Genomic DNA, 115343 nt, shown 5'->3' with positions numbered 1-115343 from the left:
AAGAAGATATAACATCGGCAAAAACACATTTGGCAGAAAAGGATTATTCTTTTGCATTTATCTATGGCTCTGCTTTATCCATTCTGATACGGGAAGCATTGGAAGCCTTGTTAATCATCCTGATTATCCTAAGCATATTAAGACCTATGCAGCTTAAAAGGGCATTCGTAGCCGTACATTCGGGTTGGGTCTTAGCTGTTCTGATTGGTCTTGCAAGTTGGTTCTTTGTAGATAAACTGATAAACCTAAGCGGTGCTTCAAGGGAATTGATGGAGGGCACAGGTGCTATCCTCGCCGTGTTGGTGTTGCTGTTTGCAGGTATATGGTTGCACTCCCATTCGGAAATGTCAAAATGGACACACTTTGTAAAAACTAAAATCGACCGTATTTCTGAAACGGGAAACTGGATTGGTCTGTTTATTTTCTCTTTCGTGGTTGTTTTCAGGGAAGCATTTGAAGTGGTGCTGTTCCTGTCTTCACTTAAGCTGAACAATCCTGATGTGGCAGGCTCTGCTATTAATTGGGCGTTATTAACCTCGGTTGTGATTGTAGCCATCATCACTTTTGTTTTCCTTAAATACACTAAAAAACTGCCAATCGGTAAATTCTTCAAGATTGCATCTTATATGGTAGGTGTATTAGCAGTTGTTTTAGCAGGTAAAGGCGTTATGGCATTTCAGGAAGCAGGTTATATTCCGATTACACCTATTGAAAATATGCCTCAGATAGATTTGTTGGGTATCTACCCTAATGTACAAACTATTTCGGCGCAGGTGCTTGTACTGGTTATCATCGTATTTTTCAATTGGAAAAATCGAAAAAACATACAACAGCAAACCTTCAATAAATAGGCTACTGTTTTTGTAATCAAAGCACAGGTTTGTAAACACAACAAGAGCATTCGTAATGAATGCTCTTGTTGTTTAATACAGGTATAAGGCTAAATGTTATTTGCCCCAAAAAGTATCTTCAGCTTCCTGGTCTTCAGAGAACAACCATATCTCGGTAATTTTTCCCGCTTCAACCTGAAACAAGTCAATACCCGACATATCCATTTTACGGTCGTCAATCGTTCCGCTGAAACGCAATGGCATTGCTACCAAATTACCGTTACCCATTAAATTGCCGTTCGGTGTCAGGGCGAAAGTCCCTTTGGAAACTTCCATCATACTGCTTATCATCTTACCGATTTCGTCAGCCCCTTTTTTCAATCCTGAAAACTGATTGTTCCCAGGCTGATGCCATTGGACTTCTTCGCTGAAATATGAAAATGCGGTTGGCACATCGCCTTTTCCCAAGGCTTCTACATAAGCCATTATTACTTCTTTAGCTGCCATAATATTCTCTTTTTTAAATGATTATTGTACAAAATTATTGCAATTCTTACCTTTGTATAAGTACACACCTATTGGTAATGTACCTACCTAATGGTTAGAAATATTGATTATCAGATGGAAAAAAGTCAAAAAATTATTAAGCAGTCAGACGAAAATTGTCCTGTCAGAAAATCACTGGCGTTGCTGGGCGGCAAATGGACGTTACTAATATTATTCCAAATAAATGACAGGGTGTTGAGATACGGGGAACTCAAACGGTGCATTCCTGATATTAGTGAAAAGATGCTCATCCAAGAATTAAACTCCTTAGTTGAAAACAAATTGGTGTCGAAAAAAGCATATCCCGAAATTCCACCACGGGTTGAATACTGTTTGACGGAATTGGGTTTAAAGACCCTGCCTATCGCTGATAAACTGGCTTCTTTCGGATTGCAGAATTTAAAATAAAATGGTTTATCCGGCTTGTGTGTTTATTACGGAATTGCTTACACTATCCACAGGTCTGTGTGAGCAATCCTTAACCCTGCGGTACAATTATTGGACAGCAGTTTTCATTTGCAATTTTGGTACTGGTTGGGCTGCAACAAGTTTTTAAACCATTCAACAGCATTGAACGGACTTTGAGCAACTCTTTGATTTTATCATCAATCCGGCTCACTTTATCCTGAATTTTATCTGCAATATTCTGACAGGTTGCTTCATTGGCATCTATCATATCAAGCACGTCAGATACTTCCGTTAATGTGAAGCCCATATTCTTAATCCATTTTATGGACATCAGCCGTTGGAACGTTTCTTCTGAATATTCTTTGTAATTATTATTTCTTCTTTCTTTTCTATCAACCGTGATTAACCCCTGTTTTTCGTAGAAGCGGATGGTGTCTTTGGATAGCCCGCAACGTTCTGATAATTCGCCTATTAACATGTTTTATATAATTTTTCTCTTTTTTTACTTGACCGTGGACTATACTCCATAGTTTATCTTTGCAAAGATAAACAATAACATATAATATAATGACAACAGATAACCCAATCAGAACGGTAATATTAACAGCGATGTTTTCTATGCTCGCAATTTGTAGCTATTCGCAAAACCAATCAAAAAGTACAGCTATGAAAAAACAGAACGGAAGTGTTTGCAGCGACGATTGCACCGCAAAAAATAAATCAGACCAAATGTCCTGCAAGCTAACAAGCCCCGAACTTCAAAAAAGAAAAGAAACGGTTATTGCCAGTTTGAAGCAACAAATATTGGAGAAAAAGGAGCTTCAGAACGGCTACGCCTTTAAGTTTAAAGGAACGGACGAGATTTTGGACGAACTCACGGAGTTTATAAAAACGGAAAGGGAATGTTGCGACTTTTTCACATTTGCAATGTCCATAGGTGGCGATAAAAAAGAAGCGTGGCTTGAATTAACAGGCGCAAACGGCGTGAAAGAATTTATAACCGCAGAACTTGGATTTTAAATAGAACCTGTATTTAAAACAACCTAAAATGAACAATTAGTAAGATAATATAAAAGATATTTAGTTTTTAAGATGATTGAAAAAGGATGCACAACTTCAAATTGTGAAACAAAAAAAGTATCAGAGGACATTTCAATATTAGATAGATACCTGACCGTATGGATTTTTCTCGCAATGATAACCGGAGCAGGCGTAAGCCATTTTTTTCAAGGCTCCGTAGAAAAAATTAATGATGCCTTTACCGTAGGCGGGCATACCAATTTACTCCTTGCTTTCGGGCTAATTCTGATGATGTACCCGCCTTTAGCAGAGGTACGTTTCGGGCTGCTTCCAAAAGTTTTCAAGGACATAAAAGCATTGGGGCTTTCGCTCTTGCTGAACTGGGTCATTGGTCCGCTTATTATGTTCGGGCTTGCCATCGGATTTTTCGCTTACATAGCACCTAATTTTATCGGACAGGATGCCCGGTGGGCGCCATATATGGCAGGTCTTTTACTTGTCGGGATTGCCCGATGTGTGGCTATGGTTTTGATATGGAACAGGCTCGCAGGAGGCAGCAGCGAATACGGTGCTGCTTTTGTTGCGCTCAACAGTATATTTCAGATAATTACTTTCGGTTTGTACGCCTGGATTTTTATTTCGGTTCTGCCGACATATTTCGGTATGGAGGGTACGATAGTCGAAGTAAAATTTATGGAACTTTTCCATAGTGTGCTGATTTATTTAGGTATTCCTTTTGCACTTGGCATTCTTGGAAGATATTTCCTTATCAGGGCAAAAGGGGCAGAATGGTACGAGAATATCTATCTGCCTAAAATTGCACCCCTTGCAGTTATAGCCCTCATCTTTACGATTTTCGTGATGTTCAGTCTTCAGGGGGAACGAATGCTAAAGCAGCCATTTGATGTACTTTGGATTGCTATACCGATGTCGGCATATTTCTTAATTATGTTTTTGGTCAGCTTTTTTTTAACTCAACGTATGGGCATTGACTATCGTAGAAGTGCCACATTGGCGTTTACGGCTTCCGGTAATAATTTTGAACTTGCTATTGCTGTTGGCATATCTGTTTTCGGTATCGCTTCTCCCGTTGCCTTTGCTACGGCAATCGGTCCACTGGTAGAAGTCCCCGTTCTGATTGGTCTTGTACATTTAAGCCTCTACTTCAAGCGTCGTTTCTTTCGAGGTAACGAGGGCGATAACCTAAAAGAAGAAATGATGAATAAATAATCATTTATAAAATACGTTGCCATATAACAGGGGGCTATTCTAAAAAAAACAGTTCTCTATTTTCAAAATTAAACAATCATGTATTAACATCTGCACAACTGAATACCGAGTTTTTAGGTGTGGAAGACATTTTCGAAGCATACAAATCAATGGAAAATTCTACAAAAAAAATACACTCTAAACTGGAACTAGATATTAGCGAATTGGAGGTTGAGGTGGATTGCTCCATACAATGGATTGAGGCTGCTATATATCTAATTCTCGAATGTCTGTCAGAATTAAAGGAATATATTTTAAGTGAAGGGTTTAAGAAGAATAATAGACAATTTCGATTTTCGGATTCCAGAAATCTAATATTATTGCAAAGCTAAATGCCATTTACCTTGAAGCTAACCATCGTTTTTCTACTTCACACTACCCTAAACTTGCGAAGATATCTATCAATGCCTTGATACCTGTTTACATCGAGGGCAAGCTGAATATTACAAATCTTAAATAACATTATGATACTTCGTTGAAACAGACAGCAAACAAAATAAAATTAACGGAATTAATAGCTACGTTAAATTCGCACTGGTTATTTAATAGTGGTAATGCATAATGACATTGATAGCCAAAATATTGTAGGATCATCTGTTCATTTTGTTCATTGTTAAAACTCAAGCTAGTTAGTTTGACTATCGCCCCTAAAAATCATTTTATTACAATTAATGTTTCAAGGCTGAATTTTATGACGTATTTCTCATTTAATCTAAGAATTATAAGATCAATGTGATTAGGAAATTTATCAATTTCTACAACTTCACCTAAATTGACAACAAAATCACCGGTTTTGATTTCCTCTATGGGGATAGCTTTAAATTGGGAAAGACTTTCGATATTAAGCATTTGCAGTTAGACTGGGTTAAACAATAGTTATACATTGTTGCTATTGACATATACCATTTTGCTGGAGACATTTATATATCCGAGTGAAAATAACGGGGAAAAATCAAACCTGATTTAATCCCCGTTCATTAACGCTCTCATTATCAAACATAAGCATTTAAATTATTTAAAAAAAATTACTGTGACATTTTATGTGAACGGTTATTTTTTTAAAGATTATTAGGAAAGAATTTAACAATCTATTTTATAGTACACCTTTTGGCAAATGGACACCTTTTGTTCTTAAAATATCCTCTGAAACAGATGAAGCTTCCTTTTGCTTTTCCTCTTGCGCTTCCACGGGTTCTTCCTTAGGCTCAGGCATGATAGATAGCTGGATTTTTCTTTCCACAGCAGCCAGTTCCGTTTTAAGTTCGCCTAATCTGTTTTCCTTGGACCATGTACCATCTACTACTTCCTGGAGAATAGGCAAATCCTTTTTTATTTCGGCAATTTTCTCCTGTTCCTGCTTTACATAGCCAGGTAGTTTTTCAAGCGCCCTTAAAAAATTCATGGATGCAGTTTCAGGTTCTTTGGCCATTATGCCGTTGTTGTAAGTGTATTTGATATTGCCCTCGCCCTGTACCAAAAATCGGTTTACGTGAATGTCCACGCCCTCTTTTTCGGAGATTTCGGTTTTGACCAATAAGGTAAATCCGTACAGACTTCCTATTTCTTCATACTGCCCTCCGGTACGGGCTTTGTCCGCAAGTTGATTAAGCTTGGCACCGATTTGCTTCATATCGGCATTCGGCGGTAATCCTTCCAGTAAAACAGGGTTTGCAACAGTGCCATCCTCACGTTTTTGTAAGCGCCCTTGTAAATTATCCCAATCAAGGCTCATTCGATGCAGTCGGGATTGCGTACTTTCCAGCATTTCCGTATAGTCCTGCAGTTTATATTTCGCACTGAATTTGGAACGGTTAAATGCCTGCTTTTCACTTTCCAGTCCGGCAATCTGTTTTTCCAGCTTGGCTTTATCCAGCAGGTCTGTATTTCCCGACAGGATAGCCACATATTCAGAAAAGTTCATTCCTGATTTTTCGTCCATACTGCCTTCATCAATAGTTCGCTTGCCCAAATTGTTGGTCTTTAACTGATCGATAAAAAGCTGCTTGTTGTACAGCAGGTTGAATTTGTAGCTATCCAAAGACTTTTCGACAGCGTAGATAATCACATCTACCTGGTTATCGGCAAAGAATTTAGCTATTTCATTGCCTTTACGGATGGCTCGCCCATCACGTTGTGCAAGATCGCTCGGCCGCCACGGTGTATCGAGATGATGTATGGCAACGGCTCTTTTCTGGGCATTAACGCCTGTACCCAACATACTTGTAGAACCGAACAACACACGGATCTTACCCTCATTCATCCCTTTAATCAGTTCTTTGCGTTGCTTATCACTTTTAGCTTCCTGTATAAACCGGACTTCATGTGCGGGTATGCCATGATCCTCTACCAGCTTGCGTTTGATTTCCGAATACACGTTCCATTCGCCAGGCTTGTAAGTACCGAGATCAGAGAAAACGAACTGTGTTCCTTTTTGGGTATTATACTGGTTATAATATTTAGCGATGTTTGCCGCACAGTGCGAGGCCTTATTATCGGGATGGTCATCATACCTGCCGCTTACCATCCGCATATCAAGCGACATCTTGCGGGCATAATCCGTAGCTATAAGCATCTTTGCTTTTTCTTCGCTTTGTGATAGAGGTGCTCTCCCAAGAAGTTCCGCATTGCCTGTTTTGGCAAAGTCCATCAGTTTTTTGATAAAGACTTCCTGATCTGGTGTAGGCGGTATGTTATACAGCACTTCGTTCTTAACCGGGCGATCAATGCCAATATCTTTTGCTGTGCGGTAGTCCGTGATTTCTGAGTAGAATTGGGCCAATTCCGGCACTTTGATGAAATAGCGAAAGCGCTCTTTCGCCACTATGTTATTAGCCACCGAAAATTCATAATCGGTTGTTTTCCGAGCATAGATAGCCGCCCATGCATCAAAAGAATGGATACCCTGTTTTTCCATTGCCCTTGGCCGCAGGTATTTGAAAAGCAGGTATAGTTCGGTCAGGGAGTTGCTAATGGTAGTACCCGAAAGAAAGGTTGCGCCCATGTCCGCATTGGTACGGTCCTGAATGGTACGGATGGCGAATAGCAGGTTCATGGCTTTAAGGCTGCCGTCTATGTTTCCCAATCCTGCTACCCGTGTGTGACGGGTATTGAACATCAGGTTTTTAAATTGGTGACTTTCATCCACAAACAAGTGGTCTATACCCATCATTTTAAAATCTACGACGTCATCTTTGCGGTTTTCGATATCGTGTTCAAGGGTTTTAAGTTTCACCTCTAGGTTTTCTTTCCGTTTGATTACTCCCGCCAGCATTCCCCTGGTCACTTCCTTGCCTTGGGATTGCAAGGCATCTAAATTACGCTCTACACTGTCCAGCTCTATTTCGAGGATTTCCTTTTGTATTTCGGGCGATTGCGGTATCATCCCGAATTGGTCGTGTGTCAATATCACACAGTCCCAATCATTATTTTTAATGTCCCCAAAAATCCTCAGGCGCTTTTGGGGCGTAAAATCTTCTTTGCCCGGAAACAGGATCTTGGCGTGTGGATAAGCGGTACGATAGGCTTCGGCAATTTCGTGAACGTTGCTTTTCAGTCCAATAATCATTGGCTTGTGGGCAAGTCCCAAACGTTTCATTTCCTGTGCGGCAGTGCACATCACCAATGTCTTGCCTGCACCTACTTCGTGGTCGCAGATAGCACCGTTGTTCAGCTTTATCATCCAAACCGTATCCTTTTGGCTTGAATACAGGTCTTCAATACCCAAAGCCTTACGATCTAAGCCTGGAAAGTCCTGATGGTTGCCATCGTAGTTCGGCCGAACGAAGCAGTTGAACGTGTCGTTGTATTGATCGGTCAGCCTGCTTTTAAATTGGTCGTTTTGCGCATGTAGCCAATCGGTAAAGGCGGTGCGTATTTCGTCTATCTTCGTGTTAGCCATTTGTATGGCTTCCATATCTCTCACTTTTACTTCCTGATCGCCAACCCTCATTTTCTTGGTAATGTCTGGCGTGGTATTGACCAATGCATGTTTGAGCAGGGCTATCCCGTCAAACGTCCGGCTTTCGGATTTAACGGCATATTTTTCCCAAATGTGCATATTACCCTGATGACACTTTACGGAAAAATCGTCGGAGCTTTCCGAGTAATGAACATTAACATCTGCATCGAACAGGTGGGAAGCAAAACGGGCATAAATACCTGTGGGTATCCAGCGTTCGCCAAGGTTAAAATCCAGTTCTTCAAATTCGATCCGCCTTGGTCGGGCTTCTTCCAGAACGTTGAGGCTTGTTTTGGCTTCGGTATCTTCAGGATTATTTTCAATATAGCTGCGTACCTCTTCAGCTTTCTCTACAACGTTCCCCGCAGTCCAGCGTTCGGCTATTTCGTATCCCTTTTGCAAAGGATTGTAATAAATGCGGCCATGTAAGGCTTCTTTCAGGGCGTCAGCGTTCATACCGCTGATTTCGGACATATACGCCAAATCCACACTTCCATATTTATTGAGCGTGGCTGCTAAGGCTTCTTCAGGATTGTCAGTTGCTATGGTTACTGTCGAAAAGCTTACAGGTCGGCTAAAGATATCCGCTTTGTGTACAACGCCACCGACTACACGTTCCAGGTAAGGCATTTCCTTACCCGAACTATCTGTTTTAATGAGCTTAATATTATCTGCATTGTTAAGGTTGCCATACCTTTTGACAAAAGCATCATAAAGGCGGTTCAGGTTTTGCCTTTCTTCCTTTTGTTCGACCTGATACTGTGCCTCGTTAGTGTAAAGGTGCTGGTACACATCACGGACTTCGATATATGCTTCAGCTCTTGCTCTTTGCAAGCTGGGTAGTTGCAAGGGATGAAATATGGCGTTTCCTTCTGCGGTATCCACTTCTTGCAGGTGACCGACCCAACCTTTATCCATGGCAAGGCAATCATTACGATGGAACGATTGCAGTTCGCCACTATACGGGGCAACTTCGGGAATAGCTGCTTTAACAGGCTGGCTGCTTCCGTTTACACCTGAAAACAAATCTCCGATAGTTTCCTGCTTTTTGCCATCGTCAGATGGCGTTCCATTAGCTGCTTTATTGGTAATGGAAGCTGTGTATGGTTGCTGCATTGCACTACTGAAAAGGTCAGGCTGGCGACCTATTGCACCTCTTCTTTTGTTGGTGCTTTGCCTTTTGATTGATGTGGTCCGTTTGGGCGGAGCAAGAACTGCTACCGGTTCGTCCGTAGTTTCAAAAAGGTCGAAAATGCTCAGTTGTTTAAGTTCCGGTGGACTTTCACGATGAGCTGCCGGTGCAGACAGAGATGGTATTTCCTTTTGGATGTTTACGGGTTCAATGACCGGCGGTGTAACCTTTGGTTCAATAGGAATTTGTATCACCGGCTCTTCGTTCCGTTCGCTTACGTACAAATTCAAGTTAAGGTGCTTTCCAAAATCTTCATTAAGCATCTGTTTGAGGTCCTTGGCAATTCCGCTGGTACCATCTTTATGGAAATAGATAAGCGCTGGCTGTCCATAAGGGTCTGTATCCAGTTTGCGGTCTGTATGTACAATCCGTGTATTGTCTGAAAACAGTGCATTGCCAGGCGTATTGTATTCGGTCTGCCTACTTTGGCAAAATAGTTCTTCCGTTTCGTTCAGGCCTTGTTTAGCCGTATTCTTTTGCAGGACAATCAGGTCACTGCCAACCTCTGTCCCGGCATAATCAGTAAACAGATTATTAGGTAATCGAACAACTGAAACCAGGTTATTTTGTTGCTTCAAAGCCCTGCGTATCGGTTCGTTCTTTGGGCTGTTCAGAATACCCTGTGAAGTGATGTAAGCTAACAAACCGCCCTCACGGAGCATATCAGCACCTTTCAGAAAAAAGTAATTGTGTATGCTTCGGGCTGCCTGTACTTTCGCACTGTCCTTGCTTCTGGAATAGGTAAGGTCGAATACGGAGGTGTCGCCAAACGGAATATTGCTGGCTATGACATCATAGCTGTTTTGTTCCCTTTCGGAAATTTCCTCAAAACCTCCTATACGAATATTGCTTTCGGGATATAGCTGCTTTAAAATCTTGCCGGTGAGCAGATCCTTTTCGTAAGCAGTAACATCTGCTTTTGTGTTCGCTGAAAAAGATTGTATAAATGAACCGATACCCGCCGAAGGTTCGAGGAATTTGCGGATGTGCAGGCCGCTATCTCTAAAAGCAGCAGAAATTGCATCTATTACCTCCGGAGGTGTATAAAAAGCAGTTAGCACAGAGCTTTTCATACTATCTACATATCTCCGGTACTGCTTATCGTCTTGGGAATTTTCTTTGAGCAGTTGGTGAAGTTCCTGTGTAATCGGGAAAAGCTCGTGTTCTGTCTTTCTCCAATTATTAATATCTATTGCGCTGGCAATAGGGTTCAGTACGAATTTAAGGCCGCCAAATCCGCTGTATTGCATCATTGGCAGTCTTTCCCCTACGGAGGCTTGCCGTTTCTCCTTTTCCAGTTTAAAAGCAATTCGCAGGGCATCGATATTCTGTTGGAGATGTAGCTTTTTACTGAAGCCCATTTTCCTCTATCCATATTGCGATGGTTCCTGTTATTTCGGTATAGAGCAGCTCGTACTCCGGGCCATAAGCGAAATCATCGGTTAGCTCATATCTTGCGAAAACAGGCCCACAAACAGGAAGCATTTTCAGGGCGAAGGGCCGCAGCTCTTCATCGGCCATGATGGTATCAAACTCATTGCATACGATCTGAAAAACCGTATCGAATTTGGAGAAGTACAATCCCTCGAAAAGGATATAATTGGCAATTTCATCGCATTGCGCTATAGCGTTTCCCGATCGGAAAGCTCCATCGTAGGCATTGGCAGCCCACGATGATCGTTGCGTTATAAATTTTTGATCGTTTGCTTTTTCGGGAAAGCTACTGTTTAGTAATTCCTTCAGTCGTAACCTGAAATAAGAAAGGTTTTTTTGCTGTGTATCCATACAATTATTTGATTTTAGAATGCTACTTGAAGTCTAAAATTAAAGCAGGAAGACCCTGGCATTTAAGAGGTGGTAGTGTTTGGCGGTTAGAGGCAGTATTTGACGCAATAAACTTAGTAATGAGGGATTTAATTTGTATTTTTGTTAGTTATCAAACCAAACATTTTTAAGCGACAGATATTAGATAATGAATGAATTAGAACCTCTGAAGAGCATTTTTAAAGACAGATTATTTAAAATTCCCGATTACCAGCGTGGGTACGCCTGGACTACACGTCAACTCAAAGATTTTTGGGAAGATTTGGTCAATCTCCCAGCCGATAGGTTTCACTACACGGGACTACTCTCATTAAAAAAAGTGGACAAGAATACCTGGTCTAACTGGAATGATGAACGGTGGCTCATTGAAGACAGAGCCTTCAAGCCTTTTCATATTGTTGATGGACAACAAAGACTAACCACGTTTGTCATATTTATTCAGGCTATTTCGGAACAATTGAGGCTTGTTGCGGAAAATAAGGATAAGAAAGATGAAGATATTTATCTGGGCTCTTTTAGCCTGAAGGCGATTAAGGAAGAGTATTTGGTCATAGAAAGACCGCCGCAGTTGATCATTACAACCTACAAGTTTGGTTATGAGGTTGATAACCCAAGCTTCAAATTTCTAAGGCATAGGATTTTTATGGAACCCAATAGCGGAACAATCCAGGAAACCTTCTATACACTCAACCTTGAAAATGCAAAACGCTTTTTCAAAGAAAATCTGCAAAATTACCTTGACAAATACGGATTAAATGAAATCGAGGTCTTATTCAAGAAAGTCACGCAGAACCTAATGTTCAATGTCTATGAAATAAGTGATGACTTCGATGTATTTGTTGCATTTGAGACCATGAATAACCGCGGCAAAAAACTATCAAATTTAGAGCTTCTTAAAAATCGCCTAATCTATTTAACGACCTTATACGATGAGAAGGAACTCAAAAATGATGAGCGGATTTCTTTGCGTGAGAAAATCAACGATGCCTGGAAGGAAGTCTATTACCAACTGGGACGAAATAAACAAAATCCACTCAACGATGATGATTTTTTAGTTGCTCATTGGATAATGTATTTTCAATACACAAGAGAAAAAGGCGATGATTATATCAGGTTTTTGTTGGAGCAGAAATTTACACCGCAAAATATTTATGCAAAAACAGAAGTAAAGGTTAGTTCTTTACAAGATTTTGAAGAAGTCAGGGAAGATGAAGATACCGATCAGGAAGAAGTTGAGACAAATGGAGAAGAAGAAACCACAGTATTACGTTCGCAACTCTCTCCCAAAGAAATCGAAGACTATGTGAACAGTTTAAAAGCTGCTGCCGTTCACTGGTACAACACCCATAATCCGGTCAACAATCCAGACTTGACTGCACAGGAAAGCCTATGGATAGACCGATTGAACAGAATTGGTATTATCTATTTCCGCCCGCTTGTAACGGTAGCTTTCTTGAACAAGGATGTTAATTCGGATATGCGAGTTCAATTATTTAAAGCAATCGAGCGCTTTATATTTATCACATTCCGGCTTAGCCGGGCTTTCTCTACGTATAGAAACAGTGAGTTTTATCGGGCGGCGAGACAGTTGCGAAATGGCGAATTGACAATTGACAATATTATCCAGCGTTTGAATGATCGAATGAATTACTGTTTTTATACACCAGAAAATTCCACCGAAACTTATTTCGATTATACCTACTTCCAAAAATTCATCGACAAGAAATTTAAAAGTGGCGGTGGCTTTTATTATTGGAATGGACTTCGCTACTTCTTGTATGAATATGAAATGGAAAAGGTAAGACGAAGAGGCAGTCAAAAAATTGACTGGAAGCTTTTTGTAAGGAGCGAAAAAGACAAAGTTTCCATTGAGCACATTTATCCTCAAACGCCAACACACACGGGTTGGAAATCCAATTTTAAGGGCTATAAAAAATCACAGCTACCCTTTTTTCAAGGAACATTAGGAAATCTCCTGCCACTCTCGCAGAGTATTAATTCCAGTTTGCAAAATGACTGCTTTGATGACAAGAAAAGTGCTAAGTATAACGAGAAGAAAGAGAAAATAAGACAAGGTTATGCTGATGGTTCACATTCTGAAATTGAAGTTTCAGGCTACGCTGTTTGGAATGCTGATGCTATCCTCCATAGAGGCAACAAGCTGCTGGAATTTATGGAAGAACGTTGGGATCTGCAATTTGAAAATGAAGCTGCAAAGGCTGAGCTATTGTTTCTTGATTTTATGCTCGAAGAGGAAGAAGAGACAATACATACGACTGAAGAATAACCTATAAAACATTAATTTGAATGAATTATACAGAGAACATTGAACGTTTAAAAATACTGCTTACAGGAGCCTCCACCGATGTTACGATAACCAGTGAAAACGAAGCAGAATATAAAAGGCTAAAAAACGAACTGAAACAATCTGCTAAGTTTAAGGCCAACGAGCCAAAAGAATTTAAAATATGTGTTACACTCCAGGAATTTAGGAGGGAGATGCAGGCCAAAGGAGGTTATGCCGAACGGAGAAAATATATCAATCAACTCTTCTATCCGCTGATTTCTGATGAAAATTCCCTGTTGGACAGTATAGAGGAAATACAGCAAAATATAAACTTTGGTCATCTGAACCTTTTGCCCCAAGATATACAACAAAAAGGACGGGAAATGTCGGAAGTTTACCTTTATCTGTATTGTATTGAAAATTCGCTGCGAATATTTATCGAGGAAATAATGAAGACGGAAGCGGTAACCATACCGAGAAAGGTACAGGATACTATAGACAAATTGAAGAAAAGTGAGCAGGAAAGTAAATATTTGCCCATACGTGGAAACAGTGATCTCTTTTACTGCGATTTTATAGAGTTGGGAAAAATAATTGTTGGAAATTGGACAATTTTCGGAAAGTATTTCCCGAAACAGAATGAACACTGGTTGAATGTCATGGTGGACGAACTGTACAAGATACGATGTTTAGTTGCTCATAATAGTTATGTTGGCAAAGATGAGCGTGATGCGCTGAAAGTTTATTATAAGAGCATTACCGCACAATTGCGATTATAACATTGGGCATTATGGTCATCACAACGTGGTAATAATTTTAATAGATGGTTTTGTGCTAGGTAACTAAACTTTACTTTATGGCAGCACCCTTTATTTTGAAATTACGCTTAGCATTAGGCATAGAACCAGAAGAAGCTGCTGAGTTATTGCATATCAGTGTAAAGGAATATTTGACACTGGAAAATGATCCCAAGAAACATTTTTACACAAACCAGGCTAAAAACGCTTATGAACTGGATGACGCCGAAGATGAATGGTAACTTTGATCTGTTCACTCGGTTGCTCAATAAAATTAAGTGCGCCATTAAAAGCTAAATTTCATAAAACATGAAAAAATAGAATTTTTTGTATCCTTTTTACACTTCTCCGGTCTACTTACCGAACATTAAAATTTAAGTTTATGGACAAATGTAAATGCACTGATTGCGATTGCACTAAATGTAACTGTGGCAATTGTGAAGAAAAGGACTGTACTTGTACTAAATGCGAATGCGACAAATGTGACTGTTGCTAAAATCGTGAAAGGTTAGTTTATACACTAACCTTTCTTATTTTTGATTATGGAAACACAATTTCTATGGAACACGTTTAGTAAAGAACTGTATTTCTTTATCCTAAAAAGGGTAAACAATACAAGTTCAGCAGATGATATCCTTCAAAATACCTTTTTTAAGGTTCATAAAAATATTTCGACCATACGGCAGGATGATAAAGTGAAAGCCTGGCTGTTTCAAATTGCAAGAAATGAGATAGTAAATTTTTACAATCAGGAAAATGTGTTTAAAGAAGAGCTCAGTAACAGTGAGGAAACTGAAAATACTCAATATCAGAACATATGCTGTTTTAATAAATTCATAAATAACTTACCCGTCCCTTACAGGGAGGTAATTGAAATTGTATATATCAAAGGACTGAAACAGAGTAAAGCAGCAACACTATTAGGCATAACCCTTCCCAACGTTAAGGCAAGGATAAAAAGAGCAAAGGATATTTTGAAAAATGATTTTTATGAATGTTGCAAATATGAATTTGATATAACGGGTAAACTTACCGGAGAACCAAATTGTGCAACTTGTGGTACGCTGTAAGATTAGGATGCACCTTTTTAGAAAATCCAAGTCGGACTGGGGCTATCCGAAAAACCCCTTTCACTTTCCATCAATCCGCTTCAGGTCAGGTATCCCAAAAAAGGTATCATCTTCTGGATCGCTTCCAAAAACATTACCAAACACTAAATCCTCATCCAACATTTTTTTTGCTTCTGGGGTGTTATTGATAGTTGGTGCATCCAAGTTTTCCAAACCATATCGGGCAAATGCTTTGGCACTGACTGGGCGTTTGTTTTCATGATACATTGCCAGCATCCATGCAGTACGGCTCAGCATTCCTATAGGGTGCATACCGTATAGTTTTTGATGCATTATATTTTTGTCTCGAAGATCCGATGGTTCAATTTTACTAAGCAGATCTGGTTTTGTTACGTATTTTGCCATAATAGGCAGAACATTCTTCTGGATGAATGAAAATATATCGAGAGCCTCTTTTTCATTTTCCTCTTTATCGACGCCAATATGCCAGTAAGGCTTTTTTAGAGAACGTACAAGTTGCAAGGTCAGTTCACAACTTTGCGGAGCAATATTTTCTATATTGTCAGTTTCATAATCACCCATTTTTAGAACTGCTGTTGGCTGTATGCCAAAGAACAATTTAATCTGTTTATACTTACTTACTTCCAGTTCAAAGACAAAAACAAAGGATTGGGTTTCCATAGCGTACTTGAGGCCAGCCCCCTCAAATCCAATCTGTTTCATTAGCGGACTGAAAGTGTGGGCAAACTGCTCTTGCGTCTCTTTATTTATCATCGATTTAAGGCCTTAATCTTTAGCCTTCGCTTTCCGATAATGTTCTCGTTCCATCCGCAATAATTCTTCAAACAGCTTGGTAGCCTGTTCTACAGAAAATTGGTGTTGGTGATTATTTTCAATTCTTCCTGTTGCAACCATACCTCCATTACCCGCTGTTACCCCACAATTTTCATAAAAGTTATTGGTATAATAGAGTACTTGCCCTACATCAAATTTCTTTAATCCCTCAACGCTTACTCCAAGGGCAATGGCAACTTTTCCCAGGCGTTCATCATCCACGTTCTCGGTTTGTTCCAATTTAGATATCGCTTGCTTGCTAACGCCCATAAGGTCTGCCAGATCTTTTTGGGTAATACCGACTAATCGTCTTGCGCTACCTATTTTTATACCCATGTGGTTTTTGCCTTCCGAATACACGGTGTCTTTTTCTCTTTCCATAATTTATTTACGATTGATTTTTATGGTTTATAAATAATTCCAGTTTCTCTCGCTCACTTTGCAACAGGCGTTCATATAACTCCACCACTTTTTCCAAAGGGTTGTTAATTTGTGTAGCATTCACTGTACCTGTATTACCACTATTAAATGTAGAGCCGTTAACATCCTTGTAGCTATTAATATTGTAAATAGCCCTTTCCACATCGAATTTCTTAATCAGGTCAGGCGTAACGCCTAATGCAAAAGCTATCCGCTCCAATATTTCTGGCTCTATGACCGCTTCCCGTTCTATGGCTGAAATTTGGGGCTGGTTCATCCCTAATTCCTGGGCAAGCACTTCCTGCTTAATACCTAAATAAATACGGATACGCTGTGCGTTTCTCCCCTGATGATTTTCTTCCACCGTTTCCAATACGTGTACTCTATCTTCTTCTTTCATATTTCATCTTCATTTGATTTCGTAAATATAATAAAAGACAACCAAAAACAGATAATTGACAACCAAATTTGCTTCAAACAAACCTCATTATAAACGTTATTTGGAACAAATAACCTAAAATGAGGAGATTGATCAGCAAGTATATACAATACTATTGCCTTTCCATAATAAGAAAGGTGAAAGCTATTGTTTTATTCTTCTGCCTCAAATTCAGCCTTCGCTCCATTATTAAAAGCCCGGTTTAGCAATTTATAATACCTCACAGAGTATTATTCTATTGTAAAAAAAAATCTAACTAACCGGCAACAAAATGAGCAAACCTCTACGTAATAAGATTTCGATTTTTATAGCCTGCCATTGTCCGAGACTGATAATAGAGGGCAGGTATTTTTTAGTTTTTTGTTTCATGTTGTTTAGTGTCGGGGTAGCCCGTCCGCAGTCCCGAGAAGTCAGGACTGCAAACAACCAAAACATCACCGCATTAAACATCGGCGACCAAATTCCCGATGCACTTTGGAACACCCCTTTGCAGGTGGTGAACCATCCCCAGGGTAAACGGACCATCACTCTTGCCGATTATAAAGGTAAGCTGATCATACTGGATTTTTGGGCAACGTATTGTTCGCCCTGTATAAAGAATTTTCCAAAACTACATGCTTTGCAAAATGAATTTGCCGACAAGATAAAAGTGCTGGCAGTAACAGGCGAACCCAAAGAAAAGATAAATAAATTCTTTACAGCAGGAGCAGGTAAAGGACACACTTATGTTAACTCTGTTATTAACGACAGCGTACTTTCAAATTATTTCCCAAATAATATCCTACCTCATATCGTATGGATTGCTCCAAATGGTAAAGTGCTGAACACAACACAGGCAGAAGAAATAACTCCAACAAACATACGAGCAGTTCTGGACAACAACGAAACGCAAATGACCTCTAAGGTGGATATTGACCGTGATAGACCGTTGTTCCTTTCTGAACACTTTGGCAGCAATTTACAATTAAAAGGTTACTCCATTTTTGCGAAAGGTTATTATCCTGGCTTACCATCCGCCGGAAATTTTAAAAAGACCAAAGAGGGCAAAATATTTAGTAGGCAGATGACTAACCAGTCCATGATGGATATTTATCGCCCAGTACTTGAAGACCTATTTAGCAGGAACGGGGAAAAGTTCAATCGGAAGCGGGTTATTGTTGACGTTAAGCAGCCAGCATTACTAAATCCAATCTTAAAACCTGATGGAACATTTGAGGAATACAACCTATTCAACTATGAGTTGATTGTACCCGGAGAAAAAGCAGACAGTTTATCCCACTATGTGCTGAATTACCTTAACGAGTACTCGGACTACATGGGCAGCATTGAAAAGCGTATGGTAGAGTGCCTTATACTGGTAAGGACTTCCTCAAAAGACCTAATCAAAAGTAAAGGAGGAAAATTAAAAAATACATTTCCAAATCCACCCTCTATTCTATCTAATCTGCCAATAGCTTATATGGTTAACCGTCTTATTGACGATACACCTATTGACCAGCTTATTATTGATGAAACAGGCTACACCGATAATGTAGATATTGAAATATCGGGCGTTAGGGATTTGGCAAGCCTTAAAAAAGAACTGAATAGGTATGACCTCGACCTCATACCCGCCAAAAGAAGCCTTAATATGTTCGTCATAAAGGACAAATAGTTGCTACCATTTTATCACAATCTAACTCAATTCATGAATGAAATCTTTTTTACTTCTTATCACACTGCTTACTGCGTCCGTTTGCTTGTTCGCACAACAAACTATCACAGGTAGGGTTATTTCCCGTAATGATACTTTGCCTGTTGAGGGAGCCAGTGTATCCCTGAAAGGAGCGGACAGAACGGTAAGCACCAACGGTAAAGGCTATTTTACCATCCAAACTGCTACCAATGTAAATGCCGTGCTATTGCTTATTAATCACGTAGGCTATGAGGCAATTACAGTAACCGTAAACCTGCCACAGCGGGATACTTTAAACATCTTCCTGCATATCTCTTCCCGTTTATTGGATGAAGTAGAAGTGGTGTCAACAGGTTATCAGAAAATTCCCAAAGAGCGAGCAACAGGCTCATTTTCCACAGTGAGCAATGAACTGTTTAATCAACAGGTGGGTACAGATATTCTTTCCCGGTTGCCAGCTATTGGCAACAGCATTGTTATTGCTAATGGTCTTGGTGGCACTCCCCAAATGATGGTACGGGGATTAAGTACCATTCGTGGCCCCAAAGACCCATTGATTATTATAGATAATTTCCCGTATGATGGTGATATTACCAATATCAATCCCAACATTGTAGAAAACATAACTATCCTAAAAGATGCATCTGCTGCCAGCATTTGGGGTGCAAGAGCGGCAAATGGCGTAATTGTGATTACCACAAAAAACGGTCGTTTCAATCAGCCGATTACCTTATCGTTCAATTCCAACCTTACCATTGGAACAAAGCCTGATTTGGGGTACATCCGTCAGATGTCATCCAATGATTACATTGACATGGAACAAGAATTATTTAAACGGAACTTTTACAACAGCCAAATCAATTCGGTAAACCGTCCGGTCATCAGCCCTGTGGTCTACCTATTGAACAAAGTGCGCACAGGTGCGATGACACAAGAGCAGGCACAACAACAGATTGACGCATTAAGAAATGTGGATGCGAGAGAGCAGTTTAATCAGTATATGTATAAGCCGTCTGTCAATCAACAGTATTTTTTGAGTGCCCAGGGTGGTGCTGATAAATTTTCGTGGACATCATCGGTAGGATATGATAACAATAAAAGCAATTTAGGAGCTACTTATCAACGTATTAATTTCCGTTTCCAAAATACGTATCGGCCAATTCGGCAAGTCTCCCTTACCACAGGATTGTATTATACCCAAAGCCAAAATAAATCAGGTAGGTATGGTTACAACAATGTTTCCATGAAAACCAACTCCTTTGTACCCTATATGCTAATGGCAGATGCTAACGGCAATGCCTTGCCCGTAACAAAGGATTATAACCTCAATTATATACAAACCGCAGGTGATGGAAAACTGCTTGACTGGAATTATTATCCACTTACCGACTGGCAGCACCAAACATTAAATAATAACGCATCTGATATATTGGCAACTGCCGTCCTCGATTATCAAATTATCAAAGGGCTGACTGCAACAGTAAATTATCAATACGAAAAGCAGTGGGGGCTGAACAACAATCTTGCAGATGAAACCAGCTATATGGCACGGGATTACATCAATCGCTTTGCTCAAATCGTTAATGGCAATGCAGTTTTCATTGTGCCTAAAGGCGGCATATTGGATAAATCCAATAGTGTCTTAAATGCAAATAACCTGCGGGGACAACTGAACTTTGACAATACTTTTGGCAAGCACAATATTATAGCCATAGCAGGAGCCGAAATGCGTTCCAAAAATTCAACCGGACAACAGGAACGTTTTTATGGTTATAATGAAAACAACCTTACCACCGGGTATGTGAATTATATAAATACTTACCCTACGCTTCCAAGAGGGAGCGCATTTATACAAGGTGGTCAATATTTAAGTGGTAATACAACAAATTTCGTATCACAATTCGCTAATGCTGCCTATACGTTTGATAAAAGGTATGTGTTTTCGGCAAGTGTCCGCAGGGATGCAAGTAACCTTTTCGGACTGAAGACCAATGACCAATGGAACCCTTTTTGGTCGGCTGGACTTGCTTGGAAAGTGTCGAATGAAAAGTTTTATAAATTTGATTTTCTGCCTTACCTCAATTTACGGGCAACCTACGGCTTTAGCGGCAATATTGACCCCGCTATGGTTGCAGTTAATACCATTAGTTACTTTTTTCAGAACTCACTCATTAATGGTTACCCGATGGCATCCATTAGTAATTTCTACAACCCATTGTTAAAATGGGAAACTTCCAAAATGTTAAATGCAGCGGTCGATTTTCGCATGAAAAATGAACGTATATCGGGTTCTGTCGAATACTATCATAAAAAAGGTGAAAATCTTTTTGGGGCTGCCCCAATTGACTATACTAATGGTATGCAACCATCGACACTGCGAAATGTGGCGACCATGGAAGGCAATGGTTTGGACATCGAACTTCGGAGTTTAAATATTGGCCGTGCGTTCAAATGGAGAACAACACTGAATTTTAGTCTGTATAAGGATAAGATAATCCTATATGAAATAGATAGAACATTGGCACAGGAATATGTCAACCCTGCCTTTACACCAATATCGGGCATAAAGGGGCATCCTGTATATGCAATGTACGGTTATAAATGGGCTGGACTTGACCCGAATACAGGTGAAGCACAGGGCTACCTTAGTGGTGAGGTAAGCAAAAATTATAGCAGCATTGTTGGAACAGGTACTAAAGTGGAGGATTTGGAATATTTTGGTTCAGCAGTCCCCACAAAATTTGGTTCACTAATCAATGCGGTATCTTATAAAAACATCAGCTTACAAGTAGGTGTTTCGTTTAAGTTCGGTTATTGGTTCAGGCGCAATTCTGTCAACTATACAGACCTGTTCAATAATTGGCGTGGGCATTCGGATTATGCACTTCGTTGGCAAAAACCGGGAGACGAGGCACATACCAACGTTCCGGTAAATCTATACACCGCCAATTCCAACCGTGATGCTTTTTATAACGGTTCCAGTGTCTTGGTAGAAAAAGGCGACCACATCAGGCTTCAATACATAAATCTTGCCTATGATTTTAAAATGCCCGCTAACGTAGGCATAAAAGGGTTACAGGTATATGTCAATGCCAATAATCTTGGCTTGCTATGGAGAGCCAATAAAGCAGGTCTTGACCCTGATTTTAGTAGAGGTACTTACAATATTGTCCCTCCAGCAAATTACGCAATAGGTATTCGGTCAAAATTTTAAAGTCTTTATCACAATGAAAAAAAACATTCAAATAACAATACTTTCTGTATTACTATCCATGCTATTTGTAGGCTGTAAAAAATTCCTTGAAGAAAAATCTGATAAGCGGCTCACGGTTCCTACTACCCTTGATGAATTTCAGGCGTTGCTTAACAATTACAATCACATGAATAATGATTTTATAGCTGCGGGTGAAGTCAGTTCTGATGATTATTATCTTTCGGACGCTGATTTTAATTCCATGCAATATGAAAGCGAAAAAAGATTATATACATGGCAACCCGATTATGTAACCCGACCGCAATCTTCGGTAGGTGATGAATGGTACAACACCTATAAGTCTATATATGTTTCCAATTCTGTGTTGCAAGGGCTTGATGAAAATCATTTGACAGGCAATCAAGCAAATAATATCAAAGGGCAGGCTTTGTTTTTTAGGGCGGCTCGTTATCTAGATGGGGTACAGATATGGTCGCTTGCCTACAATAAACAAACTGCAAATACAGACTTAGGAATGGTCTTGCGGGTAGTACCTGACGTAACTATTAAATCTGTCAGGTCATCGGTACAGCAGACCTATGATTTAATTATCAAAGACCTATCCGATGCTATACCGCTTTTACCAATCAATCCAATAGGCGTAACCCTTCCCGGAAAAGCTGCGGCATACGGATTATTGGCAAGGACTTATTTGTTTATGGGTGAGTATGAAAAAGCCTTAGAGAACGCAAGAGCCGCTCTTGGCAATACAAATGCACAGATAATTGATTTTAACACTTTAGACCCAAATGCTGATTTCCCAATACCCGCAATTAACTACGCCAGCAAGGAATTAATATCCTATACATCCATATATTACGCCAGTCAGTTGAACCAAACAGTATGTAAGATAGTTCCCGCTCTTTATGATTTATATAGTAACGAGGATTTACGCAAAGTCATTTATTTCGGCAAGAATACTGACGGCTCGTATTTTTTTAAAGGAACGCATATTGGATATTTTGGTTTGATGAATAGTCTTACACCTGCTGAACTTTTACTAATAGCTGCTGAATGTAACGTCCGTTTAGGACAACTTTCCCAAGCAGCCGAGGCATTAAATCAACTTGCCATTAAGCGATGGAAAATTGGCAGTTTTATACCTTATACATTCACGAATAATGATGCTGCGCTACGAACTGTTTTAGAAGAACGAAGAAAAGAATTAACCATGCGTAGTTTACGCTGGTCGGATATTAAACGATTGAACAGGGATGGTTACAACATAACCCTTACACGAACGGTTGGTGGGCAATCTTTTACTTTACCTCCTAATGACCTGCGCTATGCCATTGCTATACCTGAAACTGTTATAGAAATTGGCGGGATACAACAAAATCCAAGATAAAAAAAAGGCTATCAAACGATAGCCTTTCAATTTTTACGATGAGGTCAATTTTTCTTCGTTGACATATTGTAAACGTCCGTGCTTGACACGGTAGAAAAATAATCGATAAGTTCCTGCTCATCGGCAGCATCAACGTTAAGCTGGCAGGGTTTAGCACCTGCTGGCCCGCATCCCGAACCAGCACCCTGTTCCCAAAGGGAAGCATCGTTGAATGGCTGGCTGGCTGTGCCGATGTAACGCCATTGTGTTGTGGTATCAGCCATTTTAAATGACATGGTTATAGCCGCAATCGCTAAAGCAGCTACCATAAATAGGTTCATTTTTAATTTTTTCATCGCTTTAAAATTTTGATGTTAAAGAATACTTTTTTATATGTCTTTTGGCAGACGCGCCCTCGGCAACTACGCCTCTGGCGTTGCTACCTCGTAATTTATGCCATAAGTAAAGCCCCCAACCGCTTAAAAAAAGGAACAAGAGATTGAAGAAAAAATGTTGCAACCAAGTCATGCCGCTTATCACCGACCCGCACCCGCAGGGCAATTTTTCCCATGCGCCCATAAGAGCCACAGCGATATAAGCTGTAAAAGCAGTCATTAATACGGTAGATAGGATTAAACCACCCTTGCGAAACTTTTCCATTACCAATGTCAGTACTGTTATTAATTCCAACGCCGGGAGCGTGTAAATAAGGATGTACCTTAAACTATCCGAAAAGGGTTGACGGAGGATACCGCTTTTAAATGCTGCAAAGTCTGTTATTTTGTCAATGCTTACAGGTATCCAAAGAAGCAGCAATAGAATGATAACGATATTGAGTGTTATCCGTTTTCTTTTGAGTTGGTTTGGATATGTAGCTGTTGTTTCCATTGCCTTTGTATATTAGTGAGGGTTCTCACCATCCTTTGATACAAAGTTCACTAAAGCGTTAAGCGTGCGAAAGTCAAAATCGGTAAAAATTGAGCAGGTTTGTGTCGAGAATTTTCCGATTTTGACAATATCTTGGAATATCCCTATTTTTTGCGTTTCTGATAACGCTCCAAGGCAGAGCGAAAGGATCGTTCATCAGCATAACCCACTTCCATATACACATCCTTGACCCCGATCCCCTGATCCAATAAAAGTAAAGCATGGCCAATACGTAGATCAGCGATAAATTGCTGAACGCTTACATGATAGGTACGCTTAAATATATTCAACAAAGTTCTCTCGGTAACAAAGAAATGCGCTGCCAACTGCCTTACGTTTAAGGAGACATCGCAATAATGCTCTTCTATAAACCCCTTGATCCGATAAGCCGCATCCTTATCCTGGTCTTCCAACAAGCTATCGTAATACTCCAGCAGCAAACTTACGTATTTGCGCAAATTGCCATCGAGTGCCCCTTTGTTATTTTGCGAGTAACTATAAATCTTATACAGCCAACGATGTATTTTCCTATCCATACGGCATTGCCCCATTGTTTCATAAGATTTTTTACCATTCAGGAACCTTTGCAGAATTTGTTGCACATTGTAATACTCCTGATCTATACTTTCAATCCAATCGGGATGTATGCTCAGTACAAGGGCAATGTGTTGTCCTCTTTCAGCATATGCTAAATATGATCCCTCGTCATAGTACGACATCAGGAACGTGTTGGCTTGTATCTTAATTATAGGAATTTTTGAAGATGTGGTATAGAGCAGGCTGCCTTTGAGCATAAAGAACATGAACAGTTGCCTGTCATGGATATCAAAAGGAATATGGGTTGGCTTCTTAACATTAATCTCTACCAGATCGACAAAAAAAGGCTTGTAATTCAGTTGTTGGCTGAAAAGATCCATTTCAGGTATTTGGAAATGATGTGTTTTCTGGGCAAAGGTCAGTACGTACCTGCTCTGTTCGGAGAGGTTATGAGGCTCATTCTTGGATTTTACATGCTCATTTTTAGAATACAATGTATATGGTATCTTCATAGGCCAATGGTTTTCCTAATTCACTGGAAATCATTTACAATAGCATTGGAGCTTATTATGAGAAATACAAATTTCAAATATATAATTGAATAAAAAACTAAAGTTGGGTTTAACTTGGGTAAAATTTTCTGTTGGTAAACTTTGTTGTTATTGATGATCAATTCAGTATATACTTTCGAAAAGGCAACCCAATTCTATAACTTCAGTACTTCTTTCAGTTTCTCTACTGCCTGGTTATGTTTTTTTTCGTCCATTTTTGAGAGATTGAACAATTTCCATTGAACGGATGGTAGTTGGGCAACCTCTTCCATATTAGGCAACCCCAGCAGTTCCCATTGTGGGTTTCGCTCTTTGAACGACAACAAAAATTTCCGCTCATCAGTGGTCATATCCGTATTGATAATTTCAATGAGTTGTTCCCTCGTGGCCTCCAGTGCTTCAACGGGAATATCCACTTCGGCCATTTGTGCAAATTCTGCTTCATATACTTCTCTTATATTTTTACGGTGAGGAGCCAAAAGTTCTGCCATTGGCCGCTGATGGCTGATTAGGAACACAAGGAACGTTTTGCGCAGGTCTTCAGTAAAGCCCTCGTTTTCGAGCAGGAATTTCACGTCAAATAAATCACGGGGATGTTGCCGGTCCAGGGCGGCTGCAATTTTTCCGGCATACAGATCGGGCAACGAAGCTACCTGTATTTCGGCATATCCGAACTCCCTCTCCACAGGCTCACTTACCTCCATTCGTACTTCGGAGAATACCGTTCCACGGATCACCGGCGACAATTCCACCTTAATCCTTACATCTTCCAGTTGCAGGATTAAACGAAGCGCATTTCCCTGCTCGTGTGCGTTTTGTATGTGAATGCCAGGAATGGTTTTCTTAATCAACTCGCTTAATCGGGTTAATGCAGCCCGAATGTTGACCAATGCTTCCTCACGACCTTCGGAGGGCAGGTACAATAAATCTATATCTACAGAAAGCCGTGGCAGCTCCCTGTAAAAAAGATTGATAGCCGTGCCGCCTTTTAGTGCAAAACACTTTTCACTATCCAGTAGCGGTAGGATACGCACCAACAACTGCACCTGTTTGTAATATATGCTGTCCTTTTTCATCTTAGGATTGGAAATTTTTAGGAACGGTTATTTTATATGTTTTATCGAGATCGCCGCCTTTGACGATTACCCGGTTTCCGGAACCGAGGTCTATACTGTCGGTATTCAATTTTGAAAACCAGGTATAGTTGTGTCGTGAACCGAACCAAAGGAAAAGCCGCTTAACCTTTACATTGGTACAGGCTTCCAGTAATTTTTGCAAAGTGCGGGGCGATAAGGAGGTCATACCCTGTATAAGCTGATCAGCGTGTTCTAACGAGATTTTATCCGGTACTTCGTCCAGCATTTCGAGGCAGGCTCTTTCCGGACAGGATATTTTAAGTTCGTCCAAACCCTCTTTCCAGAAAACAGTAGAAGTGTAGCTGTCGGATACTTGCCTTTCCATACCGGAAAACAGTTTATTCCGGGTATGGCGAACAAATGTTATCGTTTCCGATAGTTCATTGGCCCATACAGGTAATTTATCATTGCCATAAAGCTGTATTGTTTCTTTTTTCGAAGTGGGCAGATAATGGGAAAAGCCTTTTAATTCCAGTGCCGATAATCCTCCTGCAACAAGATCTGTTTTCATCACGGTTTGTAGCGTGTACAGCATACTTTGCCACGAAAGCTGAACCTTTCCCCGTGTATAAAGTCCTTTCCACAACAGCTTCAGTTGTTCACTCTTAACCAGGTTATCTATAGCATGCGTATCTAAAGCAGCCTGGTCCGTCAGCCATTTTCGCGTAACAATCATACTTTCAGGCATTATTTGCTCCAATAGTTTACGTCGTTCAGTGTTAAGCGCCATATTTATAAATTTTAATTTAGACGGTGATTATCGCCGTGAAAACAAATTTACATAAATATTTTTATTGCTCCCATCAAAAATAACGGCGATTAACGCCGTTATAATAAGCTTATGTAAACTATTTCATTTTCTTCTTTTCAAATTCAAAGGTAGTTTTGCAATGATCATCCAATACGATATACGCATCGAATTTCTTTCCTGCCTTGCTTTTCATTCCTTTGATAAGCGAAGTTCTTTTTTTATTGACAAGGCTTTCAATATCGGCTATGCCAATTTGCACGCCACACACATTGCGGAACTGCACCCAGCTACAACCCTCATCAGGACATTTGACAATCTTATCACGAATGATGAGTTGCTGACTTTTACATTTCGGGCAAACCAATTGAGGAAGGTTGTGGACGATGGAAGTTTGCAGCAATTCATTGGTAATAGTAGACGCATAAGTTTCCATTTCCTTTTGGAATGCCCCGACATCCGCATCGTTATTTTCTATTTTCTGTAAAGCCAATTCCCACTCGGCCGTCATTGACACATCCGCAATTTTGCGATCCTTAACCAAATCATACACTTGCAATCCCTTTTCTGTAGGGATAAGGGACTTCTTTTCCCTTTGGATGTAATTGCGTGCAAACAGGGTTTCGATGATTGCCGCCCTTGTTGCCGGAGTGCCTATACCGATATTTTGAAGGACTTTACGTTCGTCTTCATTCTCGATTTCTTTTCCTGCGGTTTCCATTGCCGACAATAGCCCCGCCTCGGTATAAAGTACAGGCGGTTTGGTTTTCTTTTCGAGTACGGAGGCTTCTTTTATTTTGAGTTCATTGCCTTTTTTCAGTTCAGGTAAGTCCTGTACAGGTTCCGTATCATCGTCCGTAAAACTTCCCTTAACGGAACGCCAACCTGCTTCTATAATCTTACAGCCTTTTGCTGAAAAATCGTAATGCAACACCTGCAAACCCACATCGGTTATCTCTTTGATACAGGCTTGCGAAAGCGCTTCGAGCAATCGAAATGCAATCATATCATATACCTCATTTTCTTTTGCGTTCAGGGCTGACGGGATTTTATCCGTAATCAGTAATCCGTGGTGGTCGGTAACACGCAGATCGTTCACGATCCGTTTATTGAAACGCCCCCATTTTACTTTTGATACGGCTTGCTTGCAGGTTTCTCTATCTTGCAAAGCTCTCACCAGATTGGGAATTTCTGCCCATACATCTTCAGGAATGTATTTACTTCCCGTACGAGGATACGTGATGAACTTTTTCTCATACAGACTTTGCGCAATGTTAAGGGTTTCTTCGGCTGACAGGTTCAACTTTTTATTGGCTTCTTTTTGTAATCCGGTAAGGTCGAACAATAAAGGCGGCTGCTCTGTAACGCTTTTGGTTTCTACCGATATAACTGTTGCCGTTTCATTTCGCTGAATGGCCTTCAGTGTATCATCGGCAAGTTTTTGATCCTCCCATTTTGTTTTGGAAATGCTTTTAAAATCTATCAGTTCTTTGTTGTGCAATAACTGGATCTGCCAATATTTTGTTACCGAGAAATGCTTGTTGTCTAAATAGCGTTTGCATATTAAAGCCAATGTAGGTGTCTGTACCCTTCCAAGCGAATAGATGCCGTTTCCCGCGGCAATACTTAAGGCCTGTGTGGCATTGATCCCCACGAGCCAATCGGCTCGGCTTCTGCCTCGTGCCGCTTGGTACAGTCCGTCAAATGCTGCACCGTCTTTCAGGTTATCAAACCCATGCTTAATGGCCTTTTCGGTAAGCGAACTAATCCAAAGGCGCTCAAAGGACTTGCTGCATTTCAGGTATTCGTAGATATAGCGGAATATCAATTCGCCCTCACGACCTGCATCGGTAGCCACAATGATGCTGTTGCTTTGGTTAAAAAGCCGTTCTATGACTTTGAGCTGCTTTAAAGCTCCAGGATCTGCGATATAACCTTTGTCCTTTTTGATTTTCCGGACAGTCAGTAAAAAAGGGTTGGGGATTATGGGCAAAGCTGATTTGTCAAATCCTAATATACCGTAATCTTCGGGCATTCCCAATCCAATTAAATGACCGAATGCCCACGTAACAAAATAGCCGTTACCTGTCAGGTAGCCATCCTGTTTATCGGATGCCCCAACTAGTCCGGCTATTTCCCTTGCTACGCTTGGTTTTTCTGCGATGATTGTTTTCATATTATACTACATTTTTCTGCCTTTAGATTTTGCGGGTGTTTGAGGTTTTTCCTGTTGTTCCTGCTGCTTTTTGTCTTTTGGGGTTTGCTGCCCTGACTTCAAAGGCTCTTTGATGTTCTTGGTCGCTTCATTAGTTTTACCTTCCGAATTGACCGCTGTTTGGGTCTTATGGGTTTCAACAGGTTTTGCCTGTGCCTTAACCTGGCTTGGAAACTGGAAGTTCGTTTTGCCGGTTTCGGCATTGAAAGTAATATAGCCTTGGTACGGTTGTCCTTTCTTATCCTTCAACCCATCAATGTAAACGGTTTGCCCAGCTTTGAAATCTTTGTATTGTTCGTCTGTCAGTTCTTTTCCCCTGAATGTTTTCGGGGCTTCCTGCGGTTGACTTTGCTGATTGCTTTGCTGTGTATTCTGTCCATTGTTTTGCGTTTGTCTGTTGGTGTTGTTGCGGTCAAACAGAAATTCTACATAACGTTTGTCTGCATTGAACTGTACCGTTGCAGAAAATTCAGTTCCTTTTTTGGAAAGCATACCATCCAGCTGAAGCGGTTTGCCCTCCATTAAGGTTTGCTTTTGTACGTCGTCCAATTTTACCCCTTTTATCTCATCAGGGATTTTTATGAAATCTGTCCGTAGGGCAATAAGTTCATTGGTCAGTCTATCCACGCTGACAATGGAGGGCATCATTTCTCCCGTCTTAGTGTTTTTCAAATCAACCACTCTGCCCATATTGCCGGTTTCGAGTAGATTTTTTTTATCCTCATCCGTGAATTTGTGTCCAAAAAACTCAAAATTCAGATTGGGTTCTTTTCGGATACCGTGTATTGCTGCCACCACTTGTCCATCTTCCGTAGACTGTAAAGACAAACGGGCATCGGTGCGTACAATCGCACCACCGAGGTTTACACTTACGGGCACAAGCTCATTGGTTTTATAGCCTTTCAACAAAGGGTCTAACAAATTCAGTTTTTCGAGGCGATCTTTGCCCAATCCAAGATTGTTCATTGTTTCCCAATCAATCTGTTCCGGCTTAAAGCGATATTCGCTTGTGTCCGTTGTTGTTTGTGTTGTTTCCATATCATTTTTATTTTCTTGTTTTTTATCCTGTTGCATTTCAGCCTTCACTTCATGCTGCTTCATCAGTTGCTCCCCTTCAGTAGTAGGCTTATCTACCTGCTTTTGCATTGCATCTGCAGTATCAATAGCTACAGGTGCAGGTACCTTGAAAAAAGAGAAATTGGTTGGGTTCTTTAACTGGCTGAAAAAATTGGAAAAGAAATTGGAAAAGAAATCTCCATGCTTATCCACACGCATAAACTGATTTTTATTTTTCTTCGTGGGATCAACGGTTTCCATATTGCCGTTTTCGTCAATGCTCTTTACGGCCTGAATTTTCTTTTTCTCTTTATCCAGCACCAACAATATATCTGATAATTGCTCTGGCATTTCCTGCCTACGTGTGGTTTCCTCGCTCATGTTCTGAAAATTTTAAAAGTTCACAGCCGAATTTATATAAAGCCGTGGGCGCATTTTGCTATATGGCGCTCAAAGGCAGTGTTTGTCACTTAATGGCGTTCAACTTAGTTACCGGCGGGTTAAAACTTTCCCGTATAAATTGATGTACATCAGATAGTTTATAATACAGTTTTCCGCTTATGGTATAATAAGGCAGCTTGCCGATGGATCGGTAACGTTGCAGCGAGCGGTTACTAATTTTGAGCATCTGAAGCAAATCCTGATTGTCCAGCAGCTCCTCACCGTCTATACTGTTGCGTTTCCTTTGCAACTCATCTATATTATCGCCCAACATATCCAGGCGACCCATTAGGCGTTCCATCCACGCCAAAAATTCCATTCTGTCAATATTCATAGGAATATAATTTTAAGGGTTCATGCCTATTTTCTATCTGTCTTTAGCTTTCTGCCTTTTTCGATATAACTTTTGCCTTTTGCCATAAGCTGCTGCACATAATCGTCACTGCTCTGTATGGCATTGGCGTTAAGCATATCCTTTATTGCTCCAATGGTATAGAAATACTGCCCGTAGATTTTTGAATAAGCAATCTCGCCTTTGGTCCGCATACGCCATAAGGTCTTTTCGCTAATGTGCAAGTATTGGCATACCTCGTGGTTGTTGAGCCACAGCTCATCATAACTTGTATTGTCCAATCTTTTCAGGTAATCGGCAATCGCGTTGATACGGCTATTGAGCTGTTGCCACGCATCTTCTTCGATAGTTATTATTTTCATTGCATAGCTTTTAAATGTTCACTATGCAAAATTCCTAAAGGTGGCAGTGTTTGTCTGCCAAGCCTTACCCATTGGTTTGGCGGTTTTTTTAAAAATTTTACAATTAGGGAAAACCCCTGTTTAATAAGGGTTTTGGAGCGTTTAAGATGTTTTTTAAAGGAGTTTTACCAACATTTGCCAATTGGCAGGTATGGGCAAAGAAAAAGCAGTACATTTTGTGTACTGCTTAGGATATACTGTTTAACCTTTAGCTAAAGGTCTCTATCCATATATTCTTCCAATGAGGTTTTAAGTTGGTCTAAAAATGCAGTTCGGGAGCCTGCTCTTGTTTTCATCCGGTGAAAAGCATGGTGTAGATCACCGAGCGGAATACGGAAGATGATTTGGAACATCAGGCTTATTTTTCTGATCCCAATTTTACCGTGCGATATTGCACCTGAAGCATAAAGCGCATATACTAACTCTATAAGGGCATTTTTACTGTCCGTCCAGAAAACATCTTTTGAACTTTCCGAATTTTGCAAAATCGAATCTGGATTTTCATCGGGACTTATTTTCGTCAGGAGATAGGTATATAACAATTCATTGGAAATAATTCTAGCTACCTTGTAGTCGTAAAAAGTAGAAAAAGAAGGATCTATCTCAAACACAATACTGTTCAACCCATCGTGATAGTTGATCTGTCCACGCTTAAAATAAGTTTCGTCCCTGTCTGTGCGCCCCGAACGATAATACCGGTAAAAATCCGAATTACAGACATGCTCGATATATTCGCGTTTAAGATTAGCCAACTGTATTGAAAAATAACTAATCCCCATTTTTCCATTATTGACAGGACAGGTCGTTTCTATGCGATAAATCTTATTGTAATAAATCAATTTACCTAGTACTTGAGGCTTTATCGTACGGAAGAAATGCATCTCTTCTTTTTCGTCTTTAAATCCCTCTTCCACTATAAATTTTTTGATTGAAAATAGCAGATCCTGGAGATAAATTGTCATTTCATAAGCTTCATCAATCAATCTTTTACTTTGCGAAGAAATCAGGTCTTCTTTCTTGTGAATCTCTAAAATAACGTTTTGTAGAATGTATTTCATAGCTATTAATTTATTTAAGTTGATTCTCAATTGCGTTATTTACCAATTACAAAGATGAGTATTCCATATACAAACGTTACACAAGTTCAACCCAACTTGTGTAAGATTTTATCAAACATAAAGTCATTGTCTTTTAATTAACGATGAACCGTTCTTACTATCTTTCTGTTACAAGCAGTAAAATGGTCGGCTGAATTAAATCATATAAAACCGCTGTTGAATGGTTAATTTTCAATTTCCCCAAGTTTAACCCAAGTTGTGAAAAACTGCTGCACATATTGCAGCTAACATTGGTGGTTAATCGCATACCCAAAATACTTTGATGCCACGTGAAATATCGCTATTAACTTCATCCATTGATCAAAAAAAGCTACCTTTGCGCCATAAATATGCGCCGATAGATTTGAGAAAATTCTCTAAAATAGCAACTCCTTTTTTGGCTTTCATAATGCTTTTTGGAATTATGAGGAATAATCTGTTGTATGTTATTTATGAGTACGATACTGCTCTTTTCATCAGCCTGTTTTGTGAAAACCAAAATAAACCTCAACTCAAGTGTAATGGGAAGTGTAAGCTCGCCAAAATGCTTAAAGAACAGAAAGAAGAAGAGGCAGCAAAAGTATTGAAACAGCTGCAATCAGAGGTGTTCTACTATCCCCAACCTGTATTTACCTATCCTTCCAGACCGGAAAAGTTTGAAGAGGTAAAAAGGAAACATCCTTTGAGCAATCAAAGTTTGTACTCATTCCTGTTCACTATGAGGAATGACAAACCTCCGGAATATTTTACATCCATATAATTCTATAGTACCAGGTGTGATTGCTGTTTAGATTCCAGAATTTTCTTTGTTCTGAATGCTAATGGTATGTGACATTACGATTAGACAGCAGTCAGACTTGTCTTTTTCCGGCGTGCAGATAGCTGATAACTTTTTGCGGTTATTTGATTTGGTATGCCCGGTAAAATAAATTTCAGTTGGAATACATCCGATTCCAGCTGAACGTATTTAACTATAAAAATTTTCAGAAAATGAATACTCTAAAAATATTAAAATACTTTCTTATTATAATTACGGGCAACTTCCTTATTTCCTGTTCTAAAGATGATAACCCCATTATTGAGAATGAACTTAACGGCCTGAAATTGGTAACAACGTTGTCCAATACAACACATAAGGTGGAATTGTATACCCTCAATGGAAAATTACAAACAGGCTTTAATAATATCTTTTTTCAGATCAAAAATACAGATGGTACGACAATCGATAATGCTACGGCATCCTGGATTCCGGAAATGAATATGATGAGCATGAAACATTCCTGTCCATACTCACCGATTAGCAAAGCCAAAAATTCAACATCTACCTACACGGGCTTTGTTGTCTTCCAGATGGCGGGAAGTGAAAGCGAATATTGGGACCTTAGCCTAAACTATTCTATAAATGGTAAGGATTACACGGTTAAAGACAGAATATCTGTTGTTGAAGCAAACAGACGGGTAGTTGAATCTTTTCAGGGCAGTGACGGCAAACGGTATATATTGGCCATGGTAGAGCCAACGGCTCCTAAGGTTGCCATTAATGATATGAAAGCCGTGCTGTACCGTATGGATGGGATGATGAATTTTCCTGTAGTGGACGACTACAAAATTGTAATAGACCCGAGAATGCCCGGTATGGCCAACCATAGTTCGCCAAACAATACAGACTTGGTACAGGGGACAGACAAAATGTATCAGGGCAAATTAAGCCTTACAATGACCGGGTACTGGAAAATCAATTTACAGTTATTTGATGCGATTGGCACTGTGATAAAGGGGGAGAAAGTAACGGAAACAAATGAAGGTAGCAGTATTTATTTTGAGTTGGAATTCTAACATTCTCTAAAAGTGCGTAACGAGCCGGGCAGAAACTTAGCTTTCTGCCGGTATCGTACCTAATTTTTTTATCATGTATCGATCATTCATAATTATCATAACAATGGTGTTGTGGTCTGGGGTAGGTTTTTCCCAGACAGATACAACACGGAGACAGGATTCACTCCGATCCGAACAGTTACAGGAGGTTATCGTAATATCCCAACGCAACCTAAAAGATAACACCACCAAGCCTCTGGCAACACTGGACCATTACCTGGAAAAGTCGGGTATGGTCAATATGATCAGACGGGGCAGCTATGCCTGGGAACCTTACCTGAACGGTATGGCTACAGAACGCAGCGTCATCACCATTGATGGCATGAGGATTTACGCTGCCTGCACCGACAAAATGGACCCCATTACTTCGTATGTTGAGGTTACCAATCTGGCAAGAGCGACCATCCACAACGGATCGACCAGTTCAACGGGTGGATCGACCATCGCCGGGACCCTGGATCTTGTCAGAAAAAAGGGTTCATTTGGTCAGAGCGCATTGAACGGCATGGCTTTTACCGGATTTGAGACTAACAATAAACAAAAAATAGTAGGAGGATCTCTGAATTACTCAAATCCTAAATTCTTCTCAGACGTAGACTTCACCATAAGGGACGCAGGTAATTATCGTGCAGGGGGCGGTCAGGAGATACAGTACTCACAGTTTACCAAATACAATATATCAGCACAGGCTGGTTATAAAATACAAGAACACCAACAAATAGAGGCGTCATTGATCTATGATAAGGCAGTGGATGTAGGTTACCCCGCATTGCCCATGGATGTTTCCCTTGCCAAAGCACTAATTGGTTCAGTTTCCTACACCCGTCATCACATATCGCCGCTGATATATCAATGGCAGACCAAGGTTTATTACAATGATGTTACACATGTCATGGACGATACTAAACGGCCCAACGTACCCATTAGAATGGATATGCCAGGATGGAGTAAGACTGCTGGCTTTTATTCGATGTTGCAGGGCACTTCCAACCGGCATGACTGGAAAGCTAACCTCAGTGGTCATTATAACAAATCATTGGCTGAGATGACCATGTTTTCAAATACACCAAACGAAAAAGATATGTTCATGCTGACGTGGCCGGGAGTACAGACCTATTACGGAGACCTTTTCATTGAAGACAAGTATGCGCTATCTGATAGGTGGAATGCAGCATTTAGCGCAGGACTGGCGGTACATCATAATAACATCGATAACCAATTTGGACTGCAAAGCCTACGGATATTTTATCCTGAGATGCCCGGCAGCAAAATCCGGTTACTGAAAAGGCTTTCAGCTTCCGTTAGACATGATGCAACTAATTGGAGCTATACTTTTGGTGCAGCTTATGGAGAGCGTGCCCCGAGTGTATCGGAAGGTTATGGCTTCTATCTTTTCAACAGCTTTGACCGATTTGATTATATCGGCAACCCCGATATGCGTAATGAAAAATCCACAAGTGTCAATGCTAGTCTAGCCTATCAGAAAGCAGCCTTTACGGCCAAAATTAGTGGTTCTTACTTCCATATAGATGATTATATTTTAGGCAGGCCAAAAAACGGCCTGAGCGTAATGACAATTGGTGCTTATGGCGTAAAAGTATACGAACAGCTAAATTACGCTGCCATCCTCAATACTTCAATTGACTTAGGGTACCAGGTTACAAAGGAATTTCTATGGACCGGCCAATTGGGATATCGGAGAGGTACGGGCGAAAATGGCCTGTTATTACCATTGATGCAGCCTTTAACTTATAATTCGGCTGTTACATTTTCCAGAAAATCGTTTTTCGCTGATGCGTCAATCAACGGCTCTTCCAGCCATAAACGTTACAACCCTGAGTTTGGTGAAAAAGGTTTGCCTTCCTATGCTATTTTTAACCTTTCCCTCGCCAATCGCTTTAAATTCAATGGCGCACAAGCACTTACTTTGAAAACAGGGGTGGAGAACCTATTCGATCGTAACTATACGACTTTTGCGGATTGGAACAGAATTCCTAGAATTGGCAGAAACTTTTTTATAAATCTGATATGGAACTTCTAAATCTATTTTTCTCTGCAGGTAAAGAGCGTTAGTGCTACCCCCTTAATTACTACTATTGGAAAAGGGGTTAAGATATATAAAAAAATTAGACTGAATCTTTTGGTTCAGTCTAATTTTATGTTGTGCTACTTTCCTTTGTTCTTATCGTGATGCTCTTTTTCATCATGATGTTCCTGCTCTGGATGGTGCTCTTTTTCTTTATGATGCTCCATCTCATCGGCGTGTTCCTTACCCTCGTGATGCTCCTTGTGCGGATGGTGTTCCTGATGTTCGTGGTGCTCAGGATGTTTGTGCGATTCCTTTTTTTGCTCTTCGTTGTTCATAACAATTTAATTTAAAAGTGAATACTATATGTTTACGTCCTACTGGATATAAGAGGAACAAATAAGATGCCATATAGTTTCCTTTTTTAATTCACAATTTTGTTAATCCAATTCGTCCATTCGCTTCAACAACTCATTTTTTAGATTGTCAAGGAATTTCACTCTGTTAATTTTCCTATTTCTCAGTTCCAGGTAGATATGGTAGATATCCCCCAATTCAATATCAAACATAGTTTCAAATGTCCTGGAAATCTCTTTAATGTCTGTCCGTCCTTCATTAAAAGCTCCATAGGCATTTAATGCATATATAAGTTCTACCAATGCAGATTTACTTGCCGTCCATTTAATTTTCTGCTCTTTGCTTTCTTTCACCGCCGGTAGGCCTACAGTATTTATTAGTTTGTCCTCCAAATAAACCTGTATAAGGTCATTGGCTATGATCTTTGAAACTTTATAATCATGGGATGTTGAAAAGGAATGATCTGACTCGAAAAAGAAAGTATCCAAATTGAGTTTGATGTCAAAATTTCCCCGTACAAAATATTTGTGATCCAGATAATTACTGTTAGTGCGGTAATATTTATAAAATTCAAGATTATTATCAAAAAATCTTTTCAGTTTGGAGAGCTCATTATTCAAGTATTTTTTAATATTTCGTTCGCCTCCGTAAGGACGTTTAGACTCAATTTTATAAACGGCATTGTAATATATCAACTTAGAAACTATCTTAGGCTTTAATTCTTTAAAGAAGTGGATTTCATCTTCAGCTTTTTCAAAACCTTTATCCTCAATAAACCTTTTTAACAATGAAATCTTCTTTAAAGTTAGCTCTATGAGCTTTTCCGCTAATTGGAGGGTGTCTCCAATTTCAGAAGAATAAAAATTGGTTTCTTCATCAAGTTCGGTAATAAGTTTTTGGCAATATTCAATCACTAAGCTAATTATTTGTTGTTTGAAAATCGGTGAATTAGATCATAATCAAAAGAGTGCAATATTAGTAACATACATTATTTCTAAAATTGCACTCACAAAGCTGCTACCGAACAGTAGATTTTTGATGCCCCTTCCCTGAAAGGTGAAGATAAACATGTTTTCCCTGCACGATTATTGCAATAATCAGTATGATGGACATGATCACGATCAAAAAAATCATAAACGGGGATCTTTTCTTCTTTCTATACTTTTGGTTCTGTGAGCTATGGTATGAATTAGTCCTCCGCTTTTTGACGGGTGATCGTCTTCTATGTATTTTTTTGTTTTTTTTCATTCTAAATCCTTTAAAAAACCAACAAATAAGACATTCCAACCCCTTTTGACTGATAATATGGAACGACCACACTTTTGTTATTCTTTTTCTTTCCGCTTATCAGGGTATTCATCTTTGGATATAGCCAATAAGCGAGTTCGGTTGAAAGAATTCCGACTCCAGCTCCCGCAACCACATCTGTCATCCAATGTTTGTTATTCAAGACTCTGTATACACCCGTAAACGCAGCGAACGGATAGCCCGACAAACTCAACAGCAAATTGTTATCCCTATATTCCCTGTACATAAAATGTGCAGTTGAGAACGCTGTGGCTGCATGACCAGACGGAAATGATTTTTTATTGGAGCCATCTGGTCTTTCTTCTGCAATCAGGCTTTTCGCGGGTGTAACGATAGCGGCCGATATCAGTTGGGAAGTTGCATAGATAATTGTACGGTCTTTAAAACCGTGTTTACCCTTTATCCCGGCCAGATTCAATCCATACACCATTACCGCTGGGAAATATTGGGTGTAATTGTCCAACGTTGTCTTTCCCGGCCTGTCATGGGCAACCTCTATCTTGGCAGAGAGATCCAATTCTTTCATTGGCGGAATGGCAAAACTGATTGCGCCAGCCGAGATTAGCGACACCGGAAGAATGAGTTTACGATAACTTAACTTATAATTATTCGGATCGTTAACAACTGAATCCGGCTGTTCGGTCATTATCACATTATCCTGAGCTATGGTTAGTTTAGATGTGGTAAGTAAAAAAAAAATTAAAATTATTCTTGAAATCATTTGATAATAGTCACTAATAAAAATTTTAAAGATTACGAAGGATGAAATCAACACGTTCAGCAGGTGGCAATACCGGAACCTGAATCACCGGGCATGGGAAGCGGTTATAGACATCGATGATCAGGTTATGAATCCGAATCTGCTCATCCTCATCTTCCAGTCTAGCATAATCATTGATCAACGGAAGTCTGTCAAGGATAAATACTTTCTGATAACAGAACCTCTTACACATTGCCTCAAGTCTTGCGTCATATTCAATACCAAGAAATTCATAGTATGCCATCGCGTCCGGCAACGCCCTATCCAAAAAAGCCACTTGGTTTACGTCCAACGTTGATTCCTCACTGATCTGCATGTTCAGAATATCCAGCTGAAATTGTTCCTTGTTGCTTTTTATTTCCTCTATCGTACGGCCCTTTATCTTTTGGGTGTCAATATAATGTCTTGCCTGTTCGGCAATAGTCGCATATCCCCGTTTTTCCAGCAGTTCTACTACAGTGGTTTTACCTGTACACGGTCCCCCGGTAATTACGTACCAATTTGTCTTGATTTCTTTATGGTTGATGGTATCCATTATTAATTCTATTTTGTTTGTTCACAAAGCATACGGCACTCATTAACCACTTCCCGGATCTTAGCCGGTGTTAAGCCTATCCGGGTTAATATTTCCTGTTGTTGTAATAAAGTGCTGCACACAATTATATCATTAGCCAACAGCACTTTTTTGTCCCTTTCTGTTAAGGAGATCAGGCAGGTTATGGGATACAGGCCGGAACGGTCTATGAGGTCCTTCAACCCTTTATCTCTTGGATAATCCCATCCGACCAAAGACATTTTCATACATGTACCGTACTGGATTGCATCTTCAGAAAAGCGGCCATTGGTCACTATCCAGCTTTGATGGAACTGAGGACCGTGACAACCGCTATCTTGCCACTGTTTTTCCACATCGAGAAATCTTGACTGGATGTACAACGGAATTTTGACATCACTAACAAATCCTTGCCGATTATGGAACTTGCATTCTATCATAATATGATGATCATCTTTAGTCGCTATCACATCTATTTCGTGTTTTACACAATGTCCCGGAACAATTACTCCTGTTCGTGTGCTATATCCCATAGATTCCAATATCGCTGAGGTGAGTTTTTCAAATGGAAAACCAGTAGGGCCCAGCGCCATGATTGCTTTTTTCAGGTTATACCTGGCCGAAGCAGGTTTTGCTATTTTTCTTAGCCATTTGAAAGCCGTCCTGTAAATATCCCGGGTAGCCATTCCATCGATAAGATTGTCCTGCACTTTTTGCAGAACAATCTCAACCTGCTGCGGAGCAGCTCCAGACCGGGACAGTGACTGTCTTAATTTATTACTGTCAAAAGCCACGCGCTGGCCTGAAGCTTTTAAGATGTAAATATCTTTGTCTTTTTGCATAACCTCTTATCTTTAAACCTTAACACATGTTTCCATGCTAAAGGACAATTGTTGAATTGAAAGCTAAAACTTCATGCGCTGTATCCTGATGGCATTTAATATGGCAATCAATGACACGCCCACATCAGCAAAGACAGCCTCCCACATTGTAGCCAGACCGCCCGCACCCAAGACCAGAACGATGCCTTTTACTACAAATGCCAGTGTTATATTCTGCCACACTATTTTCTTGGTTTTCTTTCCGATATTGATTGCAATAGGAATTTTAGATGGTCTGTCATCTTGAATAACCACATCAGCGGTTTCAATCGTTGCATCGCTTCCAAGCCCTCCCATAGCAATACCTACATCACTTAGGGCCACCACAGGTGCGTCATTTACGCCATCTCCAACAAATGCTACCGTTTCGTTCTTAGTTTTGATTTCTTTTACCCGGTTCACTTTGTCTTCAGGTAACAGGTCCCCGAATGCATTATCAATTCCCAGCTTATCGGCAACAAATTTGACAACCGTAGTTTTATCACCGCTCAACATTGTTACTTTGATATTGAGTTTATGCAGCAAATCAATCGTCTGTTGCGAGTCTTCTTTTATACTGTCAGCAATGGTAATGTAGCCTACAAATTTACCATCGTTGGCTACTGCGATAGTCGTATAGACGATTGATGATGGGTCCACATCGTATTTGATATTGAACTTGTCCATCAGTTTAAAATTCCCGACCAGTAACTCTTTTCCATTAATACGGGCTTTCAACCCGTGACCGGCAATTTCTTCCGTATTTTCCAATTTTATGGAATTGTCAATATCTCCCACATACTCGTGTATGGCCGTTGCTACAGGGTGGGTACTAAGGCTTTCGATGGCATTTACGAGTTTTAGAATTTCATCTTTATCGAATTCGGGATTAAAGATCACTTCCTGTACTTTAAATACCCCTTCGGTCATCGTCCCGGTCTTGTCCATAACCACATTCTGTATGGCCGCCATGGCGTCAAGGAAGTTACTGCCTTTAAATAAAATACCATTCCGGCTGGCAGCACCAATACCACCGAAATATCCCAAAGGAATAGAAATTACCAGTGCGCAAGGGCATGAAATTACAAGGAAGACTAAAGCCCTGTATAGCCAGTCATTGAACACATAGTTGTCTACGAAGAAATAAGGAAGCAAACAGATGCCTATTGCCAGAAAAACAACGATAGGTGTATATACTTTCGCAAACTTCCTGATAAAAAGTTCCGTAGGTGCTTTCTGAGACGTTGCATTCTGGACCAGTTCCAAAATCTTACTCAGTTTGCTATCCGTATAAGCGGTAGTTACCTTGACCTGGGCAACGGTATTCAGGTTGATCATACCTGCAAGTACTGTTTCCCCTTTGTTTTTGGTGTCGGGTTTACTTTCACCTGTCAGTGCGGCAGTATTAAAAGAAGCACTATCCGTGAGCAGCTCCCCGTCAAGCCCCAGTTTCTCACCAGGTTTTAGTTGAATGATCATTCCAATCTGTGCCGCCTCAGCTTTAATAACTTTGGTCTGATTATTTTCAAGAATGGTTACTTCATCCGGGCGTTGGTCCAATAAGGCTTTTATATTGCGTTGTGCCCTGGAAACCGCTAGTGTCTGGAAGACTTCGCCAACGGCATAGAACAACATTACTGCTACTCCTTCAGGGTATTCCCCGATAAAAAAAGCACCAATTGTTGCAATACTCATCAGGAAAAACTCTGAGAATACCTCACCTTTCGAAATACTTTTAACAGCATCTTTAATAACAGGGAAACCTACGATTCCATAGGCTACCAGATACCAAACAAACCTCACTGTTCCTTTAAACCATTCCTGAGGCATCCAGTTATCGAATGCTATGGCAATAAGTAAAAGTAACAGGGAAAGGATGGATGGAAGAAACATTTTAAATGGACTGCCGCTGGCATTACTGTGGTCATGACCATCATCATCGCTATGACTATGATCGTGTCCGTCATTTTTGTGGTGTTCTTCTTTCACCAATTCTTTTGCGCCCGCTTTGGTATAGACCTTTTCGGTCTGTGTACAACAAATTTGTTTGCCCTGGGCGTCGTATTTGTGCTTGTGTTCCATAATATTTATTTTTAAGATGGTTTCTGTTATATGATATTGGACAACGATAAGATCGATGCCGTTTTTTACCCTTTATCTAACTTCTCACATAATATTTATTGTAAATAACATTGATCATTAAATTGCCCTTGCTATCTGATTCGGTCAGGCTTTTCAAAGCTTTTACTTCACTAATAAATGACGGATTAGAAAAATCCTTTTCGAGGTTTTTAACACTGAGCCTCTCAAGCGGAGAATTTAGATCCTTGCTGTAAAAATAATAGGTGCGACTTGCGTACCTGTAGCCTCCTCTTTCGTATTTTGAATAGATAATCAATCCATTACTCCCAATAATTTTATGATAACCATAGGTCCCAAAAGTGGTTCCCTTATCAAAATATCGGAATACATCTTCGCCTCTTTGATATCCCCATAAACTCCCATGCGAAAATTTACTTTTTTGCTGTTCATCCTTTAAGATAAGCTTGTTATAATACACGCTGAATTTGTGCTTTCTAACTGAAAGGCAAATGCTGTCAATAAATTTCCCTTCGCTATACTCCGAATAGGATTTATAGAGTTTTACATTATCCGTACAGTATTCCGAAGCTCTTGTTTGAGATTCAGCCTTTGCCGGATTCAATAATGCCATAAAAAGTATTGTCAATAACATTATCTTAGATGCCAACATTTTCTCACCAGCTTCTCCAAGTTCTTTCCTTGTCTGATCAGAGCATAAGTTTCTAATACGTACGCTATATTCATTGTAGAATTTCATATGTTCTATTTTAGAAGATTTATCAATATTTTATCTTTAAAAAACTGTTTAGTAATCCCATCTGCTTCACTTAATATGTCTGCAATGGATGGTGCTTTCTTACCCAAATATTCCCTTGCCCTAATTATAGCCTTGTCGATCTTTATACCTTCAGTTTCTTTCACCGCTTCTGCCAGAGCGAGCAATCCAAGTCCCTGGTCTTTCAGGATTCCCAACTGTTCGATCATCCAGCTGATTGCATAAAAGCAAAATTTAGAAAGAGCCAGGGGATGCATTTTTTTATCTTCCACAGGAGGCAGCTTATTGTAAGGAGAACTCAGAACAGAGTCAGTAAGATAGTTCTCCAAGTCCAACCTTTCCTGTTCGATATCGACAAGTTCAATACATCCCTGTAGCGCCTGCGCGTAGATGCTCAGCCAGCGTAATTTTCTCCGAAACTCATGGATTCCCGACTCCACATCTTTAAAAGCCCGCTTGCCATTCTTCGCAAAATCCATTATTTTTTCAATTTCCGATCGGTAGAATTTAACAAGACGGCTGTGCTGCTCGTCCTTTCCTTTCCAATTTGTTTTTTCAAGGTCACGGTTGATCTTTTTTAATTGCTTCCCGTCTAACCAGTTCTTGGCTTTGAGTAATTTATTGAACTTTCTTAAAACCTTTTCTTCTTGACCGGAAAAGTAAGACCTGACGTCTTCGAGAATTTTCTTATTGTTCGAGTATTCTTTACTAATGGCCACAAAATAATCTACACTTCCGAGCATGTCTTCCAACTGCTTGAATTTTTCCCCTATCTTACCGAACCGTTTCTTTTTGGGACCGGTAACACGGTATATCCTTGCCAATGCTTCAACTTGGAATAACGGTGTTCTCAGATCGTTCTGAAAAAGATAACGGCCAGGGTTTTCTTCTTTTTGCGCCTCTTTTAATAAAGTAGATATTTTTTGCAAATGCAGATTGAATTGAATATTATTCTGTTTCATGATCGTTGTTCTTGTTGTTAGATAATTTTTTAATAAATCTCTTGTACCATGAAAATTGATTAATACCAAAAATCAGCAGGGTAATAGCTGTTGCTGAAACAGCCAGGACAAACATATTAAGCGCGATGGCTATGCCGACGGCAGCAATTGTCCACAGGCCAGCAGCTGTGGTAAGACCTATAGGCATACTTTTCTCGCTGCGAAAACCTATGCCTGCACCTATGAAGCCCAGTCCGGTAGCAATCGCTGCCAGCATTCTGGCGGTTGCGGATCTGTCTTCCGTTAGATGGGCTGCGACAGATACAAAGAGGCATGATGCAACACATATACAGGCAAAGGTCCTGATGCCCATATTCTGTTGTTCCTTTTCCCGTTCAATACCTACGATGCTTCCTAGAAGAAGTGCCAACAAAAGTTTGGCCGAGAGTAAGAGTTCAAAATTGATATCCATAGTATCGTTGGTTTATATTATTTACAAATACGCTACATTGCATAATAAAAATCGCTTTTAGGCTTTGCCGGAATATCTTTTTCTCCGATCATCTCCAATAAGTTTATCTCAATCGTCTGCGCCAGTGAAGTCATTGGTGTATCCACAGGAGTATCCTCAAAAGGATCTTGCATAATGATGGCTGTTTTTTCGATGGCAATAAAGAGTGTAGGAATGAGAATAGTCATTACTATCTCGACAGTTAGCTGAGAATCTTCGAGCCCAAAGGGTAAAATGGCAGCAAAAACATAAATCAACGTATGCACCAGCAGGCTATATGATCTTGGAAAAACAGTGTTCTTAATACGTTCACACTTACCCATGCTATCACATAACCTGGCGATTGTTTCATTTAGCTGAACCTGTTGAATGTCTGATATTGCCCCTGTAGTAGCAAGCTGCTTGATAGTCTCAGAGTGTTTATCCAGGAGTGCGTTCGGTATATTTACCGCTTTTATTTGATGGATGTTCAGGTAAGCCTGAACATTGGGCGAAAATTGCTGCTTTCGCAGGGATTCTCCAAGCGCATAGGTCCAGACGATCTGTCTGTCAGCAAACTCCCTAATTTCGTATTTTGGATTTTCGGGTGCAAACTGGATGAACTGCCTAAGTAAACTTCTTGAATCATTTACAATGGCACCCCAGACAGTTCTTGCTTCCCACCAACGTTCATACGACTGTGCTGTTCTAAAGGCAAGCAGTACGGAAACCGCAGTTCCTACTAACGCAGGGAGACTTAGCGGCAGGGATACTTTTTTGAAAGTCGGTAGCATATCCAGTAAACCAATGGATATAGCAAAGACACAGATCAGAATAATCTGTGCCTTGATTTCATTTACAAAGTACCAAATTGATATTTTTCGATTTAATAACATAACTAAACATTGGAGGTTGTTTGGAAACAATAATCATTTTTTCTGTTTTTAAATAGTTGTAACTTAAATATACAATTGAACACAGGCTTATGCGAACTGATTTATCGGCTTTCGTTCAACAAGCTGGTCCTGGATTTTATGAATTTCAAGACGACATACATCAGCATGGTAATAACAGTACCAGCAATAATTAAAATATTGAAGTGGGCGTGGTTGTTTAGCCACTCTCCAATAAAATCAAATACGCCGAAGATTAAGAAAAGTGCAAATAATCCGTTCTTTTCTTTTTTTAATACTTTTTTTATACTGAATGATACCTCAGGTCTCCGGAACTTACTGAAATCTGGAATAAATGCCGGAACACTAGCGGCCCACTTTGTATAGGCTTCACCGAATTTCCTTTCCAAAAATTGCTCTTCAGCAAACATTATCCGTTCGTAGTAAAGCCAATAGAACAAAATAAAAGCCATAACAAACCACATGTTTCCGGTTAGTAAAGCCGGCCCAAGCCACATGAGGAAGTTCCCTAAATATAGGGGGTGTCTTACGGTGCTATAAATGCCTGTTTTATTCAAAGTATCAGCAACCTGTCCCTCATGTGTATTTCGCCCCGATGTATTTTTAGGTGTATATCCAACAGTGTAAACCCTTATTCCCAATCCTATGATCCCAACAGACAAACAGATGATTTCATAAGTCGAGGAACAGTAAATAGGCTTATTGTTTTGTTTGCTTTCATACACCAATACGGAAAGGGCAATAATTAAAATACCAATCGGTATATAACTCCTATATCTGAAAAGCCAGTTTCCCTGCTTTTCAAGCTCTTCCTTTAACGCCATAATTTTATTAATTTTTCATAATGTAGGTTTATAGTACTTTTTAACCATCAATTGCAATTCAACAATCCGATATTGACTTCTTTAAATCTGTCCAGAATGGTTTTCCCATATATAGTCCAATAACTATGGTTCAACAACATTCCACAGTTTAGTGTCTTCCATTCTTTATCCGAATACACTCTTTGGAGAAAGACTTCAAATTCTTTCCTTATCGCATGGGCATACTTTGGATAAGAGGTTTTGGTAAAGTGAAACAGATCAGCATCACACAATACCATTTCAATCTTATTTTGAGGGAATTGCGGAAACTTTGTAGCTTCTATACAAGCCAATACCGAATTAATAAATTCAGTATTGGCATTATATTTATCAAGAAAACTTTTAGCGATCTGCTTGCTTTGCTCCTCGTGACCAACATAAGTATAAATATATCCACAGTCGTGAAACCACGCTGAAACAAGCAATATTTCAATTTCGGAATCATCCAAATTGCAAAGTTGTCCAATTTCCAAGGCCGCTTCCACAACCTCAAGCGTATGGGTAAGGCTATGAAAATCAAGGTCTACAGAAAGGTTCTCTTTCAACAATGTAGAAACATAGTCTTCAACTGATTTTACCAAATCATTCATAGCCTTATCTATATTGAGAATTAATGTTCATGACCACCTGTGTTACTCAATTTGGCATTGATAAAGAATGCCCCCTTTGTAACAACTTTGACTCCTTTAGGAATTGCGGTCACAGGAGTAATCACAGTATATCCCAATTCAGAAACTCCTTTTGCCACTTCGATCTTTTCGAAATTCATTTTCGGTTCCTTCTGCTTGTTCTCAGCAGCATGGTCATGCTTTTCGCCCGGTTTATGATCATGATCTTCTTCAGCTTTCTCGTCATGACTTTCACCTTCTTTGTGCTCATGACCGCCTTCCTCATGACCAGCTTCCGGCTCTTTGTCTGTATGAACAAAAATATAGAACTTGCCATCCGCTTCTACGATAGCAGAATTTGGTACGGTAGAAGCCATCACGTTTTCCACACTTACCATCCCTGTTATATTCATTCCGTCAATCAGTCCACTCTTATTACCCACCACCGTGCAGTGTACCGCAACCGTTTTGCTTTCGTTCTCAAAAGAAGATCCTATATTGAATACTTTCGCGCTATAGGTTACCTGCGGGTTATTAGTAATGGTAAAATTTACCACTTGTCCTACTTTCATAAAAGGGAGATCTCGCTCGAAAACCTGAAGGTCAAGATGTAACAAGCTGTTATCCACGATTTCAACTACAGGAGATGACACATCCACATAACTTCCAATTTTTGCGAACTCATTACTTATCGTTCCACTAACAGGACTGGTAACCACTAATGCTGATCTTAGATTTTCCCTGCTGATACTGGAAGGGTTGATTCCCATCAATTCTAACTGCTTTTTTAACGATGCCTTACGGGCCATCAACGCATTAAAATCAGCAGTAGCTGTCTGGAGATTTTTCAGAGCCCCTGCACTTCCCTGGTTAAGCTCTTGCTGGCGATCCTGTTCCTGCTTTGCCAACGTAATCCTACTATCAATCGTAATGTATTCTTCCTGCAACTGAATAAACTGTGGATTTTCAATAGTAGCAATGACCTGACCTTTGCGGACATAATCACCCATCTGTACGTTCAGGCTTTTAACAACACCACCATACAGGGACGTTGCATTTGCCTTCTTGTTGTTTGGCACCCTTAGCGCCCCGTTAGCTTTGACAGTAGCAGTCAGATTTTTATTTTCGATATTGCCAAGCGTAATGCCAACCGCTTTCATCTGTTCCTGTGTAAGAGAGGCAATAGTGGAAGATTCTTCCTCTCCATGTCCTTCTTCACCGCTGGCTTCAGCGGTCTTTTTTTCTGTTGTAGCGGCAGCGCCTTCTTCCTTTTTAGCTTTTCCACCGCAGCTATATAAAGACGTTATGAGAATAGCTGCAACTAATATTTTTCCTATGATTTTCATTTTATCTTATTTGTTATTGAAGTAATTGAATTGAATTGCTGACTGGTTGTATTGGTTCAGCACATCCAGGTAGTTTTGACGAATGCCAATTGCCTGGTTAAGAAACTGTCCCAATTCTGCAAAACTTATCTCACCCGTTCTGTAACTCAGGCTGGCTGCATTGATAATTTCTTCAGATTGCCTTAAACCTGAGGTTTCATAGAAATTTAACAGGGAATAGTTTTTTTCTATTTCAGCAATAGCAGACGCCCGTTGGGTCTGTAATAGCTGTGTCTGGTAGGAGAGTGTCTTTTCCTGCACTTCTTTCTCAGCGACTGCAACCCTTACCTTATTCCGATAAGCTCCGGCTCCGAACACGGGAATTGATGCCATGACCGAAAAGCCTGTAAAAGGATCTTTAGCACCCCATAAACGTTGGCTAAAAAACCTTCCGGAAAATTCGGGCTTGTTCGTATTCCTCTGAACTTTGATATTGGAAGATGCGATATTTACATTCTGTTCCTGCAACGCCAGTACCGGATGCGAGGTGTTGTTTTCTACCAATTGTACTTCTATTTTTTTTAGCGAGTCAGCAACGGGTAGCAGCCACTCATTTTGATTCAAGAGCATCATTAATTGTTGTTGCTGCACTGTCATTTCTTTCTTGTTCTGTTCAAGAAAGGCCTGAAGCTCTCTCAATTTAGCCTCTGCTGATACCTGATCCAACTTTGCAACATCTCCGGTCCTCACCCTAATCTCCGTGGTTTTGAACAGCATAGTATAGATACTATCCAGTCTTTGAAAGAGTTTTTGTTTATCCTGGAGATACCACAGCTGATAATAGGCCGTTCGTACATCTCGTTTTATTATGGCATTTAAATAATCCGTATTGAGTTCTGCATATTTGAGCTGATCCCTGAAATAATTCTTTCGGGCAGCATACAGCCCCGGCCAGGCTATACTTTGTGAAACACCAATTTTTAATATACCTACCTGATCTGAGGGACGGTAATCTTCATTTTCTGCGAATACTCCGGTCTTGGGAATTTCAGTAGCGGTCTTAACATTTAGCGTGGCGCTTTTGATCTGAGCACTATTAACGCCATATTGTTGATTATTCCCTAATGCGGTTCCCACTGCTTGATCGATCGAAATTCGCTGTTGCTGCTGAGCATTAACAGATGATAAACCTCCCAAAGACAGCAAGATCACCATTACCGTTGTTTTCATACGGCCTTTTCCTTTCAGTTTTATTTTTGAGTTGAAGATGATGTACAGGAGTGGTAGTACAAACAGCGTAAGAAATGTAGCGGTGATTAATCCACCAATTACCACCGTTGCCAGCGGCTTTTGTACCTCGGCACCTGCACTTGTACTAATGGCCATAGGTAAAAATCCAAGTGATGCTACCGTTGCCGTCATCAATACCGGACGCAAACGTGTCATTGTGCCTTCTCTCACCCTTTTAAACACATCGTCCATGCCCTCTTTTTTGAGCTGGTTAAAGGTGCCGATCAGAACGATACCGTTCAATACGGCTACACCGAACAGGGCAATGAATCCGATCCCTGCACTGATACTAAATGGCATGTCCCGTAACATCAGGGCGAATATCCCACCAATCGCACTCATCGGAATGGCCGTAAATATCAATGTGGCCTGCTTGAAAGAATGGAAAGTGAAGTATAGCAACATAAAAATAAGCAGTAGCGATACCGGCACTGCGATCATCAGACGTGCACTGGCCTTTTGCAGGTTTTCGAATTGACCTCCATAAGTGAAATAATAACCCGCAGGCAATTTTATTTTTTCGGAGAGTTGCTTTTGGATGTCTTGTACTACGCTTTGTACATCGCGTCCCGCAACATTAAATCCTATTACGATCCGGCGCTTACCTGCTTCACGACTAATTTGGGCAGGTCCAAGTTTATACTCAATATTTGCAACTTGAGAGAGTGGAATTTGCGCCCCCGAAGTTGTTGGAATCATCAAATTGCTAACATCATCTATATCACTTCTGTGCAAACTGTCAAGGCGAACAACAAGATCAAAACGCCTTTCATTTTCATATACCTGTCCCGAACTTTTACCTGCAAAAGCTGTACTCACCACGTCATTCACATCCTGAATAGTCAGGCCATAATTTGCAATACGTGTACGGTCATATTCTACATTAATCTGAGGGAGGCCACTTACGCGTTCAACTTGCGGAGACGTGGCTCCTTCAACAGTTTGAATTACTTCACTGACCTCCTTGGCGTAGGATGCCAGCGTATCAATGTTTTCACCGAATATCTTAACAGCAACATCCTGCCTGATACCGGTCATCAGCTCATTGAAACGCATCTGAATAGGTTGGTTCTTTTCAAAGAATACCCCCGGTATTACCTCCAGTTTTTCCATCATGGCATCGGCCAGCTCGTTATAGTCCCTTCCAGAAGCCCATTCATCCTGCGGTTTGAGGACGACCATAAGGTCGGTAGCCTCAGGAGGCATGGGATCGGTGGGAACTTCAGCTGCCCCGGTTTTTCCCACAACCATCTTGACCTCATCAAACTCCTTGATTATCCGCGAAGCCTGCATAGAAGTTTCTATACTTTGGTTCAGTGAACTACCCTGTGGAAGGATACAGTGAAAGGCGTAATCCCCCTCTTGTAACTGGGGTATAAACTCACCACCCATCCTGCTAAAGAAAAATAAAGAGATTGCAAATAAAGCTACAGCGGCACCTACAACAATATACTTGATCTTGATTGCTTTTTGTAAAAGTGGTTGATACCAACTGGAAAGCTTGTCCATCATTTTGTCACTAAATGTTTTTTTGTGACTTGGTTTTTTAGACAGGAACAATGCACACATCATCGGGATATAGGTCAGCGATAGAATCAACGCACCAAATATGGCGAAACCAACAGTTTGAGCCATTGGGCGGAACATTTTTCCTTCCACACCAACTAACGTCAGGATAGGAATATATACGATTAGGATAATAATCTCACCAAAAGCGGCACTGGTTCGTATTTTAGAAGCAGACACGAATACCTCATCGTCCATTTCACTTTGGGTCATTCTATTGGTAGATTTTCGAAGACCCAAATGGTGCATCGTTGCTTCTACAACGATTACGGCACCATCTACGATCAATCCAAAATCTATTGCCCCTAAACTCATCAAATTGGCGCTGACACCAAAGACGTTCATCATACCAAGGGCAAACAGTAGTGCCAGTGGGATTGCGGATGCGACGATAAGTCCTGCACGGAAATTTCCTAAAAATAGTACAAGAACGAATATTACGATCAGCGCACCTTCAATCAGGTTCTTCTCAACAGTACTCATAGCCCTTCCAACCAGTTCGGTACGATCCAAATATGGCTCGATAATTACATCCTCAGGTAGGGATTTTTGAATCGTCGGTAACTTTTCCTTGATCCGCTTAACTACTTCGTTACTGTTTTCGCCTTTCAGCATCATAACAACTCCACCTACGGCATCAACTTCTCCATTAAATGTCAATGCACCATATCTAACAGCACTTCCAAACCTTACTTCCGCAACGTCATTGATATAAATTGGAACGGCTCCTGAATTTTTTACAACAATCTTCTTTACATCATCAATGGAAGTAACCAAACCTATACCTCTGATAAAATAGGCATTGGGCTTTTTATCAATATAAGCTCCACCTGTATTCTGATTGTTTTTTTCAAGTGCAGTGAATATTTCAGGGATACTCACACCCATCGCTCTCAGCTTATCGGGATTCACAGCAACCTCGTACTGTTTCAATTGACCACCAAAGCTGTTAACCTCAGCAATACCCGGAGTTCCGTATAATTGCCTTGCCACAATCCAATCCTGCATTGTACGCAGGTCTTTTGCGTTGTATTTATCTTCACTACCTTTTTTGGGATGGATAATGTACTGATAAACTTCTCCAAGTCCTGTACTTACCGGCGCCATTTCTGGGGTGCCTATCCCTTGTGGAATCTGATCAACAGCTTCCTTTAACCTTTCATTGATGAGCTGCCGAGCAAAGTAGATGTTTACATCTTCATCAAAAACGACCGTAATCACCGATAAACCGAAACGGGAAATGCTTCGGATTTCTTCGATCTTGGGAACATTCGCGATACTCTGTTCAATGGGGAAGGTAACGAGCTGTTCAACCTCCTGTCCAGCCAATGTTGGGCAGGAAGTGAATATTTGAACCTGATTGTTGGTAATATCAGGTACGGCATCTATGGGCAGTTTGGTTGCACTCCATGCTCCCCAGATGATAAGTAACAAAGTCATTAAGCCAATAATGATCTTGTTCTTAATACTGAATTTTATGATATTGTCTAACACAATGTATTTTATTAATTTAACATTTAATAGAAATAGAGGTGAAATCCACCTGTAACTGAAAAGGCGGAGAAGATGGAAAGTTATATCAGGTTGAAATATTGATAACTGGAAACATTAACACCAATTAGAAGTGCTAAGTATCAATACAATATTAGAGGCAATGTATATGAATATACATTACGCCAATAGACATAATATTCCCAATAAAATTAAACGTTAAATTTCGGCGGTTGCCAGATAGTACCAGAGTAGTGGGATATAAAACTAGAATCCCTGATAACAACTTTTTTGGAAGAAAATATGTGTGTAAGAATACCAAATTCTGGTAGTTCAAAATTGAAAGATGCTACTGAAACACTACAGCAGGAACACTGACAAAAAGGTGTGCAGGAATCATCTTTATCCTGGTCATGATCGTGAGATGTTACTTTCGTAACTCCGACAGAACTTTCGCAACTATTATTCGCATCACTACATGGTACTAGAAAAAGTGCCATGATGTAAATCAAAAATATTGTTGCCTTCCATTTCATATTTGCTGACAAAGGTAATAAAAAATTCCGTGCAATAGAATTGCATATGTTATTTTTTCTTTTATGAGAGTCATTATTAGCTAAATCAACAATGAACCTTGGGTGATAATTGATCTTGAGAAATGGATTTCATTGCTATCTGACTAATTTTATTATCTTTGTCATTGTAGAATTACAATGGAAATTTAATAAAAAGGAGTGTAATAAGCACCATTACTAAATCGTTACCTACAGCGATTGTCACTCTTATAAACTACACACTATTAGCTACTTTAGCAATTTTTAAAGTTTTTTGATAAAAAATATGGGCTGAATAAATTATTTCGGGAAGATAAATACCTTTTTAATTCCCATGCTGTCTAAGGCAGGTTGAATATAGTATGCAAAAGTGGGGTCACTTTGATTAAGGTTAGTTATGATGTAAGCACGGTTGGCTTGAATATAGGCAAGGGTGGACGGATAGGGCGTGTTAAAATGCATCATTTGGCTTTGCTGGCGGATTGATACTTTCCTACATACGATTGTAATTTGTAGTAAAATCATCAGGGTAGCTATCCCGAACAGCCTGTTTTTAGCAGATCCTGGAATCAGTAATAGGATTAAAAGAAGATAAAGGATCGCTACCTGAAATTCGGTCGGCCAGAGTCTTTCAATGACCGGGTAGGGGAGATTGTTAATCTGTATAAGTCCTTCGTTTAGCAGTGTAATCTGCCACTCCAGAAAGATTGCAAGATACTGTGATTTCAGTATTATAACTAATATTCCACTATACATAATCAGCGTAACTGGTATGGTTATAAATATATTACTGATAATGAATGACATTGGAAACAAATGAAAATAGTATATGCTTAGTGGGGTGGTGAAAAGTTGGGCGGCAATGGAAAGGGATACGAGCTCTCCCAATTTTTTACTTGGCGGAGTTTGCCAGTTCAGCGCGTTGCAAATTAACGGGTATAGGTAAATGATGCCGGCAACAGCGAGAAAAGAAAGCTGAAATCCGATATCCCACAGCCAGTATGGATTATAGTGCAGCATACCAAATGCTGCAAGAAAGATCAGGTTTTGATAAGCAGACGTACGGCCCAGGGTTTTGCTGATCAGAAAGATTGATAGCATTACTGCCGCTCTGATTACCGAAGCAGCGTAACCAGTTAGGATTGTATAGAACCAGATAAGACTTAATAAAATAAATAACTTCAAATGTCTACCCGTTCTGGTCGTATTGAGGTGTAGCAATAGCCAGTCGAGTACAATATATATAATTCCTACATGCATACCGGAAACAGAGAGTACATGGATAGTTCCAGTTCTGGAGTACGCAGAAACCAGTGCCCTGTCCAGCTCTGCACGGTATCCTAGAATGAGTGTGCTCGCAACATCAACAGCGTCCTTTTTTACCAACAGCTTACGGTAAAGGTCTACCTGTTTTTTTCGCCATTCAACAGCGTGTGACAAAAGTTTATTCCCCGCCCGCTGGTTGAGTAGTAAAACATCTTTTTCTTCGATTAGATATTGATGATGAACTTTTTTTCTGGCGAGCCATTTTTTGTAATCGAACATACCCGGGTTGAGGGGGCCGGCAGTAAGTTCGTAATTTCCGGGTGCCCATAGAAGTTGCCCGAAACTCAGGTCTGAAAGTCGCATTTTAATTGGCTTTATCTTTATTAGAATCCGGCCTGACGCCTTCGTTCTCCGACCCTCTTTCTCTATTGATTTTACCATTGCCGTAAATTGAATTTGGCCGAAGGATAGGACTGGTTCCGTAAGAATTTCCAGCAACAAAAAATCCGGGTTTTTTTTGGAGAAGTGTTCGGAATTTGTGAGCTCATCATTGATCCTTCCTAAAATAAAACCATGCATTAGAACAAGGAGGCCAATAACAAAGAGGCTTCCATTCATATAATGTTTTATCTTAGTTGAGGTATGTAATAGGTTGATTATTATTAATGTAAAAATGTAGTATATTACCAAATAATCTTCAGGCAAATTTAATTTGGTAAAAATACTGTGCTGGGAAATGTAAATTCCAACCAAAAATTGCGGAATAATCCTGGCGAAAAAAGGAATTGATACTGGAGTGTCCATCCTAAAAAATATAGCGAACCTGGAGCCTCGTTTCACTCTTTTTACTGCCCTGGATCTGCTCCATTCCGGTACCTGTTTTTTCTTTGTCAGGCTGCCAGGTAAGGGCATATCTCAACCACAGTCTAAATTGACTGCTGATCCTAAAATTTATGTTGAGATAAGTTCTGAATCCTTGTCCCTGGTAAGGGACTGAGCTACCTGCAAAAAGCACATTGTTTTCATAACGGTAAATCCGGTTATCATAGGACAGGATCTTGAACCACGTTACGCGTATATTCCCTGCGAAGGGGCCGGATGCAACTTTATAATGCAGGTCGTGTCCCAGTAGAATGCCGTACCCCGCGGACTGCCGTCCTTTACTGTATCTTGTGATATCGGCCAGGTGTTTGAACCTCATGTGTTCACCCACCGGATAGGCTGCATCCAACTTTATTAATTGAACTTGAATATTGTCAAGAGCCGGTATTTTAAGCCCGGATTTTACGTTTTGCTCCCTCGATGACGATCTGTATTGAAAACTATATTCGGAGCCTCTGACGGGTCTGTAGAATAGTTTTACTGTGTATTCATTTCCTTTTGATGGGAGGTCTACTCTGTATTTGGCAAACGGAAAGCTGAAAAAGTCCAGATAACCGGCTATATTCCACTTATTGCTAACGCGGTGGTTTATTCCGGTGTACCATCCCTTTTCGTTCATGGCGGAACTGTTTTTGCCAAAAGGCATACTGTAGAAGCTGTTATGATCTATACCATAATTACGAAAAACAACTACTGCTGAAGTAGAAGAGGTAATAGCGGAGATCAGTCCTTGAATCCAGGCCTGTCCTCCAGGATGACTGTGGGCAAACTCACCGAAAGTATAGGTGTTCAGAAAAGTGTAGTTATAGTGAAAAGCGTAATTTTCCCTGAATGAGCCCTTGAAATTATTGGAACGGTATAATGCATTTCCTGTAATAAAAGGCAGACTGTAAGCGCTCCTATACGCTGTAATCCCAGCTCTGAAAAACGGGCTGTTATATTGTGCTGCTGTACCGGTAACAGTCTCTTTAATTGCCCCCTTATTTCTTATTTCAGATTCAGTTCTGTGTAATCCACTGTTGCTGATATTACTGACTACTGCAGTTTTATTGGACAGATAACTAACGGAAGCATCTGAATTCTTTATTGATATAAAACTAGTTAATAGTATGTTTTTAAATAATTTATATTCGAAAGAAACCCCTCTGAAGTAGTTTTGTTCCCCTGCTGAAAAGTAAGGTTGCAGACCCATATCCTTTTTTGCAGCACCAGCAACATCGGCTCCCCGCCCGAATGAAGTCCCGCTCCAAAGACTGAGCCCCTGACCGAACTGCAGGCTGTAATCACCTAGAATTAATTTACTGATCCTCCCTTTTCCCGTATAAGTGATATTGGCAGAAATGAAATCAAATCCGGAAGGATTACTGCCCTTAAGGAATTGTTCACCCGGGTCTTTCTCCATCAGCAGCATGGCCTTAATTCCAGGCTCCAGGGCAAGCCTGTATTTAAGCAGCAGATGATCTGGGCTTCCTGAATAATAGGATTTGCCTTTTTGAGTATAACCTTTTTTCCGCTGGTGAATTCGTGAGTGCCGCAAGATGAGCTCCTGGTCACTTTTATTGAGTAGGTCTTTGAATTGCGGAATTTTGCCTTCAGCCTGATCGCAGGTTATATAGGGGGAGATCTGTCTGATGAATTCGGGACTGAAACCACGAACTATCTGGAGCTCGGCGATTTCCTTAAGCGGACCATTTTTAAGGATATGCTGTAAAAGATCATAAACCTGAAGAGGCGTAAGAAAGAATATTTGAGAGAGCCCTTTCTCACCTGCTTGATTAAGGGCGATTGGTTTTTTGCGGAGTTGTTCGAGTTTTTGGGTCAATATGGCCAGCTGCTCTTCAGATTGCTCTTCTTCTCCCAGCCAGGTATAAAAAGACAAGGCCTGTTCTGTTTCCTGTGCATAGCAGAACGAGCAGGTCAGGAACAGGAGGATCAGCGCCACTTGTCTCAGGCAAAGAAGATGGCTGGGAGCCATTTCGCTTAAGGGTGTGGTACATAACTTTGGCTTCATAAAAGCCAAAGTAATACCCTTAAAAATTATTTAGTTAACCTACTATTTATATTTCGTCGTTAAGCTTTACGAGGAAGTCCTTTAGCCGTTCCAATGAAGCGATGATTTTCTGGTTTTCTTTTACATCTCCACTATTGTTTTTCAGATGGTCTTTAGCACCTTTTAGGGTGAAGCCTTTGTCGTCTACAAGGTGAAAGATGATCTTCAGATTTTCTATATCCTCAGGAGTGAACAGACGGTTACCCTTCTTGTTTTTCTTAGGTTGAAGGACGTCAAATTCTTTTTCATAAAAACGGATCTGAGAAGCATTTACACCGAACATTTCCGTCACTTCCCCCATTGTGTAATACATTTTATTAATTTCCCGTTCCTTATATGGCATAGTTGATGATTGATTGTTAGTGGATTATGGCATTTATATAAAGCTTTCAAATGTAATGGGATTTTAGTAGAATACCGCAATAAAATTTTAATTTTGTTGTATATATTTTACTAGGAATGACAGCAAAAGAAATCAGAAAAGCATATTTAGAATTTTTCGAATCGAAACAGCATCAGATTGTAAATTCAGCACCTATCGTAGTCAAAAATGATCCGACCCTGATGTTTACAAATGCGGGTATGAATCAGTTTAAAGATATTTTCCTGGGAGAGGCGCCGGCACGTTATCCAAGGGTAACTGATACCCAGCGCTGCCTTCGTGTTTCCGGTAAACATAACGACCTGGAGGAAGTAGGTATTGATACCTATCACCATACCATGTTTGAGATGCTTGGTAATTGGAGTTTTGGTGATTATTTCAAGAAAGAAGCTATCGCCTGGAGCTGGGAACTTCTCACTAAAGTATACGGTATACCGGAAGATCAATTATATGTTTCAATTTTTGAAGGAGATGAAAAAGAAGGCTTGCCGCGCGATGAGGAAGCTTATGAACTCTGGAAACAATTTGTACCGGAAGACCGGATTATCCTCGGTAATAAAAAAGATAATTTCTGGGAGATGGGCGATACAGGGCCTTGTGGTCCTTGTTCTGAAATACATGTGGATTGCCGTCCTGAACTCGAGAGAAAGGAACTCTCTGGAAAAGAACTTGTCAATGCAGATCATCCTCAGGTAATTGAAATATGGAATAATGTATTTATGCAGTTTAACCGCTTGAAAGACGGTTCTTTACAGCCTTTACCCGCAAAGCATGTTGATACAGGGATGGGGTTTGAACGTCTGGTGCGGGTTCTGCAGAAGAAAGCTTCCAATTACGATACAGACGTATTTCAGCCGTTGATCCAGTTTATCTCTGCCAAATGTGGGATTACTTATGGAGCTGCTGAAAAAACAGATATAGCCATGCGCGTTATGGCAGATCATGTCCGCGCTATCTCGTTCGTCATTGCCGACGGTCAGTTGCCGGCGAATAACAAAGCCGGCTACGTAATACGCCGGATTCTGCGCCGTGCGGTGCGGTATGCCTATACCTTCCTGGATTTGAAAGATCCATTCCTGAACGAGCTGGTACCGGTATTGGCAGAACAGTTCAAAGGAGTTTTCGACGAGCTGTATCTGCAAAAGGAATTTGTACAGAAAGTTGTTCTGGAAGAAGAAATATCTTTCCTGCGTACACTGGCTACAGGTATCCACCGTTTCGATAATTACACAAAAAAACAAGGTGATTTTCTGATGTCGGAGAATGCTATAGATCTGGAGAAATCTTTTGAAGATAACTGGGTTTACAGTATCCTGAAAGATCAGATGGTTATTTCCGGTGCCTTTGCTTTTGAACTTCAGGATACTTACGGTTTTCCGATCGACCTTACCGAACTGATGGCGAGGGAGAAAAGATGGACCGTCGATATGGAAGAATATCAGCGTGCGCTGCAAGAGCAGAAATCGAGATCGAGGGCTGCGACTGCTATTGATACCGGCGATTGGATTACTATAAACGAAGATCCTGAAACCGAATTTGTAGGTTATGACTTACTGGAAATCGAGACCCGTATTTTAAAATACAGACAGGTAACCGCAAAAGGAAAAGAACAATATCAGATTGTCTTAAAGAAAACTCCTTTTTATGGCGAAGGGGGCGGACAGGTCGGGGATACAGGCAGACTGGAAGATCATAGTCGTATGTTCTCTGTTGATATTACAGATACGAAAAAAGAGAACGGCGTTATTGTTCATTATACTGATACACTACCTGAAGACCTGGAAGGTCAGTTTTGGGCTGTTGTAGATGAAGATAAGCGTCAACAGACAAATAATAACCACTCTGCTACGCATTTGCTACACGCAGCCTTAAAACAAGTTCTGGGGGATCATGTTAATCAGAAAGGGTCTCTTGTTAATCCGGATTATCTTCGTTTTGACTTTTCCCATTTTGCCCGTGTCACCGATCAGGAACTTGCGAAGATTGAACATATCGTTAATAAAAAAGTAAGGGAGAACATTCCTTTGCAGGAACAGCGTATGGTTGCCTATGATACTGCTGTAAATATGGGAGTAACGGCGCTGTTTGGGGAAAAATATGGTGATTTTGTAAGAGTAATTACTTTTGATGATCATTATTCGAAAGAACTTTGTGGCGGGACACATGTGCAGGCAACCGGTGAAATAGGATATTTTAAGATTATGTCTGAAAGTGCTGTAGCAGCAGGTGTGCGTCGTATCGAAGCAATTACAGCGAATAAAGCAGAAGCATTTATTATTGCCCAGGATCAGGAAATCAGTGAACTTAAATCTCTTTTGAAGGGTAATAAGGATCTTCCTGCGGCGGTTACGGCATTGATAGAAGAGAATTCGAAATTAAAAAAGGATGCCGAAAAAGTACTCATTGAACGTGCTGGAAACCTGAAACATGAATTAGTTCATCACATGAAGACCATTAACGGGGTTAATCTGATTGCAGTACAGGTAGATCTTCCACATGCCGACGCAGTGAAAAATCTGGCCTACAGTCTGAAAGAAATGGTTGACAATCTGCTGCTGGTGTTAACTACAGTTATTGACGACAAACCAGGGATTACAGTAATGGTTTCTGAAAATCTGGTTGCAGAAAAAGGATTAAATGCTTCAGCAATAGTAAGGGAGCTTGCGAAGGAAATTCAGGGTGGAGGTGGTGGACAGCCATTTTACGCGACTGCCGGTGGTAAGAATCTAGCTGGATTGCCTGCGGTAATAGAGAAAGCTGCAAAGTTGCTTATTTAGGCTAAATCTCAAAATAAAAATGGGGCTGTTCCAACCCGGAACAGCCCCATTTTTATACCTTCATATTCTGTATTCTCACAGCATTAAGGATCGCCAGCAGTGCAACCCCTACATCGGCGATTACGGCCTCCCACAAAGTAGCTATACCTCCTGCGCCCAGTATTAGAACAATGATCTTAATGGACATGGCCAGCGCAATATTCTGCCAAACAATTTTTTTAGTCAGGCGCCCGATCTGAATTGCGGTAACGATTTTACCGGGCTGATCATTCTGAATTACGATATCTGCAGTTTCAATAGTAGCATCGCTGCCTAAACCACCCATTGCAATACCAGCATCTGCAAGTGCTACAACAGGTGCATCGTTAATTCCGTCACCTGCAAAAGCAATATGACGTCCCGCTCTCTTCAGCTGCTCCAGCCGGCTTACTTTATCTTCCGGAAGCAGACCGCCATAGGCTTCGTCTATACCAAGGAGTTTGGCTATTTTATCCACTACAGCCTGTTTATCTCCACTGAGCATTACCGTATGCAGTCCTTGTTTATGCATCTCAAGAATTGCTTCTGCTGCATCTGGTTTAAGTTCATCGGCTATCAGAATATGGCCTGCATACTGATTATCAATTGCAACGACGACTATCGTTTCTTCCTCGTCTTTTAAAAGCGCGGGGTAGCTCACCTTAAACTGATCAAGGAGCGCAGTGTTGCCAGCTAAAACTCTTTTACCATCTATTTCGCCACTCAGGCCTTTACCAGCTACTTCAGTTGTTTCCACCTGCAGGGGGATAAAATCTTTTCCCGCATAAGCCACAATGGCCCTGGCAATCGGATGTGTCGATTTATTTTCTACGGTGGCAGCAATTCTGATCAGTTCTTTTTCATCACCAGATACAGAGAAAACTTGCTGTACTTTGAATACACCTTTAGTGAGTGTACCGGTTTTGTCCATAACCACAGTGTCGATGGTTGTCATTACATCCAGAAAATTTGAACCTTTAAATAAAATCCCATTTTTACTGGCCAGGCCGATGCCTCCAAAATATCCCAGGGGAATGGAAACGACAAGGGCGCAGGGACAACTTATGACCAGAAACACCAGTCCGCGGTATAACCAATCTCTAAAAACATAGTCTCCCACAAATAAAAATGGAAGAAATACCACCATTACTGCCAATGCAAATACTATAGGCGTATAAACTCTGGCAAACCTGGAAATAAATAACTGTGTTTTAGATTTTCTGGAAGTAGCATCCTGAACCATTTCCAGGATCTTATTGAGTTTACTGTCTTTGAACAGCGCAGTTACCGTTACTTCGACGGCGTTATTGAGGTTAATCATTCCTGCCAGGATCCGTTCACCTGTAATTTTAGTGTCGGGTTTACTCTCACCAGTTAAAGCAGCAGTGTTAAAGCTGCCTTTCGCAGATTTCAGATCGCCATCTAAAGCAACTTTTTCACCTGCCTTAATCACTATGAGTTCTCCAATTTGTACGTCAGATGGTGCAACAACACTCTCTTTTCCATCTCTCAGTACTGTTACTGTGTCTGGTCTTATATCCAGCAAGGCTTTAATACTTCTTTTTGCTGAATCCACTGCAGAGTCCTGAAACCATTCGCCGATAGAGTAAAAGACCATAACGGCAACTCCTTCGCTGAAAGATCCTATAGCAAATGCGCCGATCGTTGCAACACTCATCAGGAAAAATTCGTTAAAGAAATCCAGTCTGATTGCTTTTCTGAAAGCGAGGTTCAGAACCTGATAACCGGAAAGGAGGTAGGCTACGCCGAAAATGAAGAATTCGATGAGCTGACTGAATCTGATTTTAAATCCATAATCAAGAACCAGCATTACCATAAGGATCGTTAAACCGCCTAATAAAGGAAGGTGAGATTTCCATCCCGGTTCACCGCCGCAACATCCGCCACCATGATCATGTTCGTCGGTATCGGTATGTACATGTTTACTTTCTTCTTTATGGTCTTGCGTATGAGGAGTTTTATCTTTGGGGTCTGATGTACACATAGGAATAGGTTTTGCAATTATTTAATGCAGTAATACAAAAGTATTAAATAACGTAGCGCAATGCTATTGCAAAGTATAGCAGAGGTTGCAGGTTCCTTTGACCACAAGACTCACTTCTTCTTTATGAAAACCTTCGGGTAAAGACACCTGCGGTATCTGTGTTTTTGGCAGGCAGGAGGTTTGCTTACAGGTATTGCAGAAAAAATGCACATGAAGGTCGTGGTGATGCCCTGGATTGCACTCTTCCGCGCAGAATGCATATTTTGTGATACCTGTGCCGTCATCAATGTGATGAACCAATCCTGACTCTTCAAATTTCTTGAGCGCACGGTACACGGTGATTCTGTCACAAGGTTCCAGTCCTTTTTCCAGGTCAGTGAGGCTGATTGCCGAAGGTTGGTTCATCAGAAAGTCAAGAACCAGCAGGCGCATTGCAGTAGGTTTGATGTTTTTTCTTTCCAGAATTACAGGGAGCTCTTCGGACATTGATTTTTATTTTGAAATTATTAACACCAAATATCGGAATAAAAAAAAATGTTATTTACAATCTGATCCAGAATTGTAAATAACATTTAAATGTATTTTGGTTGCTTTAATATTTATTCTTTAGTGTCTGTCCCTGTGTCCGCGGCCGTGGTCTCTTCCACGTCCATGATCTTTGTGTCCTTTATTCTTCTTTTCATATTTGCGATAGTCAGAACCATTACCGCGTCCGTTATTACGGTAACGCTGGTTATAATTTCTATCGTGACGCTCGGTGTAAACTACGCGGTTAGGTCTCACCGTATAATAATTATTCACATACCTGGTCCGGTATGTATTGTGGTTTACCCAAGGTCTCGGAGAATTTATAACGATTGCCCTGCCGTTGTAAAGATCGTAATTGCGGTATCTTGATGGCAGTCGTTTAGCATGTATCCATCTGTTTCCACTCCGGTAAACAAACTGCCGGGTAGGCACATAGTAATAACTTTGGATGTCAGGGAGATAATAATAATCTACGTAGTCGTAACCCCGGGGCCCCCATTGGGGTTGTGAGCCGATGTTTACACTGACGTTAACCTGTGCTTTAGCTGGTTGAGCTGCCAGGGAAATCAATCCAAGTACAGCGACTAAAAGTAATTTTTTCATCAGATTTAATTTAAGTTTCAGATTGTGTGTAATCAAGCCTGTTCAAAGTTTATGCCATAATTATTATTCCCCCCTGTAAACCTGCTGGTTAACTTATTTGGTTATATTTGTTTGATTTATTAAGGGTTTTTTATAATTATCAGCGATCAATGATTAAGCATACTGCAGCGCCTGACACTACATTCGAACTGGTATCAGGATTAGAGATACATGTTCAGCTAAATACAAATACAAAAATATTTTCTTCAGACAGTGCAGCTTTTGGTGCCGGACCTAATGCACATATCTCTCCGGTTTCCCTGGCATTGCCGGGTGCACTTCCAAAATTAAACAAAGAGGTAGTAGCTAAAGCTGTCCGAATGGGCCTTGCTTTAAACTGCCATATTAATCAGACTAATTTTTTTGACCGTAAGAATTATTTTTATGCCGACCTGCCTAAAGGCTATCAGATTACGCAGGATAAATTACCCGTTTGCCAGAATGGATTTATTGATCTGACTCTTCAGGATGGCAGCGTAAAAAGGATCGGAATCAACAGGATTCATATGGAGGAGGACGCGGGGAAGAGTATGCATGATCAGCATGATCAGTATTCATTCGTCGATCTAAACAGGGCAGGGGTTCCTCTGATTGAAATAGTCACCGAACCTGATATCCGTTCGGCAGAAGAGGCATCGGTATTATTAACAGAGATGCGTAAGCTCGTAAGACATCTGGAAGTAAGTGACGGTAATATGGAAGAAGGGAGTTTACGTTGCGATGCTAATATCTCCATCAGGGAAATAGGAAGCAGTACATATGGTACACGTTGTGAGGTGAAAAACCTCAATTCCATCCGAAATGTCCGCAGAGCAATGGATTTTGAGTTCAACAGGCAGAGAGAACTCATTGCAGCCGGCGGCGTAATACAGCAAAGCACTTTAACTTTTGATGCAGAACAAGGCACTACAGCGCCGATGCGAACAAAAGAAGAAGCAAACGATTATCGTTATTTTCCTGATCCGGATCTTCCGCCCATCTATATTAGTGATGAATGGCTGGCCCAAATGAAGGCGGCAATGCCCCTTTTACCTGCCGCTATCAGTGCAGCATTGCAACAGCAATACGGCATATCGGCAGCGGAGGCTACCATATTTGCAGAAGACAAGGAACTGATGCAATACTTCCAGGACGCTTTGCCAGGAGTGTCTGCACCTAAAACTTTAATAAACTGGTTAAGCGGGCCGGTAAGGGCATTGTTAAATGAACAGCACCTGACCATCGGAGCTTATCAGGTTAAACCTTTAGCACTGTCAGAGGTAATTACTCTGGTAGAATCCCGTAAAATAAATCAGCATGCAGCTTTACACCAGTTGTTACCAGAATTGCAGCAGCATCCGGAACACGGGGTGGCTGAAATTGCCGAAAAGCTAAATCTTTTTCTGGAAGATAATACAACTGAACTTTCTGGATTTGCCGACCAGGTACTGGAAAAATATGCGGCGCAGGCAGCAGCTTACAAAAAGGGCAAAAAAGGAGTCCTTGGCCTTTTCGTAGGAGAAGTGATGAAAATGGCAAACGGTAAAGCAGATCCACAGCAATTGAATCAATTATTACAGGAAAAATTAAAATAAACAGCGGCAGAGGGGACCAGTTTAGCCGATTTCAGTAATCACAATTTCATATTACAGAGAATGGGGGCCTGCAAGCCATATAAATTTGAACGGTCCTGGGCAAAAGCATATTTTAGAAACAAAAACTGATAGTAAAACAATCACATAATGAAATCAACAATTTTAAATCACTGGAAAAGCTTAAGTTTTATCTTATTCATCAGTTTGCTGGGCATGGCCTGCAAGGATGAAAGTAAATTTGAGATCAGCGGAAAATTTACAAATGCTCAGCCAAAAACAAAGGTTTATCTATTTGGTGTAGATAAAAACAGTGAAACACCCGTAGATTCTACCGTGCTTTCAGATAAAGGAGAATTCAGATTTACCAGAAGTACGCCAGATGTAGACTTTTTCAGGGTTAAGATAGACAACAGCGAATATATGTTAATTGCCAAAAACGGTGATAAGATACAGCTGTCAGCGGATCTGGCCGATCCGACCTTAGTTTACCAGCTTTCGGGTGCAGAAGAAGCAGATAAACTAGAAGAACTTAATAAAAATAAAAATAGGTATACGGCTAAGATTGCCGCTATTCAGGAGCAATTTGAGCAGACGGTAGCTAGTCAGCCACATAATCGTGAGGCAATAGTAAATCAGATGCGTCCTGCGCTGATTAAAGAAAATGAAGGCCTGGTAGATTATATTTTGAAATTTGCTACAGATAATACCAACTCGCTTGCAGGTTTTTATGCAATCAACTCACTTAATCCGGGAGATTATGAGCAGGAGCTGATCGCTTATGCGGATAAAATAAAAAGTAAATTCAATAATAATGCTGCTGTCACTGAATTTCTGGTACGCATGACTAAATTGAAAGCTGTTCAGGTTGGACAGGTTGCGCCAGACTTTACCATGAACAGCATGGAGGGAAAACCTGCGAAGCTTTCTGAGTTTAGAGGTAAATATGTGCTATTAGACTTTTGGGCATCATGGTGCCAGCCTTGTAGAATGGAAAACCCAAACCTGGTTAAAGCGTATCAGCAGTTTAAAGACAAGAACTTCACTGTAGTAGGTGTTTCATTAGATAAAGACCCGGCTGCCTGGAAACAGGCCGTAATCGCTGATGGATTGAACTGGACTCAGCTAAGCGAATTAAAAGATTTCGACAGCCCTACAGTTAGATTATATCAGATTGACGCTATTCCAAGTAGTTTTCTGTTAGATCCTTCAGGAAAAATCGTCGCTAAAAATTTAAGGGCTGACCAATTAGTCGAATTCTTAAGCAAAACTTTACGCTAATCCTAAATTCAGGTTAACCTAATGCTATACTTAACAATTTGTTAACCTGACTTTAACTTTATATTGTAACTGATTACTTAATTTCGTAACAAATATTTAAAGACATGAGCGCCGTAAAACAAAAGATCCTGATTGTAGATGATGAACCAGATATCCTGGAACTAATTGAATACAATCTGAAAAAAGAAGGCTATCAGGTTTTCCTGGCCAGTAACGGGCAGGACGGAATTACAGTAGCCAAGAAAGTACACCCTGATTTAATCATTCTGGATATTATGATGCCGAGGATGGACGGAATTGAAGCCTGCAGATTAATGCGTGCTATTCCGGAGTTCAAAAATACGTTTATGGTATTTCTGACGGCAAGAAGTGAGGAGTATTCAGAAATTGCAGGATTTAATGTAGGTGCAGATGATTATATAGCGAAACCGATTAAACCAAGAGCGCTTGTTAGCAGAATCAATGCTATTCTGAGAAGAAATAGCAGTCAGGACGAAGTCTCAGATAATAAGGTGGAAATTGGTGATCTGGTTATCGACAGGGAAGCTTACCTTGTTTTTCAGGCAGGAGAAAAAGTAGTACTGGCGAAAAAAGAATTTGAATTGTTATATCTGCTGGCTTCAAGACCTGGAAAGGTTTATACCAGAGAATCGATCCTCAAGAATATATGGGAAGATTCAGTAGTAGTAACCAACCGGACAATAGACGTGCATATTCGTAAGCTAAGAGAGAAACTTGGCGAAAATTATGTAGCGACTGTCAAAGGAGTGGGCTATAAATTTGAACTTTCGTAATCAATTGCAATCTGATGTCCGATGCTAAAGGATGAAATTGTACTTTTGTATAGTTTTATAAATCGACACCATTGAAATATCCTTCCTTTAAAGACCTGATCCTATTTGAAGACGATCATCATATCGTTGTAAACAAACCGCCATTCGTTGCTTCGCTGGATGAACGTGGCGGTTCAGGCGAAGTTAATATCCTGCGCCTCGCCAGACAATACTCGCCCGATGCGCAGGTGTGCCACCGTCTCGACAAAGAGACTTCCGGTGCAATTATTATTGCCAAGACACCTGAAGCGTACCGTTCGGTATCTATGCAGTTCGAGAAACGCAGGGTTAATAAAACCTATCACGCTGTTGTAGATGGTTTGGTTACTTTCAAAGAGCTGTTTATCGATCTGCCAATTCTCAACGACGGGAACCGCAGTGTTACGATTGACCGCAAAGAGGGTAAACGGGCGGAGACTATTTTCAACTCCATTAAATTCTATAAACATTATACATTGGTGGAATGCAAACCGATTACCGGCCGTATGCACCAGATTCGTATTCACCTGGCGACCCAGCGTGCGGCAATCTGTGGTGATTCCCTTTACCGAGGTAAACCTGTTTTCCTTTCTGCAATAAAAAAAGGGTACAGAATTGCTAAAGACGATGAGGAACAGCCTATCATGAAGCGATTTGCTTTACATGCACGCCACCTTGTATTTAAAGGTCTGGATGAAAAGGAGATTGTTATTGATGCACCTTATCCAAAAGACTACGCAACGCTGATTAAGTTGTTGGATAAATTTGATTCTTAAGAATTAGCTTATGTACGCCAAACTGGTTAATTATCTGGATGCTATTAATCATTACCGGAAAACGAAGATTTCCAACAGGAATTTCCTTGTCTTAGCCGCACTGGTTGTGGGGGTCCTTGCCGGTCTTGCCGCTGCATTACTAAAATCCATTACCCATCATATCGAAGACTTCCTGCAGGATGGTTTTCACTGGGAATACAAGTATTATCTCTTTATCATCTTCCCTTTTATCGGAATTCTGCTATCTGTTATGTATGTGCGCAGATTTATCCGGAAGGGGAAGTTTGAAACAGGGCTGACTCCTCTCATCTATACAATTTCCCAAAAATCAAGTAGGGTAGAGCCACATAATATCTATTCTCAGATTATTACTGCAGCGCTCACTGTTGGTTTTGGAGGGTCTACCGGTTTGGAGGCACCTATAGTTACCAGCGGCGGCGGAATTGGTTCCGCAGTCGGGAGGTTTTTAGGTTTATCCTACAGGGAAACGACTATGTTGCTTGCCTGTGGAGCTGCTGCCGGAATCGCGGGTGCATTTAATAGTCCCATTGCAGGGATCGTATTTGCAATTGAGATTTTGCTGCCTGAATTTACCATACCTGCATTTATTCCTTTACTGCTGGCATCAGCTACGGCTGCGGTGGTAGCGAGGTTCTTCTACAACGAACAACTGTTTTTCCTGGTCACTGAAGGGTGGCAGTTTAATGCATTAATCTGGTATGTACTGCTGGCTGTTCTGATTGGCTTGTTTTCCATCTACTTCAGTAAGATAAACTACTTTGTGAAAACATCGTTCTATAAGATCAAGAATCCTTATACGAAAGTTATTGTTGGTGGTGCACTACTCGGGATTATGGTTTTTCTGTTTCCAACATTATACGGGGAGGGTTATATAACTATCAAGAATCTGCTGGGGGGTAATTACAGTTCAGTGATCACCAACAGTATATTCGCTTCTTACAGTAATATGCCTGCCGTTATTATTGGTTTCACGATTATCACTGTATTTGCGAAATCAGCAGCTACTTTAATTACTTTATCTGCGGGAGGTAATGGAGGTACATTTGCACCCAGTTTAATTATGGGTGGTCTGATCGGATTTGTAATGGCCTTTACCATTAATACCTTGGGTATTGCACATGTAAACGTGGCTAATTTCATTGTTGCCGGCATGGCTGCATCTTTAAGTGCAATTATGCATGCACCATTAACTGGTATATTCCTGATTGCAGAAATTACTGGTGGTTATGTGCTGATGGTACCTTTAATGATCACCTCGGCAATTGCTTATCTGATTAACCGGAGTAAGAGTAAATATTCTATCTACACGCAGGCTTTAGGTGAAAGCGGCGAACTAATGTCCCATGAAGACAAGGATACGCTGGTGCTGCATATGATGAAGCTGAAATATCTTGTTGAAAAGGATTATGTTGTCCTGTATGAAGATGAGCTGATCTCAGAACGTTTGCCGGAGATTTTGCAGTCTAAAAGAAATTTATTCCCTGTTATTGCCCAGGATAAAACTTTTCGTGGAATGATCTCTGTTGAAGACGTGTTGAAGAAAGCCATTAATAACCCCGCCAGTTCTGGTTTGAGCGTTAAGGAGTTAATGCAAACAGCACCAGATGTGATCTACATGAGAGATCCGATGAAGACGGTTCTTAAAAAAATGGAAAAGGAAAATGCCTGGTTGCTACCGGTAATCGATGAACGGGAAGAGTTTGTAGGATTTGTTTCCAAGACAGCGATCTTTAACAAATACAGGGCGCTGCTCAGCAGACAGGCCGATTATATGGAATAAGAAAGATAAAAACAAAAAAGCGTTTCCGGATATCCGGAAACGCTTTTTTGTTTAGTATTCCCTTCAGGGAAATTTATAATTATTCGGTAACCCTTTTGAGGCCGAACTTCTCTATTTTACTGTATAGGTGACTACGCTGGATATCGATATCATCTGCTGTTTTTGATACATTCCAGTTGTTCTTCTCCAGTTTGAATTTAATATACTCTCTTTCTGCATGATCCTTATAATCCTGGAAGTTGTTGAAGCTGTCATAATCAGGCGTAGCAGCTGTAATCTGAATGTTATTGCTCTGACTTCCTGCGGCGCCGATATTCGTACCACCACCTGGATTGGCAAATGCAGTAACTTCATATTCAGTAATGATCTTATCACTTAAGATGATCAGCCTTTCGATCATATTATGCAACTCACGTACGTTTCCTGTCCATGGTAAATTTTGTAAAGCAACCATACCGGCATCACTGATCTTTTTAACTGGCATACCATAATCTTTACAGATGTCTTCCAGGAAGCTGAGTGCGATCTCCGGAATATCCTCGCGGCGTTCGGTTAGATGAGGTACATGTATATTAATTACATTAAGCCTGTGGTAAAGATCCATACGGAAGTTTCCGTCTTCAATTTCCTTCATCAGGTCTTTGTTTGTTGCTGCAAGTACCCGAACATTTACTTCCAGTTCTTTCTCTCCACCTACGCGGGTTATCTTGTGTTCCTGCAACGCACGAAGTACTTTTGCTTGTGCAGAGAGGCTCATGTCACCAATCTCATCAAGAAAAAGTGTTCCACCATTAGCCAGTTCAAATTTACCGATCCTCTGTTTTACGGCTGAAGTGAAAGAGCCTTTCTCATGGCCAAATAATTCACTTTCAATTAATTCCGACGGAATCGCTGCACAATTCACTTCAATAAGCGGACTTTCACTTCGTTGCGACTTCTCATGCAGCCAGCGGGCTACAAGTTCTTTTCCACTACCATTTGCACCTGTAATCAACACCCGGGCTTCTGTAGGGGCAACACGTTCAATAGTCTCTTTTATTTTATTGATATTTTCCGAGCTGCCGAGTATATGACGTGTTTTACTCGCTTTTCTTTTCAGTACTTTGGTTTCCGTAACCAGGTTACCACGATCCAGTGCGTTGCGTACTGTAATCAGTAACCTGTTCAGATCCGGTGGTTTGGAGATAAAGTCGAAGGCTCCTTTTTTACTGGCTTCAATTGCTGTTTCCACAGTACCATGACCAGAGATCATGATAAACGGTAGGTCCGGACTGTGGGCAAGTGCCTGTTCCAGCACTTCCATACCATCCATTTTGTTCATCTTGATATCACAGAGTACCAGATCGAATTTCTTTTTCTTGATCAGGTCTAAGCCATCTACACCATTGTCTATATCTTCTACTTCGTAGTTTTCATATTCCAGTATTTCTCTCAGTGTACTTCTGATCGCGCGCTCATCATCAATGATTAGTAGTTTTGCCATAGGGTTATCCAGGTGTGTCCGAAAACGAATATATTCAGAAATGTCAAATAATAAGGAAATAAATTAAAAAATGCAAGCCTGTAAGCCGGGTTCTGTACCTTATTGCTAAGGCTTCTACCATTAATCTACTATAAATGTCGCCATTTATCTCTAACGACCTACCCACTGACATCGGACGAGCAGCCCTACATACGTCAGCCTATTTGGTCTTTCAACTCCCGGGGTTTACCAGATCTCCGGTCACCCGGAAAAATCGTGAGCTCTTACCTCACGTTTTCAACCTTACCTGTGCCTAAGCCATCGGCGGTTCATTTTCTGCGGCACTTTCCATAATTCAGGTATTCATTCCTAAACCTCTTCCCGTTAGGAAGCGGGATGCTCTGTGTTGCCCGGACTTTCCTCTTTAAGTTGCAAAGCATTACTTACAGCGATAGAACGGCTTGCATTTTGGGCAAAGATATAAAAAAATGGCTATTTACAGTTCCCCAGGTCAGTAGTAACCTGTTCGGTGGTATACATGCCCTGTTGATGGCCGAAGCCATTGGTAATATATACGATAACCTGTGCCAGATCAATAGTAGCCAGGTTTAGCGGCTCCATCTTGCCCTCATATACTTTTCCGTGGACAGTAAGTTTTTCTGAGACTCCGTTTTTAATATAACAGGCCAATTTCTGTTTATTGGTTTTCATGAAAACGCTGTCTGTCAGCGGGGGAATCAATTCGCCCAGGCCTTCACCTTTAGTCCCATGACAATTCTGGCAATGGTTGATATAAAGATCTCTGCCATTGACATAGTAAGCGTCCTGCTGAATTGTTTCAGCAGTCTGGCAAGAGTAAAACATGCCGGAAAAAATCAGGATAGTTAAAAAAAGGATTGTAAGTTTACGCATGATTTATTTCTTGTATTCATCCAGCAGTACAGGAATATCCTTACGCAATTGTTCCACCTGCTCCGGATTTGTACCGTCATAAGCACCTCTGATTCTTCTGTCTTTATCGATCAGAACCAGAAATCCCTGGTGGACATAGCCTTCACGGTCATTGCTGTCAACCTGAACGGCGACGAGATAACTTTTTTCCGCTATTGTATAAATACTGTCCTTTGGGCCGTAGACAAACTGCCATTTAGGATCGTATACATCCAGCTTCTGCGCATATTTTTTCAAGACTGAAGGCTTGTCATATTTGAAATCAATAGTATGGGAAAGGAACATCACGTCAGGATTGCTTTTAAAATCCTGAAATAAAGTTTTCATATTCTTATGCATAATCGGGCAGATACTGGTGCAGGATGTGAAAAAGAAATCTGCAACGTATATTTTATCCTTGAACTGATCATTGGTTATCATTACACTATCCTGATTCAAAAATTTAAAGTCAGGAATAGTCTGGTAAATAGTGTCTACGGTAAATCCGTCTGCTTTTGCAACTTCTTTTGTATCTCTGACACCATAAATGGGCAACTTTCGTTCTTCTTTACAGGAAGCCGTTAATAACACGGTACCAAGTAGTAAAGCAGAAAAGAAATGTAATGGATTGTTCATAATTGTAAGAATATGCCTGCAAAGGTACACTACTCTTAAAATAAAGTGTAACGTACCTGTAAATATTTCTTAGTTTTGTGCGCAGAATTTAATGCTTAAATGAGAAAGAGATATAATGCTGTCATCACAGCTTTGGGTGGATATGTACCGGAGACTATACTATCAAACCACGATCTGGAAAAAATGGTGGATACCAATAACGAATGGATTATTTCACGTACGGGAATTCAGGAAAGAAGGATATTGAATGATGATTCTTTAGCCACTTCTGACCTGGCTACGCTTGCAGTAAAACGCCTGCTCGAAGATAACCATGTAAATCCGGAAGAAATAGAGTGCGTTATAGTCGCAACTGCAACACCTGATTATATTATGGTCTCCACAGCTAGTATTGTTTGTGAGAAAGCCGGCCTGACCAAAGCATGGGGCGTTGATTCCAATTCAGCATGCAGTGGTTTTCTGTATGCACTGACTCTGGGCGCAAGTTTAATCGAAAGTGACCGCTACAAAAATGTAATTGTAATAGGTGCAGATGCGAACAGCACGATTGTAAACTATGAAGACAGGAATACCTGTATTCTTTTTGGCGATGGTGCAGGAGCAGTATTGCTGGAACAAACTGAAGAAGAAGTCGGTCTGATAGACAATGTATTTAAAACAGATGGTTCCGGAAAAGAACACCTGATCGTTACCGCCGGTGGATCGTTACACCCTTCTTCGCCGGAGACACTGAATCAAAAACTCAATTATATTTCACAAAACGGCAGAATTGTTTTCAAGGCTGCTATTGAAGGAATGACTCAGACCTGTACAGAAGTACTGGAAAGAAATGGTCTGGATACAGCCGATGTAAACTGGCTGATCCCGCATCAGGCAAATTTACGAATCATACATGCAGTAGGAGATAAGCTCGGCCTGCGCGAAGATCAGGTTAAAGTTAATATTCAGCGTTATGGTAATACAACCGCTGCAACTATTCCTTTGTGTATGTGGGAGTTCCAGAAAGACTTTAAAGAAAATGACACCTTATTACTGACAGCTTTCGGCGCAGGATTCTCCTGGGGAGCCAGCTACCTGAAATGGGGTAAATTAAGAAAATAGAGATGAAAAAACTGATTATAGCTGCTTCCATAGTTGGAATAATGTTTTCCTGCAGTCAGCCGGTAGATTACAAGGCTGAACGTGACCAGGTAATGAAAACTCATGATCTGGTTATGGCTGACCATGGTATAGTGGTGAAGAATCAGATGGCTATCGATTCCCTTTTACAGAATCTGGGCGCTTTAAAACAACGTTTCCCTACGCTGGACATTGCACGCGAAAAAGTACTGATGGAAGAAAAGGTAGCCCGGCTTAAGGCGGCGGAAGAACTAATGAATGATTGGATGCATCAGTTTGAGCCAGATATTGAGCAGAAATCAAATGAAGAAGCTGCGGCCTATTTCAAAGCGGAAAATATTAAGATCAACCGGATCGACAGTCTTTATAAGGCAGAGATATCCGCGTCAAACTCTTATTTATCTGCTTTCAGAGAATGATGATAAAAAACCTAATATACCTGGGACTTCTTGTTGCATTTTTAACAAGTTGCCAGCAGGAACAGAAACGTTTGCCTTATTTGCAACAGGAAATTACAGGCACCGACACAACATACAGATCTATTCCTGATTTTAAGTTTCTGAATCAGGACAGTACGGAAGTCACCGGAAAAGATTTTGATAAAGCTATATATGTAGCAGATTTCTTCTTTACATCTTGTCCGACAATCTGTCCGATCATGCACCGGAACCTTTTAAAGATCTATAAAAAGTACGAAGGAAACCCAGGTGTAAAACTCGTATCTCACACGATTGACTATAAATATGACACCCCTTCCCGGATGAAAACCTATGCCAGTAAACTCGGTGTACAAGGAACGCAATGGGAATTTCTTTGGGGCGTACGGGATTCGGTTTATAATATCGCTGAAAAACATTATCTGGTGACTGTAGGAGAAGATAAAGCTGCTCCCGGAGGTTATATCCATCAAGGTTACCTTGTGCTCGTAGACAGGGAGAAACGTATCCGCGGAGCATATGATGGAACAGTAGATGCACAAGTTGATCAATTGATGAAAGACATGGATATTTTATTGGAAGAGTATAAAGGCAAATAGCATAATTTGAATTCTGTCAGTCATGAACCCTTTAATACAGGTTCATGCAAACAAAATATATAGCAGGGGGTTTTATTATTAAAATTAATAAAACCCCCATGAAGCTATTCAAAAATATCATCCCCGTAATTTTACTGCTCACAGCCTCCCATAGTGTGAGTGCACAATTTAAGCTGGCACCTCTGCCTTATGCTTATAATGCCCTGGAACCTGCTATCGACAAGGAAACCATGGAGATTCACTACACCAAACATCATCAGGGTTACGTTAATAATCTGAATGCAGCGGTAAAAGGTAGTGCAGCAGAGGGCAAGTCTCTCGCCGACATTTTAGCCTCTGTGTCTTCTTATCCTGCGGCCATACGTAATAATGCAGGTGGACATTATAATCATACAATGTTCTGGCAGGTAATGGGTGCAAAACCTAAAGCGCCTTCAGCTGCTTTTCTAAAAGAAATAGACCAGACTTTTGGTTCCCTTGATAAATTCAAAGCTGCATTTGCAGACAGTGCCGCAAAACGTTTTGGTTCTGGCTGGGCATGGCTTATAGTTCAGAATGGTAAGTTGAAAATTTCCACCACGCCTAATCAGGATAATCCTTTAATGGATGTGGTGAAAGAGAAAGGTACTCCAATACTTGCTTTAGATGTATGGGAGCACGCTTATTATCTTAAATATCAAAATAAACGCCCTGACTACATTACTGCCTGGTGGACCGTTGTCAACTGGGAAGAAGTAGAACAGCGATATAATAAAGTAGTTAAAAAATCTTAATAACCACCTATGAAGCCGCCCCCTTCGGGCGGCTTTTTTTTAAAGTTCAGATTTATGACAAAGACAGTAGCAGCTCAATTCGTTGAAATTTTAGAGCAGGCAGGAGTTACAGCCGTTCATGGTGTCGTAGGCGACTCTTTAAACGGTATTGTAGAAGAAATCAGACAATCAAAAACCATTAAGTGGGTACATTACCGGCATGAGGAAGCTGCCGCCTTTGCGGCGGGAGCAGAAGCACAGATTACTGGTAAACTGGCGGTCTGTGCCGGTAGCTGCGGCCCGGGTAATATGCACCTGATTAATGGCTTATATGATGCACATCGTAGTAATGCACCGGTACTGGCTATTGCGGCGCATATTCCGAGTGAACAGATAGGGACAGCCTATTTTCAAGAAACAAGACCGGAATCCCTTTTCCGGGAATGCAGCTATTATTGCGAAACTATCGCTTCTGCAAGACAGATGCCAAGAGTGCTTCAGATCGCTATGCAGCATGCAGTTGGGCAATCTGGTGTAGCCGTAGTCAGCATCTCCGGTGATGTCGCTATGGAAAAGGCACCTTCTGATCAGCTTGAACATCAAATCTTCCATAATAAACCAGTTATCAGACCAGCAGATGACGATCTCAGGAAACTCGCTGCATTAATTAATCAGCATAAAAAAATAACCTTATTATGCGGTGCAGGCTGTGCTGGTGCCCATCAGGAATTATTAAGTCTGGCAGCGGCAGTTAAATCGCCGATCGTCCATGCGCTGCGCGGTAAAGAACATGTGCAGTACGATAACCCTTACGATGTAGGAATGACTGGTTTAATCGGGCTTACTTCTGGTTATCAGGCTGTCGAAGACTGTGAACTGCTCATTATGTTGGGAACAGATTTTCCATATAAAGAATGGTATCCACCTAAAGCTAAAATTGTACAGTTGGATATACGCCCGGAAAGACTGGGCAGAAGATGTAAGCTCGAGATGGGTCTGGTCGGTTCAGTTAAAGAAACACTTGAAGCCTTGTTACCATTGATTGACCATGCTCAGGACAGCAGTTTTCTTCATAAAAGTCAGGAGAGATATCAGGACAACCGTAAGAATCTGATGAAACATGCACAGGCTGTTGAAGGAGAGGCTATTCATCCGGAATATTTGACAAGATTGTTAAGTGAACAGGCCAGTACAAATGCCGTTTTTACTGCAGATGTAGGTACACCATCTGTATGGGCAGCCAGATATATCGATATGACAGCCGGAAGGAGGCTTATTGGTTCTTTCAATCACGGTTCCATGGCTAGTGCAATGCCACAGGCAATCGGTGCCCAGCTAACTGACTTGAACAGACAGGTCATTTCCTTATCAGGTGATGGTGGTTTTGCAATGATGATGGGTGATATCCTCACTATCCATCAATATGATCTTCCTGTAAAACTCGTTATCTATAATAATAGCTCATTAGGTTTTGTTGCCATGGAAATGAAAGTAATTGGCATGCCACCATTTGGAACAGATTTAAAGAATCCAGATTTCGCGAAAATGGCAGAAGCGATCGGAATCCGGGGAATCAGGGTGGAGAAAGCCGAAGATCTAGAGGCCGCTGTTGCAGCTGCACTGGCACATCCAGGTCCGGTAGTTCTTGATGTAGTAGTCAATCAGACTGAACTTTCCATGCCACCTAAAATAGATTTGGAGCAGGCTAAGGGATTTGGAATTTATATGTTAAAGCAAACGCTGAAAGGGGATGGGAAGGAAGTATGGGATACAATCCGTTCGAATTTTTTAAGTAAATAGGGGGATAAGGATTTCAGGAGTATATTTGATCAATTCAGCGTAAATTATGCTGAATTGCTTCAATACGCTAAAAATTAGATCAGATGAGAGTATTTGTTACCAGAAGAATTGCAGACGCTGGTTTGCAGTTATTGAAAGATGCCGGTTTAGAAGTTGAAGTATGGGCTGAAAAAAGAAAGTTGAGCCAGGGTGAATTAATCAGTGCCTGTGGCAACGCAGACGCGCTGATAAGTGCTGGACAAGCATTAAACGAAGAGTTTATGGATGCCTGTTCACACTTGAAAGCTATTGCTCTGCATTCCGTTGGATATGATAATGTAGATATAGCTGCCGCAACCAGGTTGGGAATTCCTGTTGGAAATACCCCGGGTGTTTTAAGTGAGTCTACGGCAGACACTGCTTTTTTGCTGATGCAGTCTGTTGCAAGAAATGCTTTTTATATGCATAAAACAATTGGACGTGGTGAGTGGGGTTTTTTTGAGCCAACAGCGAACCTGGGCCAGGATCTCAGTGGGTTGACACTTGGAATATTCGGTCTTGGTAAAATCGGTTTTGAGATGGCAAGAAAGTGTCGTGGTGCTTTCGGTATGAACGTTATCTATCATAATCGTAAACCAAATGAACAGGCCGAAAAGGAACTGGATGCAAAATACGTTAGTTTCGAAGAACTTCTTCAACATAGCGATGTGCTAAGCGTTCATACTGATCTAACACCGCAAACCAGACACAAATTTGATGAAAGTGCTTTTAAACAGATGAAACCCACGTCTATTTTTGTGAATACTGCCAGAGGTTCCATACATGTAGAAACAGATCTGAAAACTGCACTTGAGAAAGGAATAATGTGGGGTGCAGGGCTGGATGTTACGAGTCCTGAACCAATGGAAGCAGATAACCCACTACTCGACATGCCCAGAGTTGCTATATTGCCACATGTTGGTTCAGCTACTTTGAAAACAAGAACAGCGATGTCCCGACTTGCTGCAGAGAATATAATTGCAGTTGCGCAGGGCAGACAAATGGAGTACCAGATTAATGCTTCACCTGATGTCTGAAATCGGGAAAATGCTCCTGAACATAAATATGATTTTTAAGCTTTGAAATTTCCGACTGCATTTGCTTTACTTTTTGCAGCAGATGTACAATTGCATCGATGCCTTCTATATTAATCTGAAGATCATAGTGGAAATGGATAAATCTATCCATTTCCACTAATTGTTCATAATGCAGATATTTTTGACCGTTTCTGGTAGTCAGTACCACTAAGCCGGAGTCTTCTAATGCTTCAATGAATGTTTTAGGTACAGCATAATGTGTACAGTAATCATTTATGGTTATCAGTTCTGTTTCCATAGCTAACGTGTTTTATTAACCTGATATAGCCTGTAATTCTTTAAAGAGGGCCTCTTGTTTTTCATTCAGGTTACTTGGTATCTTAACCGTATATGTCACAAAAAGGTTTCCGAATTCACCTTCTTTTTTATATACAGGGAAACCTTTGCCTTTTAGCCGTACTTTAGTGCCATTTTGGGTACCTGCAGGTATTTTTAATTTCACCTTACTGGTTAGAGTATCTACAGTAACCTCACCGCCTAATACAGCAAGGAAAAGATCTATTTCTTTATTTAGGAACAGGTCATCACCGACACGATGAAACCGGTTGTCTTCGGCGATGGTAATGGTAATTAACAGATCTCCGTCCGGCCCGCCATTGGCTCCGGGACTTCCCTGGCCTTTAAGCTTAATTACCTGACCGGAAGCGATTCCGCCGGGAATTGTGATTCTCAGGCTCTTACCATTAACTGTCACCGTTTTTTTATGGGTTTCAGCAGCATCCATGAAAGATATTTTCAGTTCAGCCTGCAGATCCTGACCTTTAAAACGTGCGCTGTTTCTACTTTGCCGCGCGCCGCCGCCACCGAACATAGACTCAAAAAAGTCTGAGAAGTCACCGCCACCGAAGTTTCCTCCTCCTCCGCCATATCCACCACCACCACCAAAACCGCCGCCGAAAGGGTTACCCCTGCCAGGCTGGCCTGATTGCTGGAACTGGTCAGCATGTTTCCAGTTCTCCCCATATTCATCGTATTTCTTACGCTTTTCAGGATCATTTAGCACTTCATTAGCCTCATTTACCTGCTGGAACATCTTATTGGCTTCTTTATCATCAGGATTTAAATCCGGGTGATACTTTCTGGCCAGTTTACGGTATGCTTTTTTAATATCATCCTGTGAAGCTGACTTATCAACACCCAAAACTTTATAATAATCAATGTATGCCATAGTCTTTGAATCGAAAGCCAAATTTACGTTAATATCCTGAATTATGAATAACGTTGAATTCAGATGATTGCGAAAATTATGCCGTCGACTGGTAAGATTACAGAAAGAGATAAAAATAACTTGCTTAACTGTGTAATGGTTAGAAATGCCTCCAGGTATTCGTACTAAAGAACACTTATTAAGCTATTTTTTATTTATTGCCGTATTTTGAATAAAAAAATCAAAATAAACGTGTAGAGACAGTGGAGACTGTTTCAGTTATAAAAAATATTTTTCTAGCTTGCTTTCGAATTAAACGACGAAGCATGAAACCCCTTTCCATAAAGGATATTGCCAAAAAGGCTAATGTCTCTATTACAACAGTGTCATTTATCTTAAATGGCAAAGCTGAAAAGATGCGCATAAGCCAGGAGATGATTTTAAAAGTAGAAAAAATCATCCAGGAACTCGGTTTTAAACCTAACCAGGTAGCCCGCAGCTTACGAACAGGCACAACAAAAACTATCGGACTTATTGTTGAAGATATTTCCAACCCTTTTTTCGCTGCAATTGCAAGGTTGATTGAGGATAAAGCTTATAAGCACGGATATAAGATAATTTACTCGAGTACAGAGAATGATCTGGAAAAAGCAAAAGGACTCATCAGAATGTTTAAAACCAGGCAGGTAGACGGATATATCATCGTCCCGGTAACCGGACTGGAAGAAGAGATACAGGATTTACTAAATAATAATACACCGGTGGTTGTATTTGATAGAAGTCTGCCGGGGTTGGATGTCAATAGCGTGCTAGTTGATTGTGCGGCTGGAACATATGCTGCTGTAGAATCCCTCATTAAACAAGGGAAGAAAAATATTGCATTCGTAACCGTAGATGTGGATGTTCAACAAATTAAAGACCGCTATGCGGGTTATATGAATGCGTTAAAAGATAGTGGCATTAAAGCCTCCAAAAAACTGCATCAGTTAATTCCTTTCAGTAGTACCCCCGATGAAACGGCCGGCCTTCTCAAAAATTTCTTCACCAAAAATGCGGAGATAGATGCTGTATTGTTCGCTACCAATTATCTGGCAGTTCGCGGTCTTTTTTGTTTCAAGGAACTGAACAAAACACTCAATGGAGATTTTAAAGTGATTTCTTATGATGATCACGATATTTTTAAACTGCACAGTCCCGAGATCAGCGCAGTAGATCAGCCTATCGACGAAATTGCAGAAAATGTAATTAGTCTGATCCTTAAAGATCTGGCTGCTGACCATACGCTTGAAAAAGCTCCATTTAATCAGGTTCTATTAAAATCAAGATTAATTAGTAGATAAAATAAAACCCCGATGAGCAGCGCTTATCGGGGTTTTATTTTATAGGTGATAAAGATTAGATTTCCAGGTTAAGCCTGCAAGTCTTCCATCAATGATTTTATCTTTGCAGCAAGCTGTGCATCAACGTCTTTGAAAGCTTCACGAGTCGAAAGCGGCGCATTTACACTGCAATAAAATTTAATCTTGGGCTCAGTACCGGAAGGTCTCGCAGAAACGATACTTCCATCTTCTGTAATGAATTGCAGGACATCCGATTTAGGGAAATCCAATTTACTTTGCTTTTGCTGAATCAGATCAGTTTCAACGCCCAATTCATAATCCTTAAGCGTTTTAACTTTTGAACCGCCTAATGTCTGAGGAGGGTTGCTGCGGAATTTCTCCATCATAGCTTTAATCTCTTCTGCACCAGATTTTCCTTTTTTAGTTAAAGAAACCAGTTCTTCTTTATAAAGGCCGTATTCTACATACATGTCCAGCATTGCATTATATAAACTGCTGCCTTTATCTTTATAGAAGGCAGTCATTTCTGCTATAAAAGCGCAGGAGATGACCGCATCTTTATCCCTCACCAATTCGCCAATCAGATAGCCGTAGCTTTCTTCACCACCACCTATAAAGGTTTTTTTACCCTGAAGACTGGTAATCAGCTGTCCAATATATTTAAATCCGGTTAAGGTATTATAGTATTTTACTTTTTTAGCGTCAGCTATTGCTTCAATCAGGTTGGTGGTTACGATCGTTTTAACGATATACTGATCGCCATCTAGTTTTCCCTTTTCATCCCAGGCAGTTAACAGATAGTTAATTAATAAACTACCGGTCTGGTTCCCATTAAGCAGAACAAATTCACCGTCATTATTTTTAACTGCGATACCAACCCTGTCTGCATCCGGATCTGTCGCCAGTACTAAATCTGCATCAATTTCCTGCGCTTTTTTAAGTGCAAGCGTCATTGCTTCCTTTTCTTCCGGGTTCGGATAAACAACTGTTGGGAAATTGCCGTCTGGTTTTTCCTGCTCGGCAACCACTGTCAGGTTATCAAAACCAAACTGAGCCAGCGCTTTAGGAACTAACGTAATTCCAGTTCCATGAATAGGGGAGAATACAATCTTCAGATCTTTCTGTCTTTCGATAGCCTCTGGTGAAACCGATAATTTGGTTATTGCATCCAGGTACTGCTGATCAATTTCTTCACCGATCAGTTCGACATTTTCAGCTATCCTTTCAAATTTGACATCATCAATGTTTTTGATTTTGGCAACTTCATCCATAACCATGGTATCATCAGGTGAAGTAAATTGTCCTCCATCTGCACCGTATGCCTTATAACCGTTATATTCTTTAGGATTATGCGAGGCAGTTAGCATTACACCACTGCGACACCCTAAAGTTCTGATTGCAAAAGAAAGTTCTGGAGTGGGGCGTAAAGCTTTAAAGAAATAAACATGAATACCATTCGCAGAGAAAACATCGGCAGCGATACCTGCAAATTCATCAGATTTATTTCTGCTATCATGTGCAATAGCAACTTTAATCTTTTCTCCCGGATATTTATTAAGCAGATAGTTGCTTAAACCTTGTGTGGCTGTGCCTATTGTATATTTATTAATCCTGTTGGATCCTGCACCCATAATACCGCGTAAACCGCCGGTGCCAAACTCCAGGCTCCGATAAAAGGCATCGGTTAGTTCCACGGAAGCATTTTGAGCAACTAATTGCTGAATTTCTGCTTTTGTTTCCTGGTCGTAATTACCGTTAAGCCAGGTATCAATGGTTTGCTGTGTAGCTGCGTCTAATTGCATAAGATTTGATGATATTTGATTATTTTTCTCTGTTAAAAGAATAAAAGAGGTCGAATTGTTTAGCGCCGGACCGCTATTTTGCAGGCAGTCCAAATTTTATTTTGTTTATAGCGTGAATATTACAGGCGATTTATTAATTTCACGCCTCAATACAATTATATACCAAATTAATTGAATAAAAAATACCTTCCTCAAATAATTAAAAACGAGGTTTTCTATTTTCCTGTTCAATATTTTAAAACCTAAATGTAAAATGAAAATATTAAAGTTTGGTGGAACTTCTGTAGGAAGTCCCGCTCGGATGAAAAGCTTATTGGATATCATTGATCCTTCAGCAGAACAAATTGTGGTATTATCGGCCGTGTCTGGTACAACCAATAGTTTAGTGGAAATTTCGGACAAACTTTTAAAGGAAGATAAACAGGTTGCGTTAACTTTGATTAACGCATTACTTGCTAAATACAATGAGTTTATAATTGAACTTTTACCTGAAGGCGATTTCCGTGATCAGGGACAGGAGGTTGTAGATTATCATTTTAATTTTCTGGCTTCTTTAGTCAATGATATTTTCACACCAATTGAAGAAAAAGTAGTGCTTGCACAAGGAGAACTCCTGTCAACTACTTTATATCATATTTATTTGAAATCAATAGGCGTACCTTCAGTATTATTGCCTGCACTGGATTTCATGAAAACAGATGCTGATAACGAACCCGATATTCCTTTTATCACAGCTAACCTTCAACCAATTTTAGCAAAATATCCAGAAAATAAGCTATTCATTACTCAAGGCTTCATCTGCAGAAACAGCTTTGGTGAAGTAGATAATTTACGTCGTGGCGGAAGTGATTACACCGCATCTTTAATCGGTGCAGCCTTATTGGCAGAAGAAGTTCAGATCTGGACCGATATCGACGGCATGCATAATAACGATCCAAGAATTGTTAAAGGTACACGCCCAATCTCCCAGCTTTCTTTTGATGAAGCAGCCGAGCTCGCTTATTTTGGGGCTAAGATTCTTCACCCTCAGTCGGTATTCCCTGCTCAAAAATATAAAATTCCTGTACGCTTGTTAAATACTATGGAGCCTTCAGCAAAAGGTACGTTGATCTCTATGGAAAGTGAAAAAGGAAAGATCAAATCTATTGCAGCAAAAGACGGAATTACAGCGATCAAGATTCATTCCAGCCGCATGCTTTTAGCTTATGGTTTCCTGAGACGTGTATTCGAGATTTTCGAGCGGTATAAAACGCCAATCGATATGATTACGACTTCTGAAGTAGCGGTATCCCTCACTATTGATTATACAGATAATCTGGAGAAGATTGTAGAGGAGCTGCATGCATTTGGTTCTGTAGAAATAGATACCGACCAGACTATTGTTTGTGTTGTAGGTGACTTCGGTGCCAGCAAGCATGGATTCGCTTCCAGGGTATTAGATTCTATCAAGCATATTCCGATCCGGATGATTTCTTATGGAGGCAGTCAGTATAATATCTCCCTGTTAATTAATACGGAAGATAAAACTGAAGTCCTCAGAAGTTTACATAACCGGATTTTTGAATAAGTCTTATCTCTTTTTGAGGTAAACCAGAATAGCAACTAATATAAAAAGGAGTGCGACGAAGATTCTTATCCTTCTGTCGTATTCTTTACTGCTGATCTTATTGCGCCGGAAATCCATGTAGTTTCCAAGGTATATCAGCCCCATACCAATTAAACAAAATACAAGTAGAAATTTAAACATTATGTTTTCTAATAAAGATATAGCGCAATTTGCAGATTTAGATACACCTTTTTATTATTATGATCTCAAATTATTGCAGCAAACACTGGACGCTTGTGCAGCAGCTGCAAATGCGCATGATTTTCACGTGCATTATGCAATGAAAGCAAATTTTAATGACCGTTTACTACAATCCATCCATGCGACTGGCTTCGGCGCAGACTGTGTGAGTGGTAACGAAGTGAAAAAGGCAATCGAAATTGGTTTTCCAAAAGAACAGATCGTATTTGCAGGTGTCGGTAAGTCTGATAAAGAAATTAATGAAGCACTTGATCTTGATATTTTCTGCTTCAATGTGGAGTCAATTCAGGAACTTGAAGTTATCAATGAACTGGCGCAAGCTAAAGGCAAAACTGCTAAAGTAGCGATCCGTATCAATCCAAACGTAGATGCGCACACGCACCATAATATCACGACAGGACTGGATGAAAATAAATTCGGTATCAACTCCTGGGATCTTCCACTTTGCGCGGAGACACTTAAGCTTGCTAAAAACCTGGAATTTGTGGGTATCCACTTCCACATCGGTTCACAAATTACTAACCTGGATGTCTACAAAAACCTATGTGTCCGTGTAAATGAGTTTGCAGGCTGGTTTGAAGAGCGCGGCTTCATGGTTAAGGTATTAAATGTTGGTGGTGGTCTGGGGATTGATTATCAAAACCCGGAACAACAGATTCCCGACTTCATCGCCTATTTCCAGATATTTGCCGATTTCTTAAATAAAAGACCTAACCAGGAAGTTCATTTTGAACTTGGCCGGGCACTGGTTGGGCAAAGCTCTTCGTTAATTAGCAGGGTTCTATATGTTAAAAATGGCAAGAAAAAGAACTTCGTAATCCTGGATGCGGGTATGACTGAACTGATGCGGCCTGCACTTTATCAAGCATATCATCAGATTGAGAATATCAGTCGTCAGGATAGTGAAGAGGTAATAAAGTATGATGTGGTAGGTCCGATCTGCGAAAGTACAGACTGTTTTGGTAAAGAGGTTTTATTACAGGAGACAAAAAGGGGCGATCTGATTGCAATTCGTAGTACAGGGGCTTATGGTGAGGTCATGAGTTCACACTACAATCTCAGAGAGGCTGTAAGGTCTTCGTTCGGCCAGGGGGGGTGATAAAAGGGGGTGCGGTAATAGCATAAAAAAAAGAGATTAGGTTTATTCAGAACTACAGCAAAGCTGAAAGGTTCTTTTAAACCTAATCTCTTTTTTTTATGCGGGGTTACCGCGGTATTTAAGGGAGGTCCGGGGGTGTACAGGGGACTGTAGCACTCTTTTTTTGCGTGTTATATCCGGGAAAGGGGGGGATGATGAAAGGGGTGAGGTAATAGCAAAAAAAAACCGGTTAGGTTTATTCAGAACTACAGCAAAGCTGAAAGGTTCTTTTAAACCTAACCTATTTTTTTTATGCGGGGTTACCGCGGTATTTAAGGGAGGTCCGGGAGTGTGTAGGAGGACTGTATAGGTTTTTTGCAGGGTTACTGTAGTTTTTGGGCGATTATGATGAGGTATGTTACGGTTTGTTTTAGTAGTGATGTTTAGCAGTATTGGTTTTAGGGGACGGTTTTCCGGGAAAAGCAAAAGGCTACCTTGATGGGTAGCCTTTTGCTTTTTGATAGGGCGGTATTTTGTTGTGTAGTTATTATGCGTTCTTTTTGGAGCTGAACATGATAATGGCTCCGGCTAGCAGGACTATTCCTCCGGCGTAGGGAGGCCAGTTAACGGTTTTCTCTTTATCTGCAGAGACCTGGATTGGGCCTGCATCGATAATTTTCTCTTTCTTGGTGTAGGTAAAGCCGGTCCAAATTAGCAGGACGGCGCCTACAATGACTAAGATTAATCCGAAACTCTTGTTCATAATTGTTTGTTTTTAGGTTTATTCTTCCTCGAAGAAATCCTCAAGTCCGCCAAGGTAATGCTCGTTGATGCCTGCAGTGAAATCGTCAAAGTCTTCGTCGGGAATATTGGTTTGAACAAATTCCAGGGAAGTACCTTTTTTATCAGGGTGCAGTTTGATCGTTACAATAGAGGGCTCATTGTCTTCTCCGAAGTACCATTGTTGTACAATTTTTTTGCCAAAGTCAAATTCCAGATTCTTCCCGACGATATCTCCATCCCAGAAAGAAAATTCGGTGCCCACTTCCTCAGTGAATTCTACTTCCGCGCCGGTCCAAAGTTGGATGCTTTGCGCTTTAGTCATGGCCAGGTATACCTCCTCAGGAGTAACAGGAAGGGAATAGTATTTTTTAAAAGTCTTCATTTGATGTATTGTTTACTATTTGTTGTAGCCGTTGCCAGCAGTTTTATTCTATTTTTTATTGATCGCTACTTAAAAGCGTTAATTCCGGTTACATCCATGCCGGTGATCAGCAGATGTATATCATGTGTACCTTCGTAGGTGACGACAGATTCCAGGTTCATTATATGTCTCATAATCGGATATTCACCGGTTATGCCCATTCCGCCAAGCATCTGACGGGCATTTCTTGCGATATCAATTGCGATTTCCACGCTATTTCTTTTGGCCATTGAGATTTGTTCTGCGGTTGCCCGGTTTTGTGATTTCAGTACACCTAATCTCCAAACTAAAAGCTGGCCCTTGGTAATCTCAGTTATCATTTCAGCCAATTTCTTTTGCTGTAGCTGGAAACCACCGATAGGTTTACCAAACTGTTCCCGTTGTTTTGAGTAGCGTAAGGCGGTATCATAACAATCCATCGCCGCACCCAATGCGCCCCAGGCAATCCCATAACGAGCTTGGTTCAGGCAGCCCAACGGGCCTTTCAAGCCTGAGATCTCAGGAAATACATTTTCCTTTGGGATTTTCACCTGGTCAAAAACCAGTTCACCAGTTGCCGATGCACGTAAACTCCATTTGTTATGCGTTTCGGGAGTTGTAAAACCCTCCATGCCACGTTCAACAACCAATCCCCTGATTTTTCCCGCTTCATCCTTGGCCCATACCACAGCAATGTCAGCAAAGGGAGCATTTGAGATCCACATTTTTGCTCCATTCAGCAAATAATAGCTACCCATATCTTTGATAGTGGTCGTCATGCCACCAGGATTAGAACCATGATCAGGTTCTGTTAATCCGAAGCATCCCATTAATTCACCCGTAGCTAATTTAGGAAGATACTTTTTACGCTGTTCCTCCGAACCATATGCGTATATCGGGTACATGACCAACGAACCTTGTACAGAAGCAGTTGAGCGGATCCCAGAGTCGCCACGCTCCAGTTCCTGCATCAGGATGCCATAAGCGATGTAATCTAGTCCCGCGCCGCCATACTCAACCGGAATAGTGGGTCCGAAAGCTCCAATTTCACCTAAACCTTTAATCAAATGTTTCGGAAACTCCGCTCTTTGTGCATAATCCTCAATCACCGGGCTGATTTCTCTCTTCACAAAATCTCTCGCTGCAGATCGGATCAGTAAATGTTCTTCGGTCAGTAATTCATCCAGTAAATAATAATCCGGTGCTTCATAAAGGTCTTTCTTTCCTGATTTATTCATGCTTTCCATTATATTTGGTTGATGGGAATGCCGGCATTCTTATTCGAAAAGCTCTGTCCGGCCTGTTTTCAAAGGTAATGATTTCGGGTAAGGAAGGTCAGGACCGTTAAAAAATTAATTTATTGCACATCAGAATTATGTATTTACAAACCGTTGCTTTGAGAGACGTCAGGTGTTTTGCCCTGCACGGCTATTATCCGGAAGAACAATTAACAGGAACTGAATTTTTAGTCAGCGCAGAGGTGACTTTTGAACATACCGGCGAAACAGAAGATCTGGGCAGGACTGTTAATTACGAAGTACTCAATACCATCATTCTGGAAGAAATGGCTAATACGCAGAAGATGCTGGAAACCGTCGTCAGGAAAATGCTTGACAGAATAATTGCACTATATCCATTTATCAAAACTGCTGAAGCAGCGGTAAAAAAGATGCATCCGCCGATGCCGGGAGAAATTAACCATTCATTTGTTAGCCTGAGTTATACCGCACCTCTTACAACCCTATAATTTTATATCCTATACAAACTATGCCCGTAACCAGCCCTTATCATTTAATAGATGCTGCTTTTATTTTGCAGTTGACTGAAATACTCGGCGAAGCAAACGTCTTTACAGATAGTCAGGTTCTTGACAATTACAGCCATGATGAAACCGAAGATCTGCGCTATCAGCCGGAAGTAGTCGTGAAGCCCGCAGATACAGCTCAGGTTTCAGCAATTTTGAAATTATGCAGTTCGGCCTACGTTCCTGTAACCCCAAGGGGTGGTGGAACAGGGCTTAGTGGCGGTGCATTACCGGTTTATGGTGGGGTACTTATGTCTATGGAAAGGTTCAAATCTATTATAGAAATTGATACAGAAAATCTTCAGGCAACAGTAGAGCCGGGTGTCATCACCGAAGAATTTATGAATGCTGTCGCTGCTGAAGGTCTGTTGTATCCGGTAGACCCATCCAGTAAAGGCTCTTGTTTTATTGGGGGGAATGTCGCACATGGGTCCGGTGGTCCAAGGGTAGTTAAATATGGTACTATCCGGGAATATATCTTAAATCTGGAAGTCGTCCTGCCAAATGGAGATGTTATCTGGACAGGTGCTAATACCTTAAAGTATGCATCAGGATACAATCTCACGCAGTTAATGATCGGCTCAGAAGGAACATTGGGCGTGGTCACTAAAATTGTGACCAAACTAATTCCCAGAACTCAGCATAATGTAGTCCTTTTAGGCTCATTTCTGGAAAATGAAGCTGCCTGCGCTGCGGTATCGGCAATTTTCAGAGCTGGTATTATTCCATCTGCACTAGAATTTATGGAACGCAAAGGGGTAGAATGGGTTATCCGTTTTGATGATATTAAATTCGATCTCAAGGATAATGTAAAAGCTTTCCTGATGATTGAGCTTGACGGCGATGATCTGGACATGATATTTAAAGATGTCGAGAAGGTCAATGAGGTGCTTGAATCACATGGTTGTACTGAAGTGCTTTTTGCAGACACTGCAGCTCAAAAGGAAGACTTATGGCGTATGCGCCGGGTAATGGCCGAGTCGGTGAAATCCAATTCTGTCTATAAGGAGGAAGATACGGTAGTGCCGCGTGCTGCTTTACCTCAACTCATTAATGGTGTTAAAGAAATTGGAGCCCGTTATGGATTTGAAAGTGTTTGCTACGGACATGCGGGCGATGGCAACCTACATATCAATATCATCAAAGGTGATATGTCTGATGAAGACTGGAAGTATAAATTAAAAGAAGGGATTGTCGAGATTTTTCAGTTGACCGCTAAACTAGGTGGTACAATTTCCGGAGAACATGGAATTGGTTTAGTGCAGCGCGAATTTATGCCACTTAAATATAGTGAAGTGCATCTCAACCTGATGCGTGGGATCAAACGTGTTTTTGATCCTGATCTGATACTCAATCCCGGCAAGATTTTTTAATAAAAGCGCCTGCTCGGCAGGCGCTATAACTGTTCAAATTCAATCATTTTATTACGTTCATGGGCCGGTATTTCCACGGCCGTCTTTGTCTTATAGTCGAAAGCCACACAAGTCGTTTTCCCCCTTGTGCATATCTTCTCCTCGCCATTGATATGTTTGACTATCACATACTCCAGATCGAAACTTGTATTTCCAATTCTCGAGGTCCGTACATACATACTGATAGTATCTTTCAGGAATACCGGTAACTTATAGTTAATTCCGGCACTTGCAATTACTACGCCTGTTTTTTCCCAGTCCCAGGAAATTGCCTGCTTCCAATATTTAGTCCGTGCAATTTCCATATAAGTGAAATACATCGCGTTATTGACGTGACCCATCATATCGAAATCCACAAATCTGGTTTCAATAGTAGTTTTATACTTGAATTTGTCAAGATTCGAGTCTGTTTCGGACCTTATGTCATCTTGTTTTTTATTTTTACGCCAAAATGTCTTGAAAATCATAAATAATTGGTTTGGTATAAGAGTTGAATAAGTGCTTGTATCAAATAAGAAAATTAAAAATAAAGGAGAATAATCATGACATTAGTAAATTTTAACAACCGCACAAGAAACACCGCACCTTACTTTAACAACGTTTTTGATTCATTGTTCAGTGATGCACTAAATAAAAATTACACTATTAATAAAGTTCCTGGTGTAAATATTATGGAGTCAAAAGAGGCTTATACTATCGAGCTTGCTGCCCCTGGATTGGAGAAAGAAGATTTCCAAATCAATCTGAAAAAAGAAAACTTATCTATTTGGGCTGAGAAAAAAGCAGCTGATACAGCTGAACTTAAAAACTACAGCCGAAAAGAATTTGATTACCTTTCTTTTGCCAGATCTTTCGTGTTACCGGAAAGTGTAGATGCAGAAAAAATTGCTGCTGAATATGTGAATGGTATTTTGACGATTACGATTGGCAAAAAAGTGGATGTGCAGCCGGAGAGTAAAGAGATAAAAGTTTCTTAATAAAGGAAGTGTTCGTAAGAGCGCTTTTTTTATTAAGAAACTTTTGAAGAGTGTTACACAATTAAAATGGGTTATGGTTTTTGCCTCCACAGCCGGAGGCTGTAAGTCGGCAGTAAAACCATAACCCATTTTAATTTGAGGTTTCTCCCTGTAAGTTTGTTGCGAAAAATATTGCACATCGAACGGAGGTTTATTGCGATGTCCGGTATGGGGGCATGGTAAGGCGAAGAGAGTTAGTTGTTGGCGTTCGTAAGAGCGCTTTTTTTATTAAGAAACTTTTGAAGAGTGTTACATAATTAAAATGGATTATGGTTTTTGCCTCCACAGCCGGAGGCTGGAAGTCGGCAGTAAAACCATAACCCATTTTAATTTGAGGTTTCTCCATGTAAGTTTGTTGCAAAAAATATTGCACATCGAACGGAGATTTATTGCGATGTCCGGTATGGGGCATGGTAAGGCGTATTGTTTTTTAGCATTTGTTGGAGAGGAGTTAGTTGTTAGCGTTCGTAAGAGCGCTTTTTTTTGTTTTCGGATTTTATCTTTTAGTGATTTTGAATGGCATTTTTTAAGTTTTTGGAGATGAATATCCGATTAGATGTTTGATCTTCTTTTGCTGACGCCGGTTGGGAGGTGTTGATTAGTACGTCGGGGGATTCAGCGACGGCATGTGTTTCAGTATTGGTTTTACTGATTTAGTTTTTTATATATTAAAGGCAGATTTAATTGAGGTGCTTCTCGTTTTTTTACGGGGTACGTGTATGTGTAAAGAGTAATTAATATTTATTAGGGTATGAGGTTCTTGTTATTGCTGTTTTTTATGTTTTTAGGTGTGAAGGGAGCAGACGCCCAGTTACTGAAGGAAGGGAAATTACTTTTGTCCTTTTTACAGGATAATGCCGATAGTACGGTTGTCTTCGGGTATAAGACCGGATTTCTTTCGCCACCAGAATTTGTTATGATTAGTAAGAAGGGCGATACGATTACAGCTTATACTTATAGGGCCCCGCCAGCTGAGGAAGTTCTGATGCCGCACAATATAGGTTACGCAGTCCTGATGAATCACAGATTTAGTATTTATAAGGTGCCGATAGCAGTTAATCAGTTTTTCAATCCATTTTTTATTCCGGGTGATGAGCTTTTGATTTTGTGGAAGGCACTTAAGGATGAGCAGGCTTGGGATATTCAAGATGATACAGTTGATGGCGGGGGGTGTCCGTTACCTATTGATACCCGCATTTACGATGCAGCGAGCGTGGAAGTTCAGTTATTGACGAAAGAGAAGGTCCGTAGTTTAAGTTTTTATGCACCTGCTTTTTACGAGAAAAACTGCCCTGGCAGAAATGGGAGGATACGTATCATGGCGATTGAAAAGCTTTTTCTTGAACATTTTCAATTTAAGTCGCGATTGTAAATTGCGTTCGTAAGAGCGCTTTTTTTATTGAGAAACATTTGAAGAGCGTTACACAATTAAAATGGGTTATGGTTTTTGCCTCCACAGCCGGAGGCTGGAAGTCGGCAGTAAAACCATAACCCATTTTAATTTGAGGTTTCTCCATGTAAGTTTGTTGTAAAAAATATTGCACATCGAACGGAGATTTATTGCGATGTCCGGTATGGGGGCATGGTAAGGCGAAGAGAGTTAGTTGTTGGCGTTCGTAAGAGCGCTTTTTTTGTTAAGAAACTTTTGAGGAGTGTTACATAATTAAAATGGGTTATGGTTTTTGCCAGTTACCTGTAGCCTGTAAGAAACTTCGATTTAGTTTATAGGAATTTATATCTTCAGGTCCGGTTTGGAGATCGTTTGGATCTTCTTTTTCATGATGATGTCCGGATTCAATTTGAAATTATGTTTAAGAAAACGTTTAAGATTGCTGTAGTGGCAATTGCGGTTACGGGGTTTGGTTTGACGGCTGCGGCTCAGAAAGTGCAGGAGCCGACAAATGTACCGGCGGAGTGGTCGAAGGCTTATCAGCCGTTTAGGATTGCAGGTAATTTGTATTATGTAGGTACTTATGATCTGGCCTGTTATCTGATTACGACTCCGAAGGGCAATATTTTGATAAATACTGGGCTGGCGAGTTCTGCTGCGCAGATTAAGGCGAGTATCGAGAAGCTGGGCTTTAAGTTCGCTGATACGAAGATATTATTGACTACTCAGGCACATTATGATCATATGGGTGCGATGGCGGCGATTAAGAAAGCGACCGGTGCAAAGGTGATGGTAGATAGTGGGGATGCACAGGTAATGGAAGACGGCGGGAAATCGGATTATGCTTTGGGTGGGCATGGAAGTACTTATCAGCCGGTTAAGGTCGATCGTTTGTTAAAGGATTTTGATCAGGTGGTGTTAGGTGGTACAACGCTGAATATGCTGCATCATCCCGGACATACAAAAGGTTCCTGCAGCTTTATCTTTGATACGAAGGACGATAAAGGTTATTACAGGGTGCTGATCGCCAATATGCCGACGATAGTTACCGAGAAAAAGTTTGCTGATGTTAAGGCTTATCCCACGATTGCTAAGGATTATGCGTATACTTTAAAGGCGATGAAAGGTTTGACATTTGATCTATGGGTATCTTCGCATGCCAGTCAATTTGGTTTGCATACTAAACATAAGCCCGGCGATGCATATAATCCAGCTGCTTTTAAAGACCAGAAAGGTTATAATCAGCAAATAGATGATTTACAGCAAGAATTTAATAAAAGAATGGCGGTCCGTTAGAGGTCAGGCCGGACTATAGTGCGATTTTAAAATTCCAATCTAAATTCCAATCTAAATTTCAGACATAAAAAAAGCGGCTTTATTTAATTAAAGCCGCTGGTTTGTGTCTCTTATATTCGCCTAGGTATAACCCAGAATCTTTAGTACCTGTTTACTGTTTTGTTCCTCTCCGAATACCTCAAAGTTGAAAGTCTCGTCGCGGTTTCTCCTGATAATTACGTGCTTAGGGCTCGGTAATAAACAATGATGGATACCACCATAACCGCTCAATACCTCTTGGTATGCTCCGGTATTGAAGAAACCAAGGTATTGCACTTTACGGGTTTTCGGCATAAATACAGAGTTCATATGCGCTTCCTGATTATAATAATCCTGTCCGTCGCAGGTGATTCCACCTAAGTTTACCCGTTCATATTCTGCATCCCAGTTATTGATCGGCAGTAAGATGTATTTCTGGTTTAAAGCCCAAACATCAGGTAAATTAGTAATGAAAGAGCCATCCAGCATCAACCATTTTTCACGGTCATTCTGTTGCTTACGGCCTAAAACCTTGTACAGGATACCAGACGCTTCAGCAACAGTGTATTTTCCGAATTCAGTAATGATATCCGGTTCTACCACATCATGCTCAGCACAGATTTCTTTAATCCTTTTTACGATTTCGTTCACCATGTATTCATAGTCGAAATCAAATACCAGTGAATCTTTGAAAGGCATACCACCACCGATATCCAAAGTGTCCAGTTCAGGATTAATTTTCTTGAATTTGCAATACAGGGTCACATATTTTTCCAGCTCATTCCAATAATATGGAGAGTCAGTGATACCAGAATTGATAAAGAAGTGCAGCAATTTAACCCTGAAATTAGGGTTTGCAGAAATCTTGTTGTTGTAGAAGTCAATCACATCTTCCATACGTACACCTAAACGGGAAGTATAGAATTGTGAATCTGGTTGCTCTTCAGCCGCGATACGGATACCCAGGTTACAAGGCGTGTCCAGTTCTACTTCATCATCGAAAAGATTAAACTCTTCTTTATTATCAAGTACAGGAATGATGTTTTTATAACCATCATGCAACATATCAATGATATACTGTTTATACTGATAGGTTTTGAAACCATTGCAGATTACGGTAATATCTTTCGTGAGGGAGCCTTTTTTCTCCAGGGCCTCAATCATCGGCATATCAAAAGCAGACGATGTTTCCAGGTGGATGCCATTCTTTAAAGCCTCTTCAACGATGTGCCTGAAGTGGGAGCTCTTAGTGCAATAGCAATATTTATAATCTCCACGGTAATTGTTCTTGATGATCGCGGTTTGAAACAACAGCTTAGCCTGTTGAATCTTCTTAGTGATCATCGGAAGATAAGTGAAACGTAGTGGCGTGCCATAAGTCTCAATCATTTCCATTAAATTCAGATCCTGAAAGTATAGTTCGTCATCAATAACGCTATATCCCTCTTGAGGGAAACCTACACTTAGATCAAGAAATTCGGAGTAACTCTGCATTTTTTATATTTTTGAACAATTATTTAAAGGGTTGGCAAATTAAAATGAGTTAATTTTGGTGCCAAAGATAATCACTTTAGAATACACTGGTAATTTTTTTTATGGCGAAGAACTTAAAAATAATAGAAGTTAAGTCTGAGTTAGGTGCAGGTACGCGCGGAGCTAGCCTTGGCGTGGATGCGATTAAAATTGCCGCACTTGATTTCGGGAGTAGATTTTTTAAAAAACATCATTCAGTTGAAATCCCGAATGAGAACCATTTGCTGCTGGAAGGTACCGGAAGTCCATATGCAAAAAGAATCTCCGGAATCCTGACTATGGTCGAAAGAGTAGCAGATAAAGTTACCGAAACACTAGATAATCAGGAGTTTCCAATTGTACTCGCAGGCGATCATAGTACTGCTGCAGGCACGATAGCCGGTATTAAGAAAGCATTTCCGAAGTCCCGGCTTGGCGTGATTTGGATAGATGCTCATTCCGATCTGCATTCGCCATATACCACACCGTCCGGTAATATGCATGGCATGCCGCTGGCGATGGTTTTAGACGAAGATAATTTAGGCGCGAAAGTCAATGAGCTGGATCAGGAAACGTTAAATTACTGGTACCAATTAAAAAATGTTGGTAATATCGCACCTAAAATAACTTACCGGGACCTCGTGCTCATCTCAGCAAGAGATATGGAAAAGCCGGAAGAGTCGCTGCTCAAAAAGAATAAAGTTAAAATATATACTACAGCCGAACTGCGGAAAAGAGGAGTAGAACGTATAGTAATTGAGACATTACAGTATCTTGATGCCTGCGATTTGCTCTATGTCTCATTTGATGTCGACTCGCTTGATCCAACTACTTCAAGAGGTACAGGTACGCCAGTTGCGCAGGGATTGACAGAAAAAGAAGCCGGAAATCTAATGAGCAGGCTACTGGCCGCTCAAAAAGTATGTTGTTTTGAGATAGTAGAAGTGAACCCGACCCTCGACAGGGAAAATCAAATGGCTGAACACGCCTTTGAAATTTTAGTTAAAGCAACAAATGCTTTAAGAAACGAATAGAATTATGAATATCGAACAACATATCGTCACCAAGACTGTAGAAGCAGTCAAAAGTTTATATAGTCAGGATCTTCCTGAAGCACAAGTGAATTTGCAGGATACCAGAAGTGAATTTGAAGGTCAGATTACTTTAGTTGTTTTTCCGGTTGTCCGCTTTTCAAAAAAATCACCAGAAGTTACTGCTACTGAATTGGGTGAATATCTGCAGGCCAATGTCGATGAAATCACTGGTTTCAACGTCGTAAAAGGCTTCCTGAACTTGAGCGTTGCTAATGCGCATTGGGTAGATTTATTTAATACAACCATTCTGAGACCGGATTTCGGAACGATCCCGGCAAACGGTAAAAAAGTGATGGTAGAATATTCTTCTCCAAATACCAATAAACCCCTGCACTTAGGACACGTTAGAAATAACTTACTCGGCTATTCTGTTTCAGAACTTTTAAAAGCAAGCGGTTCAGAAGTATATAAAGTAAACCTGGTCAATGATAGGGGCATCCATATCTGCAAATCTATGCTGGCATGGCAGAAATGGGGTAATGGTGAAACGCCGGAAAGCGCAGGTATTAAAGGCGACCATTTAGTTGGCAAATACTATGTGATTTTCGATAAAGAATATAAAAAAGAGATCGAAGCACTGAAACAGGAAGGTCAGACTGAGGAAGAAGCGAAAAAGAATGCCCCGCTTATCAAAGCTGCGCAAGCTATGCTTTTAGCCTGGGAAGCCGGAGATGACGAGGTAATATCCCTTTGGAAAACTATGAACACCTGGGTTTATGACGGCTTTGAAGTCACTTATAAAAACCTAGGGGTAGATTTTGATAAGTTTTATTATGAAAGCAATACTTATCTGTTAGGTAAAGATACTGTAGAGGAAGGCCTGGCGAGCGGAGTTTTCTACAAAAAAGAAGACGGTTCTGTATGGATCGACCTCACTGCAGACGGACTGGATCAGAAACTGGTTCTCCGTGCCGATGGTACTTCGGTATATATCACCCAGGATTTAGGTACAGCACAAATGAAACAAGATGATTTTGAGCTGGATGAATCTATCTATGTGGTAGGTAATGAGCAGGATTATCACTTTAAAGTGCTTTTCCTGATCCTGGAAAAACTAGGGAAGAGCTGGGCTAAAGGGCTGTACCACTTATCTTATGGAATGGTAGACTTACCTAGCGGCAAAATGAAATCCCGTGAAGGTACTGTAGTAGATGCAGATGATCTGATCGCTGAGATGGTTGCCACTGCAAAAGAAAAAACAGAAGCTTTAGGGAAGGTAGATCGTTTCTCCGAAGAAGAGAAAGAGCAACTATACTTTAATATCGGTATGGGAGCTTTAAAATACTTCCTGCTAAAAGTTGAACCTAAAAAGCGCTTATTATTTGATCCTGCTGAATCAATAGATTTTCAGGGTAATACAGGGCCGTTTATTCAATATACACATGCACGTATCAAATCCTTGCTGTTGAAAGCAGATTTCAGAGAAGATCAACGTGTAGATAATCAGATCCCTTTATCAGCTACCGAACTGGAAATGATCATTTTATTAGCTAAATATCCGGCTGAGATTGCCAGTGCAGCTAAATCATTCAGTCCGGCCAGCTTAGCGAATTATATTTATGAAGTGGCGAAGATGTTTAATAAATTCTATCATGAAGTTCCACCAATCGTGAAAGAGGAAGATCAGCAATTGAAACAATTACGTCTGAATCTGAGCTGGGTAACGGCAAATATCCTGAAATCCGGTACACGTATTTTAGGCATTGAAGTTCCGGAAAGAATGTAGTATAGTAAAATAATAAATTAGAGTTCTTGCTAAACTGAAGCCCGTATCATATCTTGATACGGGCTTTTTTGTCTACTTTCATTTAATTTATATCTATCTATGGTTAAAGATACGCTCAATTCGGTACTTGAAAATTTTAAAGAAAGAACTAAAAATCCATTTCTGGGGACGCTAGTGGTTGTATGGATCGTGCACAACTGGAGATTGGTATATAGCTTGTTTTACTTCGACAGTAAGCTTGCACTCGACAAAAGACTAAGTTATATTGAACAATATTTTAGTGAAATACCCTTCTATCTGAATCTACTTCACGTGTTCTTATTTACCATATTGATCCTGAGTGTTACCTACCTATTCCTTGGGGTGTCGAGATTTATAAGTGATTTCTACAATAAAATTGTCGTAGCTGAAATTGTCGGGTTCATAGATAAAAGTGCTGTAGTATTACGAAGTAAATATCTGGAACAACAAGAAATCATCAAAAATTTAGAGTTGAAATTGGAAACGGAAAGATTGGCTAAAGTTACTGCTCAAAAGGAGCGGGACACCTCGGATGAGAAGCTATCGGCATTTATAACTAAAAGACTTGATAATGATGAATCTGGTACTGTTCAAAAACAGGAAAATCTAAATATAGATACTGCCTTTTAAGGATGCCCCACAACCGAGAATTATTCCCGGGAGCAGTACACTATTTCGCGAAATTCATTGACGTCCCAATGCCGTTGAATGACAGCCCCTTTTTTAAGGATTGAGCGGCTAGTTACCGTTGTGCAGAAGGAGGTTAATACCTGTGTTATTATACTTTGATAAAGATCTTTTTTCGGTAGAGGATATACATTAATACCCAAATCAGCAATACAAACCATATTGCGAATAGTAAAGAAGCATTGTAGGGAGAAAAGTAAGGCTTGAAAACACTATCGTAAATTAGTTTCATACCTCCGATTTTAGTACCCTCGTGGTGCACACTTATCCAGTTGAGCATGCCTGGTACTATCTCTGATACTACATAGGCGCTTATCGCATTGGCCCCAAAAACTACAAATACCCAGGTATACTTTTTATAGCCTTTCACATCTATCAGCCAGTAAGCTGCAGTTAGTCCTACTGTGCACAAGCCTGCCGCGTAAAGCACGTAAGAACTTGTCCACAGCTGTTTGTTAATCGGGAAAATTAAACCGACCAGTAATCCAAGGATAATGCCGACGACGCCGGTTAAAGCTAAATTACCGCATATTTTATTCGCACTTATATCCGTCCTTTTTAAGAATTCACCGATCCTGATCCCAAAAAGTGTCGTAACTATCGCAGGTATTGTACTCAATAAGCCCTCTGGATCCCAAAGTTCAGTATGGGCATAAATATGGTCAGTGGTAAAAATGGCCCGGTCCACCCATGCCGCAAGGTTAGATTCGGGTTCTAAATTCGGAGCGTTTCCGTCTGGTACAGGTACATAGGTAAGCACCACATAATACGATACTAAAATTATCCCGGCTAACCAGTCGCGCGTTCTCTGCCTGGTCTTCAAATAAATCAGGGTGCATATAAAATAGACTATTCCAATACGCTGCAATACTCCCGGAAAACGGAGGTGCTGAAAGTCGAAACGATAAAATAAAGCTATAAATAAACCCAATCCAATTAAGATGAGCATCCGGCGCAAGGCTCCAGAAATGATGTTTTTATGGTTATCAAAATCTGCTTTTTTGCTTTCCAGTGCGTATACAATGGATACGCCTACTATAAACAGAAAAAACGGAAATACCAGATCCGTGGGGGTACAGCCATTCCATTTTGAATGTTGTAATGGTGCGTAAACATACCTACCATCACCAGCTGTATTCACTAAAATCATTGCAGCAATGGTTAATCCTCTGAAAACATCTAGCGAAAGGATCCGCTTTTTTCCGGTCGTGGTTTCTATCATTTTAAAATATCATAAATACTTCTTATCCACCATGGTTGTGGGTATCTGCGATTCGGTAATTAAGGTACCGGAAAATTAGTTCTCATCAAAATAAAACGTCATTTGATCCCCGATAGAAGAGATGATTTATCTATTTCGGGGCAGAAGGCGCTGTGGCTCAAGTTTGATTAGTTTACGGTCATGTGTTTTCGATTTTATTTAACCATAGGTTAAGGTAGTCATGCTTTGGTTTCGTCAACATTTGCTGCACACTTTGTTCGGAGTTCGTTCGGACTTCCTTCGCTGTTCCTTCGTTCGAGATTGAACAAACAACGCAGGAACAGCGAAGGAAATTTGAATGGAACCAGATCGAATGTAGAAAGAGTCTTGTCGCGTGGCGATAATTTAAATCAGTCCCATAATCATCGCAGTTTTTACTGCTTCACTGGCATTCGAAACCTGCATTTTATATATGAGATTCTGGCGGTGTCTGCGGACGGTATATTCTGTGATATGCAAATGCCCGGCAATTTGTTTACTGCTCATGCCTTTGGCAACAAGACCTAGAATTTCTATTTCACGCTTGGTGATGAGCATTTTTCCAAATTGCCTGTACTTATGAAATGAGATGTTCTCTCCGGTTTCATTGTTAATGATTTTACCATCAATTCCGGGATGCGGATCGAGATAAGTTGAGGGTGCATAAACGCAGAGGGATAGCCATACGCTGTCATTAGGAAGGCTATTGAGGTAAATAATACGGTGGTTGGTATAAATAAACCCACCCTGTGAGTTTGATATCCGGATACGGCTGGAAGTGCTGTATTTCTGACGTTGATCTGCTACCTGCTTTTTTTGATACTGGAAAAAGCTCAACTCCAGTACATGCCTTTCAATCAGGTCATCTGGATGGATCTTGCTGAAGATAGCTTCCTCAAAGGAGGAGTCGATCATGCTGTTACCAGGGTTTAAACCCAAAACTTTCCCAAAGTTACCTGCATAAATATAGCTGCGGTTTGACTGGAAATCAGACAGCACAACAACGCTATGATCGATCTTAGCATAGCTTTCTGCCATCGCTTTATAGGCTCCCAGCAGACTGTCATTCTGCTCTGCGCAGGAGAAATCCTGTCCTAAAAGAGTTGCGGATAATCGGTTCTTGACCGCTGCAGTGGTGTCCATCGCCAGTTTATAAAATGGTTAATTTGAGGTATTGCCGTCCCGGAGAGGCGATCCTAACTTTGTGTGGCCGAAAATAGTTTTTTCCGCTGATTGATTTTAAAAATATGAAAACATTTGACAACACAAAAATATCTTGTATCACTACGCTGCTAGGCGTAATTTTGGTTAGCAGTTGCGGTAATCATGCAGAAAAGTCTGCCCAGAACGATTCAGTAAATACAGAGGCTGTCTCAGTTAGAGATTCTGCCCGTGTAAGCGGGACGGATTGCAACGTGCAGATATCTGGTATTAACTTCACCAAATCTATTAACGGGGCCGATACGCTGACCAGTCTTGATAGCAGAGGAAAAGTGAAATTTAGTGTAGGGGAGAAGAAAGATTACTTCTCAGATCCAAATGGAAAATTATCTAATACAAGTGCGCCTATCTTACTTTCAAAGGTCGATAATACCAAGCCTTTTACTTTAACAGCGAAAGTTACCCCGGGCTTTACTGAAAAAGGAATGTATAGTGCTGGTGTATTGTATCTATATGTAAATGATAACTTCTATCAGAAATATTGTTTTGAGCAGGACGAACGTGGAAAACACCGAATGGTAACAGTCCGTACGATCGGAACTTCCGATGATAACAATCATGATATTGTGGAAAGTCCCTGGGTATACATGAAGATCACGTCAGATACACAAACAGTAGCCAGCTATTATTCGATGGATAAGAAAAACTGGTACATGGTACGCCTCTACCAAAACAATTATCCTAAAGAACTTTGGGTCGGTTTGAGTTCACAGTCTCCGGTTGATAAGGGCATGGTCAGTGATTTTGAGGAAGTTACCTTGACTCAGGAAAGTGTCAAAGATCTCCGCATGGGAAATTAGGAATCAAGTGAATTCGTGGGTAAAAAACCTATATGCCACAGCTGATAGGATAAGCAAATGCAGAAAAGGATTTGGGGGTTTAAAGCAATCTTTAATCAAATGATAAGGCCTGAAGCGTTCGCTCCAGGCCTTATCATTTGATATTAATTTACTTAACATGCTTTAAATATCCTTTTGAACACCTGGCTCAGTCGGGACAGGTTTCTTTTTTCTGAAAGAGGGTATCTTCATCGGGCTCTTCGCAGGTCGTTCATCACCAAATAATACTCCCCATTGTCTGAACATTTCGGTTCTGTCAAAGATGATTTTAAGAACCGCAATAATAGGCATAGAAAGGAACATACCGGATACGCCGGCCATACTTCCACCTACAATCACCCCCAGAATCGCCATTAAAGCATTGATCTTCACTTTGGATCCGACAATTCTAGGCATCAGGATATTGTTATCCAGGAACTGTACAGCAGCAATTACAGCTAATACCGTAATTACCGGCGTTAATGAGGTAGATGCTGTCAGGGTTAAAAGCACCCCCAGGATATTGCCGATTAGGGCACCTACATAAGGAATGAGGTTTAAAAGGGCGAAGATAATTCCGATTAGCAGGGCATGTTTAATTCCAAAAAGCAGGAGTAAACCACCCAGAAGGATTGTCATATAGGTAACCTGAATTAACAGACCGACCAGATAACTTTTAATAATAGACTCTGTTTCATAGATCGCCTCTTTAACTTTAGGATGATGGTCTGGTTTAAACCACATAAAAATAAAGCGTAGCAGGATATCTTTATAGAATAGGATCAGGTAGATATAGATCGGTAAAAGACCTACAAACACAAATACTGAACTTAAGGTTACTGCGGCACCGCTGGCCATTCCACCTGCCATATTCAGTAAATCATTGCTTTTCTTATTGATGAAATCCATCTGCTCCGAGGTGGAATAATGCGTAATCTGCCCGAACCATTCGCTCAGTGATTTCAGGTGCATAGAGACGTTCTTTTTAATCTGCGGGAAGTCGGCTGCAAGCTGCCCCACCTGAGCGGAAAAGAACCAGACAATCAAGCCTACAAATACGGCGACCATCAGTATAGGCAGAATTATAGCGAGGATTTCCGGGCATTTATACTTCCGCAAAAAGCGGTAGATCGGAACGAGCATAATGCTAATGAAAAATGCCATGATCACTGGCATAATAATGTTACTTCCGATCACGAATATAGTACCCAGCAGGCCCAATCCCAACAACTCAATAGACCGTTTTACGGTGAGCGGTATTTCTCTCATATTTACTTATAGATGTTAAATTTCAATGGTTAAACACCAAATGGTTTAAAAATGTTTAGGTACTTTTGTCCCTTCTTTAAACTTAAGGATTTTCTCTAATGATTACAAATGACACAATCGTAGCTTTATCTACCCCGGCCGGCGCTGGAGCCATAGGCGTAATCCGCTTATCCGGGAAGGATGCTATTACCATTACTAACTCGGTATTTAGCGGTAAGGATTTGTCAGCGCAGCCTACGCATACTTTACATTTCGGTTTAATTAAAGATGGTGATATCGTCATCGACGAAGTGGTCGTGAGTTTATTCGTAGGCCCTAAATCTTATACAAAAGAGAATGTCGTGGAGATCTCCTGCCACGGTTCCAACTATATCATTCAGCAGATTATCACTTTGCTTATCAAAAAAGGAGCTACTGCCGCCAAACCGGGTGAATTCACTTTACGCGCCTTTTTAAACGGCGCCATGGACCTTTCACAAGCAGAAGCAGTAGCAGACTTAATCTCTTCTGACTCACAAGCTGCACACAGCGTAGCGATGAACCAGTTAAGGGGTGGTTTCAGCACAGAACTGAATGTCTTACGCGACCAGCTGATCCATTTTGCCTCCATGATCGAACTGGAGCTGGACTTCTCGGAAGAGGATGTTGAGTTTGCTAACAGAGATCAATTGCAGGAATTAATTAATAAGATTACCATCGTCCTGAATAAACTGATCCGTTCTTTCGAACTCGGAAATGTGATCAAGGAAGGTATCAATACAGTGATTGCCGGCCGTCCGAATGCTGGTAAATCTACCTTGCTAAATGCTTTGCTGAACGAAGACAGAGCGATTGTTAGTGAGATTGCCGGTACTACACGTGACACAATTGAAGAGGTATTAAATATCAACGGAATCAACTTCCGATTAATTGATACTGCCGGAATCCGCGAGGCTACAGATGCAATCGAAGCGATCGGAGTAGAGAAAACAATGCAGAAGATTAGCCAGTCTGCAGTACTGGTTTACCTGTTTGACGTCGTGAATTTAACCAGCACAGAGATTAAAGAGGATATCGCCAGTCTCTACAGACCGGGAATGGCTTTTGTCGCCGTAGCGAATAAGATTGATTTGTCTTACCAGGACAGGGTTAAGGAACTGGAATTATCTCCTGATATCCAGTTTATCGCAATCTCCGCGAAAGAGAATAACCATGTGGAAGACCTGAAGGAATTGTTGTATGAAACTGCAGTAGGAGACAAGCTCTCAGAGAACCATACAATGGTTACCAATATTAGACACGTAGAGGCCCTTAGGAAGACACAGGAAGCGCTAGCTTCTGTGTCGGAAGGATTGATCAACCCAGTTACTTCAGATTTCTTAGCGATGGATATTAAGCAGGCGCTTTATTATCTTGGGGAGATAACGGGTAAAGTTACTACGGATGATTTGCTAGATAATATCTTTAGCAAGTTTTGTATTGGAAAGTAGGCTACTTGCTTTTAGTCTATTAATCGTTGTTTATTGTGGTTTAAATAAGGTTTTTATTTTCAGATGATACCCGTTAATAGCACATTTTAGCTAATTCTATCTGCTGTTTTTCTGAGGACTAACTTTTCCTCAGAAAAAGCCAGGGTAGCATATTTCAAGACATTTATCTTTTAGTTGCTTTTTGTTTCTTATAGAAATAAATAAAACTTATTGTGATAATATGTTTACTTTTGAGTCTTTGTTTTAATTTTAGGTCAACTTAACTTTGTTGAGTAATCTAAATCGTAAATAAAATGGGAGTCTCAATTAAAAAGGATCAGCTAAAAAATAACATGTCAAGTCTTCATCTTTATATCTTTATAGATGGTAAGGAATGGCGGGAGAACTTAAAACTGAGGGTCTATGATAAGCCATCATCATCAGTAGAAAAAGAGCATAATAGAAAAACCTTGGCTCTGGCAGAAAGTATAAAGGCCAAAAAGACTTTAGAGTATCAGGATGAAAAGTATAATGTGGTTACTGGATTTAAGAGTCAAGGTAGTTTTCTAAAATATTTCAAAACCCTAACCGATGCCAGACGCAAAAACGATGGTAATCATGGCAATTGGAAAAGTACATATAAACACTTGCTGGATTTTTGTAATGGCAGAGATGCTAGATTTTCAGATGTTGATGATGATTTCCTGAACAAATTCAAACACTTTTTGAGTAATGGGAAATTAACGAAGAGTCAGACTGATCTTTCGACTAATTCAGTTTCTTCATACTTCAACAAAATAAAAGCAGCACTTAATCAAGCTTACATAGATAGAATCATTGCTGATAATCCTGGCACTAGGGTTAAGGGGGTAAAGCTTGAGGATAAACGTCGGAATTATCTGCTTTTCGAGGAGGTATCGATACTTAATAAAGTAGAGTGTAAGGTACCCGTACTTAAAAAAGCATTTATTTTTAGTTGCCTGACCGGATTAAGATGGTCTGACATAAATAAATTAAAGTGGGGGGATTTTGTTTATTCTGAGGCTGAAAAGAAGTGGAAAATCAATTACACACAGAAGAAGACCAAAACTGTACAGTATCATCCTATTTCCAATCAAGCATTTAATCTCCTTGGTGAAAGAAGAGATACAGAAGAAAAGGTTTTTAAAGGGTTGAAATACAGTGCATGGAACAATCATATCTTAGCTGAATGGATTTGGAAGGATGCTGGGATACAAAAGGCTATAACCTTTCACTGCGCCAGACACACCTATGCTACCTCCTTATTGACTCACGGTGCTGATATATATACAGTATCAAGTTTATTGGGACACAAGGAAATTAAAACCACTCAGATATACGCAAAGGTCATTGATACGAAAAAAAATTCAGTAGTTGATTTAATTCCAGATCTTGCACTGTAATGACTAAAAATGCAGCAGAAATAGAATTTGACAATTTTTATAAACTTAATTACAGAGAGCAACTGGACTATTGGGATGCTAGAGGTGCGGCATTTTATTGTGACGTAGTTGAATTGAAGGTTGAAAAAGAAAAAATTGACGAACAAGAGAGTGAAAGCGTTAACGCTAAACCAGTGTCTTATGTCTATGATGAGGATCAAGACGAACTAGATGAGGAGGAGACTTTAAAATTTTATCAACAAGAATTCGTGGAGATACAGGAAGAATCAGATAATCTGGTTCTTTCCATCAGACCAAACAACTTAGAAGAACGTATCCAGTATAATAAATGGGTGATAGACCATTGGAGAGAGGTGTTTCAAAAGGGGAAACAAAAAACATCAAAAATTGGATTTCAGCCTGTATACAAAAGTATTGATGAATTGGTCAGTAATTTTAAGACGATAGTTCAGCAGAATCCTAATTTGGATCGGCAGAGTATCATTAGCAATCAGATATCAAGGACAGATCGGTTTATTAAGGACCTTAAAGTTGACGATGATTTAATCGAAAAAGTATATCTAGAAATGAAGTCATGGTCTGAGGATGATCTCTATCATAATCTTGGTCAGGCAACAACTGAACTGATCGAATTTAGATACATCGGAAAGATATGGGATCGCCTCAAATTTAAAGTCTTTTTGGAAAACGAGGCTATGCCTCCTTCGAACACCAAAAACAGTGTTGAAGGCATTAAACCCATTAAGATGAAGTACATCAATTATGGTCAGATAAGGATTCTGTTTGATCGATTGTTAGATGCGAAATTTATTCACGAAGAGACAAAATATCTGGACTTTAGACATGTTATTTTACAAAGTCAGCTGGATGAAACTCCAAAAATTAGGTGGATAGACATTGCTGATAATAAAGATGTAAATAAGATTCCACTTATTGAGTTTGTTGACCAATTGATCTTAGGTAATACCCGGATGAAGAATTTATTCATTAAGACATACTTTAACACCTACACCGTTATTAAAGAGCAAGAAATTACTCTTGAAAAACTCAAACAATCTAGAAAACAAATGAGCCTCCAAAAAGTAAAATCGGACAAGCAAACCCTGATTTTAACTATATTAAACGCTGCAGGAATTTAACATATTCCCAATGTACACCTACACCCTGTGTAGGTGTTACTCTGTTTATTCTCTGTACCTATTTCGACCTTTGACAAAGATTATGGCCATTAATCGATGTAATTAAAAAACAAAGAAATGAACACAGGTACAACGACAATAGAGAGAATTGAAGCAATGCTTCTAAATCAAAAGGAGATATTTAATATTGATGATTTTTGCAGATATACGGGGCTTTCAAAATCAGCTACATATAAACTTACAGGGAACAAGCAAATCAGGTTCAGCAGACCTAATGGGAAATTAATTTTTTTCAAAAAGGATGATGTTGATGCATACTTAATGAGCAAGCCGATAATGTCAACGGACGATATTGAGCAGGAAGCCATTGATTATACTGTTGCACAACCAATGAAAGGAGGTTTAAGATGGAGTTAATAGACGCATATTATAACTTCTACCTTATGTACGATGAAAGGTCGGCAACTTATTCAATGGCACCACTTAAAAAAATTGGGAATAATAATTTTATGAACCAATTTTTCGAGCAACGCCAGAATATAAAGCTCAAGAAAATTGGGCCGGTAGCAGTATTAGAGGGGTACATTGGTTATACTTTCAGTCTCAGCGATAATAAAAAATCGGTTTTTCAAACTAGCAGTGGAGTTTTGCCATTTGGTATCCTCCGGTCTGAAGAGCTGTCTGATGCTGTGCTATTTGTCTTGAAGGACAGTTTAGAATTTGAGGTTTATGTGTTTAATGAAAGAAGTTCTGATGCTATCTATTTATTTCAGCAACTTAAAGATGGGGAACTCAATCAGCAGATTCTAGAAATAAAAAATAGGTATGAAAAATAATAAGTATTGCGCTGTCACTCGAGATAATTTGGGTGACAGTACAACACTATCATATTATTAACCCAAATACTATAACAATTTCTTATAAAAATGATTGATACATTAAAAATAAAGGTGTCCCCAGAATACTTGAGTGATAAACACTATGATATACTATATGAAACATTATTCAAACCACAGTATATCAGGGATGAAGACGGAAGTATAAGCATAAAGGGCAAGTTAGAGAACTTAAGAGTACAGATTAATAACAGAGGATTGATAATAGAGGGGAGTCTGCCGAAGTACCTCTGCGGAAGCAATCAACAATCACTAAATCTCAGTGAAATAACAGATGGCATAGAAGAATTAAATAAATTATTGGAAGTAGATTTATACCAATCAAAGGTATTGAGGGTAGACCTGGCTGAGAACATTATAACAAAGTATCCAGTTGAAGATTATTACCCTATTTTAAGTCAGTCTCCGTACTTCAAAAGGTTAGAGATGGATAATGGATTGGCGTATAAAAATAACAGCAGATACGTTGTCTTTTACGGTAAGATGAAAGAGATAAAGAAAGGAGAACAGATACGTGATGCTTTTGTCGGAAAAAATGTACTCAGGTATGAGTATCGGATGCAGAAGAATAAAGTTATATCTGATTTTCTTCGGGTTCCAAACGCCACTTTAATGGATCTGCTCAATAATTATTACAAAGTGGTTGGTAGTTGGGCTGATGTTTTTATGAAAATTAATAAACTGCATGATGTCCGTCCTTTTGATTTTTCCATTTTTCAAAAAAATGGTGAGTTTGAAAGGTATATCAAATTATTGGGAGTAGAATCAATTGGTGGTTTTACTTCTGTCAATGCAACGATCAAGGAAGCGAAGAGGAGAGGTTATTTGAATAAGCATCCAAATGTAGCTTCGAACCTTATCAATAAGTTTAAAGGGATGAGTACATCTCCTTTGCTCGCTACTAAATCGAGTTTAGCAGATGAGCTGGAAGAAAAAGTGAAAATGATAAGAATATTTGCAGTCCCTGGATTTGAATTGCCAGCGCACTTAATTTAATTTTTTTCACGTAATCACTCCCTGTTTTGTAGAGGGGTAATTTTTAGTGAATTCGATGATTTTCCAGATTTAGTCGGACTTTTATTCGTAACTGATTGTAAATCATACCCGGTGTACTTTTGAAGTACGAAAGTACACCGGTAATTCTCCGATTTTCTAATGGAGGAAATAAAGAACATTTTATTTTATAGAATCAATGAATTTTTTGACAATCACAATGGTGATTTCGGGAAGAAATCCTGAAAATTGCAGTTGAAAATTTTCACGAGGGAATTTATATGATTCAAATTATATTTAGCTCTATGTTTTGGGCTTTCAACATGGCCAATAAATCCAACCGATAATTCCATTTTTATTGCCAGTTGCTGCTGAGATATGCCTGCAGAAACCCGCATCATTCGGACTTTATTGATGACAAACAGTTCGATTTCTGATTTCAATTCAGGCTTTATCATTGACTGCGCAAGTAAAGAAATGAAAATTTCGCAGTCACCTATACATGTATATGTATTTATTGTTATGTTTGAAAAAATTAACAGTGATAAATGGAGAACGAATTAAAAATTAAAGAACTTAAAAAAGAGCTGCTTGATTTGGAGGAAAGGGAGCTATTTGACGAGTCTAAAAAATCAGCAGAAAGTACTACCTCGGGGTTTATACTTGTCGCTATTGGAGCAATATGTATAACGTATGGAATAGGGTATGATATTACTATTAACACCATTGTTGGAGTTGCAGTATTGCTGTTTGGTATTTTTAAAATGAGCAGAGGGAAACGTTCAATGAGTGTTTATGAACTGAATAAAAAAAATAAAGAGGAAAAGATAATTCTGATCAAAAAAAGGTTACTGGATTTGGAAGGATAATAATGCAGTTTTTAATCAAAACACCACAATTACAGATCGATACTAATAAATACTTATTTCAACTTAAAATTTCATACTAATATGAAGATAAATCACGCATTATTATTCGTTGTATTATTGATTATTCAATCTTGTTCAGCTTTTTCAGACAATAAGGTTAATATTACTAAAGCTGAAATCGAAAGACAGATTATGGATCAAGCAAAAGGGAATCTGCAGTTGCTATCATTTGAAAAAACAAATGGAAAAGAAGTCCAAAATGAAGATTACCAGTATGAACAGGAGTTTAAAGCTAAAGTATTAGTGAAAAATGACTGTATGTGGTTGGTAGGAAGCCCTACACTCGCAATATATAGCCATCCTTTCCATACATCTGAATATCAAGAAAATTCATTTGATGGAGTAGATATAAATGGTAATAGAGTAAAGAGTATTTCTAATGTGAAGGCAGGAGAAAATATTGATTTTAATGGAGTAGCTTACCTTGAAAAAACTGAAAATGGGTGGCAAGTCTTAAAAGTTGAATTAGAACCAAAGCAACAATAACTCTAATGAATAAACTAATTATTATTTGCGCGCTGGCAGTTTTAATTACCGCTACAGGTATAGGCTGTATTAATTCGTCCAATAGATTAATGTCATCTAATGAGTCGGAATCAGAGCTTTATAGCAGTGAGGTAATCGGCTTACTGTCAAAACAAGTGGATTCCGCCTCCAGTAGTCTATTGAAATTCAAAAATTTCAAAAAAGAGGATGAAGAATATAATAAAGATGGGTCAAAAGCATATAATTATGCTCTAAATTTTACTGGAAGTATAGTTGCCTCTAGCGATTGCTACTGGAATATTCCTTCTGATCATCTTTATGATGGTCAGCACCTCAAAAAAATTTTTTTGGATGTGACTGCAGAGGAAAATCCGATTAAATTAAACTCATACCCCATGAAGAGTGGTTTAGGTGTACCGATAATAGGGACAGCATATTTTCGTGAGGAGGGAAATAAGTTGATAATATTCGACTTTACAGTCAAAATTGCTGAAAGCGTGATATCTAAGTAACTCATGTGTTGATTTTGGCATCAAACACTTCTGAAATAGTCTGCATATACTGCTTGATAGATAAATTTCCTGAGTATTTAAATTGATTTAGTATTAAGCAGAATTATTCTATATTTGATAATAGGATATTATAAGCTAAACTAATGACTACTAACGCTCCAGGTCAATTATTAGGTTTTTCGCTTCAATTTCCAAGGGCACTTTGGCATTTACTAGGATGTGATCCAGAAGATATGGTATGTCTGGAAGTATTTGGTGATGTTAGTGTGTCCAAAGAAAATGATTCAAAAATCACCGAAGAAGATAAGTCTTCGCAAATTAGCAATCCAGTCACTGATCGCTCCTCTGATCTATGGAAGACCTTTTTTAATTGGACAAATTTAGTTATTGATGGTGCTGTTGATCCTGATAAAACTATTTTTATCTTATACTCTAATAAAAAAGGCAGAAAGGCAATTGTGGATTCTTTTCATGCGGCAAAGAATATAGTTTCAGCAAGAAAGGTATTTCAACTTGCTGTGAAGAAGCTTAAAACTATTGAGTCCAAACATGAGATCTTTCCCTATTTAGAGTTTCTGAAGAAAAATGAACTTTTACTATACAGGATAATTGAAAAATTTGAATTTGTCGTAGGGTCTGAAAGTGGACTAATTGAAGTAAAAAAAGCAATAAGGACTAAACATGTTAGTGATAGTCAAGTAGACTTTATTCAACATAGCTTAATGGGGTGGCTACAAGAAGTAGTGATGAATAAGCTTGCGAAAAAGGAGGATGCAATAATTAGTTGGAAAGAATTTGACAATTACGCCAGACCTGTATTCGAAAGAGCGTGGAAACGAGAACTTATCGACTTTACTCTTCATCACCCAATTGAAGAGAATGAATTAACGAAACACAAGCTCGAGCGGCCTCCGTATATCAGGCAGCTTGAAGCAATTAATAGTGACGATGATGACATTCAGATGGCGGTAACTGATTTCCTTAGAGCCAAGGTAAATAGGTTAAAATGGATCGAACAGGAACTAATTGATGAACCGGCTGCAAAGGAATTTGAGGATAAGCTAACCAATTTCTGGAAGTCGCAAAGAAAAATAGTTGATTTAACACATTCGCAATTTTCTGACGAAGACAAAGGAAAACTAGTTTTTCAGCTCTGCAGAGTTAGACAACAATCAATCAAAAATCAGGATCCTCCTGCCGCTACAACTGCGGGAACGTACCATTCCATGTCTAACACCTTTTCAATTGGCTGGCATCCAAAATGGAAAGAAACATTTGTTAGTGAAAAAATCGAAGAAAATGAGTGAGTTATTGGAAGAAGTTCGGTTGTGGAATACCCCTGCAATCGGGGGATATTTACTGTATAGATTCACTCAAGGATATGTTGCGGGTGATTCTAATGGAGAGGCGCCTATAGCAATACACCACTTCATTGCTATAGCTATACTTACAAGTGATAAGCTCAAAGCGCCAATCAGTAATATGCGGGAAAACTTACAATCTTATGTACGTAGTTTCGAAGAAAACCGAAACTCGGATATTTTATTGGGGCTTCAGGAAAGAATAAAAGAAAAGTTTCTTTATTCATGGTCTTCTATAGATATGGCTGTAGCAAATGGATTGCTTTTCTGGGATTTTGATGAAGCTAGACTTTATGCTAACCCTATAGAGAAAAAGCCAAGTTATGGACATGCTCCAAAAGGGCAACTAAAAAAAGACGGTGAAAAAGCCGAGATCTTGGGAAAATGGTTTTCTCAACATGACATTACTTCCATCAGTTCATATCTTAAAATACTACTGTAATGCACTTTCAATTGCTTAAACTAATAATTTGGCCTAAAAATCAAGATTTTCTACCTCAAACCGTCGAGTTTCAGCCCAAAAAGCTAAATGTTATTACAGGTGCATCCCGTACAGGAAAATCAGCCATCATTCCAATAATCGACTATTGTTTGGGATCAAAAGATTGTTCGATACCAATTGATACCATAAGAGACCATGCAAGCTGGTACGGTATAGTTATTGTCACTTCCATCGAGCAAATACTAATTGCTAGAAGGGTTCCTGTTGGCAATCATTCTTCAAATGATTTTTACTTTTTAAGAAGTGCGAAAATTGTAGCTCCTGTAGTTATTTTAGAGCCAAATGAAAATTTGGAAGGTGTAAAACATTTTCTCAATGGTTTGTCTTCAGTACCTTATTTGAATCTGCATGGAGGTGAAGAGAATGTACCCTTTCAAGGGAGGCTTGGATTTAGAGATTTGATGGCATTTGTTTTTCAAAGCCAGGACATCGTGGCGAATCAAAATATTTTATTCTATAAAACTCATGCCCATGAACACCGTGAGAAATTAAGAAATTGGTTTCCTTTTATTATAGGCGCTGAGACTACAGCAATTCTCCAGGCTCGTATTAGAATCCAAGAAATAGAAAAATTGCTAAGTCGACTGCGACGTGAAGTTGAGAAGATAGGCTCGGTCTCTGATACATGGGTGCAAAATATGCAAGCGCATTTAAGGATTGCCCGGGAGTATGGGCTGTTGAACGATAATTATATCGAGTCGACTGATACTATTTATTTACTTGAAATAGCTGGGGCCCTTCTCGATAATATCCCAGATCATTCAAATAGTTCTTTAGAGAACATTGATGGGTCTAATACAGAACTTAGAGAACTGGAAAGATCCGAGGAGTCTCTTAGTCTCATGATTGCTTCTTTAAAGAAACGGTTAAATGACCTGAAGGGGCTTCAGGCAGGGCTAATAGATTATGGAAATTCGGTCATGCGACGGAAAGATAGACTTCATATATCAAAATGGCTAATTGATATGGACTCACAGGCTGGTGAATGTCCTTCTTGTGGAAGCAATGAGCATCCATCAAGATCAATAGAAATTGAAAAAATATCGAAAGTATTTAAACAGTTGGAGGAAGAGTCAAAAAAGGTAGCTGAGGTTCCAGGTGCATTTCCTAGAGAGGAAGAAAAGTTAAAAATTGAACTTAGTAAACTATTAGAAGCGAAAATATTATTACAACAACGGTTTGACTTAATACGAGCAAAAGACAGGAAAGTTCAAGAAGAGTTTCAGCAGAGAAAGAATATGTTTCTTTTTCTCGGGCATCTTAAGGCTCACTATGAGATTTTTCAAAAGCTGGGTGATGGTGGGACTTTCGAGCTGCAGATAAATACGTTACAGGCCGAATTTGATATGTTGAGGGAAATAGTGGATCTAGATGGGGTTTCAAAAAGAATGCAAGCAGCAACAGACAGGATATCGGCAAGAATGTTAACTCACCTAAAAACACTTGATGTTGAAGATAAATACAAAGAAGTTGCTCCAAGATTTAATATCCTCGATCTAAATATTTTAGTACTAGGCAGCACAAATCACTGGCATTATCTTTCACAGGTGGGGAGCGCATCCAACTGGGTATCTTTTCACGTTGCCCTGATGTGTGCTTTACAAGAGTTTTTTATTGGTTTAACTAATTCACCGGTTCCGAGCTTTGTTATTTTCGACCAACCCAGTCAGGTCTATTTTCCGAAATTAAAGAAACGAAGTGAAAACGACACCGAAGATACAGATGTTAAGTTCCCAGATGATGAAGACGCCAATGCTGTGAAGAAGATATTTCGGACAATTGCAACATCAGTCGCAAATAGCAAAGGAATGTGGCAGGCAATTATATTAGATCATGCAGATGATAATATATATGGAACTGAGGATGTGCATGAGGTAGTAGTT

Annotated in this window: 102 protein-coding genes and 1 other RNA gene (2 of these 103 only partly in view); 50 read left to right on the top strand and 53 right to left on the bottom strand. The window is 40.1% G+C overall.

Going from position 1 to position 115343, the window contains the following annotated elements; genetic code table 11:
• Positions 1-851, top strand: partial view of a cytochrome c/FTR1 family iron permease gene (locus BM192_RS03500; RefSeq protein ID WP_037440307.1) — the 3' portion only. 1045 nt of this gene lie to the left of the window's left edge; only the last 851 of its 1896 coding nucleotides appear in the window; its start codon lies off the left edge, out of view; the stop codon is at positions 849-851.
• A gap of 96 nt (positions 852-947) precedes the next feature.
• Here BM192_RS03500 and BM192_RS03495 read toward each other — a convergent pair whose 3' ends face one another.
• Positions 948-1337: a nuclear transport factor 2 family protein gene (locus BM192_RS03495; protein WP_037440305.1), complete on the bottom strand. Its 390-nt coding sequence runs from the start codon at positions 1335-1337 to the stop codon at positions 948-950.
• Positions 1338-1451: 114 nt separating this feature from the next.
• Here BM192_RS03495 and BM192_RS03490 point away from each other — a divergent pair, with 114 nt between their 5' ends.
• Entirely contained in the window at positions 1452-1784 is a 333-nt protein-coding gene (locus BM192_RS03490) for a winged helix-turn-helix transcriptional regulator (RefSeq protein ID WP_037440440.1), read from the top strand.
• A 70-nt stretch (positions 1785-1854) separates the two neighbouring features.
• On the opposite strand, the gene BM192_RS03485 is transcribed toward BM192_RS03490, so the two are convergent.
• A complete protein-coding gene (locus BM192_RS03485) occupies positions 1855-2262 on the bottom strand; it encodes a MerR family transcriptional regulator (protein ID WP_037440304.1) in 408 nt (135 codons plus the stop codon).
• A gap of 188 nt (positions 2263-2450) precedes the next feature.
• On the opposite strand from BM192_RS03485, the gene BM192_RS03480 reads away from it, so the two are divergent.
• Both BM192_RS03480 and arsB read left to right on the top strand, forming a co-directional pair.
• Entirely contained in the window at positions 2451-2804 is a 354-nt protein-coding gene (locus tag BM192_RS03480; RefSeq protein ID WP_139218397.1) for a hypothetical protein, read from the top strand.
• Positions 2805-2876: 72 nt separating this feature from the next.
• A complete protein-coding gene (arsB, locus tag BM192_RS03475) occupies positions 2877-4034 on the top strand; it encodes an ACR3 family arsenite efflux transporter (RefSeq protein ID WP_051759836.1) in 1158 nt (385 codons plus the stop codon).
• Positions 4035-5166: 1132 nt separating this feature from the next.
• On the opposite strand, the gene BM192_RS03460 is transcribed toward arsB, so the two are convergent.
• On the bottom strand, positions 5167-10584 hold the full coding sequence (locus tag BM192_RS03460) for an N-6 DNA methylase (protein ID WP_037440295.1): 5418 nt from the start codon (positions 10582-10584) through the stop codon (positions 5167-5169).
• Positions 10571-11008 (bottom strand): DUF1896 domain-containing protein, encoded by a 438-nt coding sequence (locus tag BM192_RS03455; RefSeq protein WP_037440293.1) that lies wholly within the window; start codon positions 11006-11008, stop codon positions 10571-10573. The genes BM192_RS03460 and BM192_RS03455 overlap by 14 nt, the downstream gene beginning before the upstream one ends.
• Before the next feature lie 187 nt (positions 11009-11195).
• Between BM192_RS03455 and BM192_RS03450 the strand changes: the two genes are divergently transcribed.
• The 4 genes from BM192_RS03450 (at position 11196) to BM192_RS03435 (ending at position 15201) form a co-directional block, all read left to right on the top strand.
• A complete protein-coding gene (locus tag BM192_RS03450) occupies positions 11196-13334 on the top strand; it encodes a DUF262 domain-containing protein (protein WP_037440291.1) in 2139 nt (712 codons plus the stop codon).
• A 20-nt stretch (positions 13335-13354) separates the two neighbouring features.
• Positions 13355-14113, top strand: a complete 759-nt coding sequence (locus tag BM192_RS03445) for a Swt1 family HEPN domain-containing protein (protein ID WP_037440289.1) — start codon at positions 13355-13357, stop codon at positions 14111-14113.
• A gap of 77 nt (positions 14114-14190) precedes the next feature.
• Positions 14191-14373, top strand: a complete 183-nt coding sequence (locus BM192_RS03440) for a hypothetical protein (protein ID WP_037440287.1) — start codon at positions 14191-14193, stop codon at positions 14371-14373.
• A 300-nt stretch (positions 14374-14673) separates the two neighbouring features.
• The gene (locus tag BM192_RS03435) at positions 14674-15201 is read left to right on the top strand and encodes a sigma-70 family RNA polymerase sigma factor (protein ID WP_037440285.1); all 528 of its coding nucleotides are present in this window, start codon (positions 14674-14676) and stop codon (positions 15199-15201) included.
• A gap of 60 nt (positions 15202-15261) precedes the next feature.
• Here the strand turns inward: BM192_RS03435 and BM192_RS03430 are convergent, their stop codons facing one another.
• Genes BM192_RS03430 through BM192_RS03420 form a run of 3 tightly spaced genes read right to left on the bottom strand, consistent with a single transcriptional unit; the run spans position 15262 to position 16855 of the window.
• Positions 15262-15975 carry a hypothetical protein gene (locus BM192_RS03430; RefSeq protein WP_074963887.1) on the bottom strand — a complete coding sequence of 238 codons (714 nt, stop codon included), beginning with the start codon at positions 15973-15975 and terminating at the stop codon, positions 15262-15264.
• A 12-nt stretch (positions 15976-15987) separates the two neighbouring features.
• On the bottom strand, positions 15988-16416 hold the full coding sequence (locus BM192_RS03425) for a helix-turn-helix domain-containing protein (protein WP_037440281.1): 429 nt from the start codon (positions 16414-16416) through the stop codon (positions 15988-15990).
• A 7-nt stretch (positions 16417-16423) separates the two neighbouring features.
• A complete protein-coding gene (locus tag BM192_RS03420; RefSeq protein WP_037440279.1) occupies positions 16424-16855 on the bottom strand; it encodes a helix-turn-helix domain-containing protein in 432 nt (143 codons plus the stop codon).
• A gap of 406 nt (positions 16856-17261) precedes the next feature.
• Between BM192_RS03420 and BM192_RS03415 the strand changes: the two genes are divergently transcribed.
• The 3 genes from BM192_RS03415 to BM192_RS03405 are packed head-to-tail and all read left to right on the top strand — an operon-like array spanning position 17262 to position 23170.
• The gene (locus BM192_RS03415; protein WP_051759834.1) at positions 17262-18548 is read left to right on the top strand and encodes a TlpA family protein disulfide reductase; all 1287 of its coding nucleotides are present in this window, start codon (positions 17262-17264) and stop codon (positions 18546-18548) included.
• Between the two features lie 37 nt (positions 18549-18585).
• Positions 18586-21783 carry a SusC/RagA family TonB-linked outer membrane protein gene (locus BM192_RS03410; RefSeq protein ID WP_051759832.1) on the top strand — a complete coding sequence of 1066 codons (3198 nt, stop codon included), beginning with the start codon at positions 18586-18588 and terminating at the stop codon, positions 21781-21783.
• 13 nt (positions 21784-21796) lie between these two features.
• Complete coding sequence (locus tag BM192_RS03405; RefSeq protein ID WP_037440277.1) at positions 21797-23170, top strand: RagB/SusD family nutrient uptake outer membrane protein; 1374 nt, start codon at positions 21797-21799, stop codon at positions 23168-23170.
• A 44-nt stretch (positions 23171-23214) separates the two neighbouring features.
• Here BM192_RS03405 and BM192_RS03400 read toward each other — a convergent pair whose 3' ends face one another.
• The 10 genes from BM192_RS03400 to BM192_RS03355 form a co-directional block, all read right to left on the bottom strand.
• On the bottom strand, positions 23215-23505 hold the full coding sequence (locus tag BM192_RS03400) for a hypothetical protein (RefSeq protein ID WP_037440275.1): 291 nt from the start codon (positions 23503-23505) through the stop codon (positions 23215-23217).
• A 4-nt stretch (positions 23506-23509) separates the two neighbouring features.
• On the bottom strand, positions 23510-24037 hold the full coding sequence (locus BM192_RS03395; RefSeq protein ID WP_037440273.1) for a MauE/DoxX family redox-associated membrane protein: 528 nt from the start codon (positions 24035-24037) through the stop codon (positions 23510-23512).
• 143 nt (positions 24038-24180) lie between these two features.
• Positions 24181-25125, bottom strand: a complete 945-nt coding sequence (locus tag BM192_RS03390) for a helix-turn-helix domain-containing protein (RefSeq protein ID WP_037440271.1) — start codon at positions 25123-25125, stop codon at positions 24181-24183.
• A 194-nt stretch (positions 25126-25319) separates the two neighbouring features.
• Positions 25320-26240, bottom strand: coding sequence for a nucleotidyl transferase AbiEii/AbiGii toxin family protein (locus tag BM192_RS03385; RefSeq protein ID WP_037440269.1), 921 nt, complete (start codon positions 26238-26240; stop codon positions 25320-25322).
• Between the two features lies 1 nt (position 26241).
• A complete protein-coding gene (locus tag BM192_RS03380; protein WP_037440268.1) occupies positions 26242-27030 on the bottom strand; it encodes a type IV toxin-antitoxin system AbiEi family antitoxin in 789 nt (262 codons plus the stop codon).
• Positions 27031-27148: 118 nt separating this feature from the next.
• The gene (locus BM192_RS03375) at positions 27149-29224 is read right to left on the bottom strand and encodes a type IA DNA topoisomerase (RefSeq protein WP_037440266.1); all 2076 of its coding nucleotides are present in this window, start codon (positions 29222-29224) and stop codon (positions 27149-27151) included.
• A gap of 6 nt (positions 29225-29230) precedes the next feature.
• On the bottom strand, positions 29231-30700 hold the full coding sequence (locus tag BM192_RS03370) for a DUF3945 domain-containing protein (RefSeq protein ID WP_037440264.1): 1470 nt from the start codon (positions 30698-30700) through the stop codon (positions 29231-29233).
• Positions 30701-30785: 85 nt separating this feature from the next.
• Positions 30786-31094, bottom strand: a complete 309-nt coding sequence (locus BM192_RS03365; protein ID WP_037440262.1) for a helix-turn-helix domain-containing protein — start codon at positions 31092-31094, stop codon at positions 30786-30788.
• 26 nt (positions 31095-31120) lie between these two features.
• The gene (locus tag BM192_RS03360) at positions 31121-31474 is read right to left on the bottom strand and encodes a helix-turn-helix domain-containing protein (RefSeq protein WP_037440260.1); all 354 of its coding nucleotides are present in this window, start codon (positions 31472-31474) and stop codon (positions 31121-31123) included.
• A gap of 251 nt (positions 31475-31725) precedes the next feature.
• Positions 31726-32571, bottom strand: a complete 846-nt coding sequence (locus BM192_RS03355; RefSeq protein WP_037440432.1) for an RteC domain-containing protein — start codon at positions 32569-32571, stop codon at positions 31726-31728.
• 322 nt (positions 32572-32893) lie between these two features.
• Between BM192_RS03355 and BM192_RS20870 the strand changes: the two genes are divergently transcribed.
• The 3 genes from BM192_RS20870 (at position 32894) to BM192_RS03340 (ending at position 36526) form a co-directional block, all read left to right on the top strand.
• Positions 32894-33370: a hypothetical protein gene (locus tag BM192_RS20870; protein ID WP_037440258.1), complete on the top strand. Its 477-nt coding sequence runs from the start codon at positions 32894-32896 to the stop codon at positions 33368-33370.
• A gap of 230 nt (positions 33371-33600) precedes the next feature.
• A complete protein-coding gene (locus BM192_RS03345; protein WP_037440430.1) occupies positions 33601-34446 on the top strand; it encodes a hypothetical protein in 846 nt (281 codons plus the stop codon).
• 73 nt (positions 34447-34519) lie between these two features.
• Positions 34520-36526, top strand: a complete 2007-nt coding sequence (locus BM192_RS03340; protein WP_083401125.1) for a TonB-dependent receptor plug domain-containing protein — start codon at positions 34520-34522, stop codon at positions 36524-36526.
• 125 nt (positions 36527-36651) lie between these two features.
• Here the strand turns inward: BM192_RS03340 and BM192_RS03335 are convergent, their stop codons facing one another.
• From BM192_RS03335 to BM192_RS03255, 18 genes are all read right to left on the bottom strand, one after another.
• Positions 36652-36849 (bottom strand): hypothetical protein, encoded by a 198-nt coding sequence (locus tag BM192_RS03335; RefSeq protein ID WP_037440256.1) that lies wholly within the window; start codon positions 36847-36849, stop codon positions 36652-36654.
• Positions 36850-36951: 102 nt separating this feature from the next.
• On the bottom strand, positions 36952-37782 hold the full coding sequence (locus BM192_RS03330; RefSeq protein ID WP_037440254.1) for an RteC domain-containing protein: 831 nt from the start codon (positions 37780-37782) through the stop codon (positions 36952-36954).
• Between the two features lie 344 nt (positions 37783-38126).
• The gene (locus tag BM192_RS03325) at positions 38127-38822 is read right to left on the bottom strand and encodes a phosphatase PAP2 family protein (RefSeq protein WP_229678299.1); all 696 of its coding nucleotides are present in this window, start codon (positions 38820-38822) and stop codon (positions 38127-38129) included.
• A 100-nt stretch (positions 38823-38922) separates the two neighbouring features.
• Positions 38923-39471 carry an AAA family ATPase gene (locus BM192_RS03320; protein ID WP_037440253.1) on the bottom strand — a complete coding sequence of 183 codons (549 nt, stop codon included), beginning with the start codon at positions 39469-39471 and terminating at the stop codon, positions 38923-38925.
• 8 nt (positions 39472-39479) lie between these two features.
• Positions 39480-40331 (bottom strand): restriction endonuclease, encoded by an 852-nt coding sequence (locus tag BM192_RS03315; protein WP_037440251.1) that lies wholly within the window; start codon positions 40329-40331, stop codon positions 39480-39482.
• A 63-nt stretch (positions 40332-40394) separates the two neighbouring features.
• Positions 40395-42431 (bottom strand): heavy metal translocating P-type ATPase, encoded by a 2037-nt coding sequence (locus BM192_RS03310; protein WP_037440249.1) that lies wholly within the window; start codon positions 42429-42431, stop codon positions 40395-40397.
• Positions 42432-42507: 76 nt separating this feature from the next.
• A complete protein-coding gene (locus BM192_RS03305; protein WP_037440247.1) occupies positions 42508-43188 on the bottom strand; it encodes a hypothetical protein in 681 nt (226 codons plus the stop codon).
• Positions 43189-43193: 5 nt separating this feature from the next.
• Complete coding sequence (locus BM192_RS03300; protein ID WP_037440245.1) at positions 43194-44168, bottom strand: hypothetical protein; 975 nt, start codon at positions 44166-44168, stop codon at positions 43194-43196.
• A complete protein-coding gene (locus BM192_RS03295; RefSeq protein WP_037440244.1) occupies positions 44155-44619 on the bottom strand; it encodes an MgtC/SapB family protein in 465 nt (154 codons plus the stop codon). Before BM192_RS03295 ends, BM192_RS03300 begins: the two co-directional genes overlap by 14 nt.
• A gap of 32 nt (positions 44620-44651) precedes the next feature.
• Positions 44652-45533, bottom strand: coding sequence for a bestrophin family protein (locus BM192_RS03290; RefSeq protein ID WP_037440242.1), 882 nt, complete (start codon positions 45531-45533; stop codon positions 44652-44654).
• Between the two features lie 101 nt (positions 45534-45634).
• Positions 45635-46375, bottom strand: coding sequence for a methyltransferase family protein (locus BM192_RS03285; protein WP_037440240.1), 741 nt, complete (start codon positions 46373-46375; stop codon positions 45635-45637).
• A 47-nt stretch (positions 46376-46422) separates the two neighbouring features.
• The gene (locus BM192_RS03280; protein ID WP_051759827.1) at positions 46423-47004 is read right to left on the bottom strand and encodes an HD domain-containing protein; all 582 of its coding nucleotides are present in this window, start codon (positions 47002-47004) and stop codon (positions 46423-46425) included.
• 20 nt (positions 47005-47024) lie between these two features.
• A complete protein-coding gene (locus BM192_RS03275) occupies positions 47025-48368 on the bottom strand; it encodes an efflux RND transporter periplasmic adaptor subunit (protein ID WP_037440238.1) in 1344 nt (447 codons plus the stop codon).
• Positions 48369-48374: 6 nt separating this feature from the next.
• Complete coding sequence (locus tag BM192_RS03270) at positions 48375-52697, bottom strand: CusA/CzcA family heavy metal efflux RND transporter (protein ID WP_074963885.1); 4323 nt, start codon at positions 52695-52697, stop codon at positions 48375-48377.
• Positions 52698-52906: 209 nt separating this feature from the next.
• Positions 52907-53230: a DUF6660 family protein gene (locus tag BM192_RS21330; RefSeq protein ID WP_394358799.1), complete on the bottom strand. Its 324-nt coding sequence runs from the start codon at positions 53228-53230 to the stop codon at positions 52907-52909.
• Positions 53231-53548: 318 nt separating this feature from the next.
• Entirely contained in the window at positions 53549-55318 is a 1770-nt protein-coding gene (locus tag BM192_RS03265) for a ComEC/Rec2 family competence protein (RefSeq protein ID WP_037440236.1), read from the bottom strand.
• A 1-nt stretch (position 55319) separates the two neighbouring features.
• Positions 55320-57407, bottom strand: a complete 2088-nt coding sequence (locus BM192_RS03260) for a helix-hairpin-helix domain-containing protein (protein ID WP_139218395.1) — start codon at positions 57405-57407, stop codon at positions 55320-55322.
• Between the two features lie 46 nt (positions 57408-57453).
• Positions 57454-57789, bottom strand: a complete 336-nt coding sequence (locus BM192_RS03255) for a MerR family transcriptional regulator (RefSeq protein WP_037440231.1) — start codon at positions 57787-57789, stop codon at positions 57454-57456.
• A gap of 116 nt (positions 57790-57905) precedes the next feature.
• Between BM192_RS03255 and alaS the strand changes: the two genes are divergently transcribed.
• On the top strand, positions 57906-60605 hold the full coding sequence (alaS, locus tag BM192_RS03250) for an alanine--tRNA ligase (RefSeq protein WP_037440229.1): 2700 nt from the start codon (positions 57906-57908) through the stop codon (positions 60603-60605).
• Between the two features lie 52 nt (positions 60606-60657).
• Here alaS and BM192_RS03245 read toward each other — a convergent pair whose 3' ends face one another.
• The 3 genes from BM192_RS03245 to BM192_RS03235 form a co-directional block, all read right to left on the bottom strand.
• Positions 60658-62628 carry a heavy metal translocating P-type ATPase gene (locus BM192_RS03245; RefSeq protein ID WP_051759826.1) on the bottom strand — a complete coding sequence of 657 codons (1971 nt, stop codon included), beginning with the start codon at positions 62626-62628 and terminating at the stop codon, positions 60658-60660.
• A gap of 63 nt (positions 62629-62691) precedes the next feature.
• Positions 62692-63114, bottom strand: coding sequence for a Fur family transcriptional regulator (locus tag BM192_RS03240; RefSeq protein ID WP_037440227.1), 423 nt, complete (start codon positions 63112-63114; stop codon positions 62692-62694).
• Between the two features lie 120 nt (positions 63115-63234).
• Positions 63235-63759 (bottom strand): hypothetical protein, encoded by a 525-nt coding sequence (locus BM192_RS03235; protein WP_037440422.1) that lies wholly within the window; start codon positions 63757-63759, stop codon positions 63235-63237.
• Between the two features lie 149 nt (positions 63760-63908).
• On the opposite strand from BM192_RS03235, the gene gatB reads away from it, so the two are divergent.
• From gatB to BM192_RS03210, 5 genes are all read left to right on the top strand, one after another.
• Entirely contained in the window at positions 63909-65372 is a 1464-nt protein-coding gene (gene gatB, locus BM192_RS03230; protein WP_037440224.1) for an Asp-tRNA(Asn)/Glu-tRNA(Gln) amidotransferase subunit GatB, read from the top strand.
• Positions 65373-65519: 147 nt separating this feature from the next.
• Entirely contained in the window at positions 65520-66650 is a 1131-nt protein-coding gene (locus BM192_RS03225; protein WP_037440222.1) for a TlpA disulfide reductase family protein, read from the top strand.
• Between the two features lie 104 nt (positions 66651-66754).
• Positions 66755-67444 (top strand): response regulator transcription factor, encoded by a 690-nt coding sequence (locus BM192_RS03220; protein ID WP_037440220.1) that lies wholly within the window; start codon positions 66755-66757, stop codon positions 67442-67444.
• Between the two features lie 71 nt (positions 67445-67515).
• Positions 67516-68238 carry an RluA family pseudouridine synthase gene (locus tag BM192_RS03215; RefSeq protein WP_037440218.1) on the top strand — a complete coding sequence of 241 codons (723 nt, stop codon included), beginning with the start codon at positions 67516-67518 and terminating at the stop codon, positions 68236-68238.
• 10 nt (positions 68239-68248) lie between these two features.
• Entirely contained in the window at positions 68249-70039 is a 1791-nt protein-coding gene (locus BM192_RS03210) for a chloride channel protein (RefSeq protein WP_074586058.1), read from the top strand.
• A gap of 79 nt (positions 70040-70118) precedes the next feature.
• Here BM192_RS03210 and BM192_RS03205 read toward each other — a convergent pair whose 3' ends face one another.
• From BM192_RS03205 to BM192_RS03190, 4 genes are all read right to left on the bottom strand, one after another.
• Positions 70119-71522: a sigma-54-dependent transcriptional regulator gene (locus BM192_RS03205; RefSeq protein ID WP_037443350.1), complete on the bottom strand. Its 1404-nt coding sequence runs from the start codon at positions 71520-71522 to the stop codon at positions 70119-70121.
• A 65-nt stretch (positions 71523-71587) separates the two neighbouring features.
• Positions 71588-71969: RNase P RNA component class A (rnpB, locus tag BM192_RS03200), an RNA gene on the bottom strand.
• A gap of 24 nt (positions 71970-71993) precedes the next feature.
• Complete coding sequence (locus BM192_RS03195; protein ID WP_037443353.1) at positions 71994-72413, bottom strand: c-type cytochrome; 420 nt, start codon at positions 72411-72413, stop codon at positions 71994-71996.
• 3 nt (positions 72414-72416) lie between these two features.
• Positions 72417-73067, bottom strand: coding sequence for an SCO family protein (locus tag BM192_RS03190; protein ID WP_037443355.1), 651 nt, complete (start codon positions 73065-73067; stop codon positions 72417-72419).
• 99 nt (positions 73068-73166) lie between these two features.
• On the opposite strand from BM192_RS03190, the gene BM192_RS03185 reads away from it, so the two are divergent.
• The 6 genes from BM192_RS03185 (at position 73167) to BM192_RS03160 (ending at position 78829) form a co-directional block, all read left to right on the top strand.
• Positions 73167-74168 carry a beta-ketoacyl-ACP synthase III gene (locus BM192_RS03185; RefSeq protein WP_037443357.1) on the top strand — a complete coding sequence of 334 codons (1002 nt, stop codon included), beginning with the start codon at positions 73167-73169 and terminating at the stop codon, positions 74166-74168.
• A gap of 2 nt (positions 74169-74170) precedes the next feature.
• Entirely contained in the window at positions 74171-74605 is a 435-nt protein-coding gene (locus BM192_RS03180) for a hypothetical protein (RefSeq protein ID WP_037443359.1), read from the top strand.
• Positions 74605-75222 (top strand): SCO family protein, encoded by a 618-nt coding sequence (locus BM192_RS03175; protein ID WP_037443388.1) that lies wholly within the window; start codon positions 74605-74607, stop codon positions 75220-75222. Before BM192_RS03180 ends, BM192_RS03175 begins: the two co-directional genes overlap by 1 nt.
• A 98-nt stretch (positions 75223-75320) precedes the next feature.
• Positions 75321-75995, top strand: a complete 675-nt coding sequence (locus tag BM192_RS03170) for a superoxide dismutase (RefSeq protein WP_037443390.1) — start codon at positions 75321-75323, stop codon at positions 75993-75995.
• 54 nt (positions 75996-76049) lie between these two features.
• A complete protein-coding gene (gene poxB, locus BM192_RS03165) occupies positions 76050-77774 on the top strand; it encodes a ubiquinone-dependent pyruvate dehydrogenase (protein ID WP_037443361.1) in 1725 nt (574 codons plus the stop codon).
• Positions 77775-77857: 83 nt separating this feature from the next.
• Entirely contained in the window at positions 77858-78829 is a 972-nt protein-coding gene (locus BM192_RS03160) for a 2-hydroxyacid dehydrogenase (RefSeq protein WP_037443363.1), read from the top strand.
• Here the strand turns inward: BM192_RS03160 and BM192_RS03155 are convergent.
• Both BM192_RS03155 and BM192_RS03150 read right to left on the bottom strand, forming a co-directional pair.
• Complete coding sequence (locus BM192_RS03155) at positions 78807-79127, bottom strand: chaperone modulator CbpM (protein WP_037443365.1); 321 nt, start codon at positions 79125-79127, stop codon at positions 78807-78809. The genes BM192_RS03160 and BM192_RS03155 overlap by 23 nt on opposite strands.
• 15 nt (positions 79128-79142) lie before the next feature.
• Entirely contained in the window at positions 79143-80057 is a 915-nt protein-coding gene (locus BM192_RS03150; protein WP_037443368.1) for a DnaJ C-terminal domain-containing protein, read from the bottom strand.
• A gap of 305 nt (positions 80058-80362) precedes the next feature.
• On the opposite strand from BM192_RS03150, the gene BM192_RS03145 reads away from it, so the two are divergent.
• Positions 80363-81376: a LacI family DNA-binding transcriptional regulator gene (locus tag BM192_RS03145; protein WP_037443370.1), complete on the top strand. Its 1014-nt coding sequence runs from the start codon at positions 80363-80365 to the stop codon at positions 81374-81376.
• A gap of 68 nt (positions 81377-81444) precedes the next feature.
• On the opposite strand, the gene BM192_RS03140 is transcribed toward BM192_RS03145, so the two are convergent.
• Positions 81445-83178 (bottom strand): phospho-sugar mutase, encoded by a 1734-nt coding sequence (locus tag BM192_RS03140; protein WP_037443372.1) that lies wholly within the window; start codon positions 83176-83178, stop codon positions 81445-81447.
• Between the two features lie 253 nt (positions 83179-83431).
• Between BM192_RS03140 and BM192_RS03135 the strand changes: the two genes are divergently transcribed.
• Positions 83432-84745 carry an aspartate kinase gene (locus BM192_RS03135; RefSeq protein ID WP_037443374.1) on the top strand — a complete coding sequence of 438 codons (1314 nt, stop codon included), beginning with the start codon at positions 83432-83434 and terminating at the stop codon, positions 84743-84745.
• Positions 84746-84926: 181 nt separating this feature from the next.
• Positions 84927-86084: a diaminopimelate decarboxylase gene (lysA, locus tag BM192_RS03130; protein WP_037443377.1), complete on the top strand. Its 1158-nt coding sequence runs from the start codon at positions 84927-84929 to the stop codon at positions 86082-86084.
• Between the two features lie 526 nt (positions 86085-86610).
• On the opposite strand, the gene BM192_RS03120 is transcribed toward lysA, so the two are convergent.
• From BM192_RS03120 to BM192_RS03110, 3 genes are all read right to left on the bottom strand, one after another.
• Positions 86611-86826 (bottom strand): hypothetical protein, encoded by a 216-nt coding sequence (locus BM192_RS03120; RefSeq protein ID WP_037443379.1) that lies wholly within the window; start codon positions 86824-86826, stop codon positions 86611-86613.
• A gap of 18 nt (positions 86827-86844) precedes the next feature.
• The gene (locus BM192_RS03115; RefSeq protein WP_037443381.1) at positions 86845-87228 is read right to left on the bottom strand and encodes an SRPBCC domain-containing protein; all 384 of its coding nucleotides are present in this window, start codon (positions 87226-87228) and stop codon (positions 86845-86847) included.
• Between the two features lie 65 nt (positions 87229-87293).
• Positions 87294-88484, bottom strand: coding sequence for an acyl-CoA dehydrogenase family protein (locus BM192_RS03110; protein WP_037443393.1), 1191 nt, complete (start codon positions 88482-88484; stop codon positions 87294-87296).
• A gap of 137 nt (positions 88485-88621) precedes the next feature.
• Here BM192_RS03110 and BM192_RS03105 point away from each other — a divergent pair, with 137 nt between their 5' ends.
• Both BM192_RS03105 and BM192_RS03100 read left to right on the top strand, forming a co-directional pair.
• On the top strand, positions 88622-88993 hold the full coding sequence (locus BM192_RS03105) for a dihydroneopterin aldolase (protein WP_037443383.1): 372 nt from the start codon (positions 88622-88624) through the stop codon (positions 88991-88993).
• Positions 88994-89013: 20 nt separating this feature from the next.
• Positions 89014-90423: an FAD-binding oxidoreductase gene (locus BM192_RS03100; protein ID WP_051760135.1), complete on the top strand. Its 1410-nt coding sequence runs from the start codon at positions 89014-89016 to the stop codon at positions 90421-90423.
• Between the two features lie 23 nt (positions 90424-90446).
• On the opposite strand, the gene BM192_RS03095 is transcribed toward BM192_RS03100, so the two are convergent.
• Complete coding sequence (locus BM192_RS03095; protein WP_037443384.1) at positions 90447-90929, bottom strand: acyl-CoA thioesterase; 483 nt, start codon at positions 90927-90929, stop codon at positions 90447-90449.
• Between the two features lie 75 nt (positions 90930-91004).
• Here BM192_RS03095 and BM192_RS03090 point away from each other — a divergent pair, with 75 nt between their 5' ends.
• The 3 genes from BM192_RS03090 (at position 91005) to bla (ending at position 94164) form a co-directional block, all read left to right on the top strand.
• Positions 91005-91439, top strand: coding sequence for an Hsp20/alpha crystallin family protein (locus BM192_RS03090; protein ID WP_037443386.1), 435 nt, complete (start codon positions 91005-91007; stop codon positions 91437-91439).
• 790 nt (positions 91440-92229) lie between these two features.
• The gene (locus BM192_RS03080) at positions 92230-92850 is read left to right on the top strand and encodes a hypothetical protein (protein WP_139218394.1); all 621 of its coding nucleotides are present in this window, start codon (positions 92230-92232) and stop codon (positions 92848-92850) included.
• Positions 92851-93285: 435 nt separating this feature from the next.
• Positions 93286-94164: a subclass B3 metallo-beta-lactamase gene (gene bla / locus BM192_RS03075; protein WP_074963881.1), complete on the top strand. Its 879-nt coding sequence runs from the start codon at positions 93286-93288 to the stop codon at positions 94162-94164.
• Positions 94165-94284: 120 nt separating this feature from the next.
• Here the strand turns inward: bla and BM192_RS03070 are convergent, their stop codons facing one another.
• On the bottom strand, positions 94285-95676 hold the full coding sequence (locus BM192_RS03070; RefSeq protein WP_037445023.1) for an arginine decarboxylase: 1392 nt from the start codon (positions 95674-95676) through the stop codon (positions 94285-94287).
• A gap of 101 nt (positions 95677-95777) precedes the next feature.
• Here BM192_RS03070 and rocF point away from each other — a divergent pair, with 101 nt between their 5' ends.
• The 3 genes from rocF (at position 95778) to BM192_RS03055 (ending at position 99165) form a co-directional block, all read left to right on the top strand.
• Entirely contained in the window at positions 95778-96728 is a 951-nt protein-coding gene (gene rocF / locus BM192_RS03065) for an arginase (RefSeq protein ID WP_037445017.1), read from the top strand.
• A 4-nt stretch (positions 96729-96732) separates the two neighbouring features.
• Positions 96733-98514 carry an arginine--tRNA ligase gene (gene argS, locus BM192_RS03060; RefSeq protein ID WP_037445015.1) on the top strand — a complete coding sequence of 594 codons (1782 nt, stop codon included), beginning with the start codon at positions 96733-96735 and terminating at the stop codon, positions 98512-98514.
• A 99-nt stretch (positions 98515-98613) separates the two neighbouring features.
• Positions 98614-99165: a hypothetical protein gene (locus BM192_RS03055; protein WP_037445013.1), complete on the top strand. Its 552-nt coding sequence runs from the start codon at positions 98614-98616 to the stop codon at positions 99163-99165.
• Between the two features lie 148 nt (positions 99166-99313).
• On the opposite strand, the gene BM192_RS03050 is transcribed toward BM192_RS03055, so the two are convergent.
• Both BM192_RS03050 and BM192_RS03045 read right to left on the bottom strand, forming a co-directional pair.
• The gene (locus BM192_RS03050) at positions 99314-100444 is read right to left on the bottom strand and encodes an acyltransferase family protein (RefSeq protein ID WP_037445009.1); all 1131 of its coding nucleotides are present in this window, start codon (positions 100442-100444) and stop codon (positions 99314-99316) included.
• 384 nt (positions 100445-100828) lie between these two features.
• The gene (locus BM192_RS03045; protein WP_037445003.1) at positions 100829-101605 is read right to left on the bottom strand and encodes a response regulator transcription factor; all 777 of its coding nucleotides are present in this window, start codon (positions 101603-101605) and stop codon (positions 100829-100831) included.
• A 104-nt stretch (positions 101606-101709) separates the two neighbouring features.
• Between BM192_RS03045 and BM192_RS03040 the strand changes: the two genes are divergently transcribed.
• A complete protein-coding gene (locus BM192_RS03040) occupies positions 101710-102483 on the top strand; it encodes a DUF1349 domain-containing protein (protein WP_051760335.1) in 774 nt (257 codons plus the stop codon).
• Positions 102484-102645: 162 nt separating this feature from the next.
• Here the strand turns inward: BM192_RS03040 and BM192_RS03035 are convergent, their stop codons facing one another.
• Complete coding sequence (locus BM192_RS03035) at positions 102646-103770, bottom strand: AI-2E family transporter (RefSeq protein ID WP_037445001.1); 1125 nt, start codon at positions 103768-103770, stop codon at positions 102646-102648.
• A 98-nt stretch (positions 103771-103868) separates the two neighbouring features.
• Between BM192_RS03035 and mnmE the strand changes: the two genes are divergently transcribed.
• The 12 genes from mnmE to BM192_RS02970 all read left to right on the top strand — a co-directional run.
• Positions 103869-105239, top strand: a complete 1371-nt coding sequence (gene mnmE / locus BM192_RS03030) for a tRNA uridine-5-carboxymethylaminomethyl(34) synthesis GTPase MnmE (RefSeq protein WP_037444997.1) — start codon at positions 103869-103871, stop codon at positions 105237-105239.
• Positions 105240-105532: 293 nt separating this feature from the next.
• Entirely contained in the window at positions 105533-106642 is a 1110-nt protein-coding gene (locus BM192_RS03025; RefSeq protein ID WP_037444995.1) for a site-specific integrase, read from the top strand.
• Positions 106642-107781, top strand: a complete 1140-nt coding sequence (locus tag BM192_RS03020) for a hypothetical protein (RefSeq protein ID WP_037444992.1) — start codon at positions 106642-106644, stop codon at positions 107779-107781. Before BM192_RS03025 ends, BM192_RS03020 begins: the two co-directional genes overlap by 1 nt.
• 117 nt (positions 107782-107898) lie before the next feature.
• Entirely contained in the window at positions 107899-108198 is a 300-nt protein-coding gene (locus tag BM192_RS03015) for an excisionase family DNA-binding protein (RefSeq protein WP_037444989.1), read from the top strand.
• A complete protein-coding gene (locus BM192_RS03010) occupies positions 108189-108617 on the top strand; it encodes a hypothetical protein (protein WP_037444986.1) in 429 nt (142 codons plus the stop codon). The genes BM192_RS03015 and BM192_RS03010 overlap by 10 nt, the downstream gene beginning before the upstream one ends.
• A 90-nt stretch (positions 108618-108707) precedes the next feature.
• A complete protein-coding gene (locus BM192_RS03005; RefSeq protein ID WP_037444979.1) occupies positions 108708-109673 on the top strand; it encodes a phage/plasmid replication domain-containing protein in 966 nt (321 codons plus the stop codon).
• 545 nt (positions 109674-110218) lie between these two features.
• Positions 110219-110539 (top strand): hypothetical protein, encoded by a 321-nt coding sequence (locus tag BM192_RS02995; protein ID WP_037444976.1) that lies wholly within the window; start codon positions 110219-110221, stop codon positions 110537-110539.
• Positions 110540-110620: 81 nt separating this feature from the next.
• The gene (locus BM192_RS02990) at positions 110621-111085 is read left to right on the top strand and encodes a hypothetical protein (protein ID WP_037444974.1); all 465 of its coding nucleotides are present in this window, start codon (positions 110621-110623) and stop codon (positions 111083-111085) included.
• Positions 111086-111090: 5 nt separating this feature from the next.
• Positions 111091-111597 carry a hypothetical protein gene (locus tag BM192_RS02985; RefSeq protein WP_037444971.1) on the top strand — a complete coding sequence of 169 codons (507 nt, stop codon included), beginning with the start codon at positions 111091-111093 and terminating at the stop codon, positions 111595-111597.
• Positions 111598-111740: 143 nt separating this feature from the next.
• A complete protein-coding gene (locus BM192_RS02980) occupies positions 111741-112904 on the top strand; it encodes an ABC-three component system protein (protein WP_037444970.1) in 1164 nt (387 codons plus the stop codon).
• Positions 112897-113400 (top strand): three component ABC system middle component, encoded by a 504-nt coding sequence (locus tag BM192_RS02975; RefSeq protein ID WP_037444969.1) that lies wholly within the window; start codon positions 112897-112899, stop codon positions 113398-113400. The genes BM192_RS02980 and BM192_RS02975 overlap by 8 nt, the downstream gene beginning before the upstream one ends.
• Positions 113400-115343 carry the 5' portion of a DUF3732 domain-containing protein gene (locus tag BM192_RS02970; protein ID WP_037444968.1) on the top strand. 57 nt of this gene lie beyond the right edge of the window, so 1944 of the gene's 2001 nt are visible here — the first part of the coding sequence; the start codon lies at positions 113400-113402; the stop codon falls past the right edge of the window. Before BM192_RS02975 ends, BM192_RS02970 begins: the two co-directional genes overlap by 1 nt.

Source organism: Pedobacter antarcticus, assembly GCF_900112985.1.
GTDB classification, from domain to species: domain Bacteria; phylum Bacteroidota; class Bacteroidia; order Sphingobacteriales; family Sphingobacteriaceae; genus Pedobacter; species Pedobacter antarcticus.
This window is presented reverse-complemented; position numbering and strand designations above follow the sequence as displayed.

What these genes read in the sequence shown, in the direction of transcription:
- argS (WP_037445015.1), top strand. Translation starts at nt 96,733, where the DNA reads ATGAATATCGAACAACATATCGTCACCAAGACTGTAGAAGCAGTCAAA.
- alaS (WP_037440229.1), top strand. Translation starts at nt 57,906, where the DNA reads ATGACAGCAAAAGAAATCAGAAAAGCATATTTAGAATTTTTCGAATCG.
- BM192_RS03430 (WP_074963887.1), bottom strand. Translation starts at nt 15,975, where the DNA reads ATGATAAATAAAGAGACGCAAGAGCAGTTTGCCCACACTTTCAGTCCG.
- mnmE (WP_037444997.1), top strand. Translation starts at nt 103,869, where the DNA reads ATGATTACAAATGACACAATCGTAGCTTTATCTACCCCGGCCGGCGCT.
- BM192_RS03380 (WP_037440268.1), bottom strand. Translation starts at nt 27,030, where the DNA reads ATGGCGCTTAACACTGAACGACGTAAACTATTGGAGCAAATAATGCCT.
- BM192_RS03460 (WP_037440295.1), bottom strand. Translation starts at nt 10,584, where the DNA reads ATGGGCTTCAGTAAAAAGCTACATCTCCAACAGAATATCGATGCCCTG.
- gatB (WP_037440224.1), top strand. Translation starts at nt 63,909, where the DNA reads ATGATTAAGCATACTGCAGCGCCTGACACTACATTCGAACTGGTATCA.
- BM192_RS03255 (WP_037440231.1), bottom strand. Translation starts at nt 57,789, where the DNA reads ATGCCATATAAGGAACGGGAAATTAATAAAATGTATTACACAATGGGG.
- BM192_RS03015 (WP_037444989.1), top strand. Translation starts at nt 107,899, where the DNA reads ATGAACACAGGTACAACGACAATAGAGAGAATTGAAGCAATGCTTCTA.
- BM192_RS03285 (WP_037440240.1), bottom strand. Translation starts at nt 46,375, where the DNA reads ATGGCGTTAAAGGAAGAGCTTGAAAAGCAGGGAAACTGGCTTTTCAGA.
- BM192_RS03035 (WP_037445001.1), bottom strand. Translation starts at nt 103,770, where the DNA reads ATGAGAGAAATACCGCTCACCGTAAAACGGTCTATTGAGTTGTTGGGA.
- BM192_RS03415 (WP_051759834.1), top strand. Translation starts at nt 17,262, where the DNA reads ATGTTGTTTAGTGTCGGGGTAGCCCGTCCGCAGTCCCGAGAAGTCAGG.
- BM192_RS03385 (WP_037440269.1), bottom strand. Translation starts at nt 26,240, where the DNA reads ATGAAAAAGGACAGCATATATTACAAACAGGTGCAGTTGTTGGTGCGT.
- BM192_RS03495 (WP_037440305.1), bottom strand. Translation starts at nt 1,337, where the DNA reads ATGGCAGCTAAAGAAGTAATAATGGCTTATGTAGAAGCCTTGGGAAAA.
- BM192_RS02995 (WP_037444976.1), top strand. Translation starts at nt 110,219, where the DNA reads ATGGAGAACGAATTAAAAATTAAAGAACTTAAAAAAGAGCTGCTTGAT.
- rocF (WP_037445017.1), top strand. Translation starts at nt 95,778, where the DNA reads ATGGCGAAGAACTTAAAAATAATAGAAGTTAAGTCTGAGTTAGGTGCA.
- BM192_RS20870 (WP_037440258.1), top strand. Translation starts at nt 32,894, where the DNA reads ATGCCACGTGAAATATCGCTATTAACTTCATCCATTGATCAAAAAAAG.
- BM192_RS03420 (WP_037440279.1), bottom strand. Translation starts at nt 16,855, where the DNA reads ATGAAAGAAGAAGATAGAGTACACGTATTGGAAACGGTGGAAGAAAAT.
- BM192_RS03360 (WP_037440260.1), bottom strand. Translation starts at nt 31,474, where the DNA reads ATGAAAATAATAACTATCGAAGAAGATGCGTGGCAACAGCTCAATAGC.
- BM192_RS03320 (WP_037440253.1), bottom strand. Translation starts at nt 39,471, where the DNA reads ATGGATACCATCAACCATAAAGAAATCAAGACAAATTGGTACGTAATT.
- BM192_RS03140 (WP_037443372.1), bottom strand. Translation starts at nt 83,178, where the DNA reads ATGCAATTAGACGCAGCTACACAGCAAACCATTGATACCTGGCTTAAC.
- BM192_RS03295 (WP_037440244.1), bottom strand. Translation starts at nt 44,619, where the DNA reads ATGGATATCAATTTTGAACTCTTACTCTCGGCCAAACTTTTGTTGGCA.
- BM192_RS02985 (WP_037444971.1), top strand. Translation starts at nt 111,091, where the DNA reads ATGAATAAACTAATTATTATTTGCGCGCTGGCAGTTTTAATTACCGCT.
- BM192_RS03090 (WP_037443386.1), top strand. Translation starts at nt 91,005, where the DNA reads ATGACATTAGTAAATTTTAACAACCGCACAAGAAACACCGCACCTTAC.
- poxB (WP_037443361.1), top strand. Translation starts at nt 76,050, where the DNA reads ATGACAAAGACAGTAGCAGCTCAATTCGTTGAAATTTTAGAGCAGGCA.
- BM192_RS03045 (WP_037445003.1), bottom strand. Translation starts at nt 101,605, where the DNA reads ATGGACACCACTGCAGCGGTCAAGAACCGATTATCCGCAACTCTTTTA.
- BM192_RS02990 (WP_037444974.1), top strand. Translation starts at nt 110,621, where the DNA reads ATGAAGATAAATCACGCATTATTATTCGTTGTATTATTGATTATTCAA.
- BM192_RS03180 (WP_037443359.1), top strand. Translation starts at nt 74,171, where the DNA reads ATGAAAAAACTGATTATAGCTGCTTCCATAGTTGGAATAATGTTTTCC.
- BM192_RS03340 (WP_083401125.1), top strand. Translation starts at nt 34,520, where the DNA reads ATGTATCGATCATTCATAATTATCATAACAATGGTGTTGTGGTCTGGG.
- BM192_RS03190 (WP_037443355.1), bottom strand. Translation starts at nt 73,067, where the DNA reads ATGAACAATCCATTACATTTCTTTTCTGCTTTACTACTTGGTACCGTG.
- BM192_RS03005 (WP_037444979.1), top strand. Translation starts at nt 108,708, where the DNA reads ATGATTGATACATTAAAAATAAAGGTGTCCCCAGAATACTTGAGTGAT.
- BM192_RS03355 (WP_037440432.1), bottom strand. Translation starts at nt 32,571, where the DNA reads ATGAAATACATTCTACAAAACGTTATTTTAGAGATTCACAAGAAAGAA.
- BM192_RS03395 (WP_037440273.1), bottom strand. Translation starts at nt 24,037, where the DNA reads ATGGAAACAACAGCTACATATCCAAACCAACTCAAAAGAAAACGGATA.
- BM192_RS03410 (WP_051759832.1), top strand. Translation starts at nt 18,586, where the DNA reads ATGAAATCTTTTTTACTTCTTATCACACTGCTTACTGCGTCCGTTTGC.
- BM192_RS03310 (WP_037440249.1), bottom strand. Translation starts at nt 42,431, where the DNA reads ATGGAACACAAGCACAAATACGACGCCCAGGGCAAACAAATTTGTTGT.
- BM192_RS03405 (WP_037440277.1), top strand. Translation starts at nt 21,797, where the DNA reads ATGAAAAAAAACATTCAAATAACAATACTTTCTGTATTACTATCCATG.
- BM192_RS03150 (WP_037443368.1), bottom strand. Translation starts at nt 80,057, where the DNA reads ATGGCATACATTGATTATTATAAAGTTTTGGGTGTTGATAAGTCAGCT.
- BM192_RS03205 (WP_037443350.1), bottom strand. Translation starts at nt 71,522, where the DNA reads ATGGCAAAACTACTAATCATTGATGATGAGCGCGCGATCAGAAGTACA.
- BM192_RS03315 (WP_037440251.1), bottom strand. Translation starts at nt 40,331, where the DNA reads ATGCAAAAAGACAAAGATATTTACATCTTAAAAGCTTCAGGCCAGCGC.
- BM192_RS03220 (WP_037440220.1), top strand. Translation starts at nt 66,755, where the DNA reads ATGAGCGCCGTAAAACAAAAGATCCTGATTGTAGATGATGAACCAGAT.
- BM192_RS03300 (WP_037440245.1), bottom strand. Translation starts at nt 44,168, where the DNA reads ATGAAACAGAATAATATTCAATTCAATCTGCATTTGCAAAAAATATCT.
- BM192_RS03210 (WP_074586058.1), top strand. Translation starts at nt 68,249, where the DNA reads ATGTACGCCAAACTGGTTAATTATCTGGATGCTATTAATCATTACCGG.
- BM192_RS03070 (WP_037445023.1), bottom strand. Translation starts at nt 95,676, where the DNA reads ATGCAGAGTTACTCCGAATTTCTTGATCTAAGTGTAGGTTTCCCTCAA.
- BM192_RS03375 (WP_037440266.1), bottom strand. Translation starts at nt 29,224, where the DNA reads ATGAAAACAATCATCGCAGAAAAACCAAGCGTAGCAAGGGAAATAGCC.
- BM192_RS03265 (WP_037440236.1), bottom strand. Translation starts at nt 55,318, where the DNA reads ATGGACACTCCAGTATCAATTCCTTTTTTCGCCAGGATTATTCCGCAA.
- BM192_RS03435 (WP_037440285.1), top strand. Translation starts at nt 14,674, where the DNA reads ATGGAAACACAATTTCTATGGAACACGTTTAGTAAAGAACTGTATTTC.
- BM192_RS03425 (WP_037440281.1), bottom strand. Translation starts at nt 16,416, where the DNA reads ATGGAAAGAGAAAAAGACACCGTGTATTCGGAAGGCAAAAACCACATG.
- BM192_RS03400 (WP_037440275.1), bottom strand. Translation starts at nt 23,505, where the DNA reads ATGAAAAAATTAAAAATGAACCTATTTATGGTAGCTGCTTTAGCGATT.
- BM192_RS03485 (WP_037440304.1), bottom strand. Translation starts at nt 2,262, where the DNA reads ATGTTAATAGGCGAATTATCAGAACGTTGCGGGCTATCCAAAGACACC.
- BM192_RS03235 (WP_037440422.1), bottom strand. Translation starts at nt 63,759, where the DNA reads ATGAAAAAATTACTTTTAGTCGCTGTACTTGGATTGATTTCCCTGGCA.
- BM192_RS03010 (WP_037444986.1), top strand. Translation starts at nt 108,189, where the DNA reads ATGGAGTTAATAGACGCATATTATAACTTCTACCTTATGTACGATGAA.
- lysA (WP_037443377.1), top strand. Translation starts at nt 84,927, where the DNA reads ATGTTTTCTAATAAAGATATAGCGCAATTTGCAGATTTAGATACACCT.
- BM192_RS02975 (WP_037444969.1), top strand. Translation starts at nt 112,897, where the DNA reads ATGAGTGAGTTATTGGAAGAAGTTCGGTTGTGGAATACCCCTGCAATC.
- BM192_RS03185 (WP_037443357.1), top strand. Translation starts at nt 73,167, where the DNA reads ATGAGAAAGAGATATAATGCTGTCATCACAGCTTTGGGTGGATATGTA.
- BM192_RS03175 (WP_037443388.1), top strand. Translation starts at nt 74,605, where the DNA reads ATGATAAAAAACCTAATATACCTGGGACTTCTTGTTGCATTTTTAACA.
- BM192_RS03145 (WP_037443370.1), top strand. Translation starts at nt 80,363, where the DNA reads ATGAAACCCCTTTCCATAAAGGATATTGCCAAAAAGGCTAATGTCTCT.
- BM192_RS03450 (WP_037440291.1), top strand. Translation starts at nt 11,196, where the DNA reads ATGAATGAATTAGAACCTCTGAAGAGCATTTTTAAAGACAGATTATTT.
- BM192_RS03480 (WP_139218397.1), top strand. Translation starts at nt 2,451, where the DNA reads ATGAAAAAACAGAACGGAAGTGTTTGCAGCGACGATTGCACCGCAAAA.
- BM192_RS03290 (WP_037440242.1), bottom strand. Translation starts at nt 45,533, where the DNA reads ATGTTATTAAATCGAAAAATATCAATTTGGTACTTTGTAAATGAAATC.
- BM192_RS03050 (WP_037445009.1), bottom strand. Translation starts at nt 100,444, where the DNA reads ATGATAGAAACCACGACCGGAAAAAAGCGGATCCTTTCGCTAGATGTT.
- BM192_RS03245 (WP_051759826.1), bottom strand. Translation starts at nt 62,628, where the DNA reads ATGTGTACATCAGACCCCAAAGATAAAACTCCTCATACGCAAGACCAT.
- BM192_RS03345 (WP_037440430.1), top strand. Translation starts at nt 33,601, where the DNA reads ATGAATACTCTAAAAATATTAAAATACTTTCTTATTATAATTACGGGC.
- BM192_RS03260 (WP_139218395.1), bottom strand. Translation starts at nt 57,407, where the DNA reads ATGAAGCCAAAGTTATGTACCACACCCTTAAGCGAAATGGCTCCCAGC.
- BM192_RS03335 (WP_037440256.1), bottom strand. Translation starts at nt 36,849, where the DNA reads ATGAACAACGAAGAGCAAAAAAAGGAATCGCACAAACATCCTGAGCAC.
- BM192_RS03390 (WP_037440271.1), bottom strand. Translation starts at nt 25,125, where the DNA reads ATGAAGATACCATATACATTGTATTCTAAAAATGAGCATGTAAAATCC.
- BM192_RS03280 (WP_051759827.1), bottom strand. Translation starts at nt 47,004, where the DNA reads ATGAATGATTTGGTAAAATCAGTTGAAGACTATGTTTCTACATTGTTG.
- bla (WP_074963881.1), top strand. Translation starts at nt 93,286, where the DNA reads ATGTTTAAGAAAACGTTTAAGATTGCTGTAGTGGCAATTGCGGTTACG.
- BM192_RS03490 (WP_037440440.1), top strand. Translation starts at nt 1,452, where the DNA reads ATGGAAAAAAGTCAAAAAATTATTAAGCAGTCAGACGAAAATTGTCCT.
- BM192_RS03100 (WP_051760135.1), top strand. Translation starts at nt 89,014, where the DNA reads ATGCCCGTAACCAGCCCTTATCATTTAATAGATGCTGCTTTTATTTTG.
- BM192_RS03105 (WP_037443383.1), top strand. Translation starts at nt 88,622, where the DNA reads ATGTATTTACAAACCGTTGCTTTGAGAGACGTCAGGTGTTTTGCCCTG.
- arsB (WP_051759836.1), top strand. Translation starts at nt 2,877, where the DNA reads ATGATTGAAAAAGGATGCACAACTTCAAATTGTGAAACAAAAAAAGTA.
- BM192_RS03275 (WP_037440238.1), bottom strand. Translation starts at nt 48,368, where the DNA reads ATGAAAATCATAGGAAAAATATTAGTTGCAGCTATTCTCATAACGTCT.
- BM192_RS03195 (WP_037443353.1), bottom strand. Translation starts at nt 72,413, where the DNA reads ATGCGTAAACTTACAATCCTTTTTTTAACTATCCTGATTTTTTCCGGC.
- BM192_RS03240 (WP_037440227.1), bottom strand. Translation starts at nt 63,114, where the DNA reads ATGTCCGAAGAGCTCCCTGTAATTCTGGAAAGAAAAAACATCAAACCT.
- BM192_RS03440 (WP_037440287.1), top strand. Translation starts at nt 14,191, where the DNA reads ATGGCAGCACCCTTTATTTTGAAATTACGCTTAGCATTAGGCATAGAA.
- BM192_RS03080 (WP_139218394.1), top strand. Translation starts at nt 92,230, where the DNA reads ATGAGGTTCTTGTTATTGCTGTTTTTTATGTTTTTAGGTGTGAAGGGA.
- BM192_RS21330 (WP_394358799.1), bottom strand. Translation starts at nt 53,230, where the DNA reads ATGAAATGGAAGGCAACAATATTTTTGATTTACATCATGGCACTTTTT.
- BM192_RS03025 (WP_037444995.1), top strand. Translation starts at nt 105,533, where the DNA reads ATGGGAGTCTCAATTAAAAAGGATCAGCTAAAAAATAACATGTCAAGT.
- BM192_RS03155 (WP_037443365.1), bottom strand. Translation starts at nt 79,127, where the DNA reads ATGGAAACAGAACTGATAACCATAAATGATTACTGTACACATTATGCT.
- BM192_RS03370 (WP_037440264.1), bottom strand. Translation starts at nt 30,700, where the DNA reads ATGAGCGAGGAAACCACACGTAGGCAGGAAATGCCAGAGCAATTATCA.
- BM192_RS03225 (WP_037440222.1), top strand. Translation starts at nt 65,520, where the DNA reads ATGAAATCAACAATTTTAAATCACTGGAAAAGCTTAAGTTTTATCTTA.
- BM192_RS03055 (WP_037445013.1), top strand. Translation starts at nt 98,614, where the DNA reads ATGGTTAAAGATACGCTCAATTCGGTACTTGAAAATTTTAAAGAAAGA.
- BM192_RS03020 (WP_037444992.1), top strand. Translation starts at nt 106,642, where the DNA reads ATGACTAAAAATGCAGCAGAAATAGAATTTGACAATTTTTATAAACTT.
- BM192_RS03325 (WP_229678299.1), bottom strand. Translation starts at nt 38,822, where the DNA reads ATGACCGAACAGCCGGATTCAGTTGTTAACGATCCGAATAATTATAAG.
- BM192_RS03365 (WP_037440262.1), bottom strand. Translation starts at nt 31,094, where the DNA reads ATGAATATTGACAGAATGGAATTTTTGGCGTGGATGGAACGCCTAATG.
- BM192_RS03160 (WP_037443363.1), top strand. Translation starts at nt 77,858, where the DNA reads ATGAGAGTATTTGTTACCAGAAGAATTGCAGACGCTGGTTTGCAGTTA.
- BM192_RS03040 (WP_051760335.1), top strand. Translation starts at nt 101,710, where the DNA reads ATGAAAACATTTGACAACACAAAAATATCTTGTATCACTACGCTGCTA.
- BM192_RS03120 (WP_037443379.1), bottom strand. Translation starts at nt 86,826, where the DNA reads ATGAACAAGAGTTTCGGATTAATCTTAGTCATTGTAGGCGCCGTCCTG.
- BM192_RS03170 (WP_037443390.1), top strand. Translation starts at nt 75,321, where the DNA reads ATGAAGCTATTCAAAAATATCATCCCCGTAATTTTACTGCTCACAGCC.
- BM192_RS03305 (WP_037440247.1), bottom strand. Translation starts at nt 43,188, where the DNA reads ATGAAATTCTACAATGAATATAGCGTACGTATTAGAAACTTATGCTCT.
- BM192_RS03115 (WP_037443381.1), bottom strand. Translation starts at nt 87,228, where the DNA reads ATGAAGACTTTTAAAAAATACTATTCCCTTCCTGTTACTCCTGAGGAG.
- BM192_RS03455 (WP_037440293.1), bottom strand. Translation starts at nt 11,008, where the DNA reads ATGGATACACAGCAAAAAAACCTTTCTTATTTCAGGTTACGACTGAAG.
- BM192_RS03135 (WP_037443374.1), top strand. Translation starts at nt 83,432, where the DNA reads ATGAAAATATTAAAGTTTGGTGGAACTTCTGTAGGAAGTCCCGCTCGG.
- BM192_RS03095 (WP_037443384.1), bottom strand. Translation starts at nt 90,929, where the DNA reads ATGATTTTCAAGACATTTTGGCGTAAAAATAAAAAACAAGATGACATA.
- BM192_RS03445 (WP_037440289.1), top strand. Translation starts at nt 13,355, where the DNA reads ATGAATTATACAGAGAACATTGAACGTTTAAAAATACTGCTTACAGGA.
- BM192_RS02980 (WP_037444970.1), top strand. Translation starts at nt 111,741, where the DNA reads ATGACTACTAACGCTCCAGGTCAATTATTAGGTTTTTCGCTTCAATTT.
- BM192_RS03110 (WP_037443393.1), bottom strand. Translation starts at nt 88,484, where the DNA reads ATGAATAAATCAGGAAAGAAAGACCTTTATGAAGCACCGGATTATTAT.